This window comes from Streptomyces sp. NPDC002076, from assembly GCF_053593835.1.
Genome location: NZ_JBSFDI010000006.1, coordinates 225,268 through 340,610 on the forward strand (window position 1 = coordinate 225,268; position 115,343 = coordinate 340,610).

Below are 115,343 nucleotides of genomic sequence, written 5' to 3' on the forward strand. Positions count from 1 at the left end.
GTCGTGGCGGGCGGTACGTCGCACGGGGTGGGCCTGGAGGCCCCGAAGGCCCTGCACGGCGTCATGCCGCGCGCCAAGGGCGTCGCACGGGCCGGCCTCGCCACGGTCAACCGGAACCTTTCTCCGTTCGTCTGGGGCGGCAAGCAGCGCTGGTTCGCCGAGCCGCCGCACATGCAGGTGTCGATCCTGTTCGTCCCCTCGGACGCCCCGGAGCCGAAGGTCGGCGACGAACTGGTGGCCCATCTGCGGCACACCACCACGCAGTTCGACCGCCTCGTGGACCACTGATCTCGGCCCGGGTCAGCGCCAAGGCCGTACACGCACCCCGCGTGTACGGCCTTCTTCATGGCCTTCCGGCCGTGCGTTCGCTCAGAGCGAACAGTCCTCGAAGGACGGTGACTCGGGCCTGCCCCAGTCCACCTGTGGCCCCTCGAAGTGGGCGGCGTGCCGCGGCGGATGGGCTGCCGCGCCGAGCACGAAGACGTCCTGCGCGCCGTCGAGCACCCCGCCCGAGGGGTCGTCGTCGCCCGACCGGCGCACCACGTCCCGCTCCGGCATGAGGATGTCCCGTACGACGACGGCGCACAGGTAGAGCGTGCCCACCAGGTGCAGCACGATCGACCAGTGATAGCCCTGCATCGGCAGCCCCTTGTGGGCGTCGCCGCTGGTCGTGTAGGCGAGGTACATCCAGATGCCGAGGAAGTACGCCACCTCGCACGCCTGCCAGATCAGGAGGTCCCGCCACTTGGGCCGGGCCAGGACCGCCAGCGGGACCAGCCACAGGACGTACTGCGGGGAGTAGACCTTGTTGGTCAGGATGAAGGCCGCCACCATCAGGAAGGCCAGCTGGGCGAAGCGCGGCCGGCGCGGCGCGGTGAAGGTCAGCGCGGCGATGCCGAGGAAGGACAGCACCACCAGAACCATGGCAGCCGCGTTCACAAAGCCGGTGCTGGGCGGGTTGGTGGAGTTCTGCGCCCAGATCAGCCAGAACGAGCCGAAGTCGATGCCCCGTTCCTGGCTGAACGTGTAGAACTTCGACCAGCCCTGGAAGGCGAAGAGCATCACCGGCGCGTTCACCACGAGCCAGGCGACGGCCGCACCGGCCACGGCCTGGGCGTACTCCCGCCACCTGCCGGCCCGCCAGCACAGCACGAGCAGCGGGCCCAGCAGGAACACGGGGTAGAGCTTCGCGGCCGTGGCGAGGCCCAGGAGGACACCGAACGCGACGGGACGGCTCCGGGACCACATCAGCATCGCGGCGGCCGTGAGCGCCACCGCCAGCAGGTCCCAGTTGATGGTCGCGGTGAGCACGAAGGCGGGCGCCAGGGCGACCAGCAGGCCGTCCCAGGGGCGCCGCGGGTGGGTGCGGGCCACACAGACGGCGATGACGGCCGCGCACACCATCAGCATCCCGGCGTTGACGAACCAGTACCACTGCTCCTGCTGCTGGATGCTGCCGCTGTGCGGGGTCAGCCAGGACGCCACCTCCATGAACACACCGGTCAGTACCGGGTATTCGAGGTAGCCCATGCCGCCGGAGATGTCGTCCGGGAGTCTGTCGAAGTACGGCACGAGATGGTCGGCGAACCCGCGACCCTGGTAGAGGTGCGGAATGTCCGAGTAGCAGGCCTTCGTGTACTGGCTGCTCGCGCCGAAGAACCAGGCGGTGTGGTAGCAGGGCGCCTTCTGGACCAGACCGAGGGCGAACATGCCGATCGCCACGAGCGCGACGACCCGGACGGGGGTCCACCAGGAGGTCCCGAGGAGGGCGCGCTGCCCCAGGGGGCCGCCGATCAGCTCGCTGCCGGCCCGGGCGATCTCGTCCTCACCGGTCGGCCGCACCGGCTCTGCCGTGGCGGGCCGCACGGGCTCGGGCTCGTGCCTGCTCGCGGGCGTCATCTCTGCACTGGGCATGGGGCACATCCTGCCGTACCTGTCTGAGAGCGGCGCGAAGCACAGCGAACTCTGCTCCAACGGCACCGGAAGACCAGACGTTCCCAGCGTACGCACAACGCAAGAGGCCGGTGTTCGCCGCGCGAAAGGCGCCGAACACCGGCCTGCAGCGTCGTCGGCCGTCAGCCTCCCTGTCCGCCCAAGAAGCCTCCGTTGCCGTTGCCCCGGGTGTTGCCTCCGGTCCCGGTCGTGTCGGTAACGGTCGGCGTCGGCGTCGGGCCTCCGTCGGTGCCGCCGTTGTTCGTGCCTCCGTTGTTGTCACAGTTCCAGCCCCAGCCGTTGCACGACTGGCTCGGCGAGGGCGAAGGAGTGATGGACGACTGGCTGGGCGACGGGCTCGGCGACGGGCTCGGCGACGGGCTCTGGGTCGCCGACGGGGACGGCGTCGGGCTCGGTTCGGCGTTGATCACCGTACCGATGGGCTGCGGCGTCGGGAAGTCCTTCACCGGCTGGCCCTTCAGCGCCTCGGCCATGTAGTCGTGCCAGATCTCGGCCGGGAACGAAGCACCGTGGATCTTCTCCTGGCCACCCGTTCCGTACATCTCCAGGAAGGTCCGCGCCTTGTTGTTCGCGTTGTCGTCCAGGCGGAACATGGTGATCGAGGTGGACAGCTGCGGGGTGTAGCCCACGAACCAGGCGGACTTGTTGCCGTCCGTCGTACCGGTCTTACCGGCCACCTCACGACCCGGAAGCTGGGCGTTGGTACCCGTTCCCTTGTCGACCACGGACTTCAGGACGTCGGTGACGTTGTCCGCCACCAGCGAGGTGAAGGCTTCCTTGGGCGCTGCCTCGTGCTTGAAGACCTGCCCGTCCTTGTTCTCGACCCTTTCCACCGAGTACGGGTCGTTCTGCTGGCCGCTCGCGGCGAAGGTGGCGTAGGCGCCGGCCATGCGGATCGCGCTCGGGTCGGACGTACCGATCGAGAACGACGGGTAGTTGGCGCTGGCGAGACTGCCCTTGAGGAGACCCGCGTCCAGCGCCGTCTGCTCGACCTTGTCCAGGCCGACGTCCATGCCCAGCTGGACGTACGCGGAGTTGACCGAGAGCTGCATGGCCTCACGAAGGTCGATCTTGTAGCTGGGCGGATTGACCGACTCGTTGCCGTCGTTGGTCTGGAGCCACTCCTTGCCGTTCTTGTCCGTCCAGACCGACCCGTCATAGTTCTTGATCTTGAGCTTGTTCTTTCCGCTGTACAGGCTCTTGGGAGAGACCTGGGTGCGCTCGTCCTGGGCCTGCTCGGGGCCCAGATGCGGGTTCCGCACGCCCCACTTCATGGCCGCCGCCAGCACGAACGGCTTGAAGGTCGAACCCACCTGGGCGCCGGTCGCGTCGGCGTTGTCGGTGAAGTGCTTGGTCGCGTCCTCGCCGCCGTAGATGGCCTTGATGGCACCCGTCGACGGGTCCACCGAGGCGCCGCCGAACTGGACGTGGGTGTCGGTCTTCGGTCGCAGCTTGGGCTTGATGTTCGCCTTCTGGACGTTCGTGACCGCGGCCTCCAGCGCCTTGACCTTCTTCTTGTCGAAGGTCGTGTAGATCCGGTAGCCGCCCTGCTGCAGCTTGTCCGCGGTGATCCCGGTCTTGTCGCTGTTGTTGACCAGGTAGGACTTGGCGAGGTCGACCAGATAGCCGATCTGGCCGCTCAGCCGGCTGTTCGACCTCGGGTTCTGCACATTCGGGAGCGTGGTGTAGTGAGCCCGCTCCGCGGCGCTCAGATGGCCGTACTTGACCATCTTGTCGAGGGTGTCCTGCATCTGCGCCAGGGCACGCTTCTTGTTCGCATCGGGGGTGGCAGCCGGGTCGAGCGAGGTGGCGCCCGCCGGGTCGTAGTAGGTGGCACCCTTCAGCATCGCCGCCAGGAAGGCGCACTCGCCCGGGTTCAGGTACTTGGCGTCCTTGTTGAAGTAGGCGCGGGAGGCCGCCTCGAGACCGTAGGCGCCCCGGCCGAAGTACGCCGAGTTCAGGTAGCCGGCCATGATCTGGTCCTTCGGGACCGTGGCGCCCACCTTGATCGCGACGAAGATCTCCTTGAACTTGCGGGTGATGGTCTGGGACTGGTCGTCCAGCATCGCGTTCTTGACGTACTGCTGGGTGATCGTCGAGCCACCCTGCGTCTGACCGCCCCGGGCCATGTTGAAGAGGGCGCGCGCGATGCCGTTCGGGTCCACGCCGCTGTCGGTCTCGAAGGTCTTGTTCTCCTGCGAGATGACGGCGTAGCGCATCTCCTTGGGGATGTCCGCGTAGTTGATGATCTGGCGGTTGACCTCCCCGCCGGTGGCGACCATCACCGAGCCGTCGGACCAGTAGAAGACGTTGTTCTGCGCCGTCGCCGTCTTGGCTATGTCGGGCACGCTGACCATCGCGTACCCGATGCCCGCCACGGCCACCAGGCTTCCGATGAAGCCGATGAACAGGCCCGACACGAGCTTCCAGGAGGGGACCCAGCGCCGCCAGCCGTACTTGTCGGCCCTGGGATAGTCGATGATCCGCTTCCTGCCGGGTGCCGTCGTCGCACGGCCCCTGCCGCGCCCGGGACCGGTCGGGCCGCCGGGGCCGCCGCGCCGGCCACCCGGGCCCGCGTTGTCGGCGCCTCTGCGGCGGCTGCCTCTCTGCGCCGCCCGGCGGGCCTCGGCACGGCCGCCGTAGGAACGCTCCTCACCTCCCTGACCACTGGAACGCGACCCATAGGAACTGGGCCCATAGGAGTCGGCTGGAGACTCGGTGGCGCCTCGCGGTGCCGCACGGCGACCGGAGGACGAACCGGGCTGGCCGCGTCGGGCCGCGGCACGTCCGCCTCCCTGCGGCTGCGGCGGTTTGCGACGGTGCTCGCTCATCGAACGACTACTCCTCGGGCAGGCGCACCCGTGCGCGCCTGGAACGGCGGCTGGTTTCCGGTCCCCCCGAAGTACGGATGTGGTCGGTTCTGCATTCACCCGTACTGCACCGGGGACGAGGACGTTCCCCCGGTGTCACTTGGTTCCCGGTGCTGTGCATGCCGCACAGACTACGCACCGCCAAAACCCACCGAGCCCTGAAGTTCACCCCAAAACAGGAAACATGCATCGTATGAATCGGTGATGTGATCCCGTTCACCACCGTCCCTCTTGTCGCCTGCGGAAGGCCGTTCTATCGTCATGATGTATCGAGTCGATACATCAGCGCGAGATAAAGACGCTGAGAGGCACTGCGAGACCCGCGTGAGCGATCAGCGGACCGAGAGGAGGCGACGATGAGCCGACGTTCCGGCATCCTCGAGTTCGCCGTGCTCGGCCTGCTGCGCGAGTCCCCGATGCACGGCTATGAGCTGCGCAAACGACTCAACACGTCCCTGGGTGTGTTCCGCGCGTTCAGTTACGGAACCCTCTATCCCTGCCTCAAGACGCTGGTCGCCAACGGCTGGTTGATCGAGGAGCCGGGCAGCACCCACGAGGACGCCGCTCCGCTCGCCGGACGCCGAGCGAAGATCGTGTACCGATTGACGGCAGAAGGTAAGGAGCACTTCGAGCAGCTGCTCTCGCAGACCGGCCCCGACGCGTACGAGGACGAGCATTTCGCCGCACGCTTCGCCTTCTTCGGGCAGACGTCGCGCGATGTGCGCATGCGCGTACTGGAGGGCCGGCGCAGCCGCCTGGAGGAGCGCCTGGAGAAGATGCGCGCCTCCCTGGCGCGCACGCGGGAGCGCCTCGACGACTACACACTCGAGCTCCAGCGCCACGGGATGGAGTCCGTGGAGCGCGAAGTGCGCTGGCTGAACGAGCTCATCGAGAGCGAGCGGGCCGGGCGGGACCTGAAGGGTTCCGCGTCCGGGGAGTCCGCTCAGCAGGACACCACCACTGGATCGACGGGCGGCCTGCCCCGTCCCGGGGACACCCCCCGGACGGATACGCCCGGAGACACCGCCACGTGAGTCCCACACAGGGCCTCACTCGTACACACAGGGAGCAACCGGAATGGGTTCGGTTCGCGTAGCCGTCGTCGGCGTGGGCAACTGCGCGGCGTCGCTGGTGCAGGGAGTCGAGTACTACAAGGACGCCGACCCGGCGTCCAAGGTCCCCGGCCTGATGCACGTGCAGTTCGGTGACTACCACGTGCGCGACATCGAGTTCGTCGCCGCGTTCGACGTCGACGCCAAGAAGGTCGGCCTCGACCTCGCGGACGCGATCGGCGCCTCCGAGAACAACACCATCAAGATCTGCGACGTGCCCAGCACCGGTGTCACCGTGCAGCGCGGCCACACCCTCGACGGTCTCGGCAAGTACTACCGCCAGACGATCGAGGAGTCGGACGCCGAGCCGGTCGACGTCGTCCAGGTCCTGAAGGACAAGCAGGTCGACGTCCTGGTCTGCTACCTGCCGGTCGGCTCCGAGGACGCGGCGAAGTTCTACGCCCAGTGCGCCATCGACGCCAAGGTCGCCTTCGTCAACGCCCTCCCGGTCTTCATCGCCGGCACCAAGGAGTGGGCGGACAAGTTCACCGAGGCCGGTGTGCCGATCGTCGGTGACGACATCAAGTCCCAGGTCGGCGCCACCATCACGCACCGCGTCATGGCGAAGCTGTTCGAGGACCGCGGTGTCATCCTGGACCGCACGATGCAGCTGAACGTCGGCGGCAACATGGACTTCAAGAACATGCTCGAGCGCGAGCGCCTGGAGTCCAAGAAGATCTCCAAGACGCAGTCCGTCACCTCCCAGATCCCCGACCGGGACCTCGGCGAGAAGAACGTCCACATCGGCCCGTCCGACTACGTGGCCTGGCTGGACGACCGCAAGTGGGCCTACGTCCGCCTCGAGGGCCGTGCCTTCGGTGACGTCCCGCTGAACCTGGAGTACAAGCTCGAGGTCTGGGACTCCCCGAACTCCGCGGGTGTCATCATCGACGCCCTGCGCGCCGCGAAGATCGCCAAGGACCGCGGCATCGGCGGCCCGATCCTGTCGGCGTCCTCCTACTTCATGAAGTCCCCGCCGGTCCAGTACTTCGACGACGAGGCCCGCGAGAACGTCGAGAAGTTCATCCGCGGCGACGTCGAGCGCTAGCTCGACCAGGCGCGGTGCGCCGGCTCGACCAGGTACGGCGCGCCGCGTCGCCCGAGGCGATCGCTCGCCCGAGAACGCTCCTGCCAGGGCGGTGAAGGTCCCCGGGTTCCCTGACCCGGGGACCTTCCGCATGTGTGAGGCTGTGCCCCATGCCCGTCGTCCGTGACCTGCGCGTCCTGTTGCGCCTGCGGTACTTCCGACGCCTGCTCTCCATCCGCCTCCTGTCCCAGGGCGCCGACGGCGTCTACCAGGTAGCACTCGCCGCGTACGTCGTCTTCTCCCCGGAGAAACAGACCTCGGCCACCGCCATCGCCTCGGCGATGGCGGTCCTGCTGCTCCCCTATTCACTGGTCGGCCCGTTCGCGGGCGTCCTGCTGGACCGCTGGCGCCGCCGGCAGGTCTTCGTCCACGGCAATCTGCTGCGCGCCCTGCTGGCCGCTGCCACAGCCGTGCTGATGGTCAGCCAGGCCCCGGACTGGCTCTTCTACGTCTCGGCGCTGTGCGTCACGGCCGTCAACCGCTTCGTGCTCGCCGGCCTGTCCGCGTCTCTGCCCCGGGTGGTGGACGCCGAGCGTCTGGTGCTCGCCAACTCCCTGTCCCCGACGGCCGGAACACTCGCCGCGACCGCGGGCGGCGGTCTCGCCTTCGCGGTACGGCTCGTGGCGTCCGACTCCGACGCGGCGGTGGTACTCCTCGGCGCCTTCCTCTATCTGTGTGCCGGCCTGACATCCCTGACCATGCCTCCCACGCTCCTCGGTCCCGACCGGCAGCCGACACGGCCGCACATGGCCACCGCCCTCACCGAGACGGCGCGCGAGCTCAGGGCGGCCGTGCGTCATCTGGCCGCGCCGCAACGCGGGGAAGCCGCATGGGCGCTGACCTCGATGACGCTGATGCGCTTCTGCTACGGCGCGCTCCTCGTTCTGCTGCTGATGCTGTGCCGGTACGCCCTCTCCACGAGCCCCGAGGGCGGGCTCCGGCTGCTCGGGCTCGCGCTGGCCCTGTCGGGTGCGGGATTCTTCGCGGCCGCCGCGGTGACGCCGTGGGCGGCAGGACGACTCGGGCCCGGGCGCTGGATCGTGGTGTGCTCCGGCGCCGCCACCGTGCTGGAGCCGGCTCTCGGCCTCCCGTTCGCAACCGGGCCCCTCTTGGTCGCGGCCTTCGTCCTGGGGCTGATCACACAGGGCGCGAAGATCTCCACGGACACGATCGTCCAGGCCGCCGTCGACGACGGCTTCCGCGGCCGGATCTTCTCCGTGTACGACGTCCTGTTCAACGTGGCCTTCGTCGGAGCGGCCGGAGTGGCGGCCCTGATGCTGCCCCCGGACGGACGCTCGGCCACGCTGGTCGTCACCGTCGCCGCCATCTACGCGGCGGTTACTGCTTCTATGGCCCGCTTTGAACGCCGCTGAGTGTCACATCAAAGCCACAGAGTTGCCCTGAGCCACAGGGGTGTCAGTGGAGCCCGGTAACTTACGTGCGTCTTACGCGCCGCTTATCTGCGCTGCTCACCAACTCTCCTAGGGGGACACCAAAGTGACGACTCCGCCGCCCCAGGGCCAGAACCCATTCGCACAGGGCCAGCAGGCGTACGGCCAGCCCCCGGCTCCGTACCCTCCGCAGGGCGGCTACCCGCAGCAGCCGGGCCAGCCTGGCTTCCCCCAGCAGGGGGCGGCACCGTACGCGCCGGTGCCGCCTCAGCGGCCGAAGCGCAACGTCAAACTGTACGTGCGTATAGCCATCATCGTCGTCGGCCTTATCGCGGCGGCCGGCGGCTACCTCAACAGCCACAACGACGACACCCAGAAGCTGGCTGTCGGCGACTGCCTGACGAACAAGGGGACCGACAGCGACCCGAAGATCGAGCAGCTGGACTGCAGTGACTCGAAGGCGGACTACAAGGTGCTCAAGAAGGACGGCAGCACCAGTCTTGCTCAACTCGCCTGCCAGTCGGTCCAGGGTACGACCGCTGCCATCGAGTGGAAAGAAGGCAGCGACTCGTTCGTCCTCTGCCTGGGAGACAACAAGTAGCGCTTGAACGTGCCAAGGGGCGATGTTTCACGTGAAACATCGCCCCTTCGTTGCGTTCGGTCCGGCCGGTGTTTCACGTGAAACATTGCCGAGCCCGGCCCGGCAGAGATCAGTTCTGCTCGGCCCACCAGTCCTTGAGAGCCGCCACCGCCGCGTCGTACTCCATCGGACCGTTCTCCAGACGCAGCTCCAGCATGTGCTTGTACGCCTTGCCGACGACAGGACCCGGGCCGACCCCCAGGATCTCCATGATCTGGTTGCCGTCGAGGTCCGGGCGGATCGCGTCCAGCTCCTCCTGCTCCTGCAGTTGGGCGATACGCTCCTCCAGGCCGTCGTAGGCCCGGGACAGCGCGGCCGCCTTGCGCTTGTTGCGGGTGGTGCAGTCCGACCGGGTGAGCTTGTGCAGGCGGTCCAGCAGCGGGCCCGCGTCACGGACATAGCGGCGCACCGCCGAGTCCGTCCACTCCCCGGTGCCGTAGCCGTGGAAGCGCAGGTGAAGTTCGACCAGCCTTGAGACGTCCTTCACCAGCTCGTTGGAGTACTTCAAGGCGGTCATGCGCTTCTTGGTCATCTTGGCACCGACCACCTCGTGGTGGTGGAACGAGACCCGGCCGTCCTTCTCGAAGCGGCGCGTGCGCGGCTTGCCGATGTCGTGCAGCAGGGCGGCCAGCCGCAGCGTGAGGTCGGGACCCTCCTGCTCCAGCGCGATCGCCTGCTCCAGGACGATCAGCGTGTGGTCGTAGACATCCTTGTGCCGGTGGTGCTCGTCCCGCTCCAGGCGTAGCGCCGGCAGCTCGGGCAGCACATGGTCGGCGAGCCCGGTCTCGACGAGCAGGCCCAGGCCCTTACGCGGGTGCGCGGACAGGATCAGCTTGTTCAGCTCGTCCCGGACCCGCTCGGCCGACACGATCTCGATACGGCCGGCCATGTCCGTCATCGCGGTGACGACCTCGGGGGCGACCGCGAAGTCCAGCTGGGCGGCGAACCGGGCGGCACGCATCATCCGCAGCGGATCGTCCGAGAAGGACTCCTCGGGTGTGCCCGGCGTCCGCAGCACGCGCGCCGCGAGATCCTCCAGGCCTCCGTACGGGTCAATGAACTCCTTCTCCGGCAGCGCGACGGCCATCGCGTTGACCGTGAAGTCCCGGCGGACCAGATCCTCCTCGATGGAGTCGCCGTACGACACCTCGGGCTTGCGCGAGGTGCGGTCGTAGGCCTCCGACCGGTAAGTGGTGATCTCGATCTGAAACTGCCAGTCGGTGTCCCCGACACGGGCGGCTTTCTGCGCGCCGACGGTACCGAAGGCGATGCCGACCTCCCAGACGGCGTCCGCCCAGGGACGCACGATCTTCAGTACGTCCTCGGGGCGGGCGTCGGTCGTGAAGTCCAGGTCATTGCCGAGCCGGCCGAGCAGCGCGTCGCGTACCGATCCGCCGACCAAGGCGAGGGAGAACCCGGCCTCCTGGAATCGGCGGGCGAGATCGTCGGCGACGGGGGCCACCCGCAGCAGCTCGGCGACCGCGCGCTGCTGCGCCTGGCTCAGGGCAGAGGGAGTGTCTTCGTTGGGGTTCGGCACAACAGAACAGGGTACGTGCCCCGGCGACCAGGGGCGCCTCCATTTGGCCGAGGTGCGGCCGGCCGGCAGGCGCCGCGGACAGCTCCCTGCATACCCGTCGCAAGCACTGCCCTCACGGCGTACGGAAGCTCTCCGCTCGATACTGGATATAGAGGACGGGACGCCGCTGTTCTTCGATCTTGTGATGTAGACCGCGGCACTTCCCCTCAGCGCGCATCGTTACCATGCGTGGACGCACATTCCGACGACCACTGACGACGAGGGACGGGCGAGCGCGTGGCCGAGGCGGCTGAACTCCAGAGGACCAGTGCCTCATCTGCCCGCCGGTGGCTGCGACGCACCGGCGCGCTGCTCGCTGGTGCGCCGCTGCTGGCCGGGCTGCTCCAGCTGCCCGCGGCGGCGCCCGCCCAGGCCGCCTCCTCGGACAGGGTGTCCGTCTCCCTGGACTCACTGACCCCCAGCGCCCCCACGGACGGGGACACGGTGACCGTGACGGGCTCTGTGACCAACAACGGCAAGCAGAGCGTCACCGGCGCCCATGTGGGCCTGCGGGTGGGCCCCATGCTGGACACCCGCTCGGGGATCGACTCCGTCGCCCAGCATTCCGACGACCTGACGGGCGGAACCGGCTCCGAGGTCGGCGGCAAGTACGTGGAGAAGTTCGCCAAGCTGTCCCCGGGCGTCGCGGAGCAGTTCAGCATCTCCGTTCCCGTGGACAAGCTCGACCTCGGCAATGACGGCGTCTACGAGCTCGATGTCACCCTCTCCGGCCAGACCGCCGCCCAGCCCTGGGACCAGGTGCTCGGCATCCAGCGCACGTTCCTGCCGTGGCAGCCGTCCGAGGCCGACACCAAGACCAAGACGACGTACCTGTGGCCGCTGATCTCCACGGTCCACATGACGGCCAAGACCGGCGCCGGCGAGCTCCAGACGCCGGTGTTCCGCAACGACAATCTGGCCAAGGAACTCGCGCCGGGCGGCCGACTGGCCCAGATGGTGGACCTGGGCAAGGACCTGGACGTCACCTGGGTGATCGACCCGGACCTGCTGGCCTCGGTGGACGCGATGGCGACCGGCAACTACCGGCTGCCGGGCAACGGGGGCACCACCACGCCCGGCCCGAAGGACCACCAGGCGCTCGCCAAGCAGTGGCTGGCGAACCTGCAGGACGCGGTGGCGGGCAAGGAGGTCGTCGCGCTGCCCTTCGCCGACCCGGACCTGGCGTCCCTGGCTCACAACGGCACCAGCGTCACCGGCTCCCTCAGCCACCTCAAGGACGCGACCGACGTGGCCGCCACCACCGTCAAGACCGTGCTCCACGTCACACCGACCACCGACTTCGCCTGGCCGGTGGAGGGCGCCGTGGATCCGGCGATCATGAAGGTCGCGACCTCCGCCGGGGCCGACCACGTGATCGCCCGCAGCGACAGCCTCCAGGAGACCGCCGGGCTGCCGTACACGCCCTCCGCCGCCCGGCCGGTCGGCGGAGGCATCACAGCGGTGGTCTCCGACGCCCGGCTGTCCACGGCCTTCGAGGGCGATCTGACGAAGGCGGACTCGGCCACGCTCGCCGTGCAGGAGTTCCTGGCGCAGAGCCTCGAGGTGAACGCGCAGACGGACAAGCAGCGCAGCATCGTGATCGCCCCGCAGCGCATGCCCACCGCGGGCCAGGCCCAGGCAATGGCGGCGGCGCTGAAGGCGCTCGAGGGCGGGAACTGGTCGCAGTCCCAGGACCTCTCCGCAGCGGCCAAGGACAAGCCGGACCCGAACGCCACCACGCACATCCCGTCGGCATCCGCCTACCCCTCCTCGCTGCGCTCGCAGGAACTGCCGCGGACGGCCTTCGAGCAGATCGCGCGCACCCAGGACAAGCTCGACAGCTTCCAGGTGATCCTCTCCGACCAGTCCCGCGTCGTCACACCGTTCGGGCGGGCCATAAACCGTGAGATGTCCACGTCGTGGAACGGCAGCAGCTGGCACGCGCAGAACTACCGCGACGGCGTGGAAGGCTGGCTCGACGAGCTGGCCGACCAGGTCAAGCTGATCGACAAGTCGGAGACCAAGCTCTCCGGACGCAGCGCCACCATCCCGGTGACCGTCCAGAACAACCTCGTCCAGCCGGTCGGCCATCTGATTCTGCGCCTCACCTCGACCATGCCGACCCGTCTGAAGATCGGCGGCAAGGCCTACTCCGAGCAGCCGGTGGAGATCTCGGGTGGGCACAGCCAGTCCGTGAAGTTCACCACGTCGGCCAACGCCAACGGCCGGGTCACGGTGATCGCCCAGCTGTACACGGAGGACGGCCAGAAGTACGGCGACGCCGTCAGCTTCGATGTGAAGGTCACCGAGATCACGCCCACGGTGATGCTGGTCATCGGCGGCGGTGTACTTCTCCTCGTCCTCGCCGGTTTCCGGATGTACACCCAGCGCAAGCGCGCATCCGCCCGCCAGGCGGAGGAGGACGGCCCCGATGCGGAAGAGCGGGACGCCTACGAGCCCGGGAACCCCGAGGCCCCCGCAGACCGTCTCCCGGAGGACCCGGAGGATTCGGTCTCTCCGGCCGGGGCAGACGAGCGGAAGCACCCGAGTGACCCTGCGCCGGACACCGCACCGGAAAGCCCCGACCCGTCCGGGACGGGTGAGAGAGTGGACCGTTGAGCGATGTCGTGGCCGGTGGGCCAGGGACGATGAGGTGGGGTAAGCATGAACGCGCCGTACGACGGTGATCGCGGCCAGGGCGCGGCCGGCTCGGGCTACCCCGAGACACCGCCGGAGCCCGGCCAGGTACCGCCGCAGCCGGCGGCCGACATGTACCTCCAGGACGCCTACGACCAGGATCCCTACCGGGGAGACGACCTCGCCGCCCAGGATCCCGTCGCCGAGGCGCTCTACGACCGCGCCGCGCACCCACCGCCCGCTCAGGACGGCTACGGACAGCAGCCGCTCTACGGTCAGCCCGCCCAGTCTCCGTACGCGCCCGACCCGCGGGTGTGGGCGCAGACACCGGCGCCCGAGCCGGAGGGTGCCACCCCGCACCTGCCGTACGGCGACGACCCGCGCAAGACCCAGTACGTCGGTGTCGACGACCTGGTCACGCACTCCGGCGAGGAGTACCACGAGCCGGACGCCTTCGCGCATCTGTTCAAGGACCAGCAGCACAGCGGTGGGCACGCGCCCATGGATCCGCCCGGCTACGCGCGGCCGGCCGCCGCTCCGGGCACCGGGTACGGCCCCGCCGGCCAGTACCCTCCGGCACCCGGCCAGGGCCCCCAACAGGGCAACCCGTACGCCGAGGCGTCCTACCAGGCTGTCCCGGGCAACCCGGCGCAGCCGCCGGTGCCCGCCCCGGCCGCGGCGCCGGATCCCGCCGGCCCGTACCGGGACGCGGAACCCGAGCCGGCGACGGCTCCCGCTCCCTCCGCCGCGCCCGCGAAGAAGGGTGGCAAGGCCGCCGGGCTGCTGAAGTCCAGTGCCGTGATGGCGGCGGGCACGATGGTCTCCCGCCTCACCGGTTTCATCCGCTCGGCGCTGATCGTCTCGGCGCTCGGCCTCTACTTCCTCGGCGACTCCTTCCAGGTCGCCTACCAGCTGCCGACGATGATCTACATTCTCACCGTCGGCGGTGGTCTCAACTCCGTCTTCGTGCCGCAACTGGTGCGGGCGATGAAGGAGGACGACGACGGCGGCGAGGCCTTCGCCAACCGTCTGCTGACCCTGGTGATGGTGGCTCTGGCCGCGCTGACCGGTCTCGCGATGTTCGCGGCACCGCTGCTGGTGCGCATGCTGTCCAACTCGGTCGCCTCCAACCCCGCGGCCAACGACGTGGCGGTCACCTTCACCCGCTACTTCCTGCCCTCGATCTTCTTCATGGGCATCCATGTGGTGATGGGTCAGATCCTCAACGCCCGCGGGAAGTTCGGCGCGATGATGTGGACGCCGGTCCTGAACAACATCGTCATCATCGTGACGCTCGGCTTGTTCATCTGGGTCTACGGCACCGCCGCCCACTCCCACATGACCGTCACGAACATCCCGCCGGAGGGCCAGCGGCTGCTCGGCATCGGTGTGCTGCTCGGTCTGGTCGTCCAGGCCCTGGCGATGATCCCGTACCTGCGCGAGACGGGCTTCCGGATCCGGCTCCGGTTCGACTGGCGCGGCCACGGCCTCGGCAAGGCGGCGATGCTCGCCAAGTGGACGGTCCTGTTCGTCCTCGCCAACCAGGCCGGCGCCATGATCGTCACCCAGCTGTCCACGGCGGCCGCCAAGGACTCCGGCGTCGCCGGCACCGGGTTCGCCGCCTACGCCAACGCCCAGCTGATCTGGGGCCTGCCGCAGGCCATCATCACGGTGTCCCTCATGGCCGCCCTGCTGCCGCGCATCTCGCGCTCGGCCGCCGAGGGCGACGGCGGCGCGGTCCGCGACGACATCTCCCAGGGCCTGCGGACCACCGCGGTCGCCATCGTGCCGATCGCCTTCGGCTTCCTCGCGCTCGGCATCCCGATGTGCACGCTGATCTTCGGCTCCTCGGGCACCAGCGAGGCCACCAACATGGGCTACATGCTGATGGCCTTCGGCCTCGGCCTGATCCCGTATTCGGTGCAGTACGTCGTCCTGCGCGCCTTCTACGCGTACGAGGACACCCGCACGCCCTTCTACAACACCGTCATCGTCGCCGTCGTCAACGCGGGCGCCTCGGCCCTGTGCTACTTCCTGCTGCCCGCCCGCTGGGCGGTGGCCGGCATGGCGGCCGCGTACGGCCTGGCCTACGCGATCGGTGTGGGTGTCGCCTGGCGGCGGCTGCGCAAGCGGCTCGGCGGTGACCTGGACGGTGTCCGGGTGATGCGGACGTACGCGCGCCTGTGCATCGCCTCGGTGCCGGCGGCCCTGCTCAGCGGCGCGGCCTGCTACGGCATCGGGCGCACCCTCGGCCAGGGCGTCATCGGCTCCTTCGCCGCGCTGCTCGTCGGCGGGGCCGTTCTGCTCGGCATCTTCTTCGTCGCCGCCCGGCGGATGCGCATCGAGGAACTCAACTCGCTCGTGGGCATGGTCCGCGGGCGTCTGGGCCGCTGAGGCGGGGGTAGGCGCACAACCATCGACCGCCGCTGTGTGTCGTGCATAGCGGCGGACTGTGGGCACAATTGGTTTCGGCGTCGGACAGCGCGCAACGGATGGGGAGGCAGGGACGACGGTGGCGGAACGGAGCACGGCTGCCGTCGACGTGGCAGACAACAGCGGCGACCAGCCGCTGACCGCCAAGGCGGACCAGTCCACGGCCGACGGGGTGGCCAAGAACCCGGAGCGGGACACGGACAGCGACGAGGCACAGGGGAGCGGCAACGAGGGTTCCGGACAGAAGGCCTCGCCTCCCGAACTGCACAGCGGTCACAAGCTCGCCAGACGCTACCGACTGGAGGAGTGCGTCACCCGTCTGGACGGATTCAGCAGCTGGCGTGCGGTCGACGAGAAGCTCCGTCGTGCCGTCGGCGTCCACATCCTGCCCGCGGAGCACGTACGGGCCCGTTCCGTCCTTGCCGCCGCCCGTTCCTCCGCGCTGCTCGGCGACCCCCGTTTCGTGCAGGTCCTCGACGCCGTCGAGGAGAACGACCTCGTGTACGTCGTGCACGAGTGGCTGCCCGACGCCACCGAGCTGACCACGCTGGTCGCGGCCGGCCCGCTGGAGCCGCACGACGCCTACCAGATGGTCAGTCAGGTCGCCTCCGCCATGGCCGCAGCGCACCGCGAAGGCCTCGCCCATCTCCGGCTCAATCCCAACGCCGTCCTGCGCGCCTCGACCGGCCAGTGGCGCATCCGGGGCCTCGCCGTGAACGCCGCGCTGCGCGGCATCAGCTCCGACACCCCGCAACGCACCGACACCGAGGCGATCGGCGCCCTGCTGTACGCGGCGCTGACCCAGCGCTGGCCGTACGAGAGCGACGCGTACGGCCTGTCCGGGCTACCCAAGGGCGTCGGCCTCATCGCGCCGGACCAGGTACGGGCCGGTGTTCACCGGGGCCTGTCCGAACTGGCCATGCGCGCACTCGCCAACGACGGGGCCACCGCCTCCCGTCACGAGGCCCCGTGCACCACGCCGGAGGAGCTGGTGAAGGCGATCGGCGAGATGCCCCGCATCCGCCCGCCGGAGCCGGCCTTCACGGCCCCGCCGGAGTACCAGCGCACGACCTACCAGCAGGGCACGTACGGCCGTCCCGCGCCGCGCCCCGGCGCCACCCAGCCGATCGCGACCCCGCCGCCCCCGCTGCAGAGCCGTACCGGCAAGGTGCTGAAGTGGACGGTGTCCGCCCTCCTCATCGCCGCCCTCGGTCTGGGCAGCTGGCAGTTGGCGGACGCACTGATGGACAAGGCGGGCAAGTCCGAAGACACCAACAAGAGCCAGACGACGGACGACGGGGACAAGGGGTCGAAGACTTCGGCTTCGGGCAAGCCCATCGCCATCCAGAAGGCACGCGACTTCGACCCGTTCAGCGCAGACCACTCCGAGAAGCCCGAAGATGTAGGAAAGGTCTACGACAACAGTCCTTCCACCTACTGGCAGACGGACTTCTACCTCAGCCCCAAGTTCGGAAACCTGAAGCCAGGCGTCGGGGTCATCCTCGACCTGGGCCAGGTCCAACAGGTCGGAAAGGCAACCGTCACCTTCCTAGGGGAGACCTCGGTCGAGCTCCGTGCCGCGAGTGCTGACGCCGGATCGGAACCGACATCGTTCGACGCCTACAGCAAGGCTGCCAGCGGCTCGGGCACGACGGTGACACTCAAGCCCGACAAGCCCCTCAAGACCCGGTACCTCCTGGTGTGGCTGACTGAGCTGCCCTCGGACGGGGCGGGCCACTGGCGGGGCAGAGTGGCAGACGTCAAGGTGACCAGCTGAGGTCTCCACTCGGGAGGGGCAGATGGCGGAGGGCGCCGGATACGACCGGGTGAGCGACAAGGATCTCCTCGCCCGTCATGTGGAAGGCGATCCCGATGCCTTCGGTGAGATCGTGCGGCGGCATCGGGATCGGCTGTGGGCGGTCGCACTGCGGACGCTGGGGGACCGTGAGGAGGCCGCCGATGCGGTCCAGGACGCACTGGTGTCGGCCTACCGGGCTGCGCATACCTTTCGAGGGCAGTCGGCGGTCACGACCTGGCTGCACCGGATCACGGTGAACGCCTGCCTGGACCGCGCCCGCAAGGCAGCCTCGCGGAAGACCGCGCCGGTCGACGACACCGAGCGGCTCGAGCAGCTCCTGGAGCCGCACGAGTCGGCCTCGGCTCCGGCCGAGAGGAACGACGTCCAGCGCCAGCTCTTCGAAGCGCTCGGCACCCTTCCGCACGACCAGAGGGCCGCGCTGGTCCTCGTGGACATGCAGGGGTATCCCGTGGCCGAGGCCGCACAGATCCTGGACGTGCCGACGGGCACGGTGAAAAGCCGGTGCGCCCGGGGCAGAGCCCGGCTGCTGCCTCTGCTCACTCATCTACGGCCCGAAGGTTCCGGAAGCGGAAAGGAACCCGGCGGGGGACGGAACCGGGTGGAGGGGACATCCGTCCCACCGGCAACGGGGGCTCCGAACGGAAGCCCCGAGGACGCGGGACCGAGCGATTCAGCCGTAGTGAAGGGCGGAGGTGGGCGAGCGTGAGTTCCACGACAGACACGGCCGGGCACCCGGACGTCGCGGAGATCTCCGACCTCACCGAAGGCCTGCTGGCTCCGGATCGCAGCGCGGACATACGGCGTCATCTGGAGACGTGTGAGCTGTGTGCGGACGTCCATACCTCGCTGGAGGAGATCCGGGGGCTGCTGGGATCCCTATCAAAAGCGGAGCGAATGCCGGCCGATGTGGCCGAGCATATTGATGCCGCACTCGCCGCTGAGGCACTGCTCAGCCCGTCCACCCTGGAACCGCCGAGCGCGCAGGTCTCCAGGGAGACCGAGCCGGGGCATGGGGACGACCAGGGTCATGTTTCACGTGAAACATCGCTCCCCTCGGATCGGCCCGCCGGCCGTCCTCAGGCGGCGACCGGTCCGGGACGCAGGGGGCGTGAGCGGGGCTGGCGCCGACGGCGTGTGGTCCTGGGAACCGTCCTGACCGCGGCCGTCCTGGGGGTGGGGTCATTGGTGCTGCAGTCGCTCGGCGATCACTCCTCAGACACCACGGCCCACGGAAAGCCGACGCCTTCCGTCGGTCCCTTTTCCGGCGCGAGTGTCCAGAGCCAGGTGAAGGATCTGCTCACCAACAAGAAGAACTCCCCTTTGGGCCAGCGACCTCGATCGGGCCTCGAGTCCGAGCACAACACCCCTCACTCGACCGAGAGCGCTAACACCCTGATCCAGACCGATGTCGCCGTCCCCGACTGCGTCCGGGCCGCGCTCCACCGGGGCGACGACGTCCTGGGCGCCAAGACCGGAACGTACGACGGGAAGTCCGCCTATCTGGTCGTGGTGCCCGATGCCGCCGACAGCGCACGCGTCACGGTCTACATCGTCGACGCGGCCTGTATCCGGCAACAGCCCGGCTCCACCGGCACGGTTCTTCTGAAGCAATCCTTCGCCCGCCCCTGAGTCTGCTCGACAGTCTGCTCGACAGTCTGCTCGACCGCTCCTTCCGTGGCTCGACGCACGCGTGTGCCCCGGCACACCGGGAATGCGCGCCCCGTAGGATCCGTTGGGTGGGGTGAGAGTCCTGAAAGGGTCTCCCACCGGTCGACTGACACAGACCAGAGACGAGGAATCAAGCCGTGAGCGACGTCCGTAACGTGATCATCATCGGCTCCGGGCCCGCAGGCTACACGGCGGCGCTCTACACCGCGCGCGCGTCGCTGAAGCCCCTGGTGTTCGAGGGAGCCGTCACCGCTGGTGGCGCGCTGATGAACACCACCGAGGTCGAGAACTTCCCGGGCTTCCGCGACGGCATCATGGGCCCCGAGCTCATGGACAACATGCGGGCGCAGGCAGAGCGCTTCGGCGCCGAGCTCATTCCGGACGACATCGTCTCCGTCGACCTGAGCGGTGAGATCAAGACCGTCACCGACACCGCCGGCACCGTTCACCAGGCGAAGGCCGTCATCGTCGCCACCGGCTCCCAGCACCGCAAGCTGGGCCTGCCCAACGAGGACGCGCTGTCCGGTCGCGGTGTCTCCTGGTGTGCGACCTGCGACGGCTTCTTCTTCAAGGACCAGGACATCGCCGTGATCGGCGGCGGTGACACCGCGATGGAGGAGGCCACCTTCCTCTCGCGGTTCGCCAAGTCCGTGACGATCGTCCACCGCCGCGACACGCTGCGTGCCTCCAAGGCGATGCAGGAGCGTGCCTTCGGCGACCCGAAGATCAAGTTCGTATGGGACAGCGAGGTCGCCGAGATCCAGGGCGAGCAGAAGCTCTCCGGTCTGAAGCTGCGCAACGTCAAGACCGGCGAACTGTCCCAGCTGCCCGTGACCGGTCTGTTCATCGCGATCGGCCACGACCCGCGCACCGAGCTGTTCAAGGGCCAGCTGGACCTGGACGAGGAGGGTTACCTGAAGGTCGCCTCCCCGTCCACCCGCACCAATGTGACCGGCGTCTTCGCCGCCGGTGACGTGGTCGACCACACCTACCGCCAGGCGATCACCGCGGCCGGCACCGGCTGCTCCGCCGCTCTGGACGCCGAGCGCTTCCTCTCCGCCCTGGCGGACGAGGACAAGGCCGAGCCCGAGAAGTCCGCCGCCGTCTGACTTTCCCCTTCCCCGCCCCACCGCACGATCGAGTTAAGGAGCCCGCCGTGGCCGGCAGCCTGAAGAATGTGACCGACGATTCCTTCGAGCAGGACGTCCTCAAGAGCGACAAGCCCGTCCTGGTGGACTTCTGGGCCGCCTGGTGCGGTCCGTGCCGCCAGATCGCTCCGTCCCTGGAGGCGATCGCTGCCGAGTACGGCGAGAAGATCGAGGTCGTCAAGCTGAACATCGACGAGAACCCGGGCACGGCCGCCAAGTACGGCGTCATGTCCATCCCCACCCTGAACGTCTACCAGGGTGGCGAGGTCGCCAAGACCATCGTCGGTGCCAAGCCGAAGGCCGCGATCGTTCGCGACCTCGAGGAGTTCATCGCCGAGTAGGGCGGAGAACCGTGCTGTCCGGGCGACGGCGCATGTTTCACGTGAAACACGAATGGGCCAACCCTTCCGGGTTGGCCCATTCGCTTATGTCACCGTGCTGACGCTACAGCGGCCTCAGCGCCGGCTCCTTCTGAACCGCTCCGAGAAGCCGGTCGAGCGCCATCTCCACGTCTTCCTTCCAGGAGAGGGTCGACCGCAGCTCCAACCGCAGCCGGGGATGCGTGGGATGCTGCCGGACCGTTTTGAAGCCGACGGCCAGAAGATGATCCGCCGGCAGCAGGCAGGCGGGTTCCTTCCAGCGAGCGTCACCGAAGGCTTCGATCGCCTTGAAGCCTCGGCGCAGCAGATCCTTGGCGACCGTCTGCACGAGCACTCGGCCCAGCCCCTGTCCCTGATAGCCGGGCATGATGAACGCCGTCATCAGCTGCACGGCATCCGGCGAGACGGGACTCGTGGGAAAGGCGGTCGAGCGCGGGACATAGGCCGGAGGGGCGTAGAGAACGAAACCCACCGGTACATCATCGACGTACACCACCCGGCCGCACGATCCCCAGTCCAGCAGGACTGCGGAGATCCAGGCTTCCTTCTCCAGTGCCGACGTCCCCGTCCTTACCGCCGCTTCGCCGCTGACGGGGTCCAGCTCCCAGAAGACACACGACCGACAGCGTTGGGGAAGGTCTTGAAGGTTGTCCAGCGTGAGCGGCACGAGCCGACGCCCCATGAAGGCTGTTCCTCGCTTCCTTCGCCCGCCGCATCACGCGCGGCTGTCAGAGCGCTCCGCTCCCTGAGCAGGCTGCCGACGAATCCGCCGACTGCTCCAAGGCTCAGGCCCGCGCTCACCAGTCCGGTGCGGCTCATCGATCGCATGGCCCCGTCTCCCCACTCAGAAATGCAGATGCTGTCCGGTGGATGCGCCATACCCGTTCGCATCGTATCCACGATGCGATTCGCTCGATACCGCCTCAAAGCAAAGAGCGAGCCGTGTTCCGGCACACACCGGACACGGCCCGCTCTGTGCACGGCCGAGTGGGTCGGGCCAGGATCAGTCCTCCTGGTCGTCCGTCGCGTCCTGCAGCTCCTGATGCAGCACCGGACCCTCACCCGGAGCGAGCGTGCTCAGGATCCGCTGCAGATCGTCCACCGAGGCGAACTCAACGGTGATCTTGCCCTTCTTCTGGCCGAGGTCGACCTTCACCCGTGTCTCGAAGCGGTCCGACAGACGGGTCGCCAGCTCGTTCAGCGCCGGGGACAGCCGGGAGCCGGCGCGCGGGCCCTTGGGACGCTGAAGCTTCTGGGGCCGCGAACCCATGAGGGTCACGATCTCCTCGACGGCTCGTACCGACAGCCCCTCGGCCACGATGCGGTGAGCCAGCCGGTCCTGCTCCTCGGAGTCCTCGATGGACAACAGTGCCCGGGCATGCCCGGCGGAGAGGACACCGGCAGCCACCCGCTTCTGGACGGCCGGCGAGAGCTTCAGCAGACGCAGCGTGTTGGAGACCTGGGGCCGGGAGCGCCCGATCCGGTCGGCCAGCTGGTCATGCGTGCAGTTGAAGTCCTTCAGCAGCTGGTCGTAGGCGGCCGCCTCTTCCAGCGGGTTCAGCTGTGCACGGTGCAGGTTCTCCAGCAGCGCGTCCAGGAGGAGCTTCTCGTCCTCCGTGGCCCGGACGATCGCCGGGATGGCCTCCAGGCCGGCCTCGCGGCAGGCCCGCCAGCGACGCTCGCCCATGATCAGCTCATAGCGGGCGGGACCCAGCTGCCGTACGACGACCGGCTGAAGGAGCCCGACCTCCTTGATGGAGGTGACCAGCTCCTGGAGCGCGTCCTCGTCGAAGACATCGCGCGGCTGGCGCGGGTTGGGCGAGATGGCGTCGAGCGGGATCTCGGCGAAGTGCGCGCCCATCGGAGCAGCCGGCGTCTCCATGACGGGGCTTGCCGGAGGCTCCTCGGTTTCATGTGAAACAGGCGGCAGTGTGGCCACCTTCGCCGCGGCAACCCCGCGCTCGTTCGTCAGCACCGGGACGGCTGCGGGGGAGGCGGAGGCTCCCCCTCCTCCCAGCGCGGCCGGAGCCGACGTCTTCTCCGTCGGGGCAGCGGGGATCAGTGCGCCGAGACCACGCCCCAGCCCCCTCCGTCGCTCACTCACTGGATCCCCTCCACCATGCTCGGGTCGTTCTGGGCGCCGATGTGGGCCTGGCTCGCGTCATAGCTGATGCCGATGCCCTTCAGCGCGATTTCTCGGGCCGCCTCAAGATACGAGAGGGCACCGCTCGATCCAGGATCGTAAGTCAGCACCGTCTGCCCGTAACTCGGCGCCTCGGAGATACGGACCGAGCGGGGAATGCTTGTCCGCAGCACCTCGTCGCCGAAGTGGGTGCGCACCTCTTCCGCGACCTGGGAAGCGAGACGCGTCCGGCCGTCGTACATGGTGAGCAGGATGGTCGACACATGCAGCGTGGGGTTGAGGTGCCCCCGCACCAGGTCGACGTTGCGCAGCAGCTGGCCCAGACCCTCCAGTGCGTAGTACTCGCACTGGATCGGAATGAGGACCTCCTGTCCCGCCACCAGCGCGTTGACCGTCAACAGGCCGAGCGAGGGCGGGCAGTCGATGAGGATGTAGTCCAACGGCTGTTCATAGGCCTGGATCGCCCGCTGCAGTCGACTCTCACGGGCCACCAGGGATACCAACTCGATCTCCGCACCGGCGAGATCGATGGTGGCGGGGGCACAGAAGAGTCCCTCGACGTCGGGGACCGGCTGGACGACCTCGGCGAGAGGCTTACTCTCCACCAACACATCGTAGATGGAGGGAACTTCTGCATGGTGGTCGATTCCGAGGGCGGTGGACGCGTTGCCCTGCGGGTCGAGGTCAATCACAAGGACCCGGCCGCCGTGCAGAGCCAGCGAAGCAGCAAGGTTGACGGTGGTCGTCGTCTTACCCACGCCGCCCTTCTGGTTGGCGACCACAATGACTCTGGTCTGCTCGGGCCGTGGCAGGCCTTCGCCGGCGCGGCCCAGAGCCTCTACCGCCAGTTGGGCCGCACGACCGATCGGAGTGTCGTCCATCGGAGGCGGTGTTTCACGTGAAACATCCACCCCCATCGACTCGGTACGGGGACCGGGGACCGGATCGGTCATCGGTCCCGCGATGTTGGCGTCGGACCGCAAGGATTCACTCTCCTCGACTTCAGGCTCGCAATGAACAGAGCCTCCCATGTCTTCGGGGTCGTGAACCAGTGAGGCCTGGTCTTCTGTGGAGAAATCCACCTCTGTGGACAACTCCGTGCCCCTCGAGAGGGACGAAGTGCCCTGTGGAAGGGGTGGAGAGCCCTGGGACAGTGACGGGGTTCCCCGGGAGACGGAATCCTCCCCCAGGGAACCGAGGGGCTTGCGGTCGCGCGGTTCGGCCGCAGCGCGGCCACGACTGATGATCCCGTGCAGCAGTGAGCGACGTTTCACGTGAAACACGATGCACAGCGACGGCGACCGGACCTTCGCGACACTCCGGCCTGCGTAGGTTTGGCAGCTTGTGTGGAGTACGTCTCACCGTCAGGACGGATCAGAGACGCTCCTGCTCCTGCTCCTGCTCCTGCTCAACGGCGACGGCGGGCCCGACCCGTCCGGGCCGCCTTGGCACGCTTGGCCGCGAACCGCACGCCGCCCGGGCTCTCCCCGACCTCGACCCGCACCACCGTGGACATCGGGTCCACGATGCCCTGACCCACATGCAGGATCGACGTCTCCACCGCACCGAGCTTGCTGAGTGCCGTTGCCGCGGCCTTCAGCTCCTCCTCGGCGGTGTCTCCCTTCAGCGCGAGCATCTCGCCGTAGGGACGCAGCAGCGGGATGCCCCAGGCGGCCAGGCGGTCCAGCGGGGCCACGGCCCGCGCAGTCACCACATGGACCGGCGGCAGCTTGCCCAGGACCTCCTCGGCACGGCCTCGCACCACCGTGACGTGATCGAGGCCCAGCAGCTCGACGACCTCGGTGAGGAAGGTGGTGCGCCGCAGCAGTGGCTCCAGAAGGGTGATGTTGAGGTCGTCCCGGACCAGGGCCAGCGGAATACCGGGCAAGCCGGCACCGGAGCCGACATCGCAGACCGTCACTCCCTCGGGGACGGCTTCGGAGAGCACCGCGCAGTTCAACAGATGCCGCTCCCACAGGCGGGGCACTTCCCGCGGGCCGATCAGGCCACGCTGCACGCCCGCCTCAGCGAGCAGCTCCGCGTAGCGGACCGCATCGGCGAAGCGATCACCAAACACTTCCCGCGCCTGCTCGGGCGCGGGGGGAAGCTCCGCTGCCTCCGTCACGGGGACCGTCCTTCCGTACCGCGCCGGCGCTTCGCGCACCGGCCACCAGAACTACCAGGCTGACAAACTTCGGCCCCGTCTGCTCAACAGACGGGGCCGGTGAAACGTGGGGCCGATCAGGCGGGCAGCACGACGACGAACCGCTGCGGCTCCTCGCCCTCGGACTCGCTGCTCAGTCCCGCGGCCTTGACCGCGTCGTGCACAACCTTGCGCTCGAACGGGGTCATCGGCTTGAGCTTGACGGGCTCGCCGGTGTTCTTCGCCTCGGCGGCGGCTTTGGCACCGATCTCGGACAGCTCGGCCCGCTTCTTGGCCCGGTAACCCGCGATGTCCAGCATGAGCCGGCTGCGGTCGCCGGTCTCTCGGTGCACGGCCAGGCGCGTCAGCTCCTGCAGTGCCTCCAGCACCTCGCCGTCCCGGCCGACCAGCTTCTGCAGGTCCCGGCCGCCGGTGTCGCTGATGATCGACACGGAGGCGCGGTCGGCCTCGACGTCCATGTCGATGTCGCCGTCGAGGTCGGCGATGTCCAGCAGACCCTCCAGGTAGTCCGCCGCGATCTCACCCTCCTGTTCCAGGCGGGTCAGGGCGTCTGCACCCTCGGCAGCGGCAGAGGTGGTGCCTTCCGTCACGGGATGGGCTCCTTCTTACTTCTTGGACGGGGACTTGGGCCGCTGCGGGCCACCCTTGCGCTGGCCGGACTGGGCCTTGCTGCGGGTGCCGGAGCCGGGCTTCGGGGCCTGCTGGGCAGCGGCGGGCTTGGCGTCCTGCGGCTCGTCGGACTTCTCCAGCGAGGTGGACCCGCCCGTCTGCTTGGGCCCGCCGGACTGACGCTGTGACTTGGACTGGCGCTTGGGCTGCTGGCGCCGGGGCGCGGTGCCGGTACCGGTGCCGGCCTCCGCGGTGGTCTCCACACCGTCCGCGGTCTGCGCCGTGGCCTGGGCCACGCTCTGCACCACGGTGCCGTCGGACTGAGCGGCGAGACCGGCCTTGTTCACGGCGTTGATGAACTTGCGCTCGAACTCGTTGCGGTCCCGGCCCTTGGCGACGATCGCCTTGACGATGGCCTTCTCGCTGCGCCGGCGGACCTTGCCGTGCTGCGTGACGTGCTTGGTCAGGCGCTCCAGGTAGGCGGCCTGGGCCTTGGAACCCGGCGTCGGGTTGTTGTGGATGACGTACATCTGCTGACCCATGGTCCACACGTTGGTGGTCAGCCAGTAGATGAGGACACCGACGGGGAACCGGATACCGAAGAAGGCGAACATGACCGGGAAGACGTACATCAGCATCTTCTGCTGCTGCATGAACGGCGTCTTCACGGTGGTGTCGACGTTCTTCGTCATCAGCTGGCGCTGTGTGTAGAACTGCGACCCCGACATCAGGACGATCATGATCGCGGTGACGACCCGGACGTCGGTCAGCGAGGCGCCGAGCTTCGCGACCGTGTCGGCGCTGTCCAGGAACTTCGCGGCCAGCGGGGCACCGAAGATGTGTGCCTTCTGCGCGCTCGTCAGGAGGCTTTGGTTGATGACGCCGATGGTCTTGCCCGACGCGATGCCGTTGAGCACGTGGTACAGGGCGAAGAAGAACGGGGACTGCGCCAGGATGGGAAGGCACGAGGAGAGCGGGTTGGTGCCCGCCTCCTTGTACAGCTTCATCATCTCTTCGGACTGGCGCTGCTTGTCGTTCTTGTAGCGCTCCTGGATCTTCTTCATCTCGGGCTGCAGCGTCTGCATCGCCCGGGTGGCCTTGATCTGCTTGACGAACAGCGGGATCAGGCAGATGCGGATCAGGATCACCAGGGACACGATGGACAGGCCCCAGGCCCATCCGGTGTCAGGGCCGAAGATGGCTCCGTACACCGTGTGGAACTGGACGATGACCCAGGAAACGGGTGTTGTGATGAAGCTGAAGAGGCTGGCAATCGTGTCCACTAATCATGCTCCTTGGGCATGGGACGAGGTCTCTGCGGCCGGGCTCGGAGGAAGCTCGGAAGACGGGCTCCCGGGCTTCGCTTCGGTGGCCGGTTCGGCGGCGGAGGGCCCCGCCTTGCGTGCGCGCCAAGCGTTGCGCAGCATTTCGTGCCACCGCGGTCGCTTGCGCGGCGGGACATGGTCCACACCGCCCAGCGACCACGGATTGCACCGGAGGATGCGCCAGGCGGTGAGTGCCGTTCCCTTGATCGCACCGTGCCGGTCGATGGCCGTGTAACCGTAGTGGGAGCACGACGGGTAGTACTTGCACACAGGCCCCAGCAATGGACTGATCGTCCACTGGTACAGCTTGATCAGAGCCAGCAGCGGGTACTTCATCGCGCGCCCCCTCCCAGCAGCCGCTGAACGGCGGCGTCCAGGTCTCGGGCCAGCTGTGCGTGGTCTGCGTCGCCCGCTCCGGGCAGCGCTCGTACGACTACCAGGCTACCGGGGGGAAACAGGGCGACTCGGTCACGCATCAGATGACGCAGTCTGCGCTTCACTTTGTTGCGCACGACCGCGCCACCCACGGCCTTGCTCACGACGAAACCCGCACGCGTCGAGGGAGCGCTCTCCCCAGGCGCGTGCGGGTCCGTGGCACCGCTACGAAGGTGGACGACGAGAGTCGGGCGTCCTGCCCGGCGACCTCGTCGGACCGCGGTCGCGAAGTCCTCGCGCCGCCTCAGCCGGTTCTCGGTGGGCAGCACGACGTCATGACCTGATCGGGATCAGGCGGACAGACGGGCGCGACCCTTGCTACGGCGGGACGCGAGAATCGCGCGGCCGGCACGGGTGCGCATACGCAGCCGGAAGCCGTGGGTCTTCGCGCGACGACGGTTGTTCGGCTGGAAGGTGCGCTTGCTCACTCGGGGGCTCCAGAAAGAAATCGGTAGTTGCGGGGTGCCGTCTTGGCTGTCACCGTGCGCCCACGAGTAGCTCGCGTCACGCCCGAGTGCACCGCTTCCCGATCACCTGACGTGATCTGTGCCCATCGGAGGCAGGCGGCAGCAGCCATCGACAACTCGACCTGGTTACGGTACGCGGGGCTGCGCCATCCGGTCAAACCGAGGGTCACGGAGAGACACTATCCACAGGCTGGGGACAACAACTTGAACCGCACCCGCCGCGCTGACTACCGTGGCTGAACTCCGATTCGTTCTTTTGTCCCCCGCCCCGGCGGGTTTGACCCACCCGACCACCCGAAGTACCCCCCGACCCGTCCCGCGATCACACGTTCGTGGGACCTGTGAGAGAGCGTGCCCTGTGGCTGACGTACCCGCCGATCTTGCCGCAGTGTGGCCGCGAGTACTGGAGCAGCTCCTCGGAGAAGGCCGCGGACAGGGTGTCGAGGCGAAGGACGAGCACTGGATCCGGCGCTGCCAGCCGCTCGCGCTGGTCGCGGACACCGCTCTGCTCGCCGTACCGAACGAATTCGCGAAGGGCGTACTGGAGGGCCGTCTCGCGCCGGTCGTCAGCGAGACGCTGAGCCGCGAGTGCGGCCGCCCCATCCGTATCGCGATCACCGTGGACGACTCCGCGGGCGAGCCGCCGGCCCCCACGGCGCCGGTGCAGCAGCCGCCCAAGCCGCGCTACGAAGAGCCCGAGCTGCCGTCCGGCCCGTCCTACGAGGAACGGTCCTACGAGGAACGGCCGTACGAGGGCTACGGCCGCCACCGTGCCGCCGAGCAACCGCCGGCCGAGCAGCAGCCCCGCCCCGACCAGCTGCCCGCCGGCCGCGCGGACCAGCTTCCCGTCGTACGCCCGGCGTATCCCTCCGAGTACCAGCGCCGCGAGCCCGGCGCCTGGCCGCGGCCCACGCAGGACGAGTACGGCTGGCAGCAGCCGCGGCTCGGCTTCCCCGAGCGCGACCCGTACGCATCGCCGTCGTCCCAGGACGCCTACGGCTCCGGCCCCGAGGGCTACGGCTCGCCGTCGCCGGACTACCGCTCGCCGGGCCGGGACCGGCCGTCGTACGAGCAGCAGCGCGGCGACTACGACAACCCGCGCGCCGACTACGACTCGGGGCGCCCGGACTACGACTCCGTGCGCCCGGAGTACGACCCGACCCGCACCGAGTACGACCAGCGCGACCCCGTCCGCCGTGAACTGCCCGAGCAGCCGGCGGGCAGCGGCCCTGCGCACCGCGGCGGCCCCGGCCGCCCGGACCTGCCCACGACAGGCGCCCCCGGCCCGCTGGCCGCACAGCCCGCGCCGGCGAGCGGTCCCGGCGAGCCGACGGCACGGCTGAACCCGAAGTACCTCTTCGACACGTTCGTCATCGGCGCTTCCAACCGGTTCGCGCACGCGGCCGCGGTCGCCGTCGCCGAAGCACCGGCGAAGGCGTACAACCCCCTCTTCATCTATGGGGAGTCGGGGCTCGGCAAGACGCATCTGCTGCACGCCATCGGGCACTACGCGCGAAGCCTCTACCCGGGCACGCGCGTGCGCTATGTGAGCTCGGAGGAGTTCACCAACGAGTTCATCAACTCCATCCGCGACGGCAAGGGCGACAGCTTTCGCAAGCGCTACCGCGAGATGGACATCCTGCTCGTCGACGACATCCAGTTCCTCGCGGACAAGGAGTCGACGCAGGAGGAGTTCTTCCACACCTTCAACACGCTCCACAACGCCAACAAGCAGATCGTGCTCTCCTCCGACCGGCCGCCGAAGCAGCTGGTCACGCTGGAGGACCGGCTGCGGAACCGTTTCGAGTGGGGTCTGATCACCGACGTCCAGCCGCCCGAGCTGGAGACGCGTATTGCGATCCTGCGCAAGAAGGCGGTGCAGGAGCAGCTGAACGCGCCGCCGGAGGTGCTGGAGTTCATCGCCTCCCGGATCTCGCGGAACATCCGTGAGCTGGAGGGCGCGCTGATCCGGGTGACGGCGTTCGCCTCGCTCAACCGGCAGCCGGTCGACCTCGGCCTGACCGAGATCGTCCTGAAGGACCTGATCCCCGGTGGCGAGGACTCCGCCCCCGAGATCACGGCCACGGCGATCATGGCGGCCACTGCGGACTACTTCGGGCTGACGGTGGAGGACCTGTGCGGCACCTCGCGCGGTCGCGCGCTGGTCACCGCGCGGCAGATCGCCATGTACCTGTGCCGGGAGCTGACCGATCTGTCGCTGCCGAAGATCGGGGCGCAGTTCGGCGGGCGTGACCACACCACCGTCATGCACGCCGACCGCAAGATCCGGGCGCTGATGGCCGAGCGGCGGTCGATCTACAACCAGGTGACCGAGCTGACGAACCGGATCAAGAACGGCTGACGGCGGCCGCGCCTGGCCTCCGCCGACGTCGAGGGCGCCTTCGGGACACGTGTCCCGGGGGCGCCCTTTGGCATGCGCCCCCGTGCCGCGCGCGGGGGCTCCCAGGCCCTGAAGCACCGGGGAAGCTACGGCTGCCCGCAGCTGCATGGGGACGGCCGGGGGCTGTGGAGCGTTCCTCGTTCGCCACCGGGTGTTCGATTAAGTGCCGGGTTACGGCCATCCTCCACAGATTCGCTGGGTTTCTTCCGTCCACATGCTGGGGACTGCCATGTTGTCCCGAACGGCGTCCACAGGGAGCCCGTTCATACGACGTTCGCCCAGCTCAGCTGCCTGTGGAATCGTGGATGAACGATCTCCACAGCCTGTGGACGAAGGAAAGATCCACAGGCTGTGCACGAAGTTTTCCACCGACGCCCCACAGGCTGGAGCCGGTTGTCCCCAGTGATCACCGCCTTCTCCACATGGCTGTCCACTGTTCGGCAACGCGACGCACCCGCTCACCGCGTCGAGTGAAAGCCGTCACACGAAGGTGCCGGATTGGGGTGTGGGAAACGTGGGTAAACCTGGGGACGCAGCTGGGGAGAACTGCCCTCAGGCTGTGGGCGGGGTGTGCAGAACTTTCCGTTCTCCACAGATGCACCCGGTTGTCCACCGCCGCCACCCACAGGCCCCGTGGACAAAATCTCGGCTCTGAACTGGGCAAACGAGGTTATCCACGGTATCCACAGGCCCTACTACTACTCCCGACTAGAGAGAGTTCGGGAATCGTTTTGAAGCGGGGCCTGTGCACAACTCGCCGTCTCGTGCCCGGCTGCCTCCCGGAGCGACTTGACCCCGACGGGCACCTACTGTCAGTGCGGTGCGTCAGACTGGTCCCCGGTGTCCTTCCCTTCGCAGTGGGCGGTGACACCGAGTCGGAGGACTCAGTAGCAACAGCAGGAGGCGGCTTACGGTGAAGATCCGGGTGGAACGCGACGTACTCGCGGAGGCAGTGGCGTGGGCGGCACGCAGCCTCCCGGCCCGTCCGCCGGCGCCTGTCCTCGCCGGCCTTCTCCTCAAGGCCGAGGACGGCCAGCTGAGCCTGTCGAGCTTCGACTACGAGGTCTCCGCGCGGGTGTCCGTGGAAGCCGAGGTCGAGGAGGAGGGCACCGTCCTCGTCTCCGGCCGGCTGCTCGCCGACATCTCCCGCGCGCTGCCCAACCGGCCGGTGGAGATTTCCACAGACGGTGTACGGGCGACGGTGGTCTGCGGGTCCTCCCGGTTCACCCTGCACACCCTGCCTGTGGAGGAGTACCCGGCGCTGCCGCAGATGCCGAACGCCACCGGTACCGTCCCCGGCGAGGTCTTCGCGGCCGCCGTGTCCCAGGTGGCCATCGCGGCCGGCCGTGACGACACGCTGCCCGTCCTCACCGGTGTGCGCATCGAGATCGAGGGCGACACGGTCACCCTGGCCTCGACCGACCGCTACCGCTTCGCAGTCCGCGAGTTCCTGTGGAAGCCGGAGAACCCGGACGCCTCCGCGGTCGCCCTGGTCCCGGCCAAGACGCTGCTGGATACCGCCAAGTCGCTCGGCGCTGGTGACAGCGTCACGCTGGCGCTGTCCGGCTCGGGCGCGGGCGAGGGCCTGATCGGTTTCGAGGGCGCCGGGCGGCGTACGACCACCCGGCTGCTCGAGGGCGACCTGCCGAAGTACCGCACGCTGTTCCCGACCGAGTTCAACTCCGTCGCCGTGATCGAGACCGCGCCCTTCGTGGAGGCCGTCAAGCGTGTGGCGCTGGTGGCCGAGCGGAACACCCCGGTGCGGCTGAGCTTCGAGCAGGGCGTGCTGATCCTGGAGGCGGGCTCCAGCGACGACGCACAGGCTGTGGAAAGGGTCGACGCCCAGCTGGACGGCGACGACATCTCCATCGCCTTCAACCCGACGTTCCTGCTGGACGGTCTGAGCGCGATCGACTCCCCGGTGGCTCAGCTGTCGTTCACGACGTCCACGAAGCCGGCGCTGCTCAGCGGGAAGCCGGCAGTGGATGCCGAGGCCGACGACGCGTACAAGTACCTGATCATGCCGGTGCGGCTCAGCGGCTGACCGTTCGTCCACAGCTGTGCACAGCGCCGGGTGCCTGTTGTGGGCGCCCGGCAGCCTGTGGAAAAGCGCAGGTCGCAGGCCCCACGCATGAGCGCGTATGCCCACAGCTGTGCGTGAAGGGGCGGGTTTAGGCTCGCCTTCGGCACCTCGTGCCTCTCACGCCACACAGCGACCTAAGGAACACAACTGATGGAGCTCGGTCTCGTCGGCCTCGGCAAGATGGGCGGCAACATGCGCGAGCGGATCCGCCGCGCGGGCCACACCGTCATCGGATACGACCGCAACGCGGACCTCGCGGATGTCCACAGCCTGGAAGAGCTTGTGGGCAAGCTCAGCGGTCCGCGCGTGGTCTGGGTGATGGTCCCGGCCGGCGAGCCCACCCAGTCGACCATCGACCAGCTGGCCGAGCTGCTGGAGCCCGGCGACGTGGTCGTGGACGGCGGCAACTCCCGTTGGACGGACGACGAGAAGCACGCCGAGGAGCTGGCGGCCAAGGGCATAGGTTTCGTCGACTGCGGCGTCTCCGGCGGCGTCTGGGGCCTGGAGAACGGGTACGCGCTGATGTACGGCGGCGACGCCGAGAACGTCGCCAAGGTGCAGCCGGTCTTCGACGCGCTGAAGCCGGAGGGCGACTTCGGCTCGGTGCACGCCGGCAAGGTCGGCGCGGGCCACTTCGCGAAGATGGTCCACAACGGCATCGAGTACGCCATGATGCAGGCCTACGCCGAGGGCTGGGAGCTGCTGGAGAAGGTGGACTCCGTGGAGAACGTCCGCGAGGTCTTCCGCTCCTGGCAGGAGGGCACCGTCATCCGCTCCTGGCTGCTCGACCTCGCGGTCAACGCGCTGGACGACGACGAGCACCTGGAGGGCCTGCGCGGTTATGCACAGGACTCCGGTGAGGGACGCTGGACTGTGGAGGCCGCGATCGACAACGCGGTGCCGCTGCCGGCGATCACCGCGTCGCTGTTCGCGCGGTTCTCCTCCCGCCAGGAGGACTCGCCGCAGATGAAGATGATCGCCGCGCTGCGCAACCAGTTCGGCGGTCACGCCGTAGCGAAGAAGTAATCCACAGATCCACAGGGGCGCCCGGCGTGTCCTGTGGATCCACAGCTCATCAGCACTCTGGGGAAGGCCGGCGAAACGACCATGCACGTCACGCATCTTTCGCTGGCCGACTTCCGCTCGTACGCCCGGGCCGAGGTTCCGCTCGACCCGGGCGTCACCGCCTTCGTCGGCCCCAACGGGCAGGGCAAGACCAACCTGGTGGAAGCCGTCGGATACCTCGCGACCCTCGGCAGCCACCGGGTCGCCTCCGACGCGCCCCTGGTCCGCATGGGCGCCGAGCGGGCCGTCATCCGGGCGCAGGTCCGGCAGGGCGAGCGGCAGCAGCTCGTCGAGCTGGAGCTGAACCCCGGCAAGTCCAACCGCGCCCGCATCAACCGGTCCTCGCAGGTCAGGCCCAGAGACGTCCTGGGGATCGTACGGACCGTGCTGTTCGCGCCCGAAGATCTCGCCCTTGTCAAAGGCGACCCGGGCGAACGGCGGCGGTTCCTCGACGAGCTGATCACGGCCCGGTCGCCGCGCATGGCCGGGGTGCGCTCCGACTACGAGCGGGTCCTCAAGCAGCGCAACACCCTGCTCAAGACGGCCGCCCTGGCGCGCCGGCACGGCGGGCGGTCCATGGATCTGTCCACGCTCGACGTGTGGGACCAGCATCTCGCACGCGCGGGCGCCGAACTGCTCGCGCAGAGGCTGGACCTGATCGCCGCGCTGCAGCCGCTGGCCGACAAGGCGTACGAGCAGCTGGCCCCCGGCGGTGGGCCGCTGGCGCTGGAGTACAAGCCGTCCGCGCCCGGGGAGGCCCACGCGCGCGAGGATCTCTACGCCCAGCTGATGGCGGCGCTGGCGGAGGCGCGCAAGCAGGAGATCGAGCGCGGTGTCACCCTCGTGGGCCCTCATCGGGACGATTTGATTCTCAAACTCGGCCAGCTGCCCGCCAAGGGGTACGCCTCCCACGGCGAGTCCTGGTCCTACGCGCTCGCCCTGCGCCTGGCCTCCTACGACCTGCTGCGGGCCGAGGGCAACGAGCCGGTGCTGGTCCTGGACGACGTCTTCGCCGAGCTGGACACGCGCCGGCGGGAACGGCTGGCCGAACTGGTCGCCCCCGGCGAGCAGGTGCTGGTCACCGCGGCCGTGGACGACGATGTACCCGAGGTGCTGACCGGGGTGCGGTACGCCGTGGCCGACGGGACGGTGGAACGCGTATGAGCAGCGACGAACCCACCCCCCGGAACCCGAAGAAGGACGGGGACGAACCCTCCGGTGTCGACCTCGCGCGCGTGGCGTTGCGCGCGGCGAAGGAGCAGGCACGCGCGCGTGGGGACGCGGCGCGGCAGAAGAAGCAGGCCCGGCGCGGTGGCGGGCTGCGCTCCGGCGCGCGCGCCGACGGCCGCGACCCGATGGCGCTGGGCGCCGCGATCAACCGGCTGCTGACCGAGCGGGGCTGGGAGACCCCCGCGGCGGTGGGCGGGGTGATGGGCCGCTGGCCGCAGATCGTCGGCGAGGACCTGGCCAAGCACTGTGTGCCGCAGCGGTACGACGAGGACGAGCGCGTGCTGGTCGTGAGCTGCGACTCGACGGCCTGGGCGACCCAGCTGCGCCACCTCGCGCCCGCGCTGGTCGCCCGCCTCAACGAGGATCTCGGGCACGGCACCGTACGGATGATCAAGGTGCTGAATCCGGGTGGCCCGGCCCGGCGCTACGGCCCGCTGCGGGCGCCGGGGAGCTCCGGGCCCGGCGATACGTACGGGTGACGTACATCACGTCGAAGAGTGGGGCCGTGCCGTCGGTGCGGCGCCGTATCACACGTGCGGGGAGCCGCCGTGGCACCGGCGCATCGCCATCTGACCCCCCAGTAGCCAAGGGTTGACGGCTCGAAGCGCTGAGTGCCGCTGTGAGCCCCTCGGAGCCCCCATCCGTATATCGGGACCCGATCGAGGCCGGTTCAGGGCGGCACATGGGGACTCAGGTACCGGCAAACCCCCATCGATGTCAGAGCTACCGGTAGACTGGAAGACAATCCCGCCCCATCGTGGGGACCGCCCGGGAAAAGCTGAGCAACGCTGATCAAGGCTTACCACCGCAACATGCCGCAGCCGCTCCGGCAAACCCGCCGACGAGCCCGGCTCGTGCTGTGCCAGAAAGGGCGCTTCGTGGCCGATTCCGGCAACCCCAACGAGAACATCCCGTCCACCGACGCCGGCGTGAACGGCGAGCCCGCCGAGGCCACCGTGAACGCCGAGGCCACGGCCTCGGCTTCCTACGACGCCAGCGCCATCACCGTGCTCGAAGGGCTGGACGCGGTCCGCAAGCGGCCCGGCATGTACATCGGTTCCACGGGCGAGCGCGGTCTGCACCACCTGGTGTACGAGGTCGTCGACAACTCGGTCGACGAGGCGCTGGCCGGGTACGCGGACACGATCGACGTCACGATCCTCGCCGACGGCGGCGTCCGGGTCGTCGACAACGGCCGCGGCATCCCGGTGGGCATCGTGCCCTCCGAGGGCAAGCCGGCGGTCGAGGTCGTGCTGACCGTGCTGCACGCGGGCGGCAAGTTCGGCGGCGGCGGTTACGCCGTCTCCGGCGGTCTGCACGGTGTGGGTGTGTCCGTCGTGAACGCGCTGTCCACGAAGGTCTCCGTCGAGGTCAGGACCGACGGGTACCGGTGGACGCAGGACTACAAGATGGGCGTTCCGACCGCCCCACTGGACAAGCACGAGGCGACCGAGGAGACCGGCACGTCGGTCACCTTCTGGGCCGACCCGGAGATCTTCGAGACCACCGAGTACTCCTTCGAGACGCTGTCGCGGCGTTTCCAGGAGATGGCGTTCCTCAACAAGGGTTTGACGATCAAACTCACCGACGAGCGCGAGTCGGCGAAGGCCACCAGCGGCGCGGACGAGGCGGGCGCGGACGAGAAGGCCGAGGTCAAGGCCGTCACGTACTACTACGAGGGCGGCATCGTCGACTTCGTGAAGTACCTCAACTCCCGCAAGGGGGAGACGGTGCACCCCACCGTCATCGACCTGGAGGCCGAGGACAAGGACAAGAGCCTGTCCCTCGAGGTCGCGATGCAGTGGAACAGCGGCTACACCGAGGGCGTGTACTCCTTCGCGAACATCATCCACACCCACGAGGGCGGTACGCACGAAGAGGGCTTCCGCGCCGCGCTGACCTCGCTGATCAACAAGTACGCGCGCGACAAGAGGCTGCTGCGCGAGAAGGACGACAACCTCACCGGTGACGACATCCGTGAGGGTCTGACCGCGATCATCTCGGTGAAGCTGAGCGAGCCGCAGTTCGAGGGCCAGACGAAGACCAAGCTGGGCAACACGGAGGCCAAGACCTTCGTGCAGAAGGCGGTCTACGAGCACCTCAACGACTGGCTGGACCGCAACCCGGTCGAGGCCGCGGACATCATCCGCAAGGGCATCCAGGCGGCCACCGCGCGCGTGGCGGCCCGCAAGGCCCGCGACCTGACCCGCCGCAAGGGCCTGCTGGAGTCGGCGTCCCTGCCGGGCAAGCTCTCCGACTGCCAGTCCAACGACCCCACCAAGTGCGAGATCTTCATCGTCGAGGGTGACTCCGCCGGCGGCTCGGCCAAGTCCGGCCGGAACCCGCAGTACCAGGCGATCCTCCCGATCCGCGGCAAGATCCTCAACGTGGAGAAGGCCAGGATCGACAAGATCCTGCAGAACCAGGAGATCCAGGCGCTGATCTCGGCCTTCGGCACGGGTGTGCACGAGGACTTCGACATCGAGAAGCTCCGCTATCACAAGATCATCCTGATGGCAGACGCCGACGTCGACGGTCAGCACATCAGCACCCTGCTGCTGACCTTCCTGTTCCGCTTCATGCGGCCGCTGGTCGAGGCCGGGCACGTGTACCTGTCCCGTCCTCCGCTGTACAAGATCAAGTGGGGCCGGGACGACGTGGAGTACGCGTACTCCGACCGCGAGCGCGACGCACTGATCGAGATGGGCCGCCAGCGCGGCAAGCGCGTCCGCGAGGACTCGATCCAGCGCTTCAAGGGTCTCGGCGAGATGAACGCCGAGGAACTGCGCGTGACCACGATGGACCAGGAGCACCGGGTCCTCGGCCAGGTCACCCTGGACGACGCCGCCCAGGCCGACGACCTGTTCTCGGTCCTCATGGGCGAGGACGTCGAGGCCCGCCGCCAGTTCATCCAGCGCAACGCCAAGGACGTCCGCTTCCTCGACATCTGAGTCGGTCTCAGCTGACCGCACCAGGAAGGATCTTCACCAGCTATGGCCGACGAGAACACTCCGCAGACCCCTGAGACCGAGGGCGGCGAGCTCGCGATGCGCGTCGAGCCCGTCGGGCTCGAGACGGAGATGCAGCGCTCGTACCTGGACTACGCGATGTCCGTCATCGTGTCGCGTGCGCTGCCCGACGTCCGGGACGGCCTCAAGCCCGTCCACCGGCGCGTGCTGTACGCGATGTACGACGGCGGCTACCGCCCCGACCGCGGCTTCTACAAGTGCGCCCGTGTCGTCGGTGACGTCATGGGCAACTACCACCCGCACGGCGACAGTTCGATCTACGACGCGCTGGTGCGCCTCGCTCAGCCGTGGTCGATGCGGATGCCGCTGGTGGACTCCAACGGCAACTTCGGCTCCCCGGGCAACGACCCGGCGGCCGCCATGCGGTACACCGAGTGCAAGATGGCGCCGTTGTCGATGGAGATGGTCCGCGACATCGACGAGGAGACCGTCGACTTCACGGACAACTACGACGGCCGCTCCCAGGAGCCGACCGTCCTGCCGGCCCGCTTCCCGAACCTGCTGATCAACGGCTCGGCCGGTATCGCGGTCGGCATGGCGACCAACATCCCGCCGCACAACCTGCGCGAGGTCGCGGCCGGCGCCCAGTGGTACCTGGAGAACCCGGACGTCTCCCATGAGGAGCTGCTCGACGCGCTGATGGAGCGCATCAAGGGCCCGGACTTCCCGACCGGCGCCCTGGTGGTGGGCCGCAAGGGCATCGAGGAGGCGTACCGCACCGGGCGCGGCTCCATCACGATGCGCGCGGTCGTCGAGGTCGAGGAGATCCAGGGCCGGCAGTGCCTGGTGGTGACCGAGCTGCCGTACCAGGTCAACCCGGACAACCTGGCGCAGAAGATCGCCGACCTGGTGAAGGACGGCAAGGTCGGCGGCATCGCGGACGTCCGTGACGAGACCAGCTCCCGTACGGGCCAGCGGCTGGTCATCGTCCTGAAGCGGGACGCGGTCGCCAAGGTCGTGCTGAACAACCTGTACAAGCACACCGACCTGCAGACGAACTTCGGCGCCAACATGCTGGCGCTGGTCGACGGTGTGCCGCGCACGCTCTCCCTGGACGCGTTCATCCGCCACTGGGTGACGCACCAGATCGAGGTCATCGTCCGCCGTACCCGCTTCCGGCTGCGCAAGGCCGAGGAGCGGGCGCACATTCTGCGCGGTCTGCTGAAGGCCCTGGACGCGATCGACGAGGTCATCGCGCTGATCCGGCGCAGCGAGACCGTCGAGATCGCGCGCGGCGGCCTGATGGACCTGCTGGAGATCGACGAGATCCAGGCCAACGCGATTCTCGAGATGCAGCTTCGGCGCCTGGCGGCCCTGGAGCGGCAGAAGATCGTCCAGGAGCACGACGAACTCCAGGCGAAGATCAACGAGTACAACGAGATCCTCGCCTCCCCGGTCCGTCAGCGCGGGATCGTCAGCGAGGAGCTGGCCGCGATCGTCGAGAAGTACGGCGACGACCGTCAGACCAAGCTGATCCCGTACGAGGGCGACATGTCCATCGAGGACCTGATCGCCGAGGAGGACATCGTCGTCACGGTCACCCGCGGCGGCTATGTCAAGCGGACCAAGACGGACGACTACCGGGCGCAGAAGCGCGGCGGCAAGGGCGTGCGCGGCACGAAGCTGAAGGAAGACGACATCGTCGACCACTTCTTCGTCTCCACCACCCACCACTGGCTGCTGTTCTTCACCAACAAGGGCCGGGTGTACCGGGCGAAGGCGTACGAGCTGCCCGAGGCCGGCCGGGACGCGCGCGGGCAGCACGTGGCGAACCTGCTGGCCTTCCAGCCGGACGAGGCGATCGCCGAGATCCTGGCGATCCGGGACTACGAGGCGGCGCCGTACCTCGTGCTGGCCACCAAGTCCGGTCTGGTCAAGAAGACGCCTCTGAAGGATTACGATTCGCCCCGCTCCGGCGGCGTGATCGCGATCAATTTGCGCGAGCGCGAGGACGGTTCGGACGACGAACTGATCGGTGCCGAGCTGGTCTCGGCGGACGACGATCTGCTTCTGATCAGCAAGAAGGCCCAGTCGATCAGGTTCACGGCCACGGACGACTCCCTGCGCCCGATGGGCCGCGCCACCTCCGGTGTGAAGGGCATGAGTTTCCGTGAAGGCGATGAACTTCTGTCGATGAATGTTGTTCGACCCGGTACGTTCGTGTTCACTGCCACCGACGGCGGGTACGCGAAGCGGACCGTTGTCGACGAGTACCGCGTCCAGGGCCGCGGCGGCCTCGGTATCAAGGCCGCCAAGATCGTGGAGGACCGTGGTTCGCTCGTCGGGGCGCTGGTCGTCGAGGAGACCGACGAGATCCTCGCGATCACCCTCTCCGGCGGCGTGATTCGTACGCGAGTCAACGAAGTCAGGGAGACGGGCCGTGACACCATGGGCGTCCAACTGATCAACCTGGGCAAGCGCGATGCCGTGGTCGGTATCGCACGTAACGCCGAGGCGGGGCGCGAGGCGGAGGAGGTCGACGGCGAGGAGGCCGTCGATGCCGCCGAGGGTGCTCAGGCCGGCGGCACGGACGAGGGTGAGGCGCCCTCGGCCGAGTAGCACGAGGAGAGAGTCATCGTGAGCGGAGCCACGGGCGCCGGATCGGCCGGTACCCCCACGGGTACGGAGACGGACGGCGGCGGCCGTGGCTCCGCCGCGCACGGGGCGGGTGCGGGGAGCGTGACCGACCCGCACACGACCAACCTGAAGCCGGTGAAGGTGTCCGCCAAGGACGCCGCCGGCACGTCTGGATCCCAGGGGGGAACTGTGACGGACACCCGAGGCCCGGCCGCGGCCGGCGAGGCGCAGTCGTCGTCTCCGCTCCCCGGGGAGCGGAGCCCGGAGCAGCCCTCCGGGCCGTACCACCCGCCGCAGGCGTATCCGGCGCAGCCGCCCGCCGGCGCCGTACGACGGCCCCGTACCGGCGCGCGTACGGCGCCGCGCACCCGTAAGGCGCGGCTGCGGGTGGCCAAGGCCGACCCCTGGTCGGTGATGAAGGTCAGCTTCCTGCTCTCCATCGCGCTCGGCATCTGCACGATCGTCGCCTCGGCGGTGCTGTGGATGGTCATGGACGCGATGGGCGTGTTCTCGACGGTGGGCGGCACGATCTCCGAGGCGACCGGTTCGAACGAGGGGAACGGCTTCGACCTCCAGGCGTTCCTGTCGCTCCCCCACGTCCTGATGTTCACGACGATCATCGCGGTCATCGACGTGGTCCTGGCCACGGCGCTCGCGACGCTCGGCGCGTTCATCTACAACCTCTCCGCGGGCTTCGTGGGCGGCATCGAGCTGACCCTGGCGGAGGACGAGTAGGCCCTCGGGAGGGCCTTCGGACACCCTGCGGGCCCCCTGACCTGACGGTCCCCCGACAACCGATTTTGGGACTGACGTGGTCGTGCGCTAATCTTCAGGAGTCAGCGCGCGGGACACACACCGCACAGCGCGGCGGGGCTATAGCTCAGTTGGTTAGAGCGCATCCCTGATAAGGATGAGGCCACAGGTTCAAATCCTGTTAGCCCCACCAGCACAAAGACCCCCGGTCCGGATGGATCGGGGGTCTTTGGCGTCCGTGGCGTGCATGCGTCTGTGGAGCACATGGGGAAAGAAAAGGCCCGACCGCTGGCGACGGGGGATGCACCAGCGATCGGGCTGTGGCCAAGGGTAACAAGACCGGAGGCCTTGCGGGGCGAAGTCGGGCAGGAATAAGTCAGGTTGGCCGATCAGTGGTCGCACGGGGGGTCGTAGGAGAGACGGGGCAGGTACTCGTGCCACTTCTGCGGGGTCAGTACGCTCCGGGTGACCGAGCAGATGTGGTCGATCGCCGCGTCGGAGTCCAGGCTCAACAGGCGGACCGTGTCCGTGCCGCTGGAGACGCCGAGGACGCGGCTTCTGGGGCTGAAGGACAGGAACGTGCCCGACTTGGCGTTGGGGCTCATCGACTGGCCGATGGGGGTCGCCGAGGCGGGGTGGCTGACGTTCCACAGCCGGACCGTGTTGTCGTTGCCGCCGCTGGCCAGAACGTGCCCGTCCAGGCTGAATGTCAGCAGCTTCACCGCCTCGGTGTGGCCGGTGAGCGGCGCGCCCAGCGCGGTTGCCGAGGCGGGGTGGCTGATATTCCACAGCCGGACCGTGTCGTCGTCGCTGCCGCTGGCCAGAACGTGCCCGTCCGGGCTGAAGGCGATCGCGTTGACCGGGCCCGAGTGCTCGGTGAGCCGGCCGAGCCCGGTCGGCTGGGCCGGGTCGGTGACGTTCCACAGGCGGATCGTGCTGTCCGCGCTGCCGGAGGCCAGGGTGCGGCCGTCGGGGGAGAACGCGAGCGCGTTGACGTAGCCGCGGTGGCCGGTCAGCGGCCTTCCGAGCGCCACGGGGTGCGCGGGGTCGGTGACGTTCCACAGCTGAATGGTGGCGTCGTCGTAGGCGGTGGCCAGGATGCGGCCGTCCGGGCTGAAGGCGAGCGTGTCGGGCCCCGCGAAGCGCGTCCGCAAGCGGATGGGCGGGCCGGCGGCGACCGGGTGGGACGGGTCGCGGACGTTCCACAGGTACACCGACTGGTTGTTGGTGAGGACGGCGAGGGTGCGGCCGTCGGGGGAGAACACCGGTGCACGATGGCCGCCGTCCGCCTGCATGAAGGCTTGGCCCAGCGGCACGGGCTGCCCGGGCCGCGTCACGTTCCACAGCCGCAGCCGGCCGTCCCGGGCCGCCGTCGCCAGCACCCGTCCGTCCGGCCGGAACGCGCCGGTGCGGCCGATGATGTCCGAGGTCGACAGCGACCACAGGCGCACCTTGCTGTCGCCGCTGCCGGTGGCCAGGGTCCGCCCGTCGGGGCTGAACCCCAGGGCGTACATCTCCCCACTGCTGCCCGCGAGCGGCTCCCCGACCTGTGAGGGGGACGACGGATCGGTCACGTTCCACAGGCTGGCGGTGCTGTCCGCGCTCGCGGCGGCGAGCCGGTTGCCGTCCGGGCTGAAGGCCACCGACCAGATCGGGCCGGTGTGCCCGGCCAGCGGCGAGCCGAGCACGGACGGGTGCGCGGGGTCGGTGACGTTCCAGAGGCGGATCGTGTCGTCCGCGCTGCCCGAGGCGAGGGTGCGGCCGTCGGGGCTGAACGCCACCGAGTGCACGAGGTCCGTGTGGCCCTTCAGCGCGGTGGGGTACTGCTTCGGCCGGCGGGGGTCGGCCGTGTTCCACAGCAGGATCGTGTTGTCGTCACCGCCCGCCGCGACGGTGTGCCCGTCGGGGCTGAACGCGACGCTGCGCACCGCGGCGCTGTGCCCGCGCAGGGCCGTGAGCTCGCTCGGCCGGCGCGGGTCGGTCACGTTCCACAGCCGTACCGTGTGGTCCTCGCCGGCACTCGCGAGGGTGCGGCCGTCCGGGCTGAAGGCCACCAGATAGATCGTGCCCCGGTGGCCGGTGAGCGGACTGCCGAGCGGCTTCGGGCGGCCGGGCTCGGTGACGTCCCACAGCCGGATCGTGCCGTCGTCGCCGGCGCTGGCGAGGGTGCGCCCGTCCGGGCTGAAGACGGCGCTGCTCACCCAGCTGGTGTGGCCGGTCAGCGGCCTGCCCAGCGGCCTGGGGTGGCGTGGGTCGGCCACGTTCCACAGGCGGACGGTCCGGTCGTAGCTGGCCGTGGCCAGTGTTCTGCCGTCGGGGCTGAAGGAGGTGAGGTAGACGGCACCGGTGTGGCCGGACAGGGGGGTGGCCAGCGGCGCGTTCACGATCGAGATCAGCCTGCTGTACGTGCCCTCGTCGTCCGGGCGCAGATGGTGCGCGACCAGGTCGAGCTGGGCGGCCAGGGACGGATCCGTGCGCTGAACCCGGTCGGCCTCGGCGAGCACCTGCTCGAAGACGGCGTCGTCCCGCTGCTGCCAGGCGATCACCGCCGACCCGCCCGCGACCAGGGACAGCACCACCAGCGCCGCGACGGCGGACCGGCTGATCCACACCGTGCGCTTGCGCAGCCGGACGGCCGCGGCCAGGAACTCCACCGCGCTGCGGGTCAGATACGTGTCCCCGGCCGACCGCGCCCAGTTGCGCGCCTGCTCCAGCCGGGAGCCCCGGTAGAGCAGCGAGCTGTCCCGGCCGGAGTCCTCCCAGGCCCGGCCGTCCTCCTCCAGGCGCTGGCGCAGCAGCTGGTCGCCCCGGTCGTCGTCGATCCAGTGCCGCAGCCGGGGCCAGGCGTGCAGCAGCGCCTCATGGGTGATCTCCACGGTGTCGGCATCCAGCGTCACCAGCCGGGCCTGTACGAGGGCCTCCAGGGACTCCTCCGTCTTGCCGGGGTCCGCCGACTCCTCCGCCAGCTGCCGCCGGGTGCCCCGCCGCCGTGTGGCCTGGGTGTCCTCGCCCAGCCGGACCAGCCGCAGCAGGAGCAGCCGGGCGGCCGTACGGGCCGCGGGGTCCAGCCCCGACCAGGCACGCTCGGCGGTGGCCGCGACCGCCCCCTGGATCCCGCCGGCCGCGCGGTAGCCGGCCAGCGTCAGCCGTCCGGCCTTGCGGCGCTGCCAGGTGGCGAGCAGGGCGTGCGAGAGCAGCGGGAGCACGCCCGCGTCGTGTGCCCCGCGCGGTCCGTCGGCGCTGACCTCGCGGACGATCAGCTCGGCGAGCCCGGGTTCCAGCTCCAGACCCACCGCCTTGGCCGGACCGGTCACCGCCTCGCGCAGCTCGGCGCTGGTCAGCGGGCCGAGCACCATGTGCCGGTGCTGGAGCGCGTCGGCCAGTTCCGGGTAGCCGAGGCACTGCTCGTAGAAGTCGGCGCGGATGCCGAGGACGACGAGCACCGGTGCGGGCTCGTCCGAGTCGGCGGGCGGGGTGCAGGCGGCGTGCAGGAGCTGGAGGAACGTGCGCCGGTCCGCCTCGTCGGAGCAGAGCGTGAACGCCTCCTCGAACTGGTCCACGACGACGACGGGGCGGCATTCGGCGGACGTCTCGCGGTGGGCCCACTCCGACACGGCCTCGCGGGCGGCCCGGGCCACCCATGGGGCGTCGGAGCCGGGAACCACCGGATTCTCCGTGGCCTTCTGTTCGGCCCGACGCGCGTCGGCGGCGACCGTGCCGAGATCGGGGATACGGCGGACCAGCTCACCGAGGGGGTCGGCACCGGGGACGAGGTACAGGACGCAGTCGGCGGTGGTTTCCTGCGCGGCCCGGAGTGGTGCGGCGCTGGTGTGCGGTATGCCGGTGCCGCGTTCGTCGTGCAGCGCGCCGCCGCGTACGGCGGGGACCAGGCCGGCGTTCAGCAGGGAGGACTTGCCCGCTCCCGAGGCGCCGACCAGCATCACCAGGCCGCCGGTCCGCTCGGCGGCGCGGAGCTGGGCGATGAGCGCGCTCGTGCTCCGTTCCCGGCCGAAGAACCACCGGGCGTCCTCCTGCCGGTAGGGCGCGAGCCCCCGGTAGGGGCAGACGCCTCCCGTGACGGGCGGGTCCTGAGCGGGAGGCCGCCGGTCGTCTTCTGGGGGTGGTGCGGGCCGGTCGCCCACCGGGTCGGCCAGCGCCCGCTCCCACAGCCGCTGCCAGTGCACGAGGTCGTACAGTCCCGTGGACACCGGTGCGGGCCGCAGTCGGCGTGCCTCCGGTATCAGGATGTGCAGCACCGCGGCCAGGGCGGTGAACTGGGCCGGCACGTTCTTGGCCCGGCGCCAGTCGCTGATCCGCTGCGCGGACACCCGCACGGGCCGCCCGCGCTCGTCGACCCGCTGCAGCCGTACGACCGCCTCGGAGACGCTCTTGAGGGGAGGGTTTCCAGCCTCCTTGTACAGCAGCGCGAGGCGCTCGGCGAAAGCTGTGCGTGCCCCTGAGTCGGAACTCAAGGCCCCACCCCTTTACGTTCCCCCCGCATCTGGACGTCCGGACCGGAAAACCCACCTTATACGCCTGACCTGCGAATAAGCACCGGACCAAAGGTCGCGGTCTCCTCGGCGTGAGCAACAGATGGCAGGATCCGGACCCGGTAGTGGAACCGTCACACACCGTCCGGACAGGCCACGGCCCCCGTGCTCGGACAGACAGCCCCTGACGCTGAAGGATCTCGGCCAATTTCCATCGAACGCCTCTGCCCGTCCGGTACCGGTCCCCACGAGGGGAGGGACCGGTACCGGACGGGCAGGTGGGTGTGTTCCGGGCGGGCCGGGTGGATGTTTCACGTGAAACACCGCCCACGCCGCTGCTTCAGCCGGCTGTCGTGTTCACCTTGAGCCATCCGGCCGCGCGGGCCATGACCACGGCGTGGCGTTCGGCCTCCTCGGCGGACGCGTTCAGGGCCGCATCCCGCCCCAGCGCACCACCACCGGCCGCGAGAGCGGCGGCCTGGGACGCCGCCAGCGCCGCACGCAATGCTGCGGCGGACGCGGTGGCGGACGGTATGACTGAGCTTGTGGTGCCGGCGCCGTCCCGTGTCGCGGCCACCTGGGCGGCCAGTGCTGCGGTGGCGGCGGCGTTGCGGGCACAGCGGGCGTCCGCAGCGGGGTCAGGGGCGGCCGTGGTGAGCGCGGCGAGCGCCTCGGCCGACAGGCGCAGCGCGTTGGCGGCCCGGCCGACGGGGCCTGTCGGGACGACCTCAGCGGCGTCCTGGCCGACACCGGCGTACCGGCACGCGGCGACCGCACGGTCGTAGGCGCTCCGCGCACGTGCCCCGTGGAGCCTGCGCAGCGCCTCGGCCTCCTCCGTGGCCGCTGCGGCCGCCGCTTCTTCCCGTCCGCTCATCCTCGGCCTCCCTCGTCCGGGACGACACCGCACCCTGGTCCTGGGTGCGGGCAGGGTGCCACGTCGGCCTTCAAGAGGCCAGAAGCGCGCGGCCGAGAGTCCGGAGCGCGCTGGATATCTGACTAACCGTCAGATACGGTGTCGGCGGCTGTTCCCGATGGTGAGCGACCCGTTCCCGAAGGGGTGAGTGTCATGCACAAGCGTCCCCCGTGTCCGCGACCGCCCGGTGCTCCGCGCTGGGTCGCGATGTTCCATCAGCCCTCCGCGGACTCCTGGACGGTGGGCGCCGAGTCCCCCGACCGGGCGCCCGTGCTGTACGCCGTTGGAGACATGACCCAGACCGTGCGGGCGCGCGGCGAGGAGGTGACGGTCGCGCTGTGGGGGCCCAAGGACGGCGCCTGGCACCTCTTCGACGCCCCGGCGGGCAAGGCGTCCGCTCCCGACCGGCCCACCTCGACCGGCCCGGCCGTGCCGGGCACCGGTGAACCGGCCAAGCTCGCGGAACGCATGACGGACCGCCGGCACCAGGTGCTCATGGCCGGCCTGAGCAGGGCGGGCCTGTACGACCTGAGCGCCGAGGACGGCGAGGCGGTGCGGACGATGGCCGACCTGCTCGACGAACCCACGGTCCGCCGGGTGGCCCACTGGCTCTCGGTGGCGGGCCGGCAGGGCTAGGTCCTGTCGTCAAACTCCCGCCGTCCGCCCGGAGGGCGGGCCTCGCGCCCGCCGCGGAGCGGCTGATGTATGCAGTAGGTGCGTGCTCTGGGGGTCCCCCCGGCCGAAGGCTGGGGGAGGGAGTTTGACGACAGGGCCTAGCGTCGACAGGGCCGAAACGCGATCATCAGCGCCGACAGGGCCGGTTCAGCGGGCGGTTCCCCGGGCAATGACGTCCAGGAAGCCACCGTCCAGGGCTGGAGGATGCATGAAGGTCTCCGTCGACCGCTCGCAGTGCTACGGCTCTGCCGAGTGCGCGCACCGGGCGCCGGCCGTGTTCGCGTTCGAGGACGGCTACGGCGTCGTACGGCCCGGCAGGGCGGAGTCCGGCGACGACCCGCAGGTCCAGGAGGCGGCCGAGAAGTGCCCCTCGCAGGCGATCGCGCTCACGGACTAGGGACCCGGTGAGCACTTCCGGAGCGGCTCAGCCGGTGGACGACGTGCCGGCCGGCCCGGCCGGGTAGGACCACCCGAGGTCGGCCAGCGCGCGCGCCCGGGCCTCGGCGACCGCCATCCGGGCCGTGCGCTCGACGGGATCGACGTGGGACACCTGGCCCGTGACCTGGCCCTCCCATTTGCGGTACAGCAGGCCGGCCTCCGCCGAGAACCAGCCGCGACTCACCGCGTCCAGCGCCAGCAGCAGGCCCGTGTCCTCGGACGCCGGCAGGGCCATCCAGCCGCCGAGCGCGATGAGCAGCTCACGCCGGACGCACAGGGTGGCCGGATGGACCGGTGCGCGGAAGTCGTGCCGCTTCCAGTGATCGAGCACGACACCGCGTTCGAGCGGGCCGTCGTCCGGGTTGCCGGGGAAGCCCACCGTCGAGCCGTCCGGCAGCAGGTCCAGGGCCTGGGACGTCGTCCAGCCGACGCTGGGGTGCGCCTCCAGCACGGCCACATCGCGGGCCAGCGCGCCGGGCGGGAGTCGGTCGTCGGCGTCCAGCACCTTCACATACGCGCCCCCGGCGCGCGCCAGCGCGATGGTGCGGGCGACTCCGGGCCCGCCCGGCCGGCTCTGGCCGAAGCTCACACGGGTGTCGTCCGGCACATGGGGGCGGACCTCGTCCGTCGTACCGTCCTGCTGGATCACCCACTCCCACTCCCAGCCACCCGGAAGCCGCTGCTCGCACAGGGACGCGTAGGCGTCCGGCAGGAAGCGCGCGGACGGGCCGTGGACAGCGGTGACAACGGTGACGCGCCGGGTCAAGGCAGCACTCACCACCTTTCCGGGGTGTTGTCGGTCATCCTCCCAGGTCATACACCCCACACAGCCGACAACAGCGCGAGACCCCCGGCCGAACCCGGCCGGGGGTCTTTCCGTGTCGACTGGTGCGTACGCAAGTCGCCTGGTGTCGAGACGTTGCGGTACTGCGTGGAGGCTGGAGATCAGCAGTCGAGCGTGGACGCCGAGTGCTCCGCGGGGGTGATCGTGGTCTCCGCCTCTGTGTCGATGAGGGGACGCTGCCGGCAACGGGGAGACTTTCCGTGGGCCTCGGCCCGGATCCGCTGTTTCATCGTGGGGGGCAGGGCCCTGGTGTGGGACCAGGACCAGTGTCGTGGCGCCGGGATCGTCGGAATGGTCTTGTGCGCGGTGCCGGTGCTCGGGCTCTCGGGCCGGGGTGCGGCCGCCGCGGTCGTGGCGGTCGTGGTGGTGACGAGTCCGAGCGCCGTGCACAGCGCGAGGAATGCGGTGACGATGGCGGTCCACAGCTTCATGACCTTGTTCTGGGTCATGGCCCCTCACTTTCGGGTTGGGCGATTTGCGTACTTTGCTCATGATGTGTATGTGGAACGCGAAGTGGTGGACCGACGCCCGTGGCGCGGCGATGTTCCGATGAACACCACTCGGATGGCCGTAAGAGGGTCGGAAAACCCCAAAACCTGCTGAGAGGGAGCGAAGGGGGAGCAAAGTAACCGTCCGTGGGGGTGTGATCACCCTCCGATCGGAATGGCGCCGGACCTGGGCTATTGCGCTGCCGGAGGCGGGAGTTGGGGCCCGGCGCAGGTCACCGATCGGTATCGGTCGGTGTGTATAGTCGGGCGCCAGAGGTCCCCTACGTCAAGGAAAGACGAGGTCGCGCGGTGAAGAAGCTGCTCCTGGTCGCACTGGCCGCCATCGGCGGGCTCCTCGTGTACCGCCAGATCCAGGCGGATCGCGCCGAGCAGGATCTGTGGACGGAGGCGACTGACTCCGTGCCCACGGGTTCGTGAGTGCCGATAACAGAATCTGAAACAGGCCCCGACCGCCTTCGCGGTCGGGGCTTTGTGCTGCCCGCCCTCCGCCCGTGCCGGGCGTTTAGGACGGCTGTACCCGTTGCCCGGGTGGCGCAGGGGCGTACGGGGCAGGATGGAGCGCGGTCCGGTACGACTGGGGAGGGCGGCAGGTGCGGGAGCGTACGGCGTGGTGGCGGCGGTACGGCCGAGCGGTCCCCGGTGTCCCGCGGACGGCCCTGCTGCCGCGGCTCCTGCTGCCGGGGCTGTGCGCGCTGCTCGTCCTGCCGGGCGGCACGGCGGCCGCGTACGGGAGCGGCACGGCATCCGCGTACGGGAACGCGGCCCGCGCCGAGAAAGGGCCGTCGGCGTCGTACGCCTTCGCGCCCGGCGCCCGTACCGTCGCGGGAGCGACGGGCACCGTGACGGCACCACGGCTGGACCCGGGCCGCACCTACCGCAGCTCCCTCCCGAGAAACGGCCGGCTCTACTACCGCCTCGACCTCGGCGCCACCGACACGGCCTACGTCCCCGTCACCGCCGTACCCCCGGCGGACGCCACCGTCTCCGCCACCGACGGCATCAGCGTGTCGGTCCAGGACGCCACCGGCACGCCCTGCTCCTTCGCGGGCGCCCGCTTCGGCGCCGGGCTCAGCCCGCGCCCGGTCACCGCGCTGGGGCAGCGGGAGGCCGGAAGGGCGGTGTGCCAGGGCAGGGGGACGTACTACGTGGTCGTCCGGCGCCTCGACGCCCAGGGCTCAGGTACGGCCGCCCCCACGCAGCGGTGGGACCTGGAGATCGCTCCCGTCACGGAACCGCGTACGGCGCAGACCGGGGCCACCACGGCGCCGCAGGCCTGGGACTCCGCAACGCCCGAGCCGCTCACCGGTGAGCCCCGCGACCGTACCGGCGGCGCCGGTTTCGCCTCCGCGAGCCCGCTGGGCCAAGGGGTCTGGCGGACATCCCTCGTGCCCGGCGAGACGCGGTTCTACAAGGTGCCGGTCGACTGGGGCCGACAGCTCCACGCCTCCGCCGAACTGGGCGGCGCCACCGGGCACGGCTATGTCGGCGGCGCCTTGGACCTCTCCCTCTACAACCCCGTCCGCGGCCTGGTCGAGGACGCCGCCCTCGGCTACACCGGCACACAGAAGCCCGCCGTACTCGCCCCGCTCCCGCCGGTGGAGTACGCCAACCGCTACGCCGTCCCCGCCGGGGTGACCTCCGTCCGCTTCGCCGGCGACTACTACCTGGTGCTGCATCTCAGCGAGCAGATGACCGGCACGTTCGGGCCGGGGCCCTTCGGGGTGACCCTGCGGGTCCGGCTCGCCGGGCGGGCGCACGCCGGCCCGGAGTACGCCGGGCGGCCCGTGCCGGAGGAGGTGTTCACGGTCACGGAGCGGGACCGGGAGGCGGCGCTCACCGGGAGCACCGGAGGCGGGGACGACCCCGTGATGTGGCTCGTCGCGATCGGCGGGATCGGCCTGGGGACAGCGCTGCTGCTGGCCCTCGCCGGGTGGACGGTGACGGCGCGGCGCGCTCGGCGGACTCAGTGGGCTCAGCGGGCTCAGACGCGGGTCAACGCCCAGAAACCCACCGCGTAGCAGGCCAGGGCCAGCAACAGGATCGGAATCGCGACCTTGGCCGACGGCCCGGGCCGCCGCTTCCGCCTGGCCCGGCGCGCCGCACGCCCTTGCACGGCCACGCCTGAGATCGGCTGAGCCGGAGAGGGAACCTGCGCGGTGTACGAGGCGGTGGAGGTGCTGGGGGCGTGGTGAACATGGTGATCGTGCGGTTGGACCTGTTGGACGTGCAGGGGGTACGAGAGGGGATCTACGGCCTGCGGCGCCGGCGGCTCGGAGACCGGGGGCTCCTGGGCGGGCGCCTGGAGTTCCTGAACCGAAGCCGGGAGCTCCTGGGGCGGCGGCAGACGGAAACTGCCGGTGTCCGAGAGCGAGCCGGTATCGCCACCGCCGCCCCCCGCCAGGCTCGTATCCGTGTCCTTGGTCAGGTCCAGGGCGACTCCGGAGGCCCTCTTATGGGGGCCGTCGGGGCCGAACCCCGGCGGGAGCGGGCCCAGTTGGTCGAAGATCTCGATCAGCTCGTCGTCGGGCTCGGGCTCCGGCAGGAGTTCCGCCGCGGAGGCGAGCGCCTTGCGCGCACCCGTGGCGGTGCGGAAGCGCGCGTCCGGGTCGGGCTGGAGCAAGGTGGCCACGACCTGCCAGAGCGGTTCCGGGATGCCCTTGGGCGGCCCGGGCGTGCCGTTCTCCGCGAAGTACTGCACGAGCGCCTTGGTGTCAGGCTTGGCGCCTTCCAGCAGATACAGCGCGACCAGGCCCACGGCGAACAGGTCGGCGGGAAAGTCGGGTTCGGCGCCGAGCAGCTGCTCCGGGGCGAGATAACCGGGCGTGCCGACCACGAGGTTGGTCTCCGTCAGACGGGGCTCACCGAGCCGCATGGCGATGCCGAAGTCGGACAGCCGCAGCCGCGGCCGTCCGGTCCCGGTCGCCTCGAGGAGGAGGTTGGCGGGCTTGATGTCGCGGTGGACGACACCCTCGGCGTGCACGGCGGCGAGACCGGACAGGAGCTGGTCGAGCAGGGTGCACACGAACGCCGGCGGCAGGGGGCCGTAGTCACCGACGAGGTGGACCAGGGAGCCGCCGGCGACCAGGTCCATGGTGAAGAGCACCTTGTCGTCGTCGGCGGCCCAGCTGGCCGGAGCGAGAACATGGGGGTGGTCGATCCGCAGGGCCTGCTCCCGCACGAAGCGCAGCAGGGAGTGGGCGTCACGCTGCTGGAGCACCTTGGCGGCCACATAGCGCCGTCGGCGGTGGTCCCAGGCACGCCATACGGCGCCCACGCCCCCGCGTCCGATCGGGTCGGCCAGCTCGTACCGGCCGGCGAACACCTCACCCATGGCAGCCCATCGCTCCTCCCCCGGAACCCGCGCCGGTCACCCTGCCCCCTTGTTTCCCCGCTCCCCCCTCGGTTCCCCCTGATCCCCCCCGTGATGAGTGATACGACCCCGCTCCACGTTCGAGAACCGGTCCACCCCCATGGACCGCCCCTCGCGCCCGGTCGCCCGGACTGTCACCTGACTGTGCCCCGGCCCGGCCCCCGGACCCCCTCCGTGGACCGGGCCGTGGGTCCTTAGTTCTGGTGGGACTGATAGTGCGCGACGGCGTCGGAGGTGCGGCCGGCGCCGTAGACGCGCAGGAACTCCGCCAGCTCGGGATGCGCCGGCGCGAGGCTGTCCGCGGCGTCGATGATGTCGCCCGCCGCGGCCACCGAGCGCAGCAGCGACTGGATCTCGCGGACCACCCGCTTGACCGTCGGTGCCCCGGAACCACTCGTGGTCTGGGTGGTGTTGTTGAGCACGGAGCCCCCCTGCGACTTCTTGATCTCGTCCATGCGCTCGGTCGCCTCGGCGGCGCTCACACTGCCGTCCGCGACCTGCGCCGCCAGCTCCTGCAGCAGCTGCACCCGCTGGACCACGGCAGGATTGCCGATCTTCGCACGCTGGCCGCTCATCAGCTGCGAGAGCATCGGAGCGGACAGCCCCAGCACCGCGGCGAGACGGGCCTGGTTGAGCCCGAGATCATCGATGAGCTTACGGAAGAGCGCCCCCAACGGCTCCCCGTACCAGTTCCGCTGCAGCTCCCGCGCTCTCGCGGTGGCTTCCTGCTGTGCGGCGTCCATTGCGTCTCCCCATCGCTTCCCCTAAAAGACCGCGCGGTTCGCTGTAGCGAACCACGTCGAGCATCTTACGGAGCGTGGTCATTCGCGGGGACCCCCAATCTTTTTGCGGGATACCGGGGGTGACCCGGTACTCTGGTCTGCGGCGCCCGCCGGAACGCGGTTCCTCCGGCCGGCCGCTGCTTCCCGGGGCCTTAGCTCAGTTGGTAGAGCGCCGTCTTTGCATGGCGGATGTCAGGGGTTCGACTCCCCTAGGCTCCACCCCAAAAAATGCCTCCCGACCTGCGGAAACACAGGTCGGGAGGCATTTTTCGTCGGCAGGCCGCGCCGTGAGACGGGCCGTGGGCAAGCCAGCGTCAACTCGACCGACCCACGGCCCGTTTGACGGCCCACGTCATGCGATCGTGTCCGGTGCTACTGCTCGTCGTCCTCGTTCGCGGCATCCTCCTCGGCCTGCTTCGCCTGCACCTCGGGGTCCAGGGCCGAGGTACCGCTGCCGTCCACCGAGCTGATCCGGCCGCCCGACTCCGGCACCTCCGTCGCGGCCGGCGGCTCGACCAGCCAGTCGGGGTTGGCCTGCTTGTCCCACCACTTCCAGGCGGCGAAGGCACCACCGGCCAGCACGGCCAACAGCGCCAGCGCCTTCACGGTCCGGCTGGCCCTGGACCGGCGCTCGTGCCGACGGGCCAGCTTCTGGATCTCCTCCGCCGAGACCTGACCGCGCAGGGCGGCCAAGGCGGCTGCGCCACGCGCGGCGGCCTCCTCACGGACCGGAGCCGTCGCGGCCACGGCCTGCTCGATCCTCGGACGCGAGTACTCGGCAGCCTGCCGCGAGTACTCGGCGGCCTGCCGGGCGGCCTTACGGGCGCGGACGGCGGCCTCCTGAGCCGCCAGATCCACCTTCGGCGGCACATGCGCACGAGCCTGCTCCAGACGCGGGGCGAGCCGGGCGTCGTACTGCACGCGGGCCTGTTCGGCTGCCTGGGACACCACGGGCGCCAGCCGTACGCGTGCCTCCTGCGCGTAGAGCGCGGCACGCTCCTTGGCTGTGTCCGCGTAGGGCGCCACCACTTCCGCGGCGTGCAGCACGCTGTCCTTCGCCGAGCCGGTCGCGGCGCGCACGCTGTCGATGCGGGTCACGGGTTCCTCCTCCTCGGTGGCGTACGGTATTTCGACTTTCCACCCTTTTAAGGATCATGCCTCCCGATGGTCCGCGCGGCATGCGAGGGCGGGCATATGGGTGCCGATTGCTCCCTTCGGAGCCATTCCGGATAATTCCCGGGCAACCCGATCCTGCCGTCGACACTGCCACGAATCGGCGCCGCGCGCTGCCTTCCGGGCGGAACTCGTGGCTGCCGGGCGACGTACGGGCCCGGCCATGCGAGGATCGGGGAGTCACAGAAAGACAACGGAAGGCAGATCGTGGCTGAGCAGCTTTACGCCACCCTGAAGACCAACCACGGCGACATCGTGGTCCAGCTTTTCCCGAACCACGCGCCGGAAACGGTCAAGAACTTCGTCGAGCTGGCCCAGGGCGAGCGCGAGTGGACCCACCCCGGCACGGGTGAGAAGAGCAGGACGCCGCTCTACAACGGCACGATCTTCCACCGTGTCATCAGCGGCTTCATGATCCAGGGCGGCGACCCGCTGGGCAGCGGCATCGGCGGCCCCGGCTACAAGTTCGGGGACGAGTTCCACCCGGACCTGTCCTTCAACAAGCCCTACCTGCTGGCCATGGCCAACGCCGGCCCGGGCACCAACGGCTCGCAGTTCTTCATCACCGTCGCCCCGACGACGTGGCTGAACCGCAAGCACACCATCTTCGGCGAGGTCACCGACCCGGCCAGCCAGAAGGTCGTCGACGCCATCGCCGCCGTCCCCACCGGCCGCAACGACCGCCCGGCCAAGGACGTCGTCATCGAGTCGGTCGTCGTCGAGAAGCGCGAGGGCTGAGCCCACCGCCGGGCCCACCGCCGGAGGGAACAAAACGCCCCGCTCGTCCGTAACAAGGATGAGCGGGGCGGGGCATTGCCGGGGTGCAGTCCCACGACCGACAAGGGGAACCGATGGATCACGCCGAAGGCAGCACGCAGGACGCCGCCCACCGCGTACCCGTGTGCTACCGGCACCCGGACCGCGAGACCGGTGTGCGCTGCACCCGCTGCGAGCGCCCCATCTGCCCCGAATGCATGGTCAGCGCCTCGGTCGGGTTCCAGTGCCCCGAGTGCGTGCGCGGCGCGAGCGGCACCGGACACGCGCCGACGGCGTCCCGGCCCCGCACGATCGCCGGCGGCTCGGTCACAGCCGACCCGCGGCTGCTCACCAAGGTGCTGATCGGCATCAACCTCGCCGTGTTCCTGGCGCAGATCGCCGTGGGCAACACCCTCACCGACCGGTTCGAACTGATCGGCCGGGCCCAGTTCTCCCTGTTCGGCCCGCTCGAAGGCGTCGCCGAGGGGCAGTACTACCGCCTGCTGACCTCGATGTTCCTGCACGGCGGCTACGCCCACATCCTCTTCAACATGCTCAGCCTCTGGTGGATCGGCGGCCCCCTGGAAGCGGCCCTCGGCCGCGCCCGCTATTTCGCGCTGTACTTCGTCTCGGGCCTGGCGGGCAGTGCGCTCACCTACCTGCTCGCCGACCCCACCCAGCAGTCCCTCGGCGCCTCCGGAGCGATCTTCGGCCTCTTCGGCGCGACCGGCGTGCTGATGCGCCGGCTCAACTACGACCTGCGCCCGCTCGTCGCTCTGCTGGTGATCAACCTGATCATCACCTTCACCCCGGCCATGCACATCGCCTGGGAGGCCCACATCGGCGGGCTGGTCGCCGGTGTCGCCGTCGGCTACGCGATGGTCCACGCGCCGCGCGAGAAGCGGACGCTGGTCCAGTACGGCACCTGTGCGGTCGTACTCGCCGTCGTGGTGGTTCTCACGCTGGTCAGGACCACTCAGCTCACCTGACACCGAACCGTTGTCCACAGGCTGTGCCGGATCTTGTGCACCGTGTGCGGGCACAGCTGTGCCCCCTGTCGCTCGGATGTGTTTCCGCAGGTCAGGCAGGGGGCCAACAGGTGTATGAGGGGTGGTGCGCCAGTCATACCGGCGTCAACGCCCGATGGGTTATCCACAGATCGTCGTTCTTTTCCCCATGTGGACAATCCTGTGGATAACTCAGTGGATAGCCCTGGGCAGAGCTACTTCCACTGTGTGGAGACACCGAAGCCGGCGGCGATGAAGCCGAAGCCGACCACGATGTTCCAGTTGTCCAGCGCGTCGATGGGCAGCGAGCCGTCGGTCACATAGAAGACGACGATCCAGGCCAGGCCGATGATGAACATGGCCAGCATGACAGGCGCGACCCAGCCACGGCTGTTCAGCTTGATCGCCTGGGCCTGCTTCGCCGGCGGCGGCGTGTAGTCGGCCTTCTTGCGGATACGTGACTTCGGCACGAGGGTCTCTCCTGTCGATGCGCTGCGTGGCCGCGCAGGTAACCGGTTCGGGGCTCGGGGCAGCGTACAAGTGGTCGGCATGACGACTCTGTGTGCTCCCCCGGGCGTCCGTTAGCGTAGTGCTTCCGTGGCGCCGAAGGAGATAAGGGTACGTTGAGCAATTCTGCCGACTCCACCGGGACGCAATCAACGGGCTCCGGCCCTGGCCGCCGTATGCGTGTCCGCCCTGCACGGATGCTCACGGCGGCCGTCTTCGCGCTCGCGGGACTGATCTTCTTCACCAGCTTCGACACGGCCAAGGGCACCGACATCCGCCAGGACGGCTCCCTGCTGAAGCTGTCGGACCTGATCCAGCAGCGCAGTCGCAAGAACAAGGAGCTGGACGAGTCCGACGCGGCCCTGCGCGGCAGCGTGGAGTCCCTCGCCGAGAGCGACGACGGCAGCAGCAAGGCGCAGGACCGCAGGCTGAGCGGGCTGGAGAAGAGCGCCGGCACCCAGAAGCTCACCGGTCACGCCATCACCGTCACCCTGAACGATGCCCCGCCCAACGCCACTGCCAAGCTCCCCGGCTATCCCGAGCCGCAGCCCGACTATCTGGTCATCCACCAGCAGGATCTGCAGGCCGTGGTGAACGCGCTGTGGCAGGGCGGCGCCCAGGGCATCAAGGTCATGGACCAGCGGCTGATCTCCACCAGTGCGGTGCGCTGTGTCGGCAACACGCTGATCCTTCAGGGCAGGGTCTACTCACCGCCGTACAAGATCACGGCGGTCGGCGATCCGGGCAAGCTGCAGCAGGCCCTCGCGGCGAGCAAGGCGATCCAGACCTACATGGTGTACGTCAATGTCTACGGCCTCGGCTGGAAAGTCACCGACGACGGGACGGTGACTCTTCCCGGTTACTCGGGCACAGTGGATCTGCACTACGCGAAGCCCGTGCAGTAGCCGGCAGCAGCCCTTGGCCGGCCGTCCGCCAGCCGTCCGTCAACGGAGGCGCCGGTGCGCGTGATCGTCCGGACCGTCAGCGAGCTGTGCATCACCGCCGGCAGCCTGATCGTGCTCTTCGTCGCCTATGTGCTGTTCTGGACGGGCGTGCGGGCCGACAGTGCCATGAACGACCAGATCGACCAGCTGCACCGGCAGTGGTCGCAGGGAAGCATGCGGCCGACGACGGCACCGGGCAAGAAGGCGGTCGCCGTGGGCGAGCAGACGGTTGCCGTGACGAAGCCGGCGCCGTACCACCACGGCAAGGCCTTCGCGATCATGTACATCCCGCGGCTCGGTTTCACGTGGAACAAGCCGGTCCTGGAGGGCACCGGCAGGGACGTGCTGGCGAAGGGACTCGCCCACTACGCGGGCACCGCCCAGCTCGGCCAGGAGGGGAACTTCGCGGTGGCCGGTCACCGGCGCACGTACGGCGACCCGTTCAAGGACTTCCCCGAGCTGCGGCCCGGGGACGCGGTCGTCCTCACGGACGGGACGACCTGGTTCACGTATCGGATCGACAAAGGGCCCTACAAAACCGTGCCGACGGACGTTGAGGTCATCGACCCTGTGCCACGTAAGTCCGGGTATACGCGTCCGGGCCGGTATCTGACGCTCACCACCTGCGATCCGGAATGGGGGCACAGCCACCGGCTGATCGTCTGGGCGCACCTGGACGCCACGCAGTCTGTGGAGGCAGGCGAACCGAAGGCTCTGCGCCGTTAGTCTGGTGGCGTACGGCGTGAGTCAGGTGCCGTGGGGATACGGAAGGAACGGCATGTACGGCTGGATCTGGCGGAATCTGCCGGGGAACGCGTGGGTGAAGGCGTTCATCTCACTCCTACTGATCCTGGCCGTGGTCTACATCCTCTTCCAGTACGTCTTTCCGTGGGCCGAACCGCTGATGCCCTTCAACGATGTGACGGTGGACAACCAGTGAGTGCGCGGATTCTTGTCGTCGACAACTACGACAGCTTCGTCTTCAACCTCGTCCAGTACCTGTATCAGCTGGGTGCCGAGTGCGAGGTGCTGCGCAACGACGAGGTGTCGACGGCGCATGCCCAGGACGGCTTCGACGGTGTGCTGCTCTCGCCCGGACCGGGGACGCCCGAGGAGGCCGGGGTGTGCGTGGACATGGTCCGCCACTGTGCGGCCACCGGTGTGCCGGTCTTCGGGGTGTGCCTCGGCATGCAGTCGATGCAGGTGGCCTACGGCGGTGTGGTGGACCGGGCCCCCGAGCTGCTGCACGGCAAGACCTCGCTGGTGGAGCACGAGGGCAAGGGTGTCTTCGCGGGCCTGCCCTCGCCCTTCACGGCGACCCGTTACCACTCCCTGGCCGCCGAGCCGGCGACGGTACCGGCCGAGCTGGAGGTGACCGCCCGCACCCACGACGGCATCATCATGGGCCTGAGGCACCGTGAACTCCCGGTCGAGGGCGTGCAGTTCCACCCCGAGTCGGTGCTGACCGAGCACGGGCACCGGATGCTGGCCAACTGGCTGGTGGAGTGCGGCGACCAGGGCGCCGTGGCGAGGTCGACGGGGCTGGCCCCGGTGGTGGGCAGGGCCACGGCGTGACCGCGTTGCGCCCGGAGCGCGAGACCGATGCCTCGTACGGGGATCAGTCGTACGAGGCTTCCGGTGCGCTTGGGGACTGGTACGCGGCGGGTGCCGCGTACCAGGGGTCATACGAGGGGTCGTACGACGAGACGTACCGGCCCGTGCTGGACGACGAGACGATGGCGCTGCGGATCCCCGGTGATCTGCCGCCGGGCACGGAGAGGGACCCCACAGGCGCCTCTGCGGCCTCTTCTGCCTCGTCTGCCACCGGACCCGCGGTTGGTGGTCGTGCGGCCCGCAGAAAGGCCGCCAAACGCCGTGGAGGCCGTGGCGGACGCCATGGCGGCGGGCGGGAAGCGGCACCCGCGGAGCGGGGGGAGCCGGCGGAGCCCGGCCGGCCGTTGTCCCGGATGGAGGCGCGGCGGCAGGCGCGGCTGCGCAAGCCGGGCCCGGGCGTCATCGCGAGCCGGGCGATCGGTGAGGTGTTCATCACCACCGGTGTGCTGATGCTCCTGTTCGTCACCTATCAGCTGTGGTGGACCAATGTCCGCGCCAACGCGCAGGCGGGCAGCGAGACGCACCAGCTCCAGAACGACTGGGCGAGCGGGAAGCGCAACCCGGGGGTGTTCGCGCCGGGGCAGGGTTTCGCCATACTGCACATCCCCAAGCTGGACGTGGTGGCGCCGATCGCGGAGGGCGTCAGCACGGAGAAGGTGCTCAACAAGGGCATGGTCGGGCACTACGGCGAGCCTCCCCTGAAGACGGCGATGCCGGACGCCAAGACCGGCAACTTCGGACTGGCCGCCCACCGCAACACGCACGGCGAGCCGTTCCGGTACATCAACAAGCTCCAGCCCGGTGACGCGGTCGTGGTCGAGACCCAGGACACGTACTTCGTGTACAAGGTGACCTCGACGCTGCCGGTGACCTCGCCGGCCAACACGAGCGTGCTGGATCCCATCCCGAAGGGCTCGGGCTTCACCAAGCCCGGCCGCTACATCACCCTCACCACCTGTACGCCGGAGTTCACCAGCAAGTACCGGCTGATCGTCTGGGGCAAGATGGTCGAGGAACGCCCGCGCAGCAAGGGCAAGCCGGACGCGCTCATCGAGCAGGGCTGACGCGAGTAAGGGCAGAGGCAGAGGAAACTGTGGCAGCGACCACCGACGACACCGAAGAACACACGGACGCGTTCGATTCGAGTCCCGCCCGGAGGGGCCGGCGTCCGGGCCGTATAGCGACGGCGGTCAGCGTCCTCGGTGAACTCCTCATCACGGCCGGGCTGTTGCTCGCCCTGTTCGTCGTCTACTCCCTGTGGTGGACGAACGTGATAGCGGACCGCAAGGCGGACAAGCAGGCCGACAAGGTCCGCCAGCACTGGGCGCACGCCACGGACTCCGGTCCGGGCGCGCTGGACACCAAGGACGGCATCGGTTTCCTGCATGTGCCGGCCATGAAGAACGGCGTGGTGCTGGTCGAGAAGGGCACGGGCACGGACGTCCTCAACGACGGCGTGGCCGGCTACTACACGGACCCGGTCAAGGCCGCGCTCCCCATGACCGGCAAGGACGGCAACTTCACCCTCGCCGCCCACCGGGACGGGCACGGCGCCAAGTTCCACAACATCGACAAGCTGAAGAAGGGCGACCCGATCGTCTTCGAGACGCGGGACGACTGGTACGTCTACAAGGTCTACTCGATCCTGCCGGAGACCTCGAAGTACAACGTCAAGGTCATCGACCAGGTCCCGAAGGAGTCCGGCAAGAAGAAGCCGGGCCACTACATCACGCTGACGACATGTACGCCGGTGTACACCTCGGAGTACCGGTACGTGGTGTGGGGCGAGCTGGTCCGGGTGGAGAAGGTGGACAGCAAGCGGACGCCGCCGGCGGAGTTGCGGGGCTGACAGAGGGCTCCCTAGGAGACCTGTCCTCTAGCATGGCGAAGGCCCGAAGCCGCAATCTTCCCTTGCGGCTTCGGGCCTTTGAAGTGTGCCTGGACCGCCGTTACTCCAGGACGGCCAACGTGGTCCCAGCGCTCCACGTCTCCAGCAGCCCACGAGGTACGGCGGTGATGCCGCTCTGGCCGGCGATGTTCAGGGCGTCACGGGTGAAGGGGCACGTCGCCACGAACAGAGCCACGCCGGAGCCGTGCAGCACCTTGGCGGCTCCGATGAACTTCCGGATCTCGGGACTGGTGATGGAGATGTGGGGTGCGAAGCGCTTGCACTGGGCGGCCAGGCTTCGTCCGTCGCTTGTGAGCGCGGTGATGTCGACGCCTCCGTCGTGACTGCCGCCCCGCACGACGACCTTGGTGCAGCCGTCGCGACGCAGGAGTTCCGCGATGTGCTCCTCGAATTCACGTCCGTTCATGGCGTCCATGGAGGACATCACTCCGGCGAGCGGCCGGTCTGGGCGGGGGCTTTCCAACCGCTGCAGCCGGGCGTGATGCTGCCTGAGCCGCTCCTCGACCCGTTGGACGTCGGTGCGGAGTGAGATGAGTTCCCGCCGGTGCTCGCCTGACGTTTCGATCAGGGCGTTGAACATCGGCACGACCGTCTTGCCGAGGATGCGGGTGATGCGTTGGTCGATCCGGTCGTCGAGGGACAGCGGCGCTGTGTGGACCGGGTTTTCCACAGGCTGGGTACGGGCCAGGTACTCCATGTCGAGGAGGTACACCCGCACCTGACGTGCGACTTCGCTGTCACGGAGCAGCATCGCGACGTTGAGGACGGCGCGCCGGGGATACAGCGCGAGTGATCGGGAGCGCGAACGGATCCCACAGACCTCCTTGAAGGAGGTCAGTTCTGTACCTGCCAAAACTCGGTACCCGCTGGCTTCCAGTTCTTCCCGATGGTCGACGACTACCGATTCGATGGCTTTGAGGCCGACCTCGAAGTACGCCGCCACCATCGCCGTCGTCACATGCATCCCGTCCGGGAGCAGCGACAGTGCCTTGACTCTGTCGAGCACGTCCGTGCGGTCCAGCACGCTGCTGCGCAGTGTCTTCGATTCCAGCAGCGCCGAATCGTTGATCACGTTCTGCCCTTCGGTTCGCCGTAGCCATTTGGCGGGGGCAGAGACTCGATTCCCCACCCCACCCGATCAACGAGCCCTGTCATATGAAGACACGATCGGTAGGAGCACCGCTGTGCGATCACGGTGGATGTGAGTGAAGAAGGGCGACCGGATCGTCTTCGAGACGCGGGACGACTGGTACGTCTACAAGGTGTACTCGATCCTGCCGGAGACCTCGAGGTACAACATCAAGGTCATCGACCAGGTCCCGAAGGAGTCCGGCAAGAGAAAGCCGGGTTACTACATCACGCTGACGACGTGCACGCCGGTGTACACCTCGGAGTACCGGTACGTGGTGTGGGGCTCCTCCGAAGGAACTACGGTGACCGCGTTTCCTGCAGCAACTCGCTCCCCCTGGCAGGGCACAGGCCGAAGCCGCAACCACTTCTTGCGGTTTCGGGCCTGCGTCATTCAAATCCCTGCCGACGTACCTCTACTTCGGGGCGTAGTCCCCGCACCAGAAATATTGCCAGAAATATTGGTGGTTCGGACTGTTGGTGGTTCCCTCCAGATAGACCGTGTGCAGCCCCTTGGGCTGCTGAAGGGTGGTGTCCCAGTTGGAGATGACGTTCCTACCCTGGGCGCCGGTGTGCCATGGATAGTCGGTCATCGACCCGTCCTTGTTGTAGGAACGCAGACGGATCTTCGGAGCGCGCGTGTCGTCTATGAAGTCGTAGGTCCTGAGGCTGACTTCGTACTTGGCTGTTGGCGCTCCACTGCCCTCCAGGGTTGCGTGAACCTGAAAGGTGTTCCGCTGGTCACGGCAGTCCAGTTGGACGACCACATTCGCTGCCGCATGGGCCGGAGTCGCGAATGAGACGACCGGAACCACGGTTGCGAGACTCAGAGCAAACGAGGTGGCGGCGCGCCGTACATGGGATTTGCTCACTATGTGAGGCTCCATGGTTTCCCCCTGGGGAATGCCCTGTTTACAGAGAAAGGACCTCGGCAGCCCTGGTGGGTGCTGAGGTCCTTTCCGCGAACGAGTGACGTTATGGCCTTGTGTCCTCGGACTTCGCCGTTCTAGCCGAAAATGCCGCCGTTGTTGTTTCCGCCGTTGTTGCCCCCGTTGCCTCCGAAACTCACAGTTGTCAACGTGATCGTCTGACTGTTGGGGTCAGCCTGGGTGCCCGAGGGCGGGTCCTGAGAAGTAACGAAGGCGTTGTCGTCCTGAGAGCTGCCGCCTGCGAACTGGATGTTGTTGAAGCCGTTCTGCCGAAGAATCTGCTTGGCATTCTTCACAGTCTGGCCGACGACATTGGGCACCGGGGTCTGCTGGCTCTGCTGGAACACGCTGACGGTGAGGGCGATGGGCGTGTTCTTGTCGACCTGCTGGCCCGGCTGCGGGTTGGACGCGGTGACCTTGCCGTTGTCGTCCGGGTTGGTGGTGGGGGTGTTGTTGCAGGTCGGCACCAGGCCCAGCTGCGTCAGCTCGGCCTTGGCCTGGTCGCAGGACTCGCCGATGATGGTGTTGGGGACGGTGACCTTGTCCGCGGCCTTGGCGACGGTCAGGGTGATCTTGGAACCCTTCTGGACCTCCGTGCCGAGATCGGGGTTCTGCTTGATGACCGTGCCGGCCGGCTGCGTCGATACCTCGTCCTTGCGGACGACGTCGAACTTGTACTTGTCTCCCTCGAGCGTCGCCTTGGCGTCGTCGAAGGTCTGACCGAGGACGTTCGGCACGGCGACCTTGGGCGCGCCCGTCGACACCGTCAGGTTGACCGTGCTGCCCTTGTCCACGTTCGTCTTGGGCTGCGGATCCTGGTCGCAGACATTGCCCTTGGCCTGGTCGTCGCAGGGCTTCCTGGTGACCGACACCTTCAGGTCGACGTTGTCGGCCATTTTCTTGGCCGAGTCCTCGGTCTGGCCGACGAACGTCGGCACCGCCACCTTGCCGTTGCCCGTGTTGCCGCCGCTGGCGATCCACTTGCCGATCAGGATCGCGCCGATCAGGACGAGGATGCCCGCGACCACCAGGAGGATCGTGGAGGTGTTGGACTTCTTCTGCTGCTGGCGGCGGCGGCCGGACGGCTCGTCGTAGCCGTAGCCGCCGTCCGGGTTCATCGGCGGGAGCATGCTGGTCGCTCCCGCGCCGGAGTCCGGGCGCAGGGCCGTCGTCGGCTGGTCGTCCGGGTAGCCGCCGTAACCCACCGCGCCCATCGCGGCCGTCGCCGCGACCGGCTGGCCGTCCAGGCAGGCCTCGATGTCGGCGCGCATCTCGTCGGCCGACTGGTAGCGGTAGTCCGGGTCCTTGACCAGCGCCTTCAGGACGATCGCGTCCATCTCGGGCGTGATCTCGGGGTCGAAGACCGACGGGGGCTGCGGCTCCTCACGGACGTGCTGGTAGGCCACCGCGACGGGGGAGTCGCCCACGAAGGGGGGCCGTACCGTCAGCAGCTCGTACAGCAGGCAACCCGTCGAGTACAGGTCCGACCGGGCGTCGACCTGCTCGCCCTTCGCCTGTTCCGGCGACAGGTACTGGGCCGTGCCGATGACCGCGGCCGTCTGGGTCATGGTCATGCCGGCGTCGCCCATGGCGCGGGCGATGCCGAAGTCCATGACCTTGACCTGGCCGTTGCGGGTCAGCATGACGTTGGCCGGCTTGATGTCGCGGTGGACGATGCCGTTGCGGTGGGCGTACTCCAGGCCCTGGAGGATGCCGATGGTCATCTCCATCGCGCGCTCCGGCAGCAGCTTGCGGCCGCTGTGAAGAAGCTCACGCAGGGTGGAGCCGTCGACGTACTCCATCACGATGTACGGGATGGAGACCCCGTCGATGTAGTCCTCACCCGTGTCGTAGACCGCGACGATCGCGGGGTGGTTGAGCGAGGCGGCCGACTGGGCCTCCCGGCGGAACCGGGCCTGGAAGGAAGGGTCGCGTGCCAGGTCGGCGCGCAGGGTCTTCACTGCCACGGTGCGGCCCAGGCGGGTGTCATGCGCGAGGTAGACCTCGGCCATGCCACCACGGCCGAGCACCTGGCCCAGCTCGTACCGGCCGCCGAGGCGACGCGGCTCTTCCATAGCTACCTACCAGCCCTCTCCGTCGGTCTCGGCCGCACAGTGGTGTGCGGCCGGAGGCTGCCGTCCGGGCCTACCGTACCCGGCTCGCTTTGTGTGACCTGGCCAAGCCAGTAACCCGATACAGGACCGGTATCGCAACGTGCGCCGATGTGAAGGAGACGTGAGCGGTGTCACTTCCTGGTGGCGGGGTCACTTCTTGGACTTGATGACTGCCTCCATGACGTTCTTCGCGATCGGCGCGGCCAGGCCGCCGCCGGAGATGTCGTCGCGGTTGGCGCTCTCGTCCTCGATGACCACGGCGACGGCGACCGGCGAGCTGCCGTCGGGCAGCTTGGCGTAGGAGACGAACCACGCGTACGGGTTGGCGCTGTTGGCCACACCGTGCTGCGCGGTACCGGTCTTGCCGCCCACGGTGACGCCGGGGATCTGCGCCTTCGTGCCGGTGCCCTGCTTGACGACCGTCTCCATCATGGACTGCAGGATCTGCGCGTTGGCCGGCGACAGCGGCCGGCTCATCTCTTCCGGCTGGGTCTTCGCGACCGGGTCGAGGTTGGAGGACTGCAGCTCGTCGACCATGTACGGCTTCATCAGCTTGCCGTCATCGGCGACCGCCGAGGCGACCATGGCCATCTGCAGCGGGGTCGCGGCGGTGTCGAACTGGCCGATGGAGCTGAGCGCCGTCTGCGGGCGGTCCATCTCCTTGGGGAAGACGGAGGCGTTCGACCGCACCGGGGTGAACTGCTCGGAGTTGAAGCCGAACTTCTCGGCCTCCTTCAGCATCTTGTCCTTGCCGAGCTGGGCACCGATGTGACCGAAGACCGTGTTGCAGGAGATGCGCAGCGCCTCCCGGAGGGACACGTTCTTGCACTGGATGCTGCCCTCGTTCTTCAGCTCGCGCGTGGTGTCCGGCAGCGTGTAGGGCTGGGGGGAGTCGGTGGCCTGGTCCGCCGAGTTGTACAGCCCGTTCTCCAGCGCGGCCGCCGCGGTGACCAGCTTGAACGTGGAGCCCGGCGGGTAGGTCTCGCGCAGTGCGCGGTTGAGCATCGGGTCGGCCGGGTTGTTCGCCTTCTGGAGGCTGTTCCAGGCCTTGGCGTCGCTGTTGGAGTAGCCCGAGAAGGACGAGGGGTCGTACGACGGGTAGGAGGCCAGCGCCAGGATCTTGCCCGTGGACGGCTCCAGCGCGACCACCGCGCCCTTGCCGCCCTGCGCCTTCAGCCCGTCGAACGCGGCCTTCTGCGCGGCCGCGTTCAGCGTGGTGACGACGTTGCCGCCCTGCTTCGGCTTGCCCGTGACCATGTCGAGGGTGTTGCGGAAGAAGAGCCGGTCGTCGTTGCCGGTCAGGATGCCGTCGTCGAGCTTCTCCAGCTGGCTGCCGTCGAAGGCCTGCGAGGAGTAGCCGGTGACCGGGGCCCACATGGGCCCGTCCTTGTACGTCCGCTTGTACTTGAAGTCGCCGCTCTTGGACTCCACGGAGCCGGTTATCGGGTTGCCGTCGACGATGATGTCGCCGCGCGGGTGGGCGTAGCGCTCGATGGCGACCCGGCGGTTGTCCTTCTCGGTGGCGAGCTGGTCGGCCTTGACGTACTGGAGGTAGTTGTCCCGGATCAGCAGGGCCAGCACGAGCAGGCCGCAGAAGATCGCGATCCGGCGCAGGGGCTTGTTCATGACGGGCGGACCACCTGGGTCATCTCGGCGTCGGGGTTCGTGGCGGGGCTGGGCGCCGGGCGGCGGGCGGTGTCGCTGATGCGGATGAGGATGCCGATCAGTGCCCAGTTGGCCAGCACGGAGGAACCGCCGTACGCGACGAACGGCATCGTCATACCGGTCAGTGGGATGAGGCCCATCACACCGCCGGCCACGACGAACACCTGCAGCGCGAAGGCGCCGGACAGGCCGACGGCGAGCAGCTTGCCGAACGGGTCGCGGGCGGCGAGGGCGGTGCGCAGGCCGCGTTCCACGATCAGGCCGTAGATCAGCAGCATCGCCATGATGCCCGCGAGGCCCAGCTCCTCGCCGAAGGTGGCGAAGACGAAGTCGGAGTTGGCGGCGAACTTGATCAGGTCCGAGTGACCCTGGCCCCAGCCGGTGCCGAGGGTGCCGCCGGAGCCGAACGCCCACAGGGACTGCTGCAGCTGGTCGGAGTGGAGGATGCCGTCGTGGGTGACCTGGCGGCTGAGCTGGTACTCGCGCATCGGGTTGAGCCAGGCGTGGACACGCGTCTGGATGTGCGACTCGAAGCTCGCCACGCCGACGGCGCCGACCGCGGACATCAGCAGACCGAAGACGATCCAGCTGGTCCGCTCGGTGGCGACGTACAGCATGATGACGAACATTCCGAAGAACAGCAGCGAGGTGCCGAGGTCGGTCTCGAAGACGAGGATGAGGATCGACATCGCCCAGACGACCAGGATGGGGCCGAGGTCGCGGCCGCGCGGCAGGTACAGGCCCATGAAGCGGCGGCTGGCGAGGGCCAGGGCGTCGCGCTTCACCATCAGATAGCCGGCGAAGAAGACGGCGAGGACGATCTTCGCGAACTCACCGGGCTGGAGGGAGCCCAGGCCGGGGACGCGGATCCAGATCTTGGCGCCGTAGATGTCGGCCCCGAGGCCCGGCACCAGCGGCAGGAGCAGCAGGACCAGGGCGCAGACCATGGAGATGTACGTGTAGCGCTGCAGGACGCGGTGGTCCTTCAGGAAGATCAGCACCGCGGCGAACATGGCGATGCCCAGCGCGCTGTACAGCAGCTGGCGGGGCGCGGCCGCGGCGAAGTGGGGCAGCGACTGCAGCAGCTTCGACTGGTCCAGCCGCCAGATCACCACGAGTCCGAGCCCGTTGAGCAGCGTGGCCAGCGGCAGCAGCAGCGGGTCGGCGTACGGGGCGAACTTCCGTACGGCGAGATGGGCGACGCCGGCCAGCAGACCGAGACCGAGGCCGTAGGACAGCAGCCCGGCGGGCACCGAGTTGTTGATGGCCAGGCCCACGTTGGCGTAGGCGAACACCGGGATGGCCACGGCGAAGACCAGCAGGGCCAGCTCGGTGTTGCGGCGGCTCGGCGCGCCGATCGCGCCGATCGTGGACGTGTGGTGCGTCGGCGAGTTAGTCGTACTGCTCATCGTGTGACAGGGCCTCTCGCGGCTCGGCTACTGCTTGCCGCACTGATCGACGACCTTCTTTTCATCCTCGGAGAGGCTCGGGCCGGGGTTGGGGGTGGTGGTCGCGGACGGCGGCTTCGAAGGGTTCTTCGTAGCGGGCGCCGAACCGGATGGGTGCGGTGTCGGTGTTGCCTTGGACGTGAAAGCGGTACGGGTGGTTCCCGTGGTGCCCCCGGCCTCGCCCTGGCCCGTCTTCGCGTTCTGCTGCGATTCGACGGCCGTGCGCTGCGCCTGCTTCTTGCACGCGGAGGCCTGCACCGACAGCGCCTGGATCTTCGCCTGCGCCTGCTGCAGACCGCCCGCCGCGATCGTGTTCTTGACCTGCTTCTGCTGGTAGGGCGGCAGGTACTTGAGTTCGATCTCGGGGTGGTCCTTCTCCACCTTCGACAGCGACACCCAGGCCAGGTCCTGGCTGATCCCGCGGTACAGCGCCACGTGCTCGCCCTTGGCGCCGACGTAGTACTGCGATTGGGTCCAGCGGTAGCCGCCGTAGAGGCCGCCGCCGATCACGGCGAGGGCGAGCACGCTGTAGAACGATCTCTTCAGCCACTTGCGCCCGCCGCGCGGCTTGGTGAAGTCGCCGTCGGCGTAGTCGTCGAAACTGCCCGCCGGGATGTACCCGGTGGTGTCGCCGGAGCCGGGCGGGCCGAACTCGCCGCCGCCGTGCCCGGGCGCCCGGCGGCCCAGGTGCGAGGCGCGGCCGGCCGGGGTCTGCATGATGCCGTTGTCGTGCAGATGGTGCTGGTTCTCGGCGACCGCGCCGACCACGACCGGCTGGTCGGACAGCTGCCCGGCGAGGGTGTCACCGGTGTCCAGGTCCAGGACGTCGGCGACGATGACGGTGATGTTGTCGGGGCCGCCGCCGCGCAGCGCGAGCTGGATCAGCTCCTGCACGGTCTCCTGCGGGCCCTGGTAGCTGGCGAGGGTCTCCTCGATCGTCTGGTGGGAGACGACGCCGGACAGACCGTCGGAACAGATCAGATAGCGGTCGCCGGCCCGGACCTCGCGGATGGACAGGTCGGGCTCGACGTGGTCGCCGCTGCCGAGGGCGCGCATCAGCAGGGAGCGCTGGGGGTGGGAGGTGGCCTCTTCCTCGGTGATCCGGCCCTCGTCGACGAGCCGCTGCACCCAGGTGTGGTCCTGCGTGATCTGCGTGAGCACCCCGTCACGCAGCAGATAGGCGCGGGAGTCGCCGACGTGGACGAGCCCGAGCCGCTGCCCGGTCCACAGCAGTGCGGTCAGCGTGGTCCCCATGCCCTCCAGCTGGGGGTCCTCCTCGACCATGGCGCGCAGCTGGTCGTTGGCGCGCTGCACGGCGGCGCCGAGGGAGGTGAGGATGTCGGAGCCGGGCACGTCGTCGTCGAGGGTGACCAGGGTGGAGATCACCTCGGAGGAGGCGACCTCGCCGGCCGCCTGGCCGCCCATGCCGTCGGCGATCGCGAGCAGCCGCGGACCGGCGTAGCCCGAGTCCTCGTTGCCCTCCCGGATCATGCCCTTGTGCGATCCGGCGGCAAAGCGCAGTGACAGACTCATGCGCACCTCGCCCGTCGGCTCCGAATGCAGCCGGTCGTGTCGAGCCACACTGCCCACCCTCCGGTCGGGAGCGCGCCGGAGGCCGGGGTGCGGCCTGCTTCTGCGTGCTCGCTCCGCTCGCTCATTGTCGTACTACTTCCGCAGCTCGATGACGGTCTTGCCGATGCGGATCGGCGCGCCCAGCGGGATCGGCGTGGGAGTCGTCAGCCGGGACCGGTCCAGGTAGGTGCCGTTGGTGGAGCCGAGGTCCTCGACGATCCACTGACCGTCGCGGTCCGGGTAGATCCTGGCATGACGGCTGGAGGCGTAGTCGTCGTCCAGCACGATCGTGGAGTCGTGCGCCCGGCCCAGCGTGATCGTCTGCCCCTGCAGCGCGACCGTCGTGCCGGTCAGTGTGCCCTCGGTCACCACCAGCTTGGTGGGGGCGTTGCGGCCGCGCCGGCCGCCGCCCTGCTGGCCGCGCTGCTGCGGGGGCGCCGACTGCTGCCGGGCCGCCTGCTGCCGGCCCTGCGCTTGCGCGCGCCCGGCCTCCCTGCGCGCTCCGCGCTGGGTGACGCGCGTACCGAACAGGTCGCTCCGGATGACCTGCACGGCCACGATCACGAACAGCCACAGTACGGCCAGGAAACCCAGCCGCATGACCGTGAGGGTCAGCTCTGACATTGCCCCCGCTTCACCCTTCGGCTTGCCTATAGATAACGGTGGTGCTGCCCACGACGATCCGCGAGCCGTCGCGGAGCGTAGCGCGGGTGGTGTGCTGCCCGTCCACCACGATGCCGTTGGTGGAACCGAGATCCTGGATCGTCGAGGGTGTTCCGGTCCGGATCTCGCAGTGCCGGCGGGAGACGCCGGGGTCGTCGATCCGCACGTCGGCGTCGGTGCTGCGGCCCAGCACCAGCGTCGGGCGGGAGATCTGGTGGCGGGTGCCGTTGATCTCGATCCAGTAGCGGGTGCGCCCGCCGCTCGCCGGGGCGGCCGCGGGCCGCTGGGTGGCGGGCTGGGGGTATCCGTAGCCGCCGGGGCGGGCGCCGGGCGGCGGTGCGGCCGGCATCGGGGGCGCGCCGGCGGGCGCGGCGGACGGATAGCCGTACCCGCCCGGGCCGCCCTGCCCGGGACGGCCGGGGGCCGGGGCCGCGGCGGCCTGCTGCCCCTGCTGGCTGCTGGAGGAGGCGAGGGTGCGCGAGCGCACCCGGTACAGGCCGGTGTCGAGGTCGTCGGCCTTCTCCAGATTGACCTTGATCGGGCCCATGAAGGTGTAGCGCTGCTGCTTGGCGTAGTCGCGCACCATGCCGGCCAGCTCGTCGCCGAGCTGCCCGGAGTACGGGCTGAGGCGCTCGTAGTCCGGCGCGCTCAGCTCCACGATGAAGTCGTTCGGTACGACGGTCCGGTCACGGTTCCAGATCGTGGCGTTGTTGTCGCACTCGCGCTGGAGCGCGCCGGCGATCTCCACGGGCTGGACCTCGGACTTGAAGACCTTGGCGAAGGTGCCGTTCACCAGACCTTCGAGACGCTGCTCGAACTTCTTCAGGACTCCCATGGGGCACCTCCTCCATCCTTGCCGTTGCCTTGCCCTGCTGTGTGGCCGCTGCCTTGCCTGTACTGCCGGTTCCGCTGGTACTGCGCACTGATCGTATCTACGCGCCCGGCAATCAGCCGGTTCCCCCAGCGGCTCCCCTTCGAACTCCCGGTGCGCACTCCTGCTGCCATGGATCGTAGAGGGGGGCGAAGACCAGTGTCCCGCACCTGGCTGTGGACCCGGCCCGGCTCCTGGGGAGATGCCGGGGAACGGTACGAGGTTGATACGTGAACCGAGTCTCCTTGATACGTGGGGGAGGGATGGGGTGGGTAGGAGGGGCGGTTGGGGGGCGTTGTGGGCTTGGTCTCGGGCGCGGGCGCGGGGTTGGGCTTGGCCTCGGGCGCGGTTGGGGGGGGCGGGGGTTGTGGGCTTGGGGCGGGGGTCGGTGGGGAGTTGGTGCTTGGGTGGGGGCGTGACGGGGGGCATGACGGGCCTGGGTGGGGGCCTGGTGGGGTCGTGGCGGGCTCGGGGCTGTCTCGGGGGTCCGGGGCGGTCTCGGGCCGGAGGGAAGGGATGTGAACCCACCCCGTACGACGTGCTAATGTTCTGGGTGTCGGAAGGGGCCGGCCCGAAAGGGCGGGAACCGGAAGACACACCCAATGCGCGGGTGGCGGAATAGGCAGACGCGCTGGATTCAGGTTCCAGTGCCCGCAAGGGCGTGGGGGTTCAACTCCCCCCTCGCGCACAGAGAGAAACCGACGAAACGGGTCTCTGCCGGTGACGGAAGTCACCGCAGAGGCCCGTTTCTCGTTGTGTCCGGGTTTGTGAGGTATCGCACAACCTGGAGGCGGACGTAGGAGACCCCATCGGTGAGCTATCTCACCGATGGGGTCTACAGCTTTTCTGTGAGCGATGTCGTGTTGTTACGCGGGAGTCGATCCGGCTAGGCGGCGGGTGCGAGGTGCCCGGTCGGGGTCCAGGTCTTCGGTTCTTTCGTCTGACGGCGGTGATGGGTGCGCCGCCGTGGGCGCTCGCCGCCGAGGGACAGCGTGTCCAGCCACTTTTTGATCTTGCGGCGGTTGGCGTGGGCCAGCTGGAAGGCGAGCAAGATCGTTTGCGCCGCGATGCCGCGGATGCGGCGGGAGCCAGCCGATTCGATGCCCTCGGCGAGGGGGTTCTTGGCGTAGCCGTTGTAGCCCTCGACGCTGTTGCGGAGCCGGAAGTAGACTTTCTGCCATTCCGGGCTGCCGTACTCCAGGGCCTGCCAGTGCTTGGCGCCGGTCTCGGGGCTGATGGTGATGGTCTTCTGGCGGCAGACCTTCAGCGGGCCGACCGGGCTGGGCTCCGGGTCGACCAGGGGGAGGTGGATTCCGCGGCCCATGGTGCGGGGCTTGATGGGGCACTGAGCCTTGCCTGCCTCGGCGGGGCACATCATCCGCTGGTAGCCGTCTGCATCGGCGTTTTCTTTGGGCATCAGGCGGTACGCGCGGCGGGCCGCGATGAGCCGGACCCAGGTTTCGCGGTCGATGCGTTCGGCGTGGAGGTCGATGGTGGCGTCGATGAGGGGCTGGGGCATGGACGGGCAGTACCAGCGGCCCTCGACGAGGATCGCGCCGTGCGTTCCGCCCTGCTTGCCGAGCTGGTCTCCCCGGTAGTCGTAGACGGGCTTGTAGCCCATGGCCCGGATGGGGAGCTGCCACTCGTCGGGCTCGGAGTTGTTGTAGGCCCGGTCGCCGGCCAGGAATCCGGGTTTGTATCCACGCTCCCGGAGTCGGTTGAGGATCTTCAGGCCGTTGTACGCCGGGCGATGGCCGGGTTTGTCGAGGGCGGCACCGAGGACGAGGGCGGGGAGGACCTCGGGGTCGGGTGTGCCGTCGTCGAGGAGGACGGAGTCGTGTTCTGCGTCGCGGGTCACGATGAGGTGGGCGTCGTATCCGAAGAGATACCTCTTCCTGAGCGAGGTCTTCTTCTTGTCCTCGATGGCCTTGGCCTTGCCCGGTTTCGTGGGTGGAGGAGCTGGGCGCATGGACTCGGACACGGGTGAGTCGGGGTCCCGGTGGTCGCCTTCGCGTACGTACCAGCCGGCGTCCGGGTCGGTGGCGAGTTCGGGGCCCCTCGTACGGCGACCGCGGGAGAACGTCCGGACGGGGGTGGCGTCGATGCCCAGGGAGACCTCTGCCAGTTCGCTCAGGAGGGTGTGGAGGGGCCGTACGGAGCGTCCAGCACGAACTCGGTGAACAGGGCCAGCCGCCGCTCCCGCTCCGCCAGGTCGTCGAGGTCGGCTGCCGCGGTCAGAGCCGGGACTTGACGGGGCGTGCGGACAGGTACGGGACATCGTCCGCCCCCCGCGGTTTTCCCATACCGGAAGATTCCGCGTTGATCCCGTTGAGAAGACGGGCCGCGTGGTGGTGCGGGTTGACTGGTGTGGGGGCCGGCCTGTTGGGCCGGCCCCCAGGTCCCTGACGGGGGTTGGGTGTTGCGTGTCAGTGGAGTGCGTTGTTCAGGAAGGTGTTGGCCTGGGCGACCGCTGCCTGGGCGGCGTTGGTGTTGCGCAGGGCGTTGAGCATCGCGAAGTCGTGGATGGTGCCGTTGTAGCGCACGGCGGTCACGTCGTTGCCGGCGGCGCGGAGCTTGGCTGCGTAGGCTTCGCCCTCGTCGCGCAGCACGTCCGCCTCGTCGGTGATGACCAGTGCCTTCGGCAGTCCGCTGAGCTGATTGAGGGTGGCGCGCAGCGGGGATGCGAGGATCTGGTTGCGGTCCTTGGTGTTGGGGGCGTAGGCGTCCCAGAACCACTGCATGGCCTTGCGGGTGAGCCATGGGCCGCCTGCGAACTCGCGGTAGGAGGCGTCGTTGAAGGCGGCGTTGGTCACCGGGTAGAAGAGGACTTGGCCGCGCAGCTTCGGCCCGTGCTGCTGCTTGTCCATGAGGCTGACAGCGGCGGTCATGTTGCCGCCGACGCTGTCGCCCGCGAGGGCGATCCGCGAGCCGTCGACGTTGATCTCGTTGCCGTGCTCGGCGACCCACTTGGTGGCGGCGTAGGCCTGCTCGATGGGGATCGGGAAGTGCGCTTCGGGGGCGGGGGTGTAGTCGACGAAGATCACGGCGGCGTGTGCGCCGTTCGCGATCTGCCGGACCAGGCGGTCGTGGGTCCCCTCGTTGCCGAGCACCCATCCGCCGCCGTGGAAGTACATCACGACCGGGAGCCTGCTGGTCGCTCCGGCGGGCCGGACGATGCGGATCGTCAGCTTGCCGGTGGGGCCGACGGGAAGGGTGCGGTGAGAGACGTCCGCCGGGGGCAGCGGGACCGGGCCGGACTGCGCGGTGTCCAGGGCCTTACGGGCGTCGGCGTACGACAGGGTGTAGATTGGGGGGGTTCTTGGCCGCCGCATCGGCGAACACCTGGGTGTCGTGCTCCAGCACGACCGAGGAGTGCCCACTCGACGAGCTGGTGGAGGCAGGGGAGGCGAGAGCATTGCCGGCGGCGACGATTCCCGCGACGAAGGGGACGGCCGCGGCGAGCGCGATCTTACGGCCGATGCGGGGGGAGAGTGCGGACATGACGGAATATCTCCTGGTTGTACGGGGTGTGGGCGACGCAGTGCCCAGCGGCCGAACGCCTGCTGGATGCGGATGGATCAGGTCGGATGGGTGCTGCCTGGTCAGTTGGTGCCCAGAACGTCGCGCAGCGTGGTGATGGCCTGGGTGATGGCGGCCTCGGCGGCGTGGGTGCCGCGCAGGGCGTTGAGCATCACGAAGTCGTGGATGATGCCCTGGTAGCGGACGGCGGTGACCGGGACACCGGCCTCGCGGAGCTTGTTGGCGTAGGCCTCGCCCTCGTCGCGCAGGACGTCGGCCTCGCCGGTGATGACCAGCGCCGGGGGCAGGTCCTTGAGCTGCTCGGTGGTGGCGCGCAGCGGGGAGGCGGTGATCTGGGCGCGGTCGGCCTCGTCGGTCGTGTACTGGTCCCAGAACCACTGCATGGCGTCGCGGCGCAGGAAGTAGCCCTCGGCGAACTGGTGGTAGGAGCCGGTGTCGAAACTGGCGTCGGTGACCGGGTAGAACAGCACCTGCTGCACCAGGGGGACGTCGCCGCGCTCCTTGGCCATCAGGGTCAGCGCCGCGGCCATGTTGCCGCCGACGGAGTCCCCGGCCACGGCGATGCGGGTGGCATCCAGGTTCTTCGCGGCGCCGTCGGTGACGATCCAGCGGGCGACGGCGTAGTTCTGCTCGATGGCGACCGGGTAACGGGCCTCCGGGGACAGGTCGTACTCGGGGAAGACGACGGCGGCCCGGGCGCCGACGGCCAGCTCGCGGACCAGGCGGTCGTGGGTGTGGGCGTTGCCGAAGACCCATCCGGCGCCGTGGATGTAGATGATCACCGGCAGCACGCTCTGAACGTCGGCAGGGCGGACGATGCGGGCCTTGACCGATCCGGTGGGGCCGCCGGGGACGGTCACCCACTCCTCGGCGATTTCCGGCTTGGTGATCTCGCCGGACTGGACCTCGTCGACGGTCTTCCGGCCTTCGGCCGGACCCAGGTCGAACAGGTACGGCGGGTTCGCGGTGGCCTCGGCGAAGGCTGCGGCGGCGGGCTCCAGCACCGGGCGGGTGGTGGTCTCGGACATGGGTCGCTCCTCATGGGGGATGGCGGTGGGCGGCGAGCGGTGAGCCCGGCCGGCCGGCGGGGCTGACTGGAACAGTACTGCACGATTTAGTCGTGCACAACTTAATCTAGCGCTACATAATCGTGGGCGCCTGGAAGAGGTAGAATGGCGTTCGCCGATCATTCGATGTGAGGACCGAAGCCATGGACGAGAACGGGCACCACGCCGCTGAGCCGGGCTCGCTCCTGCTTCAGGACCAGCTGTGCTTCGCCTTGTACGCCGCCTCGCGGGCGGTCACCGTCCGCTATCGGCCCCTGCTGGACGACCTGGGCCTGACCTACCCGCAGTACCTGGTCATGCTGGTGCTGTGGGAGCAGGACTCCATATCCGTCCGGGAGCTGGGCACCGCGCTCCAACTGGAATCCAGCACCCTTTCTCCGCTGCTCAAACGCCTGGAAGCCGGTGGCCTGATCCGCCGTGAACGACGCGCCGAGGACGAGCGGTCCGTCTCCATCCACCTCACCCCTGCTGGTGCGGATCTTCACGAGAAGGCTCGTACCGTCCCTGCGGCCATCGGCGAGGCCATGGGGCTGACTCCCGAGCAGGACGCCGCGGCCAAGAACTTGCTCCGCCTGCTCGCCAGGAACGTCACCCGCAGCTGAGCTACCGGGTGAGCGAAGCTGGTGGGGTGTCTCCGCATCCATCGCCGAAGCACCTGGCCTGCGGCGCGGGAAAAATCGCCCGGCAACGCGGGAAACGATCTACACAGAGGTTGCATCGGCCCTGACCAGGGCATTCCGTCGGTTCCCTGCAGTTCTCTGGCAGAGACGAGACGGGTCTCTGCCGGTGACGGAAGTCACCGGCAGGGGCCCGTTTTCGCGTTGTGGGCCCGCTTCTTGTTGTGTCCCAGTTTGTGATGAATCGCACAGACCGAGGGCGGACGCAGGGCGCCCATCGGTGAGCTGTCTCACGGGCGAGGCCAGTGATGCCTCCTGTCGCCGTCGGCTGCTCTCGCCGCAAGTGCGGCGACGTATTGCCTGCGGCGAGGCATCTCCTTGCCAGCTCAGGATCCGTTCTGCGGGATGCTTGGAGGTTCAGGCGTTCCGGGGTTCAGTACCGGCTCGGCTGGCACCGCGGGCACCACACCGTGCCCCGGCCCCCCAGCCGGGAGCGGCGCAGGTGGGTGCCGCAGCGGGGGCATACCGGGTCGGGGTCGTCGCGATGGCCGGTGAGCCACCCGTCGCGCGGTGGCACGCAGCCGGCGTTGACCGAGGAACGCAGCGTGCGCCGCATGTGGGAGTACAGGTGCCGGCGTTCGCTCTCCGTCAGATCACCGGCCCGGGTGCCGGGGTGCAGCCCGGCACGCCACAGGATCTCGTCGGCGAGCAGATTGCCGAGACCGGCCAGGACGGACTGATCGGTCAGCGCCGTTTTGATGTGACCGCGGCGCACGCGGAGCCCGGCCTCGAAGTCCTCACGGTCCACTGCCAGCGCATCGGGACCCTGACGGTCCAGCAGCCGGGCGACGCCGGAGTCGTCGTCGGCCAGCCACAGGCCCTGGAGCTTGCGCTGGTCGCGGTAGCGGAGCTGGCGGCCGCCACTCAGGTCGAACAGGACGCGGTCGTGGGCCTCGACGGCGTCGTCGGGATCGGCGCAGAGCAGCCGACCGGTCATACCGAAGTGCAGCAGGGCGGTCGGGCCGCCGGTGTGAGCGAGCAGCCACTTGCCGTGCCGCTCCGGCTCGGTGAACCGCCGGCCCTCCAGCGCCTCGCGCAGCCGCCGTACGCTCACCCCGTGCAGGACGCCCGCGTCGCGCACGTCGACGCGGCGGATCTCTCTGCCCTTCGCGCAGGACACGAGCACCCTGCGGAAACCCTCGACGTCCGGCAGCTCAGGCACGGCGGACGCCCCCGTGCCGACTGACGACGCCCTGCGCTTGACGGGGGTACGACGATCGAGCCGGAGCCGGAGCCGCAGGGGGTGGGGGCGCGGTCCCTCGCTTCTGTCCCGGGGCCATGGCAGCCTCCTCGCTGCGCCGGGCCTGTGCCGACGCGGTGGCGATTCCGAAGGCGGGTGTGGGCATGAGGCGCGGCGCGCCGGGCTCGCGGAGACCGTGGGTACGGCGCCGCTGCCGACGGCCGTCCACCCGAGTGCCCTCCGCGTCGCTGTTCGTACCGTGTCAGGCCGTCATCCACAGGGTCTGACGCGTTGCGGGCGTCGGCTGTACCGTCTGCACGAGTTGATGTTCGTGTAGATGTTCGCGCCGAAGGGCGTTCGGGGGAGGCGGTCGCGGTGACCGGAACCGGTGGGGAAGTGCTGGCGGACGCGGTGGACCAGGAGACGCGCCGGCTGCCGCGGGTGCGCGGGTTCGCCCAGTGGCCGCGGCAGGGCTCGCCCAGGGACGAGGGCAAGGCGCTGCGGACGAGCGTGCCGCGCGGCGCGCACCGCACGCTCGACCTGGACCCCTCCCGCCCCGACGCGGTGAGCGCCGTCATCGAGTCCAACGCCGGCCGTATCGAGGAGCTGACCCCCATCCGCGTCGGACGGATGGCGGCGACCCCGTTCGCCTTCCTGCGCGGCTCGGCCGGACTCATGGCGTACGACCTGGCCCGCACCCCCATGACCAGGATCGGCACCCAGATATGCGGAGACGCGCACGCGGCCAACTTCGGCCTGTACGGCGACCACCGCGGCGACCTCGTCATCGACCTGAACGACTTCGACGAGACCGTGTACGGTCCCTGGGAGTGGGATCTGAAGCGGCTCGCCGCCTCACTGGTGCTCGCCGGACGGGAGGCCGGCGCCGACGAGGACACCTGCCGTACCGCCGCGCGGGACGCGGTCGGCGCCTACCGCCGCACCATGCGCCTGCTCGCCAAGCTGCCCGTGCTGGACGCGTGGAACGCCATCGCGGACGAGGAACTGGTCTCCCACACCGACGCCCACGATCTGCTCGGCACCCTGCAACGGGTCTCCGAGAAGGCCCGGGCCAACACCAGCGGCCGGTTCGCGGCGAAGTCGACCGAGGAGGCGGCGGACGGCGGACGCCGTTTCGTGGACGCCTCACCGGTCCTGCGCCGCATCCCGGACGCCGAGGCGGCGGAGGTCGCTGCGTCCCTGGAGGAGTACCTGACGACGCTGCCCGAGGACCGGCACCCCCTGCTCGCCCGGCACGCCGTCCACGACGTGGCCTTCCGGGTGGTCGGCACCGGCAGCGTCGGCACCCGGTCCTATGTCGTCCTGCTCCTCGACCACCGCGAACAGCCGCTGGTCCTCCAGGTCAAGGAGGCCCGCCCCTCCGCGCTCGTCCCGCACCTGGCCACGGCCGGCTTCGAGACGCCGCCGGTGGCACACGAGGGGCGCCGGGTCGTCCTCGGCCAGAAGCGGATGCAGGTGGTCAGCGACATCCTCCTCGGCTGGACCACGGCCTGTGGCCGGCCCTTCCAGGTCCGCCAGTTCCGCAACCGCAAGGGCAGCGTCGACCCCGCCGCCCTCGCCGCCGACCAGATCGACGACTACGGCCGGATGACCGGCGCCCTGCTGGCCCGCGCCCACTCCCACAGCGCCGACCCCCGCCTGATCGCCGGCTACTGCGGCAAGAACGAGGAACTGGACGAGGCGATAGCCACATTCGCGGTCACCTACGCCGACCGCACGGAGGCCGACCACGCGGAACTGGTGACGGGCATCCGAACGGGACGCATCGTGGCGGAGCTGGGCGTGTGAGGCGGGGGCGGGGCTTCCCACCCGGCAGACCACCCACAGCCCTACGGCACCCCGCCGCATCTCCACCCCCTACCCTGTTCGCGTGACGACCCCCGATGCCGAACAGTCCCCGCGCCCCGAGGAGCGGCTCGAACAGGCCGTACGGGCCGCCGAGCAGGCGTTGATCGAGTACGAGATCGCCGTGGAGACGTTCCGCGTCGAGGTCGAGAACTTCTCCCGGCTGCACGAACAGCGGCTCGGCCCGCTCTACGCCCGCATCGAGGTGCTGGACGCCGAGATCGCCGAGGCCAGGGCCGCCCGCACCGGCGACCCGGAGGACATCCGCCGCGCCGAGGAGGCCCGCGCGCGGATCCTGCCGATCCCCGGCGTGGAAGAGCTGCTGCACGGCTGGATGGACGGCCACGGCCTCTTCCCGGAGGCCGCCGCCATGCTGACCGACCAGGCCGTACGGCCCCCGGAGCGGGTGCGGCCCAGCGAGGAGGCCCGCAAGCTCTACCGCGAGCTGGCCCGCAAGGCGCACCCCGACCTGGCACAGGAGGAACAGGAGCGGCAGCGGCGTGAGGAGTTCATCACCCGCGTCAACGCCGCCTACGCCCGCGGCGACGAGACGCTGCTGAAGGAGCTGGCCGAGGAGTGGGCGGCCGGCCCGGTGCCGCCCGAGCGGCGCCCGAGCCCGGCCGAGGAACTGTACGCCCGCCTCGAATGGCTCGCCCAGCGCAAGGAACTGCTCACCCTCATCGCCCGTGAACTGGAGGAGGGCGCCATCGCCGGCATGCTCCGGCTCGCCCCGGACGACCCCGACGGACTGCTCGAGGAGATCGCCACCAAGCTGCGCTCCGACATCGCACAGCGCGAGGCGGAACTGGCGGCCCTGCTGGAGCAGGGCTGAGCCTGGAACAGGGCTGAGCCGCGGCTCGGCCCGGCCGGCTCCGGGGAGCTTCGGGTAGCGTCGGGGGTATGAGTTTCGGAGCTGGTGTGCCCACGGTCGAGGTCACGGACCTCAAGGACAGCGACTTCCTGCTGGACGTCCGCGAGGACGACGAGTGGCAGGCAGGCCACGCCGAGGGGGCGCTGCACATCCCCATCAGCGAGTTCGTGGCCCGCTACGGCGAGCTGACCGAGGCCGCCCCGCAGGACGGCCGTGTCCACGTCATCTGCCGCTCCGGCGGCCGCTCGGCGCAGGTCACCATGTACCTGGTCCAGCAGGGCATCGACGCGGTGAACGTCGACGGCGGCATGCAGGTCTGGCAGGCCGCGGGCCGCCCGGTGATCACCGACGACGGCCGGCCCGGCTTCGTGCTGTAGTCGCTTCCCCGCGGCCCCGGGGGCCGCGCGGTCAGCCCAGCGGATGGGCGGCCAGCAGATCCCCTAGCCTCTCCTCGTGCGCCGCCGCCGGGCCGAGCGCCAGCTCCAGGTGCTTGGCCCAGGCGTGATAGCGGTGCAGCGGACAGTCGGTGTCGGCGCCGAACCCGCCGTGCAGATGCTGTGCCGTCTGCACCACCCGGCGCACCCCCTCCGCCGCCCAGATCTTCGCGACCGCGACATCCCCGGCGGCGGGCAACGCCCCCGGCGCCCCTGAGGCGATCCGCCAGGCCGCCTGCCAGAGGGTGGCCTCCATGGCGCGCAGATCGATGTACCGGTCCGCGGCCTGCACGGCCACCGCCTGGAAGGTCGCGAGCGGATACCCGAACTGCTCCCGCTTTCCCGTGTACTCGGCGGTCATCCTCAGCACCCGCTCGCCCAGCCCGAGCGCCAGCGCGCAGCTGCCGGTGGCAAGCAGCGCGTACAGCCACTCCCAAGCGCCGTCGGTCTCGATGACGTCGTCCGCGTCGATCCGCACGGACATGAGCCGCAGCTCGGCCAGCCGCTCCCCACTGGTGGACACCTGCTCGGCGAGCACCACCCCGTCCTGCTCGCGCGCCACCAGCGCGAGCACGGTCCGCTCGGCAGCCGCGCCCTCGAGGTGCGCCGGTACGACGACGAGATCCGCGTCGTACGCCCACGGCACCGCCGTCTGCACCCCGTCCAGCACCCAGACCGGACCGTCCCGCCGCGCGCCGACGGCCAGTTCGGCCGGGTCGTGGCCACTGCGGCCGTTCGCCGCGACGGTCAGCACCAGCTCACCCCGTCCGGCCCGCGCGAGCACGCGCGCCGCCAACTCCGCGCCACCGTACGCCTGTACGGCGGCTGCCGCCGCGCTGTGCTCCAGCAACGGCACCCGGGCGAGCACCTTGGCGGACTCCCGCAGCACCAGGCACAGCGCGATCGCGTCCAGACCGGAACCGCCGTGCGCCTCGTCGAGCAGCAGACTCAGCAGGTCCGCCTCGGCCAGCCGGGACCACAACTCCCGGTCGAAGCCCTCGGCCACGGCACCGGTGGTGAGCGCCGGGCTGGGCACCGCGTCCGGTGCCACACCGGCGAACACCCCGCACGCCGCCTCGGCCGCCGCCCGCTGCTCCTCGGTGAAGGTGAAGTCCACGGCCTGTCCTTCCGACGGGGTGGGTGTCGGTGATCTGACGAGGCGTCAAGATAGAACAAGTTCTAGGAGAAGGGAATGGTGCGGAGTCTTCGGTGTTCCTGGGGCCCCTCCCCCTCCCCCCACCCTCCCCACCCCGTTGAATCGTCCCCGCCGAATCGGCCCACGCCCCGCTTCAGCGATCGAAGTCCAGCTCCACCTGCTCTGTCAGCGGATGCGACTGGCAGGCCAGTACATAGCCGGCTTCCGTCTCCTCCGACTCCAGGGCGAAGTTGCGGTCCATGCGGACCTCGCCGGAGACCAGGAAGGCACGGCACGTCCCGCACACGCCGCCCTTGCAGGCATAGGGCGCGTCGGGGCGGTTGCGCAGGACCGTCTCCAGCAACGTCTCGCCGTCGCGCACCGGCCAGGTGCCGCCGCGCCCGTCGAGCCGGGCGGTGACCGTGCTGTGTGCGGGTGCCTGGGCGGTGGCGGCCGGGGGCGAACCCGCGTCCACGTGGAAGATCTCCTGGTGGATGCGGGACCGGTCCACACCCAGCTCCCGCAGCGCCTGCTCGGCGCCCCGCACCAGCCCGAACGGCCCGCACAGGAACCAGCCCGCGACCTCACCCACCGGCAGGAGCGCGGGCAGCAGCCCGGTGAGCCGGTCGCGGTCGAGCCGGCCGGACGGCAGACCCGCCTGCTGCTCCTCGCGGGAGAGCACGGTCACCAGCTGAAGCCGCTCCGGATAGCGGTCCTTCAGGTCGGCGACCTCCTCCAGGAACATCGTCGTGGCAGCCGTGCGGTCGCTGCGTATCAGGCAGAACCGGGCGGCCGGCTCGCGGGCCAGCAGTGTGGAGACGATGGACAGCACCGGGGTGATGCCGCTGCCGCCGACGACCGCCGCGTACAGCCCGGGCGCCGGTTCCAGGGTGAAGCGGCCGGCCGGGGTCATCACCTCCAGCACGTCGCCGACGTTGATCTCCTTCAGCGCGTAGGCGGAGAAGGCTCCGCCCTCCACCAGCCGCACGCCCACCCGCAGGGTGCCGGGGCCCGCGCCGGCCGGGTCGGGCGCGGGGGAGCAGATCGAGTAGGTGCGCCGTATCTCGGTGCCGTCGACCTGTCGGCGCAGCGCCAGGTGCTGGCCGGGTGCGTGCCGGTACTCCTCGCGCAGTTCGGGCGGGACGGTGAAGGTCAGGGCGACGGAGTCGTCGGTGATCCGGTCGACCTCGGCCACCGGGAGCGGGTGGAAGCGCGCCATCACAACTCCTTGAAGTGGTCGAAGGGTTCACGGCAGGCGAGGCAGCGGCGCAGTGCCTTGCACGCGGTGGAGGAGAACCTGCTGAGCAGCTCGGTGTCGGCGGAGCCGCAGTGCGGGCAGCGGACGGGCTCGGCCTCCGTCGATGCTGTGCGTGTCGGTCCGAGGGCCAGCGGCACCGGGCCGGAGGCGCCGCGCACCCGTGGGGGAGCGATGCCGAACTCCTGGAGTTTGCGGCGCCCTTCGGGGCTGATGTCGTCGGTGGTCCAGGCGGGGCTGAGCACCGTGCGGACCGTGACCTCGTGCATGCCGTGGGCGCGCAGCACCCGTTCGATGTCCACGCTCATCGCCTCGATGGCGGGGCAGCCGGTGTAGGTGGGGGTCAGGTCGACCTCGACCGTGCCGGGGCCGTGGAGACGCACCGCACGCACCACGCCCAGCTCCTGGAGCGTGAGCACCGGCAGTTCGGGGTCGGGCACCGAGCCGGCCAGCTCCAGCAGTTCCGTCTCCAGGGCGGTGGCGGTCACCATGTCGCCCCCGGGTGGCTGCGGTGCAGATGCTGCATCTCGGCGAGCATCCGCCCGAAGGGTTCGGTGTGCAGGCCCTGGCGGCCGGCGCCGGCCGACCACGCGCCGGTGCGCGGTCCCTCGGGGAGGGGGAGTGTGGCCCGGCCGAGGACGTCCTGGACGGACTCCTGCCAGCGTTTGTCGAGGCGGGTCCAGTCGGCGTCGAGGCCTTCCACCGGCTGGAACATTTCACCGGTGAACTTCCACAGGGCCTGGCAGGCGCGGCGCATCCGCTCGTGGCTGGTCTCCGTGCCGTCGCCGAGACGGAGGGTCCACTGCTCGGCGTGGTCGCGGTGGTAGGCGACCTCCTTGACCGCCTTGGCGGCGAGGGGCGCGAACGGTCCGTCGCTCATGGCCAGTTCGGCGTAGAGCAGGTGCTGGTAGGTGGAGAAGTACAGCTGGCGGGCGATCGTGTGGGCGAAGTCGCCGTTCGGCTGCTCGACCAGCTGGAGGTTGCGGAAGGCCCGCTCCTCGCGCAGGTAGGCCAGTTCGTCCTCGTCGCCGGCCATGGACAGCAGGACCCGGGCCTGGCCGAGCAGGTCGAGGGCGATGTTGGCGAGGGCGACCTCCTCCTCCAGGACGGGGGCGTGCCCGGCCCACTCCCCCAGCCGGTGGGAGAGCACCAGGGCGTCGTCGCCGAGGGCGAGGGCGGCGGTCACCGGGACGGTGGCGGGGCCGGTGGCGGTCACAGGTGCTTCACCCCTTCCGGGATCTCGTAGAAGGTCGGGTGCCGGTAGGGCTTGTCGGCGGCCGGCTCGAAGAAGGGGTCCTTCTCGTCCGGTGAGGACGCGGTGATCGCGGTGGCCGGGACGACCCAGATGGAGACTCCCTCGCCGCGGCGGGTGTACAGGTCGCGGGCGTTGCGCAGGGCCAGCTCCGCGTCGGGGGCGTGCAGGCTGCCGGCGTGGGTGTGGGAGAGGCCGCGCCGGGAGCGCACGAAGACCTCCCACAGGGGCCAGTCGGTGGTGCTCATGCTCGCTCCGCTCCTGTCGCGTGTGCTGTGTCGTTGACTGTCTCAGCGGTGCTGGTCGCGCCGGGCGTGCTGCCGGTGCCGCCGGTGCGCTTGGCCGCGTAGGCGGCGGCCGCTTCCCGTACCCATGTGCCCTCGTCGTGGGCGCGCCTGCGCTGGGTGATCCGCTGTTCGTTGCACGGGCCGTTGCCCTTGAGGACCTCCCAGAACTCCGTCCAGTCGATCGGACCGAAGTCGTAGTGGCCGCGTTCCTCGTTCCACCGCAGGTCGGGGTCGGGGAGAGTGAGGCCGAGGGACTCGGCCTGGGGGACGCAGATGTCGACGAAGCGCTGGCGGAGCTCGTCGTTGGAGTGGCGCTTGATCTTCCACTCCATCGACTGCGCGGAGTGCTGGGACTCGTCGTCGGGCGGGCCGAACATCATCAGGGAGGGCCACCACCAGCGGTCGACCGCGTCCTGAGCCATCGCGTGCTGTTCCGGTGTGCCCTTGCTGAGGGCCAGCAGCAGTTCGTAGCCCTGGCGCTGGTGGAAGGACTCCTCCTTGCAGATCCGCACCATCGCGCGGGCGTACGGGCCGTAGGAGCAGCGGCACAGCGGGACCTGGTTGGTGATTGCGGCGCCGTCCACGAGCCAGCCGATGGCGCCGACGTCGGCCCAGGTCAGGGTCGGGTAGTTGAAGATCGAGGAGTACTTCTGGCGGCCGTTGTGCAGCTTGCCGAGCAGTTCGTCGCGGCTGGTGCCGAGGGTCTCGGCCGCGCTGTACAGGTAGAGGCCGTGGCCGGCCTCGTCCTGGACCTTGGCCATGAGGATCGCCTTGCGGCGCAGGGAGGGCGCACGGGTGATCCAGTTGGCCTCCGGCTGCATGCCGATGATCTCGGAGTGCGCGTGCTGGGCGATCTGCCGGACCAGGGTGGCGCGGTAGGCGTCGGGCATCCAGTCGCGCGGTTCGATGCGTTCGTCGGCGGCCACGGCCGCGTCGAAGGCGTGCTGGAAGGCCGCCGTGCCGGCGGTGTCCGGTGCGCCGTCCGCTTCTGTGCGGGCCGTGTGCTGCGCGGCTGCTGTGGCCATGCGGTCCCCCTGACCTCGGGCTCTGCGGTGGGGCTGTCCCGACCGATCGTTCGGTCCGTGCGCATCAATGGTGTGCCGGGCCGGCGTGGGGTGTCAACCGCTGTGGAAAACTCCGGTGGGCAGCCTGTGGACAACGTGCGGAAGCGCGGGTAGGGCGGGGTGCCGGGCCGTACACGTGGTTAGGACCACGGCCGTGGCTTGTACCCGGGGCTGCGCCCGGCGGCCGGGGCTGAGTACCGTTCCGTGCTGACGCCGAGTGTGGCGCACGTGAACGGTGGGGCGCTCGTGGCGCACACCGCATCACTGAGGTGGACCACTGAGCCGGGCCACTGAACCGAAAGACTGAGCCGAAACGGGGGACGGGGCGGAATGGACGCGTACGACGAGGACCCGGGGGCCCGACCCGACCCCGGCGGGTCGGCCCGGGCGCGTCTCCCGGAGCCTTCCCCGACCGGCGTGGATTCCCAGGAAGGCATGGAGTCCTCGAGTGACATGGATGCGCGGGTCGACGAGGAGTCCTCTCTCGATGTGGGTCCTCGGGCGGGCAAGGATTCCCGGGCGGGCGCGGCTGCCGTCCGCGGTGAAGGTGCGGCGGCTTCCGGGGACGAGGGCGCCGTGCCGTCCGCTGCGCCCCGTACCGGCGTGGCAGCCCTCTCCCCCGGCTACCAGGTCGCCGCGGCGCTGGCGCTCGCGGTGGTCGGTGTCGCCGCCTGTGTGCATCTGCTGATGGTGTTCCTCAGTCTCGCCCCCACGAACACGGTGACCAAGCAGCACGGCAACGCCGTCGCCGAGTGGGTGTACCCGGAGTTCGAGCAGAACTGGAAGCTGTTCGCGCCCAACCCGCTGCAGCAGAACATCGCCGTCCAGGTGCGCGCCGTGGTGCGAGCCAAGGACGGCGGGCTGCGCACCACCGGATGGACCGACCTGTCCGCCCAGGACGGCGCCGCGATCGACGGCAATCCGGTGCCGAGCCACGCCCAGCAGAACGAGGTGCGCCGCGCCTGGGACTTCTTCACCGCCACGCACAGCGCCGACAACCGCCCCGACCGCATGCGCGGCGCCCTTTCCGAGCAGTACCTGCGCCGGATCGTGGTGATGCGCCTGTACCGGACCTATCCGGCCGACCGCGACGGTGTCATACAGCGCGTGCAGATCCGTTCCAGCACCACCAATGTGCAGCCACCCGAGTGGAGCGGTGAGCGCGTGTCCGACAAGCCCGTCTACCGCGTGCTGCCCTGGTGGACCGTGACGGCCGACGAGGCAGCGGGAGGTGTGCGGTGACCAGGCTCTCCCTGACCCTCTCGCGCGGTGTCGCCAAAGTCACCGAGTCGGCTCTCGGGCCGTACCAGAGCGCCGTCATACGCATCGGGTTCGCCGGGACCTGGCTGCTGTTCCTGCTGCGCGAGTTCCCGCACCGCCAGGAGCTGTACGGCCCGGCCGGGCCCTGGGGCTGGAACCTCGCCAAGGAGCTGACCGCCGACAACCACGCCTTCAGTGCCCTGCTGTGGTCCGACGGGCAGCTGTGGTTCGAGTGCTGCTACCTGCTGGCGATCCTCGCCAGTGCGGCGCTGCTGCTCGGCTGGCGCACCCGGACCGCGTCCGTGCTGTTCATGGTGGGGGTGTTGTCGCTGCAGAACCGCAGCGTCTTCGTGGGCGACGGCGGCGACAACGTCCTGCACCTGATGTCCTTCTACCTCGTGTTCACGCGCTGCGGGCAGGTGTGGTCCCTGGACGCGCGGCGGGCGGCGCGCCTCCAGGCGGCACGCGCGCGTGGGGAGCGGGTCTCCGTCGACCCGGTGGGCTCGTCCCTGTGGGCGGTGTCCGGCCTGGCGCTGCTCATGGCGGCGTTCACCGGCCGGTTCGACAACGGCTGGCTGATCCCCGCGCTGCTGTGGACCGCCTGGGCGGTGCTCGGTGTGTGGTGGGCCGTCGGCCGCTGGGCGAAGTCTCCCCAGCCGCGGATCCTGCTGGACGTCGTCACCAACGTCCTGCACAACGGCGCCCTGTGCGTGATCATGGCGGAGGCCTGCCTGATCTACGCGACGGCCGGCTGGTACAAGATCCAGGGCTCGCGCTGGCAGGACGGCACCGCCGTCTACTACCCGCTCCACCTGGACTACTTCTCGCCCTGGCCGGGGCTCGCCGACCTCATGTCCTCCAGCGGCACGATCATGATGATCGTGGCCTACGGCACGGTCATGGTGCAGGTCGCCTTCCCGTTCACCCTGTTCAACCGGCGGATCAAGAACGTCCTGCTGGTGCTGATGATGACCGAGCACGCGGTGATCGCGGTCGTGCTCGGCCTGCCGTTCTTCTCGCTGGCGATGATCACCGCGGACGCGGTCTTCCTGCCGACGCCGTTCCTGCGCCGCCTCGGTGCGCTGGTCGCACGCGCGCGTGGGCCGCTCGTCCGGCGTGAGGGCCGTACGGTGCCCGCGCCCCGTTCCCCCGAAAGCAGCGCCGAGGAGAGTGCGCAGGGCCGCGTAGGGTTCACGGCATGACCGATCCGCTGACGCGCTGGCGCGAGCACGCCGATGACGCCGTGCTGCTCGACGGCTTCCACGCCCTCAAGCACGCGCTGCGCTTCGGGGCCGAGGTCCCGGTGGCGGTCACCACCGACCGGCGGGCCGCGCTCGCCCTCGCCGAGGATCTGGCCGCGGACGTACGGGACGCGCTCGACGCGCTGCTCACCGAAGTGCCCACGCAGGCGTACGCCTCGCTCGTCCCGCGGCCCCATCCGACCGGCGTGGCCGCGCTCGCCGTACGGCCGTCCCGCGAGGCCAACCTGCGCAGGCTCACCCACACGCCCCGCACCGCGCCCGTCGTGGTCCTGGACAACCCGCGCAACCTGGGCAACGCCGGTGCCGTGATCCGGCTGGCCGCCGGTTTCGGGGCGACCGGCGTGGTCACCACAGGGACCCTCGACCCCTGGCATCCCACCGTGGTGCGCGGTGGCGCCGGCCTGCACTTCGCGACGGCCGTGGAGCGGCTGGCGGTCGACGAGCTGCCTCCGGGACCGGTGTTCGCACTGGACCCCGAGGGCGACGACATCCGGGGCGTGAAGCTCCCGGACGACGCCGTCCTCGCCTTCGGCTCGGAACGCAGCGGACTGTCGGCGCAGCTACGCGCGAGTGCCGACCATCTGCTGCGGCTGCCGATGCGCCCCCAGGTCTCCAGCTACAACCTCGCCACCAGCGTGGCGATGGCGCTGTACCACTGGAGCGCGACCGGGGGCGCGCTGCAGGGTTCCTAGGCTTCCCGGCGCACCTCGACGACCCGGAACCGGTTCGCGACGAACGCGCCGTCGCACAGCGCGGCGTTCGCCGCCGGGTTGCCGCCCGAGCCGTGGAAGTCGGAGAACGCGGCGGTCTGGTTCACGTACACCCCGCCGGTCAGGTTGAGCGACAGCTGCGCCGCCTCCTCCAGGCACACCTCCTCGACGGCCCGCTCCACCTCGCTGTCGGTGGTGTAGGCGCCGACCGTCATCGCGCCCTTGTCGCGGACCGTGCGGCGCAGCAGCTCCACCGCGTCGTTCGCCGAGTCGACCGCGACGGCGAAGGAGACCGGGCCGAAGCACTCGCTCATGTAGGCGGCCTCGTCGTCCGGCTTGGCGCCGTCCAGCTTGACGATGACGGGGGTGCGCACGACCGCCCCCGGGAAGTCCGGGTTGCTGATCTCCCGCGAGGCCAGAGCCACTTCGCCGAGGCCGGCGGCGGCCTCCAGACGGGCCTTGACGTCCGGGTTGACGATCGCGCCCAGCAGGGCGTTCGCGCGGGCGTCGTCGCCGAGGAGGCCGTCGACCGCGCGGGCGAGGTCGGCGGTGACCTCGTCGAAGGTCTTGGGGCCCTCGTCGGTGCGGATGCCGTCCCGGGGGATGAGCAGGTTCTGCGGGGTGGTGCACATCTGGCCGCTGTACAGGGACAGCGAGAACGCCAGGTTGGACAGCATGCCCTTGTAGCTGGCGGTGGAGTGCACGATCACCGTGTTGACGCCGGCCTTCTCGGTGTAGACCTGCGCCTGGCGGGCGTTGGCCTCCAGCCAGTCGCCGAAGGACGTCGACCCGGTGTAGTCGATGATCCGGACCTCGGGGCGGGTGGCGAGGGTCTTGGCGATGCCCTCGCCGGGGCGCTCGGCGGCCAGTGCCACCAGGTTCGGGTCGAAGCCCGTCTCACTGAGCACCTGGCGCGCGGTCTGCACGGTGAGCGCGAGCGGCAGGACCGCGCGCGGGTGGGGCTTGACCAGGACCGCGTTGCCGGTGGCGAGGGAGGCGAACAGGCCCGGGTAGCCGTTCCACGTCGGGAAGGTGTTGCAGCCGATGAGCAGGGCGAGGCCGCGCGGGACCGGGGTGAACTGCTTGGTGAGGGCCAGCGGGTCGCGCTTGCCCTGGGGCTTGGTCCACTCGGCCGTCTCGGGCGTGCGGACCTGCTCCGCGTACGCGTACGCCACCGCCTCCAGGCCGCGGTCCTGGGCGTGCGGGCCGCCGGCCTGGAACGCCATCATGAAGGCCTGGCCGCTGGTGTGCATGACCGCGTGCGCGAACTCGTGCGTCCGGTCGCTGATCCGCTTGAGGATCTCCAGGCACACCAGCGCCCGGGTCTCCGCGCCCGCGTCCCGCCAGGCCCGCTGCCCGGCCTTCATCGCGGGGATCAGCACGTCCACGTCAGCGTGCGGGTAGCCGACGCCCAGCTCGATGCCGTACGGCGAGACCTCGTCGCCCACCCAGTCGTCGGTGCCGGGCTGGCCGAGGTCGAGGCGGGTGTGCAGCAGGGCGTCGAAGGCGGCCTTGCCCGCCGCCGCGTCCAGGCTGCCGTTCTCGCCGTAGGCCTTGGGGTGCTCGGGATGCGGGGACCAGTACGCGCGCGTGCGGATCGCTTCCAGTGCCTGGTCCAGGGTGGGCCGGTGCTTCGCGATGAGCTCGTGGGTGGTCAGTTCGGCGGCCATGCGGGACCAACTCCTCGTCTGGAGAACTCTTCGTCGAGTTCATTTGACCTGGCAGAAAGAGCAGCGGGATCGGGCGGTCAGAGCTAGAGTAACCGAACGATCGGTCGGGACAAGGGGGCCTGCCGCATCTGTGGAAAACGCCGTGCGGGAGGATCGCGGACATGACAGCACTCGACCTCAGCAGCCCCGTGGCCGTCGTCGGCACCGGCACCATGGGCCAGGGCATCGCCCAGGTCGCTCTGGTCGCCGGCCACCCCGTGCGGCTGTACGACGCCGTCGCCGGGCGTGCCCGGGACGCGGCAGCGGCGATCGGCGCCCGCCTCGACCGGCTCGTGGACAAGGGCAGGCTCGGGACCGCCGACCGGGACGCGGCCCGCGCCCGCCTGACGCCTGTGGAAAACCTCGCGGAGCTGGCGGACTGCGCCCTGGTCGTCGAGGCTGTCCTGGAGCGGCTGGACGTCAAGCAGCAGCTCTTCGGCGAGCTGGAGGACATCGTCGCCGAGGACTGCCTGCTCGCCACCAACACGTCCTCGCTGTCGGTGACGGCCATCGGCGGCGCCCTGCGCCGGCCCGGCCGTTTCGTGGGCCTGCACTTCTTCAACCCGGCCCCGCTCATGCCGCTGGTCGAGGTCGTCTCCGGGTTCGCCACCGACGTCACGTCGGCCACGCACGCGTACGAGACCGCCCGCGCCTGGGGCAAGACCCCGGTGGCCTGCGCCGACACTCCGGGTTTCATCGTCAACCGTATCGCCCGGCCGTACTATGCCGAGGCTTTCGCCGTCTACGAGGCCCAGGCCGCCGATCCGGCCACGATCGACGCGATCCTGCGTGAGTCCGGCGGCTTCAGGATGGGTGCCTTCGAGCTGACCGACCTGATCGGGCAGGACGTCAACGAGTCCGTCACCCACTCGGTGTGGCAGTCCTTCTTCCAGGACGTGCGCTTCACCCCGTCCCTGGCCCAGCGCCGACTGGTGGAGTCCGGCCGTCTCGGCCGCAAGACGGGCCATGGCTGGTACGACCACGCCGAGGGCGCCGAGCGGCCCGAGCCGCACACCGCCGACAAGGAGCAGCCGCCCGCCTACGTCGTCGCCGAGGGCGGCCTCGGCCCGGCGGCCGAACTGCTCACGCTGATCCGCGAGGCGGGCATCCAGGTCCGCGAGGAGGCCGAGGACAACGGCACCCGCCTGGTGCTGCCCGGCGGCGGCCAGCTGGTGCTCGCCGACGGCCAGACCTCCGTGGAGTTCCGCGACGTCGTCTACTTCGACCTCGCCCTCGACTACCGCACCGCCACCCGCGTCGCCCTGTCCGCCTCCCAGGACACCTCGCCGCGCACCCTCGCCGAGGCCGTCGGTCTCTTCCAGGCCCTCGGCAAGGACGTCAGCGTCATCGGCGACGTCCCCGGCATGATCGTCGCGCGCACGGTCGCCAGGATCATCGACCTGGCCCACGACGCCGTCGCCAAGGGCGTCGCCACCGAGGAGGACATCGACACGGCCATGCGCCTCGGGGTGAACTACCCGCTCGGCCCCTTCGAGTGGGACCGCAGGCTCGGACGTGAGTTCGCCTTCGACGTCCTGGACGAGATGCACGAGCGGGACCCCTCCGGACGCTACGCGCCCTCCCTCGCGCTCTACCGCCACGCGTACGCCATCGACGACAAGCGGGAGGGCACCTCATGACCACGGCCAAGCGCGACACCTACACGCCCGAGACGCTGCTCTCCGTGGCCGTCCAGGTGTTCAACGAGCGCGGATACGACGGCACCTCCATGGAGCACCTGTCCAAGGCGGCCGGCATCTCCAAGTCGTCTATCTACCACCACGTCAGCGGCAAGGAGGAACTGCTGCGCCGGGCCGTCAGCCGCGCCCTGGACGGGCTGTTCGCCATCCTGGACGAGGAGCACGCGCGCGTGGGGCGGGCCGTCGACCGGCTGGAGCACGTCGTACGGCGCATGGTCGAGGTGCTCATAGGCGAGCTGCCGTACGTGACGCTGCTGCTGCGGGTGCGCGGCAACACCGCCACCGAGCGGTGGGCGCTGGAGCGGCGGCGCGACTTCGACCACCGGGTGGCGGAACTGCTGAAGGCCGCGGCGGCCGACGGGGACGTACGCGGCGACATCGAGGTCCGGCTGGCCACCCGGCTGGTCTTCGGAATGATCAATTCGATCGTGGAGTGGTACCGGCCGGACCCGCGCGGCGTCGGCGAACGCGAGGTGGCCGACGCCGTGGTCCGGCTGGTCTTCGCGGGCCTCAAGCAGAGCTGAGCCTGTCTCCCCTGCTCACGCCTCCGGCTCCAGGTCCTCCTCCTCGAACACCAGCAGCGTGCGGGTGCTGAGCACCTCGGGGATCGCCTGGAGCCGCGTGAGCACCAGCTCGCGCAGCGCCCGGTTGTCGGGCGTGTGCACCAGTAGCAGCACGTCGAAGTCACCGCCCACGAGCGCGATGTGTGAGGCACCGGGCAGCTGCCTGAGCTGCTCGCGGACCGTGCGCCAGGTGTTCTGGACGATCTTCAGCGTGATGTACGCCGAGGTGCCGTGCCCCGCCCGCTCGTGGTCCACGCGCGCGCTGAAACCCCGGATCACCCCGTCCTCGACGAGCCGGTTGATACGCGCGTAGGCGTTGGCGCGCGAGACGTGGACGCGCTCGGCCACGGACCGTATCGAGGCACGGCCGTCCGCCTGGAGAATTTTCAGGATGTCCTGATCGATGGCGTCCAGCGGGCGCGGCGGCGGCAGCGCCGTGCCGTCCAGCGGGCGTGACAGCGGGAGCGCGGTGCCGTCCTGCGGTCCGTCGGCCATTTGTTCAGATGCCATTGCCCCCCGCTCCCTCGCCGTGGACGTCCTGCGTTCATTGCAGGTTGTGGAGAACCGTTTGTCCACAGCCTGGAGGGGGCTGTAGCCAAAATGTGCCAACGACCGAACAATCGGTTGGTGAGGCGCCTCACAGCCGACGCGCCTCCCGTAGCCGCTCCCACGAGGAGGTGCCGTCATGACGGTCATGGAGCAGCGGGGCGCGTACCGGCCATCGCCGCCGCCCGCCTGGCAGCCCCGTATGGACCCCGCGCCGCTGCTGCCCGACGCCGAGCCCTACCGCGTCCTCGGCACCGAGGCGGCCACCAAGGCCGACCCGGACCTGCTGCGCCGGCTCTACGCCCAGCTGGTGCGCGGCCGCCGCTACAACACGCAGGCCACCGCGCTCACCAAGCAGGGCCGCCTCGCCGTCTACCCCTCCAGCACCGGCCAGGAGGCCTGCGAGGTCGCCGCCGCCCTGGCCCTGGAAGAGCGCGACTGGCTCTTTCCCAGCTACCGCGACACCCTCGCCGTCGTCGCCCGGGGCGTGGACCCCGTCGAGGCCCTCACCCTGCTGCGCGGCGACTGGCACAGCGGCTACGACCCCTGCGAACACCGGGTCGCCCCGCTCAGCACACCGCTGGCCACCCAGCTGCCGCACGCCGTCGGCCTGGCGCACGCCGCCCGCCTCAAGGGCGACGACGTCGTCGCGCTCGCCATGGTCGGCGACGGCGGCACCAGCGAGGGCGACTTCCACGAGGCCCTGAACTTCGCCGCCGTCTGGCAGGCGCCGGTCGTCTTCCTCGTGCAGAACAACGGCTTCGCCATCTCCGTCCCGCTCGCCAAGCAGACCGCCGCGCCCTCCCTGGCCCACAAGGCCGTCGGATACGGCATGCCGGGCCGGCTGGTCGACGGCAACGACGCGGCGGCCGTGCACGAGGTCCTCAGCGACGCGGTACGGCACGCGCGCGCGGGCGGCGGACCGACCCTCGTGGAAGCGGTGACGTACCGCATCGACGCCCACACCAACGCCGACGACGCCACCCGCTACCGAGGCGACGCCGAGGTCGAGGCCTGGCGCGCCCACGACCCGATCGAGCTGCTGGAGCACGAGCTGACCGAGCGCGGGCTGCTCGACGAGGCCGGCATCGAGGCCGCCCGGAAGGATGCCGAGGCGATGGCAGCCTCGTTGCGTGAACGCATGAACCGCGACCCCGAACTGGACCCCATGGCCCTCTTCGACCATGTCTACGCCGAGACCACCGCCCAACTGCGCGAACAGCGCGCCCTGCTGCGGGCCGAGCTGGAAGCCGAGCAGGAGCGGCACGGCGAGCAGGAAGGCGGCGCCCGATGACCACCGTCGCCGTCAAGCCCGCCACCATGGCGCAGGCCCTCACGCGCGCGATGCGCGACGCGATGGCCGCCGACCCGGCCGTGCACGTCATGGGCGAGGACGTCGGCACCCTCGGCGGTGTCTTCCGGGTCACCGACGGCCTCGCCAAGGAGTTCGGCGAGGACCGCTGCACCGACACCCCGCTCGCCGAGGCCGGCATCCTCGGCACCGCCGTCGGCATGGCCATGTACGGCCTGCGCCCGGTGGTGGAGATGCAGTTCGACGCCTTCGCCTACCCGGCGTTCGAGCAGCTCATCAGCCATGTCTCCCGGATGCGCAACCGCACGCGCGGCCGGATGCCCCTGCCCATCACCGTCCGCGTCCCCTACGGCGGCGGCATCGGCGGCGTCGAGCACCACAGCGACTCCTCCGAGGCCTACTACATGGCCACGCCCGGACTGCACGTGGTCACGCCCGCGACCGTCGCCGACGCCTACGGCCTGCTGCGCCAGGCCATCGCCTCCGACGACCCGGTCGTCTTCCTGGAGCCCAAGCGGCTGTACTGGTCGAAGGACTCCTGGAACCCCGAGCACCCCACGGACGTGGAGCCCATCGGCCGCGCGGTGGTGCGCCGGCCGGGCCGCAGCGCCACGCTGATCACCTACGGCCCCTCCCTGCCGGTCTGCCTGGAGGCCGCCGAGGCCGCCCAGGCCGAGGGCTGGGACCTGGAGGTGATCGACCTGCGCTCGCTGGTGCCGTTCGACGACGAGACGGTCTGCACGGCCGTACGACGCACCGGACGCGCGGTCGTCGTCCACGAGTCCACCGGGTTCGGCGGACCGGGCGGCGAGATCGCGGCCCGGATCACCGAGCGCTGCTTCCACCACCTGGAGGCGCCGGTGCTGCGCGTGGCCGGCTTCGACATCCCCTACCCGCCGCCCATGCTGGAGCGGCACCACCTGCCCGGCGTCGACCGCATCCTGGACGCCGTGGCCCGGCTGCAGTGGGAGGCCGAGGGCTGATGGCACAGGTGCTGGAGTTCAAGCTCCCCGACCTCGGCGAGGGACTCACCGAGGCGGAGATCGTCCGCTGGCTGGTCCAGGTCGGTGACGTAGTCGCCGTCGACCAGCCGGTCGTCGAGGTCGAGACGGCCAAGGCGATGGTGGAGGTGCCCTGCCCGTACGGCGGTGTGGTCACCGCCCGCTTCGGCGAGGAGGGCACCGAACTACCGGTCGGTGCGCCCCTGTTGACGGTGGCGGTGGGACCGCAGGCCCCAGCGGCGGACGGCGAGGGATCGGGCAACGTCCTGGTCGGATACGGCACCTCGGAAGCTCCGGCCCGGCGCCGGAGGGTGCGGCCGACGCCACTGGCGACGGGTGCCGCGAACACCGGTGTGGACGGCGCACGGAGCACGAGCGCGCCCTCCGGCACGGGCCCGGCCGGGCGGCAGAGCCCGGCTGCCGCCTTCGGGGCGGCGCGACCGGACGGACCGGCCGCCTCCAACGGCACGGCGCCAACCGGGACGGCCCACGCGCGCCTGGACGCGTTCCACGCCGAGGGCCCGGTCCCCGTGATCTCTCCCCTGGTCCGCCGGCTGGCCCGCGAGGGCGGTGTGGACCTGCGGCAGCTCGCGGGCTCGGGCCCGGACGGGCTGATCCTGCGCGCGGACGTCGAGGGCGCCCTGCGGGCCAGGGCCACCCCGGCGCCCGTGGTGCAGGAGCCGGTCCGCGCAGTGAGCCCGTCGGCAGCCGCCGCCTCGGCCACACGCGCCGGGGGCACCCGCATCCCCCTCAAGGGCGTGCGCGGCGCCGTCGCCGACAAGCTCTCCCGCAGCCGCCGGGAGATCCCGGACGCCACCTGCTGGGTCGACGCCGACGCGACCGAACTCATGCGCACGCGTGCTGCGATGAACGCGGCCGGCGGACCGAAGATCTCCCTGCTCGCGCTGCTCGCCCGCATCTGCACGGCTGCGCTCGCCCGATTCCCCGAGCTGAACTCCTACGTCGACACCGAGGCCCGCGAGATCGTCCAGCTCGACCAGGTCCACCTCGGGTTCGCCGCGCAGACCGAACGCGGGCTCGTCGTGCCGGTCGTCCGGGACGCCCATGCGCGCGACGCCGAGGCACTGACCGCGGAGTTCGCCCGGCTCACCGAAGCCGCCCGCACCGGGACGCTCACCCCCGGGGAACTCACCGGCGGGACCTTCACGTTGAACAACTACGGCGTCTTCGGTGTCGACGGCTCCACGCCGATCATCAACCACCCCGAGGCGGCCATGCTCGGCGTCGGCCGGATCGTCCCCAAACCGTGGGTGCACGAAGGCGAGCTGGCCGTGCGTCAGGTCGTGCAGTTCTCGCTCACCTTCGACCACCGGGTGTGCGACGGCGGCACGGCGGGCGGCTTCCTGCGGTACGTGGCGGACTGCGTGGAACAGCCGGCGGTGCTCCTGCGCACCCTGTGATGCACGCGGGGCCCGGAAGAAGGGCCCCGCGGAAGATATGACCCGCGCACCTCGGGACATACTCGGGGGGTGACCGACAACGCCCTCGCCGCTCCCGGGACGCCCGTGCCGTACGACGCCGTCGTGCTGGCCGGCGGCGCCGCCCGGCGGCTCGGCGGCGCCGACAAGCCCGGTCTGCGGGTCGGCGGCCGGGCGCTGCTCGACCGGGTGCTCGCGGCCTGCGCGGGCGCCGGCACGACCGTCGTGGTGGCCGACCGGCGGCCCACCGCGCGGCCGGTGCGCTGGGCGCGCGAGGAGCCGCCGGGTGCGGGACCGGTCGCGGCACTGGAAGCCGGCCTGCGGCACACCACCGCCGAGCACGCGGTCGTCCTCTCCGCCGATCTGCCCTTCGTCCGGCCGGCGACGCTGCAATGCCTGTTGACCGCCCTCGGCGCCACCGGCGCCGACGGTGCGCTGCTCACCGACGCCGACGGCCGCGACCAGCCGCTCGTGGCCGCCTACCGCACCGCCGCGCTCCGCCGCGAACTGGCCGCCCTCGCGGCCGGACCCGACGGCCTGACCGGACTGCCCCTGCGCCGGCTGACCGGCGCCCTCAGCCTCACCCGCGTCCCGGACCCGCTCGCGTCCTTCGACTGCGACACCTGGGACGACCTCGTCAACGCCAGGGCACGCATCAGGGAGCATGGGCACGTGTTGGATGAATGGATCTCCGCAGTCAAGGACGAGCTGGGCATCGACCTGGACGTCGACACCGGCGTCCTGCTCGACCTGGCCCGTGACGCCGCGCACGGCGTGGCCCGGCCCGCCGCCCCGTTGACCACCTTCCTCGTCGGTTACGCCGCGGCCCAGGGCAAGGGCGGCCCCGACGCGGTCGCCGAGGCCGCCCGCAAGGCGGCCGCGCTCGCGGTGCGCTGGGAGGAAGAAAGCAACGGGAGCGGGAAAGAGAACAGCGGGGGCCCGAGCGCCCCGGACGCCGGATGACCGCCCCCGGAACCCGGGCCGGAGCGCCCGCCGAGGACTGCGACGACCTCGACGTCGAGGAGGCCCTGGCCCTCGTGAGGGAAGCCAAGGACGACCGCGCGGGCCAGGTCCCCGCTCCGGCACCCGAAGCGCACGGCGAGCCGCACCGGGCCACCCCCTGGGCCCGGGCCCGCGAGATCGCCGCCCGCGCCGCACGCGCCCGGACCCGCCGCGCCCCCGTCTCCATGCCGCTCGGCGACGCCCTCGGCCTGGTCCTGGCCGCCCCGCTCGACGCGCTCACCGACCTGCCCTCCTTCGACACCTCCGCGATGGACGGCTGGGCGGTCGCCGGACCCGGACCCTGGGACGTACGGGACGAGGGCGTGCTCGCCGGGCACGCGCAGCCCGAGCCGCTCACCGACGGTGAGGCGGTGCGTATCGCCACCGGTGCCCGCATCCCGGCCGACACCACCGCAGTCCTGCGCAGCGAGCACGGCCGTACCGACGCACAGGGGCGGCTCCACGCCACGCGCGAGATCGTGCACGGCCAGGACATCCGCCCGCGCGCCCAGGAGTGCCGCAGCGGCGACCAGCTGCTTCCGGTCGGCACCCGGGTCACCCCCGCCGTCATGGGGCTCGCCGCGGCGGCCGGATACGACACCGTCACCGCCGTACCGCGGCCCCGTGCCGAAGTCCTCGTGCTCGGCGACGAACTGCTGGCCGAGGGACTGCCGCGCGACGGGCTGATCCGGGACGCGCTCGGCCCCATGCTGCCGCCGTGGCTGCGCGCGCTCGGCGCCGAGGTCGTCGCGGTGCGCCGGATCGGCGACGACGCCGAGGCCCTGTGCCGGGCCGTCACGGGCTCCGCGGCCGACCTCATCGTCACCACGGGCGGCACCGCGGGCGGACCCGTCGACCACGTCCACCCCATCCTGGAACGCATCGGCGCCGAACTCCTCGTCGACGGTGTCAAGGTGCGGCCCGGCCATCCCATGCTGCTCGCCCGCACCAAGGACGCCCAGCACCTCGTCGGCCTGCCCGGCAACCCCCTCGCGGCCGTCTCCGGCCTGCTCACGCTCGCCGAGCCCCTTCTGCGCACGCTGGCCGCCCACCCGGCCCCCGAGCGGTACACGCTGCCGCTCAGCGAGGCGGTCCAGGGGCATCCGTATGACACCCGGTTGATCCCCGTGGTGCTGCGCGGCGACCGGGCCGTACCGCTGCACTACAACGGTCCGGCCATGCTCCGCGGAATCGCCGCCGCCGATGCGCTGGCCGTCGTACCGCCGGGCGGAGCACGGCAGGGTGAGGAGACGGAACTCCTGGATCTGCCATGGGCGACCGCCGGAATCGAGGTGTGTTTCACGTGAAACGTCCGGTGCTGCGCGGGATGAGGTGGGCCGGCGGGTGACCATCGTGTGGGCGTATTCGCGCTAGCGGGTCTGCCCCGGAGACGCCATCCCCGAGGAGTAGCGTCACGGGCATGTATGCGATCACGATTCCCGAACCTGGTGGTCCCGAGGCACTGGTGTGGGCGGAGGTCCCCGATCCGGTGCCCGGCGAGGGCGAGGTGCTGGTCGGGGTGGTGGCCAGCGCCGTCAACCGAGCCGACATCCTGCAGCGGCAGGGCTTCTACAACCCGCCGCCCGGTGCCTCCGCCTACCCCGGCCTGGAGTGCTCCGGCAGGATCGCCGCGCTCGGATCCGGAGTGTCCGGCTGGGCCGTCGGCGACGAGGTGTGCGCGCTGCTCTCGGGCGGCGGGTACGCCGAGAAGGTCGTCGTACCGGCCGGGCAGTTGCTGCCCGTGCCCGAGGGGGTCGACCTCAAGCGGGCGGCCGCGCTGCCCGAGGTCGTCTGCACGGTCTGGTCCAACGTGTTCATGATCGCCCATCTGCGGCCCGGTGAGACGCTGCTTGTGCACGGCGGGTCCAGCGGCATCGGCACCATGGCGATCCAGCTCGCCAAGGCCGTCGGGGCCAAGGTCGCGGTGACGGCCGGCACGAAGGAGAAGCTGGAGCGGTGCGCCGAACTGGGCGCGGACATTCTCATCAACTACCGCGAGCAGGACTTCGTCGCCGAGATCGAGCAGGCCACCGGGGGTGCGGGGGCCGACGTCATCCTCGACAACATGGGCGCGAAGTATCTGGACCGCAATCTCCAGGCGCTTGCCGTCAGTGGGCGGCTCGCGATCATCGGTATGCAGGGCGGGGTGAAGGGGGAGCTGAACATCGGCACGCTGCTGAGCAAGCGGGCCGCGATCAGTGCGACCTCCCTGCGGGCGCGTCCGCTGAGCGAGAAGGCGGCGATCGTGGCCGCGGCGCGGGAGCATGTGTGGCCGTTGCTGGCCGGGGGGCATGTGCGGCCGGTGGTGGATCGGGAGGTGCCGATGGCCGAGGCGGCCGAGGCGCATCGAGTGGTGGAGGCCAGCGGGCATGTGGGGAAGGTGCTGCTGGTGACGGCGTAAGGCTGGGGACGTCGTAACGCTGGGGAGGTCATGACGTCGGCGAGTTGGAGCGGTGCCGGGTGCCGGGCTACGGGTTGTTGCCGGGTGCCCGAGTGCCGGTTCGGCGAGTGCGGCCGGTAGCGGCCGGGCCGGTCAGTCTCTGCGGAGTCGAAGGCCCAGAAGGGCCAGGGCCAGGCCCAGGCCTATGAGCACCAGACCGGTGCCCAGGGGCAGTATCTGGAGGACCGGCCCCGAGGTGTTCTCGTGCTGGGGGGCGGTGTTCCGGGGCGGGGGGTGGTTGAGGCCCGCCTCGTCGGGGACCGTCGAGGCCGTCGGCGTCGTGGTCGGGAGCTGTGCGGTCTCCGGTTCCTCCGCCCGACCGGTGCCCGGGGCCTGGGTCGTGCCCGGGGCCTGGGTGGGGACGGGGTCGTCGTCGCCCTCCACCTCGGCCGCGGGGCCGTCCGGCCGGCCCGGCCGCATCCGCCCCTCGCCGGCCCGGCTGCCCGCACGGGTCGGCTCGACGACCGTCGGACGGTACGAGGCGGAGGCGGAATCGGAGGGTATGGGGGGGATGGGGATCATGGGGGAGACGGGCGAGGGCCAGACAGCCGGGGAATGGCTGTGACGGTGACGGTGACCGTGACCGTGAACGGGAATCCGGCCGGGATCGGGGCCGGTGGGGCCCTGGGGCTCCGGGGTGGCGCCGGTCATGGGTTCGCGGCCGCCGTGCGCCGAGTGTCCGGGTCGGTCCGCGGTTCCGCGTGCGGGGTGATCCGCGCCGTAGGGAGTCGGCTGGTCTGCGGGCCCGGGGGTGGCGGAGCTTCTCGCGCCGGGGTCGGTGGTGTACGCCGTCGTGGCGTGCTCGGTGAGCGCGTCGTACGCGGGCAGGGCCACCGCGAGGACGAGAAGCAGCCGTATGCAGCGGCGTGTGGTGCGCAGCCATGGAGTCACGTCGGTGACCTCCCGGAGCCCGGATGTCGTGATCGATGGTTGACCGACGGAGATAAGCCTCACATTCAAGGGCGAACGGGGCATTTCAGAGTGGGCCGTCGGGTCTAAACGGTGGATCAGCCCCAAGAGGGGGCACCACGGTGATGAGGTATACGGGTGCGAGAGAATGGCGGCATGGAGATGCCGAGGAACGAACGGTCGCCGGAAAACCCTCAGATCCTCGTCGTAGGCCAGGACGGGATGGCGCTCGGCGGCGGCAACGGGGACATGGAGTCCCGTGAGACCCCGGTGACGGAGCAGGTGGAACAGCCGGCCAAGGTGATGCGGATCGGCAGCATGATCAAGCAGCTCCTGGAGGAGGTGCGCGCGGCTCCTCTGGACGAGGCGAGCCGGGTGCGGCTGAAGGAGATCCACGCCAGCTCGGTGAAGGAGCTGGAGGACGGCCTCGCGCCGGAGCTGGTCGAGGAACTCGAGCGGCTGTCCCTGCCGTTCACCGACGACGCCACCCCGAGCGACGCGGAACTGCGCATCGCACAGGCGCAGTTGGTGGGCTGGCTGGAAGGCCTCTTCCACGGGATCCAGACGACGCTGTTCGCCCAGCAGATGGCCGCGCGGGCCCAGTTGGAGCAGATGCGCCGCGCACTTCCGCCCGGGGTGACGGGACACGAGGGCGGCGACGACCCGCGCGCCGGCGGCCGCGCCGGCGGCCCGTACCTGTAACGACCCAGGCCGTACCCGAAACGACCGGGGCCCGGCACGGAAGTGCCGGGCCCGACCTTGTGCGCGAGGCTTGTCAGTTGTCAGTCCGGGTTGAGCGGGCCGACGGATCTGGCGGCGTTCTCAGCTGGGATTGCCCGTCGAGACGCTCAGCTCGATGGTGCCCGGGTTCTTCGGGTCGATGACCGCGCCCGCGGCGGGGAATTGGTCCAGCACGGTGCCGTCGCCCCAGGTGTTGTCGGCCTCGGGCTTGACCTTGTACTGCCATTTCGCGGCCTGGAAGCACGCCTTCACCGAGTCGATGTCCTTGTACCGGAAGTCGGGCAGCTGCACCTTCTTCGGGTCGTTCCAGGACTCCGTCGGATCCGTGCACTTGGTCTTGTCGATCACCCGGGTCCGGTCCGGCCCGCGGTAGCCCGCCTGGTGGGAGGCGGACGCCGAGGCGCTCGCGCCGCCGCCCCCGCCCTTGTCGTCACCGCCGCTGTTGTTCAGCGTCAGCGCGACGATCAGGGCGACGACCGCGACGAGCGACACCGCGACCGAGCCGATGATCACCGGCTTGTTGCTCTTGCCACCGCCGGAGCCCGGAGCGGACGGCTGCCCGGCCGTCTGCGGCGACATGGCGTACGGCGGCGGGGTCGGCGCGGCCTGCGGAGCCTGCGGGCCGTACCCCATCGAGGGCGGCGTCTGGTAGCCGCCGGGCTGCCCTTGCTGGGGATAGCCGTAGGCCGGGGCGGGCGTCTGCGGGGCGCCGTACGGGCCCGGCTGGTACGGCGCCTGGACCGGGCCGGGGGCCGGCTGGGCGGTCCGGTCGACCGGCGGGAAGACTGCGGAGCCGACGCCCGCGCCGCTCTGCGTCGGCCCGGCGCCCGGCACGATGCTCGGCGCGGCCACCTGGAAGGACGCGGCGACGCGCAGACACTCGTCGCGCATGGCCTCGGCGGTCGGGAAACGCTCGTTCGGGTTCTTCTTCAGCGCGCGGGCGACCAGCGCGTCCACCGCGGGCGGCAGCGCACGATTGATCGAGGAGGGCGCGACCGGCTCCTCCTGCACATGCGCGTACGCGATCGCGAGCGGCGAGTCCGCGTCGAACGGCAGCCGCCCGGTGACCAGCTGGAACAGCATGATGCCGACCGAGTACAGGTCGGAACGGGCGTCCACGCCACGGCCGAGGGCCTGCTCGGGCGACAGATACTGCGGGGTGCCGACGACCATGCCGGTCTGCGTCATCGACGTCACACCGGACTGCATGGCGCGGGCGATGCCGAAGTCCATGACCTTGACCACGCCGCGCTTGGTCACCATCACGTTGCCCGGCTTGATGTCGCGGTGGACCAGCCCCATCTCGTGGCTGATCTCCAGCGCGGCCAGCACGTCCGCGGTGACCTTCAGCGCCTTGTCGGCGGGCATCGCGCCGTACTGCCGGATGTCCTGCTCCAGGACCGAGCCCAGCGGGCGGCCCTCGACGTACTCCATGACGATGTACGGAGTCGTCAGACCGCCGAGATCGTCCTCGCCGGTGTCGAAGACCGACACGATGTTGGTGTGCGTGAGCTTCGCCACGGCCTGGGCCTCGCGGCGAAAGCGCTCGCGGAAGGCCTGTTCCCGGCCGAGTTCCGTGTGGAGGGTCTTGATCGCGACCTGGCGATCGAGCACGGCGTCGTACGCCAGGTGCACCGAGGCCATGCCGCCCTCGCCGAGCAGGTCCCGCAGCTGGTATCGGCCGCCGGCCAGCGACTGCCCCGTGTACCGGCCGTGTGCGCCGTCCTGGCTCATCTCTCCGTGTCCCCCACTGGCCGTCCGGCACCTTCGCTCATCGCACGGGCCTTGATCGAATGTGTCATTCCCGGCCAAGTCTGCCCCAGGGCACTGACACGTCAAGCTCGGTGCCCGTTCCGTGACCGTACGCGCAAGAAGCGCCGTGCAAGCGTTACAGGGGGCGTACGACCGCCACACAGAATTTGCACGACAGCGCGTGCTACAGGTTTCATGGCCGGTCAGGCTTCGGCCGGTTCCGGTTCCGGATCCGAACCGGTGGCTCACGCCGAGGCTGTAGCGTGGCCGACGGAGACCGTAACAACACCGCGCGCACCGCGGGCAGAAACGACGGCGAGGACTGATGGACCAGACGCAGCGCGCCCAGGGCCCGTCCGACCCCGAGGCGAGTGGCGGCGGTATGTCGGACGCGCCGGAGAACTGGGGCAACGGCGGGCTCGTCGGCGACGGCCGGTACCGGCTGACGCACCGGCTGGGCCGGGGCGGCATGGCCGAGGTGTTCGCGGCCGAGGACGTCCGTCTGGGCCGCACCGTCGCGGTGAAGCTGCTGCGCGCGGACCTGGCCGAGGACCCGGTCTCCAAGGCCCGCTTCACGCGTGAGGCGCAGTCCGTCGCCGGCCTCAACCACCACGCGATCGTCGCCGTGTACGACTCCGGCGAGGACTTCGTCGGCGGCCAGTCCGTGCCGTACATCGTGATGGAGCTGGTCGAGGGCCGCACCATCCGCGATCTGCTGCTGAACGCCGAGGCGCCGGGTCCCGAGCAGGCCCTGATCATCGTCTCCGGGGTGCTCGACGCGCTCGCCTACTCGCATCAGCACGGCATCGTGCACCGCGACATCAAGCCCGCCAACGTGATCATCACGAACAGCGGCGCCGTCAAGGTGATGGACTTCGGCATCGCGCGCGCCCTGCACGGCGCGTCGACAACGATGACACAGACCGGCATGGTCATGGGCACGCCGCAGTACCTCTCCCCGGAGCAGGCGCTCGGCAAGGCCGTGGACCACCGCTCCGACCTTTACGCGACCGGCTGCCTGCTGTACGAACTCCTCGCGCTGCGGCCGCCGTTCACCGGCGAGACCCCGCTGTCGGTGGTCTACCAGCACGTCCAGGACATCCCCACCCCGCCCTCCGCGGTCTCCGACGGCTGCCCGCCGGAGCTGGATGGCCTGGTCATGCGCTCGCTCGCCAAGGAGCCGGACGACCGCTTCCAGACGGCCGAGGAGATGCGCGGCCTGGTCCAGTACGGCCTGCAGATGCTGTACGACCAGGGCGGGCACAGCGGCACCTGGAACACCGGCCCGGTGGAGGCGCACGACGGCCGGCACACCCCGGCGGGCGGCTTCACCGGGACGACCGCGATGCAGCACCCGGGCGACTTCGGCGCCGGGACGACGCAGATTCCTCAGCCGATCCTGCCGCAGGGCTACCGAGGCGGCGACGACGGCGGCTTCGAGGGGCACGGCAACAGGGGCAGCGGCCGCGGAAAGCTGTGGATCCTCGCCGTGCTCGCGGTGATCGCGATCGCGGCCGGTGTCGCGTTCGCACTGAACCACAACACCGGCGGCACCGGTACGGGCACCGACACGACGCCGCCGGCGACGCAGTCCCAGAGCACCAAGGACGACACGACCTCACCGACCCCGTCGGACAACACCACGGACCAGCCCTCGGACACGGCCACTGACAACGGCTCGGGCTCGACCTCGGGCGGGTCCGACTACACCCCGTCGGACCCGCAGACCTCGCAGTCGCAGAGCACGGGGCCGACGGACCAGCCGACGGACACGCAGACCGCGCCGTCGCAGTCCCAGAGCCCCACCGGCGGCGGCACGGACAGTGGCACGACCACCGGCGGCACGGACACCGGTGGCACCGGCCCCACCGGCCCCACCGACCCCACCGGCACCGCCAACGGTGGTACCACCGTCGGGAACGCGGCGGACGGAGGCGTGGGCAACACCACCGGCTGAACGACTCCGGCACCGCCCTCCACGGCGTCCCCCTGAACCGGCACTGGCAGGGCAGGCGCCGTCACTCGGTGAACGCGTCGCACACCGCGTCGTACTCGCGTGTCCACCACACCGCGAGCGCCGACGCGGCCGGGAACTGGCAGTCCGCGCGCGTGTCACCGCGTTCGTAGTGCCAGCGCAGCATCCAGAAGTCGTTCAGCCGCTCCCACCACACCCGGTGCACGGCGGCTGCCAGCTCGGCGGGTCTGGCGCCGGCCGCGCGCCGGTACGCGCGCGCGTACGCGCGTACCTTCGGCAGGTCCAGGGTGCCCGCGGGGCGTACGAAGAAGATCGCCGCGGCGCGTACGGCCTCCTCCGCGCGGGGCTGCACGCCCAGCCGGTCCCAGTCGACGATGGCCGCCGGGGTGTCGTCCTTGTAGAGCACGTTGAACGGGTGGAAGTCGCCGTGCACCCAGCCCACCGGCCCGCCGCGCGGCGGGCGCCGGTCCGTGTGCTGCTCCAGGAGCGTCCGGCGTTCCAGCAGCCGGTGCCGGGCCAGCTCGTCGAAGGCGTCGGCGGGGCGGTGCCGGCGCACATGGGCGAGCAGGTCATCGATGAGCGCGAAGGTGTCGGCGGGGTCCGCGCTCTCCACGGGGTGGGGGCTCGTGGCAGGGCGCGTGCGCCCCTTGGGCGGCATCACGCGCTCAAGACAGGCGTGCACGGCGCCAAGGAGCGCCCCGAGGCGTGCGCTCTCCCCCCGCGTGAGCTGTCCGCCGTGGCGGTGTCTGCCGTCGATCCAGGGGTGCAGGGCGTAGGCGTGGCCGCCGACGACGGCGACCGTACGGCCCTCGCGATGCGCGAGCGGTACGGCGACGGGGACACCGAGGTCGGCCAGGCGCTGGGTGGCGCGGTGCCGGCGCTCGATGGCGGCCGGGTCGGCGGTGTCCGGATCGAAATGGTGCTTGAGGAAGTAGCGGCCGCGGGTGGTGCGCAGCCGGTAGCCGCGGTTCAGCAGGCCCTGGTCGACCGGCTCACAGGTGAGGGCGGTACCGGCGGCGTACAGGCGCAGCAGGGCGCCCAGAGGGGGCGCGAGGGACACAAGGGGTGGTACACATGAGCGCGGCACGCCGCAGATGTTAGGGCACGAAAAACCGCCGTGAGCTGGGGCTTGTCACAGGCGGTCGCCGGTGATCGCTTTCGGTCACGCAGTGAGCGTGTCGTGGGCTTTGTCAAATGATTCCGCTGCTTCCGTCCTTCTCGCCCTGGATACGGATGGCATAAGCGGCGCAGCCGGGTTCACACGCAAACAATTCGACTCTTCCCGTGACACGGGTGAGCGGGTTAACGTTCCGTTGCTTCGGCGTTGAAGCAGGGCTGTGACCAGCACGCTTCCACACCTCCCCGATTTACTTGGAAATCCAAGCAAAATCGCAGGTCAGGTGGGGTTTCACAGAAATGTGGAGCACTGGGTAACGTGATGGTTGCAGGGCGCTCGCCGGGGCACCTGTCACGCCTGTACCCGGCCGAGTGGCACCCACCCCGTGCCCGGTGGTCGAAACAGGTGAGCCGCACTGGCCTACCGGCAACCCCGGGGGCCGGAACGACGGAGGAGCACACGTGACCGTGGACAGCAGTGCCGCGCGCAAGCCGCGACGCAGCGCCGCAGGCAAGGCCGGCACCACCGGCAGCAAGACCACCCGCACCACCCGCGCCGCCGCGAAGAAGAGCACCGAACCGGAGCTCGTCCAGCTGCTGACGCCGGAGGGCAAGCGGGTCAAGAACGCCGAGTACGACGCCTACGTCGCCGGCATCACCCCCGAAGACCTGCGCGGCCTGTACCGCGACATGGTGCTCACCCGCCGCTTCGACGCCGAGGCCACCGCCCTGCAGCGCCAGGGCGAGCTGGGACTGTGGGCCTCCCTGCTCGGCCAGGAAGCCGCCCAGATCGGCTCCGGCCGGGCACTGCGCGACGACGACTACGTCTTCCCCACCTACCGCGAGCACGGCGTCGCCTGGTGCCGCGGGGTCGACCCGACCAACCTGCTCGGCATGTTCCGCGGCGTGAACAACGGCGGCTGGGACCCCAACGGCAACAATTTCCACCTGTACACGATCGTCATCGGCTCTCAGACGCTGCACGCCACCGGCTACGCGATGGGCGTGGCCAAGGACGGCGCCGACAGCGCGGTCATCGCCTACTTCGGCGACGGCGCGAGCAGCCAGGGCGACGTGGCCGAATCGTTCACCTTCTCCGCGGTCTACAACGCACCCGTCGTGTTCTTCTGCCAGAACAACCAGTGGGCGATCTCCGAGCCGACCGAGAAGCAGAGCCGCGTGCCGCTCTACCAGCGTGCGCAGGGCTTCGGCTTCCCGGGCGTGCGCGTGGACGGCAACGACGTGCTGGCCTGCCTCGCGGTCACCAAGTGGGCGCTGGAGCGCGCCCGCAGCGGCGAGGGCCCCACCCTGGTCGAGGCGTACACCTACCGCATGGGCGCCCACACCACCTCCGACGACCCCACCCGCTACCGCGGCGACGAGGAGCGGCTGGCCTGGGAGGCGAAGGACCCGATCCTGCGCCTTCGCCGGTACCTGGAGGCCTCAAACCACGCGGACGAGGGATTCTTCGCGGAACTCGAGGCCGAGTCCGAAGCGTTGGGCAAACGAGTGCGCGAAGCGGTCCGTGCCATGCCCGACCCGGACCACTTCGCCATCTTCGAGAACGTGTACGCGGACGGGCACGCGCTCGTCGACGAGGAACGAGCGCAGTTCGCCGCCTACCAGGCGTCGTTCGCTGACGCAGCTGAAGGGGGTCGCTGAGATGGCCGAGAAGATGGCGATGGCAAAGGCCATCAACGAGTCGCTGCGCCGCGCCCTGGACGAGGACCCCAAGGTCCTCGTCATGGGTGAGGACGTCGGCAAGCTCGGCGGCGTGTTCCGGGTGACGGACGGCCTTCAGAAGGACTTCGGCGAGAGCCGCGTCATCGACACCCCGCTTGCCGAGTCCGGCATCGTCGGCACCGCGATCGGTCTGGCGCTGCGCGGCTACCGCCCGGTGGTGGAGATCCAGTTCGACGGCTTCGTCTTCCCGGCCTACGACCAGATCGTCACCCAGCTCGCGAAGATGCACGCGCGTTCGCTGGGCAAGGTCAAGATGCCGGTCGTCGTCCGCATCCCCTACGGCGGCGGCATCGGCGCGGTCGAGCACCACTCGGAGTCCCCCGAGGCGCTGTTCGCGCACGTGGCGGGCCTGAAGATCGTGTCTCCGTCGAACGCGTCGGACGCGTACTGGATGATGCAGCAGGCCATCCAGAGCGACGACCCGGTGATCTACTTCGAGCCCAAGCGCCGCTACTGGGACAAGGCCGAGGTGGACGTCGAGGCGATCCCCGCCCCGCTGCACAAGGCCCAGGTCGTCCGCGAGGGCACCGACCTCACCCTGGCGGCGTACGGCCCGATGGTGAAGCTCTGCCAGGAGGTCGCGGCGGCCGCCGCCGAGGAGGGCAAGTCCCTGGAGGTCCTGGACCTGCGCTCGGTGTCGCCGCTGGACTTCGACGCCATCCAGGCCTCGGTGGAGAGGACCCGCCGTCTGGTCGTGGTCCACGAGGCACCGGTGTTCTTCGGCTCCGGCGCGGAGATCGCCGCCCGGATCACCGAGCGCTGCTTCTACCACCTGGAGGCACCGGTCCTGCGGGTCGGCGGCTACCACGCCCCCTACCCGCCGGCCCGCCTGGAGGAGGAGTACCTGCCGGACCTGGACCGCGTGCTCGACGCCGTCGACCGCTCGCTGGCGTACTGAGGAGAAGGTCGTGACGACGATGACGGAAGCGTCCGTACGCGAGTTCAAGATGCCGGACGTCGGCGAGGGACTCACCGAGGCCGAGATCCTCAAGTGGTACGTCCAGCCGGGTGACACGGTCACCGACGGTCAGGTGGTGTGCGAGGTCGAGACCGCCAAGGCGGCCGTCGAACTGCCCATCCCCTACGACGGGGTGGTCCGCGAACTCCACTTCCCCGAGGGCACCACGGTCGACGTGGGCACGTCCATCATCGCGGTGGCGGTGGCCGGCGCGGCAGCCGCCGAGACCCCGGTCGAGCAGCCGCAGACAGCCGTTGAGGAGCCCGAGCCGGAGGCCAAGCCGCAGGGCCGTCAGCCGGTCCTGGTCGGGTACGGCGTCTCGACGTCCTCCACCAAGCGCCGCCCCCGCAAGGGTCCCGAGGTCACGGTCCCGGCGCCTGCCCAGGCGATCCAGACCGAGCTGAACGGCCACGGCCATGGCGCGGTCGCCGAGAAGCCCCGCCCGCTGGCCAAGCCGCCGGTGCGCAAGCTGGCCAAGGACCTCGGCGTCGACCTCGCCACGATCACCCCGTCCGGCCCGGACGGCATCATCACCCGCGACGACGTCCACGCGGCGGCCACTCCGAAGCAGGCGGAGCCGACGCCGACCCCGGTCGCCGCGGCTCCGGTGACGCCGGCCCCGGTCGCGTCCTACGACGGCGCCCGCGAGACCCGCATCCCGGTCAAGGGCGTCCGCAAGGCCACGGCGGCGGCCATGGTCGGCTCGGCCTTCACCGCGCCGCATGTCACGGAGTTCGTGACGGTCGACGTGACCCGCACGATGAAGCTGGTCGAGGAGCTGAAGCAGGACAAGGAGATGCAGGGCCTGCGGGTCAACCCGCTGCTGCTGATCGCCAAGGCCCTGCTGGTCGCCATCAAGCGCAACCCGGAGATCAACGCGTCCTGGGACGAGGCCAACCAGGAGATCGTGCACAAGCACTACGTCAACCTGGGCATCGCGGCGGCCACCCCGCGCGGCCTGATCGTGCCGAACATCAAGGACGCGCACGACAAGACGCTCCCGCAGCTGGCGGAGGCGCTCGGCGAGCTGGTCTCGACGGCCCGCGAGGGCAAGACATCCCCGGCGGCCATGCAGGGCGGCACGGTGACCATCACCAACGTCGGCGTCTTCGGCGTCGACACCGGCACGCCGATCCTCAACCCGGGCGAGTCGGCGATCCTCGCGGTCGGCGCGATCAAGCTCCAGCCCTGGGTCCACAAGGGCAAGGTCAAGCCGCGTCAGGTGACGACCCTGGCGCTGAGCTTCGACCACCGCCTGGTCGACGGCGAGCTGGGCTCGAAGGTGCTGGCGGACGTGGCGGCGATTCTGGAGGAGCCGAAGAGGCTGATCACCTGGGCGTGACGGCTCCGGGTGGGTACCGTTGGAAAGCCTGAGGGGGGCGGCCGCAAATTCGTCTTGCGGCCGCCCCCCTCTGCTCTTCGGGGTTGTTCAAGGCTGGTTCAGCACGTACACCGGCGCCCCGTCCTCGACTCCGCCCCGGGAGCGGATGCAGCGTCAACTGCCGTAGATTTGGCGCATGCTAACGGGGGAGAAGGCCACAGCTCGGCATGCGAGACCCAAAGCGGAAGCGGGCGTGGGGCGGGCCTCTGTGCTCATGGCCGGGGGGACCGTCGTATCGCGGGCCAGCGGGCTGATCCGTCAGGTGCTGCAAGGAGCCGCGCTCGGGACAGGGCTGCTCGCGACCACGTACAACACCGCCAACACCGTGCCGACCAGCCTGTACACCCTGCTGATCGGTGGTGCGCTGAACGCCGTGCTGGTGCCGCAGCTGGTGCGGGCCCGGGCCACCCATGCCGATGGCGGGCGGGCGTACGAGCAGCGGCTCGTGACTCTCGTCGTCAGTGTGCTGGCCGTCGGGACCGTGCTCGCCGTGTGGGCGGCACCGGAGATCGTGAGCCTGTACATAAGGGACACGCCCAAGGCGCACGCGGCGTACCGGCTGACCGTCGTCTTCGCCCGGTTCCTGCTTCCGCAGATCTTCTTCTACGGACTGTTCGCCATCCTCGGCCAAGTGCTGAACGCACGTGAGAAGTTCGGCGCCATGATGTGGACGCCCGTGCTCAACAATGTCGTCCTCGTGGCGATGTTCGGCGTCTACCTCGGGATGATGACCGTCCCGCACTCGGTCGCCGACGTCACCGACGCCGAGGTCCGCTGGCTCGGCATCGGCACGACCCTCGGGATCGCCGTACAGGCTCTCGCGCTCATCCCCTTCACCCGCGCCGCCGGCTTCCGCTTCCGGCCCCGTTTCGACTGGCGCGGCGCGGGACTCGGCTCCGGGATCCACGCGGCCAAGTGGACGCTGCTGTTCGTGCTGACCAATCTGGTCGCCCTCACCGTCGTCACCAACTACGCCAACGCCGCCGACCAGCGGCTGCCGAAGGCGGGCGTGGGCTACACGGCGTACAGCTACGCGCAGACCATCTGGATGCTGCCCCAGTCCATCGTCACCGTCTCGCTCGTCACCGCTCTGCTGCCGCGCATGAGCAAGGCGGCGGCCGAGGGGCGGATCGCTGATCTGCGTGCCGATCTGTCCCGGGCGCTGCGGGTCAGCGGCGTCGTGATCGTCCCGGCGGCCTTCCTGTTCACCGCGCTCGGACCGGACATCGCCGTCCTCCTCTTCGCCCACGGCGCCGCCGACGCTGCCACGGCCCAGCCCCTGGGGCACATGCTCCAGGCCTTCGGGCTCGGCCTGATCCCGTTCTCCGCGCAGTACCTGCTGCTGCGTGGCTTCTACGCCTTCGAGGACACGCGTACGCCGTTCTTCATGGCCGTGTGGATCGGGGTCGTCAACATCGCGCTCGCCACCGCCTGCCATGTGCTCCTGCCCGCGCGGTGGGCGGTCACCGGCATGGCCGGCGCCTACACCGTCTCCTACTTCGCCGGGCTCGTCCTCACCGCCCGTCTGCTGGCCCGCCGCACCGGCGGCCGGCTTGACGACGGAACCCTGCGCGGCACCTACGGCAAGCTGCTGTGCGCCGGAGGCGTCGCGGCGGTCGCAGGCTGGGCGGCGGCGCGGGGCTGTGCCGGGGTGGTGGGGCACGGCACGGCGGGGGCGGTCCTGGCAACCACCGTCGGCACGCTGGCACTCGCTGTCGTCTATCTACTGCTGGCCAGGGTGCTGAAGATCGGCGAACTTCGGCGGATTCCCGGCTTTCACTGACAGTTAATGCCCCTAATTGCCTTCTCTCGCACGGTCCCTGATGTCACATCAGGGATTGATCAGGGTGCCGTCCGGGAGGTCACGGATGGTGATGGAGGGGACGCGGCGGCACGCTGGTGACATGACGAAATCCGCTGCCGTTCGCCCCGGTTCCTCCCCTGTGCCTGACGTAGCTTCCTCCGCCTCCCCAGCCTCCTCACCCTCATCCACCTCCGTCCGCCGTGTGGCCATCCTCGCGGGCGCCGCTGTCCTGGCCGGTACGGCGGCGGTGTGCGCGCCTGGTGTCGCCTACGCGGCGCCTCGCGTCACCGCCGCCTCCGCGACCGACTTCGGCGACTGCCCGGCACTGCCCGACGGCGTCGACCCGAGTCGATGGAGATGCGAAGTGCACACGGCCGCCCCGCGGTTGACCCTCGGCAAGGTCACGGTGGACCTCGCCCCGATCACCATGACGCATGCCGAAGGTCCCATGCCGGACGGCAGCAAGGGCCAGGTGTGGGGTGCGATGCACAGCTCCCCCACCGCCATACCGGGAGGACTGACCGGCACACCGGCGGGGGATCGCGCGGCCGTCCTGAGGCTGGCGATACAGCCGGAGTACGGCGGGCGGTCCGACTTCTACACCGGGCAGTTCAGCCTCCGCTTCCGGCTCCTCGGCCCGTTGGTGCCGCAGGGCTGCACCATCGGCGCGGGCGAACCCGTCGACTTCCAGCTGAAGCGCTCCGGTCCCTCCAAGTGGGTCTCCCAGGACCCTCCGGTGATCGAGTTCTCTGCCTACGACGACACCTTCACCGCCCCGGCCGCCGAACACTGCGGACCCCTCACCGCACCCCTCAACCGACGCCTCGGCCTGCCGGCGGCCGAAGGGAATCTGCTGTCGTACGACGCCTCGTACACCTTCAAGACCTACGACCAGCTCCCCGCCCGTGACGACGACAAGGAACAGAAAGGAGGGAACCTTTCGCGCTGACGCCGACTCCTGACCCGGCGACGCGGGCCCGACGGGGGACCGCACCGGCCCGATAGGGGTCAGGCGTGACACCGCACACCGACCGTCCAGACCGTCCACTGCCGAAGGACGAGCGTGCCGAGCACCGTCTGCTGGACGTGCGCTCCACCCGGCTGCATCTCGCCGAGTACGGCGGCACCGGCACCCCGCTGCTGAAGCTGCACGGCTTTCCGCAGCACTGGTACGCCTGGCACAAGGTCGCCGGGCAGCTGGCCGACGCATACCGGCGCGACGGATACCGGCTGCTCTGCCCGGACCTGCGCGGCTTCGGCTGGTCGCGGATCACGCGGGGCGGCTACGACATGGACAGCCTGGCGGGCGACGCGCTCGCGCTGCTCGACACCCTCGGGCTGGAGCGGGTCGGGCTGGTCGGGCACGACTGGGGAGCGCATCTCGGCTTCCGGCTGTGCCTGAGGGCGCCGGAGCGGTTCACCGGGTACCTCGCGCTGAACATGACCCATCCCTGGCCCCGGCACCGCGCGGTCCTGCCCAACCTGTGGCGGCTGTGGTATACCGCGTTCGTCGAGTACCCGGTGCTCGGGCGGGCCGTGCTGCGGCACTGGCCCGGCTTCACCCGCTTCCTGCTGCGTCACCAGGTCGCCGACCCGGCGGCCGTGTGGACGCAGGCGGAGATCACCGAGTACGCCACCGCCACCTCGGAGAGCGCCCTCGCCGTCCAGTCCCTGTTCTGGCAGTACGTCCTGCACGACATCCCCGCGCTGCTACGGGGCACGGCGCGGCGGCAGCGGCTGACCGTGCCGACGCTGCTGCTCGGCGGGGAGCGGGACAACGTGGTCGTGCCGTCGATGCTGGCGGGCGCCGAGCCGTACGCCGACGAGCTGCGTGTGCGGCTGGTGCCGGGGACCGGTCACTATCTGCCGCAGGAGCGGCCGGAGGAGGTGGCGGCGGCGATCCGCGAACTCTTCGTGCCCTTCGCCCGAGAGGACCAGGCGGTCTAACGCAGCGCCGCCCGCTCGGCGACCCGGTCGACGAACGCCCGCCCGCGCCGTTCGCCGAGAAGGCGGCCGTAGAGCCACTGGGCGGGGCGCAGGGCGGTGGGGCGGGTCGCGCCGAGGACGGCGAAGCGG

Annotated in this window: 100 protein-coding genes, 3 tRNA genes and 1 pseudogene (2 of these 104 only partly in view); 59 read left to right on the plus strand and 45 right to left on the minus strand. The window is 70.0% G+C overall.

The annotated features are described in order from the left end of the window. Positions 1-288: the end of an alanine racemase gene (locus tag ACWCQS_RS15500; protein WP_451004895.1), read on the plus strand. It extends 744 nt beyond the left edge of the window; the window shows 288 of its 1,032 coding nt (coding positions 745-1,032); the start codon falls outside the window, past its left edge; the stop codon is at positions 286-288. 81 nt (positions 289-369) lie between these two features. Here ACWCQS_RS15500 and ACWCQS_RS15505 read toward each other — a convergent pair whose 3' ends face one another. Further along, positions 370-1,914: a glycosyltransferase family 87 protein gene (locus ACWCQS_RS15505; RefSeq protein WP_451004896.1), complete on the minus strand. Its 1,545-nt coding sequence runs from the start codon at positions 1,912-1,914 to the stop codon at positions 370-372. A 161-nt stretch (positions 1,915-2,075) separates the two neighbouring features. Next, positions 2,076-4,784, minus strand: coding sequence for a transglycosylase domain-containing protein (locus ACWCQS_RS15510; RefSeq protein WP_451004897.1), 2,709 nt, complete (start codon positions 4,782-4,784; stop codon positions 2,076-2,078). A 395-nt stretch (positions 4,785-5,179) separates the two neighbouring features. On the opposite strand from ACWCQS_RS15510, the gene ACWCQS_RS15515 reads away from it, so the two are divergent. The 4 genes from ACWCQS_RS15515 (at position 5,180) to ACWCQS_RS15530 (ending at position 9,014) form a co-directional block, all read left to right on the plus strand. Then, the gene (locus ACWCQS_RS15515) at positions 5,180-5,857 is read left to right on the plus strand and encodes a PadR family transcriptional regulator (protein WP_388622756.1); all 678 of its coding nucleotides are present in this window, start codon (positions 5,180-5,182) and stop codon (positions 5,855-5,857) included. A gap of 43 nt (positions 5,858-5,900) precedes the next feature. Further along, complete coding sequence (locus ACWCQS_RS15520; RefSeq protein WP_451004898.1) at positions 5,901-6,983, plus strand: inositol-3-phosphate synthase; 1,083 nt, start codon at positions 5,901-5,903, stop codon at positions 6,981-6,983. 149 nt (positions 6,984-7,132) lie between these two features. Next, positions 7,133-8,395, plus strand: a complete 1,263-nt coding sequence (locus ACWCQS_RS15525) for an MFS transporter (protein ID WP_451004899.1) — start codon at positions 7,133-7,135, stop codon at positions 8,393-8,395. A gap of 124 nt (positions 8,396-8,519) precedes the next feature. Continuing rightward, the gene (locus ACWCQS_RS15530) at positions 8,520-9,014 is read left to right on the plus strand and encodes an LppU/SCO3897 family protein (RefSeq protein ID WP_451004900.1); all 495 of its coding nucleotides are present in this window, start codon (positions 8,520-8,522) and stop codon (positions 9,012-9,014) included. 109 nt (positions 9,015-9,123) lie between these two features. On the opposite strand, the gene ACWCQS_RS15535 is transcribed toward ACWCQS_RS15530, so the two are convergent. Next, positions 9,124-10,590: a CCA tRNA nucleotidyltransferase gene (locus tag ACWCQS_RS15535; RefSeq protein ID WP_388622768.1), complete on the minus strand. Its 1,467-nt coding sequence runs from the start codon at positions 10,588-10,590 to the stop codon at positions 9,124-9,126. A gap of 276 nt (positions 10,591-10,866) precedes the next feature. Here ACWCQS_RS15535 and ACWCQS_RS15540 point away from each other — a divergent pair, with 276 nt between their 5' ends. The 7 genes from ACWCQS_RS15540 (at position 10,867) to trxA (ending at position 20,675) form a co-directional block, all read left to right on the plus strand. After that, complete coding sequence (locus tag ACWCQS_RS15540; RefSeq protein ID WP_451004901.1) at positions 10,867-13,248, plus strand: DUF6049 family protein; 2,382 nt, start codon at positions 10,867-10,869, stop codon at positions 13,246-13,248. 45 nt (positions 13,249-13,293) lie between these two features. Then, complete coding sequence (gene murJ / locus ACWCQS_RS15545) at positions 13,294-15,660, plus strand: murein biosynthesis integral membrane protein MurJ (protein WP_451004902.1); 2,367 nt, start codon at positions 13,294-13,296, stop codon at positions 15,658-15,660. Between the two features lie 118 nt (positions 15,661-15,778). Further along, positions 15,779-17,476: a protein kinase family protein gene (locus ACWCQS_RS15550; RefSeq protein WP_451004903.1), complete on the plus strand. Its 1,698-nt coding sequence runs from the start codon at positions 15,779-15,781 to the stop codon at positions 17,474-17,476. A gap of 22 nt (positions 17,477-17,498) precedes the next feature. Continuing rightward, complete coding sequence (sigM, locus tag ACWCQS_RS15555; protein ID WP_451004904.1) at positions 17,499-18,224, plus strand: RNA polymerase sigma factor SigM; 726 nt, start codon at positions 17,499-17,501, stop codon at positions 18,222-18,224. Beyond that, positions 18,221-19,147 (plus strand): hypothetical protein, encoded by a 927-nt coding sequence (locus tag ACWCQS_RS15560; RefSeq protein WP_451004905.1) that lies wholly within the window; start codon positions 18,221-18,223, stop codon positions 19,145-19,147. The genes sigM and ACWCQS_RS15560 overlap by 4 nt, the downstream gene beginning before the upstream one ends. Before the next feature lie 176 nt (positions 19,148-19,323). Continuing rightward, positions 19,324-20,295, plus strand: coding sequence for a thioredoxin-disulfide reductase (trxB, locus tag ACWCQS_RS15565; protein ID WP_451004906.1), 972 nt, complete (start codon positions 19,324-19,326; stop codon positions 20,293-20,295). A 47-nt stretch (positions 20,296-20,342) separates the two neighbouring features. Next, positions 20,343-20,675 carry a thioredoxin gene (trxA, locus tag ACWCQS_RS15570; protein ID WP_388622784.1) on the plus strand — a complete coding sequence of 111 codons (333 nt, stop codon included), beginning with the start codon at positions 20,343-20,345 and terminating at the stop codon, positions 20,673-20,675. 103 nt (positions 20,676-20,778) lie between these two features. Here the strand turns inward: trxA and ACWCQS_RS15575 are convergent, their stop codons facing one another. The 9 genes from ACWCQS_RS15575 to rpmH all read right to left on the minus strand — a co-directional run bounded on the left by ACWCQS_RS15575 (position 20,779) and on the right by rpmH (position 27,818). Next, positions 20,779-21,396: a GNAT family N-acetyltransferase gene (locus ACWCQS_RS15575; protein WP_451004907.1), complete on the minus strand. Its 618-nt coding sequence runs from the start codon at positions 21,394-21,396 to the stop codon at positions 20,779-20,781. A 321-nt stretch (positions 21,397-21,717) separates the two neighbouring features. Further along, positions 21,718-22,818: a ParB/RepB/Spo0J family partition protein gene (locus tag ACWCQS_RS15580; protein WP_451004908.1), complete on the minus strand. Its 1,101-nt coding sequence runs from the start codon at positions 22,816-22,818 to the stop codon at positions 21,718-21,720. Continuing rightward, complete coding sequence (locus ACWCQS_RS15585; protein WP_388623843.1) at positions 22,815-23,888, minus strand: ParA family protein; 1,074 nt, start codon at positions 23,886-23,888, stop codon at positions 22,815-22,817. Before ACWCQS_RS15585 ends, ACWCQS_RS15580 begins: the two co-directional genes overlap by 4 nt. 377 nt (positions 23,889-24,265) lie before the next feature. Continuing rightward, on the minus strand, positions 24,266-24,982 hold the full coding sequence (rsmG, locus tag ACWCQS_RS15590; RefSeq protein ID WP_451004909.1) for a 16S rRNA (guanine(527)-N(7))-methyltransferase RsmG: 717 nt from the start codon (positions 24,980-24,982) through the stop codon (positions 24,266-24,268). A 116-nt stretch (positions 24,983-25,098) separates the two neighbouring features. Beyond that, entirely contained in the window at positions 25,099-25,611 is a 513-nt protein-coding gene (locus ACWCQS_RS15595) for a Jag family protein (protein WP_388622795.1), read from the minus strand. 15 nt (positions 25,612-25,626) lie between these two features. Continuing rightward, entirely contained in the window at positions 25,627-26,913 is a 1,287-nt protein-coding gene (yidC, locus tag ACWCQS_RS15600; RefSeq protein WP_451004910.1) for a membrane protein insertase YidC, read from the minus strand. A 3-nt stretch (positions 26,914-26,916) separates the two neighbouring features. Beyond that, positions 26,917-27,291 carry a membrane protein insertion efficiency factor YidD gene (yidD, locus tag ACWCQS_RS15605; RefSeq protein WP_451004911.1) on the minus strand — a complete coding sequence of 125 codons (375 nt, stop codon included), beginning with the start codon at positions 27,289-27,291 and terminating at the stop codon, positions 26,917-26,919. Then, entirely contained in the window at positions 27,288-27,659 is a 372-nt protein-coding gene (rnpA, locus tag ACWCQS_RS15610; RefSeq protein ID WP_388622802.1) for a ribonuclease P protein component, read from the minus strand. Before rnpA ends, yidD begins: the two co-directional genes overlap by 4 nt. A 21-nt stretch (positions 27,660-27,680) precedes the next feature. After that, positions 27,681-27,818, minus strand: a complete 138-nt coding sequence (rpmH, locus tag ACWCQS_RS15615) for a 50S ribosomal protein L34 (protein WP_003956500.1) — start codon at positions 27,816-27,818, stop codon at positions 27,681-27,683. 397 nt (positions 27,819-28,215) lie between these two features. On the opposite strand from rpmH, the gene dnaA reads away from it, so the two are divergent. From dnaA to ACWCQS_RS15660, 9 genes are all read left to right on the plus strand, one after another. Next, positions 28,216-30,219 carry a chromosomal replication initiator protein DnaA gene (gene dnaA / locus ACWCQS_RS15620; RefSeq protein WP_451004912.1) on the plus strand — a complete coding sequence of 668 codons (2,004 nt, stop codon included), beginning with the start codon at positions 28,216-28,218 and terminating at the stop codon, positions 30,217-30,219. A gap of 952 nt (positions 30,220-31,171) precedes the next feature. Further along, on the plus strand, positions 31,172-32,302 hold the full coding sequence (gene dnaN / locus ACWCQS_RS15625; protein WP_069779831.1) for a DNA polymerase III subunit beta: 1,131 nt from the start codon (positions 31,172-31,174) through the stop codon (positions 32,300-32,302). Between the two features lie 189 nt (positions 32,303-32,491). After that, the gene (gnd, locus tag ACWCQS_RS15630) at positions 32,492-33,367 is read left to right on the plus strand and encodes a phosphogluconate dehydrogenase (NAD(+)-dependent, decarboxylating) (RefSeq protein ID WP_360571634.1); all 876 of its coding nucleotides are present in this window, start codon (positions 32,492-32,494) and stop codon (positions 33,365-33,367) included. 81 nt (positions 33,368-33,448) lie between these two features. After that, positions 33,449-34,570 carry a DNA replication/repair protein RecF gene (gene recF, locus ACWCQS_RS15635; RefSeq protein WP_451004913.1) on the plus strand — a complete coding sequence of 374 codons (1,122 nt, stop codon included), beginning with the start codon at positions 33,449-33,451 and terminating at the stop codon, positions 34,568-34,570. Then, positions 34,567-35,115, plus strand: coding sequence for a DUF721 domain-containing protein (locus ACWCQS_RS15640; protein WP_451004914.1), 549 nt, complete (start codon positions 34,567-34,569; stop codon positions 35,113-35,115). Before recF ends, ACWCQS_RS15640 begins: the two co-directional genes overlap by 4 nt. A 375-nt stretch (positions 35,116-35,490) precedes the next feature. Further along, a complete protein-coding gene (gyrB, locus tag ACWCQS_RS15645) occupies positions 35,491-37,587 on the plus strand; it encodes a DNA topoisomerase (ATP-hydrolyzing) subunit B (RefSeq protein WP_451005080.1) in 2,097 nt (698 codons plus the stop codon). Between the two features lie 42 nt (positions 37,588-37,629). After that, complete coding sequence (gene gyrA / locus ACWCQS_RS15650) at positions 37,630-40,224, plus strand: DNA gyrase subunit A (RefSeq protein ID WP_451004915.1); 2,595 nt, start codon at positions 37,630-37,632, stop codon at positions 40,222-40,224. Between the two features lie 18 nt (positions 40,225-40,242). Next, positions 40,243-40,977: a DUF3566 domain-containing protein gene (locus ACWCQS_RS15655; protein ID WP_451004916.1), complete on the plus strand. Its 735-nt coding sequence runs from the start codon at positions 40,243-40,245 to the stop codon at positions 40,975-40,977. A 134-nt stretch (positions 40,978-41,111) separates the two neighbouring features. Beyond that, a tRNA-Ile gene (locus ACWCQS_RS15660) sits at positions 41,112-41,188 on the plus strand. Between the two features lie 196 nt (positions 41,189-41,384). Here the strand turns inward: ACWCQS_RS15660 and ACWCQS_RS15665 are convergent. Next, positions 41,385-45,467: an nSTAND1 domain-containing NTPase gene (locus ACWCQS_RS15665; RefSeq protein WP_451004917.1), complete on the minus strand. Its 4,083-nt coding sequence runs from the start codon at positions 45,465-45,467 to the stop codon at positions 41,385-41,387. A 358-nt stretch (positions 45,468-45,825) separates the two neighbouring features. Continuing rightward, the gene (locus tag ACWCQS_RS15670) at positions 45,826-46,359 is read right to left on the minus strand and encodes a hypothetical protein (RefSeq protein ID WP_451004918.1); all 534 of its coding nucleotides are present in this window, start codon (positions 46,357-46,359) and stop codon (positions 45,826-45,828) included. A gap of 192 nt (positions 46,360-46,551) precedes the next feature. On the opposite strand from ACWCQS_RS15670, the gene ACWCQS_RS15675 reads away from it, so the two are divergent. Together ACWCQS_RS15675 and ACWCQS_RS15680 are read left to right on the plus strand one after the other, a co-directional pair. Next, positions 46,552-47,034: a hypothetical protein gene (locus ACWCQS_RS15675; RefSeq protein WP_451004919.1), complete on the plus strand. Its 483-nt coding sequence runs from the start codon at positions 46,552-46,554 to the stop codon at positions 47,032-47,034. Between the two features lie 247 nt (positions 47,035-47,281). Then, positions 47,282-47,470: a ferredoxin gene (locus ACWCQS_RS15680; RefSeq protein WP_451004920.1), complete on the plus strand. Its 189-nt coding sequence runs from the start codon at positions 47,282-47,284 to the stop codon at positions 47,468-47,470. A 27-nt stretch (positions 47,471-47,497) separates the two neighbouring features. On the opposite strand, the gene ACWCQS_RS15685 is transcribed toward ACWCQS_RS15680, so the two are convergent. Then, positions 47,498-48,328 carry a glycosyltransferase family 2 protein gene (locus ACWCQS_RS15685; RefSeq protein ID WP_451004921.1) on the minus strand — a complete coding sequence of 277 codons (831 nt, stop codon included), beginning with the start codon at positions 48,326-48,328 and terminating at the stop codon, positions 47,498-47,500. 128 nt (positions 48,329-48,456) lie between these two features. Then, complete coding sequence (locus tag ACWCQS_RS15690; protein ID WP_451004922.1) at positions 48,457-48,804, minus strand: DUF6344 domain-containing protein; 348 nt, start codon at positions 48,802-48,804, stop codon at positions 48,457-48,459. Positions 48,805-49,152: 348 nt separating this feature from the next. Here ACWCQS_RS15690 and ACWCQS_RS15695 point away from each other — a divergent pair, with 348 nt between their 5' ends. Further along, entirely contained in the window at positions 49,153-49,281 is a 129-nt protein-coding gene (locus ACWCQS_RS15695) for a DLW-39 family protein (protein ID WP_003999697.1), read from the plus strand. 173 nt (positions 49,282-49,454) lie between these two features. Continuing rightward, positions 49,455-50,882, plus strand: coding sequence for a hypothetical protein (locus tag ACWCQS_RS15700; protein WP_451004923.1), 1,428 nt, complete (start codon positions 49,455-49,457; stop codon positions 50,880-50,882). Here the strand turns inward: ACWCQS_RS15700 and ACWCQS_RS15705 are convergent. Then, the gene (locus tag ACWCQS_RS15705; protein WP_451004924.1) at positions 50,846-52,195 is read right to left on the minus strand and encodes a serine/threonine-protein kinase; all 1,350 of its coding nucleotides are present in this window, start codon (positions 52,193-52,195) and stop codon (positions 50,846-50,848) included. The two genes, ACWCQS_RS15700 and ACWCQS_RS15705, sit on opposite strands and share 37 nt — an antisense overlap. Positions 52,196-52,428: 233 nt before the next feature. Further along, a complete protein-coding gene (locus ACWCQS_RS15710; protein WP_388622841.1) occupies positions 52,429-52,977 on the minus strand; it encodes a helix-turn-helix domain-containing protein in 549 nt (182 codons plus the stop codon). Positions 52,978-53,162: 185 nt separating this feature from the next. Here ACWCQS_RS15710 and ACWCQS_RS15715 point away from each other — a divergent pair. Next, a tRNA-Ala gene (locus tag ACWCQS_RS15715) sits at positions 53,163-53,235 on the plus strand. Positions 53,236-53,388: 153 nt separating this feature from the next. On the opposite strand, the gene ACWCQS_RS15720 is transcribed toward ACWCQS_RS15715, so the two are convergent. Then, on the minus strand, positions 53,389-54,114 hold the full coding sequence (locus ACWCQS_RS15720; RefSeq protein ID WP_451004925.1) for a DUF5324 family protein: 726 nt from the start codon (positions 54,112-54,114) through the stop codon (positions 53,389-53,391). 282 nt (positions 54,115-54,396) lie between these two features. Between ACWCQS_RS15720 and ACWCQS_RS15725 the strand changes: the two genes are divergently transcribed. Continuing rightward, on the plus strand, positions 54,397-54,927 hold the full coding sequence (locus ACWCQS_RS15725; protein ID WP_451004926.1) for a peptidylprolyl isomerase: 531 nt from the start codon (positions 54,397-54,399) through the stop codon (positions 54,925-54,927). A gap of 113 nt (positions 54,928-55,040) precedes the next feature. After that, positions 55,041-55,934, plus strand: a complete 894-nt coding sequence (locus tag ACWCQS_RS15730) for a rhomboid family intramembrane serine protease (RefSeq protein ID WP_451004927.1) — start codon at positions 55,041-55,043, stop codon at positions 55,932-55,934. A gap of 233 nt (positions 55,935-56,167) precedes the next feature. On the opposite strand, the gene crgA is transcribed toward ACWCQS_RS15730, so the two are convergent. Continuing rightward, entirely contained in the window at positions 56,168-56,422 is a 255-nt protein-coding gene (gene crgA / locus ACWCQS_RS15735; RefSeq protein WP_365720215.1) for a cell division protein CrgA, read from the minus strand. A 153-nt stretch (positions 56,423-56,575) separates the two neighbouring features. On the opposite strand from crgA, the gene ACWCQS_RS15740 reads away from it, so the two are divergent. From ACWCQS_RS15740 to ACWCQS_RS15765, 6 genes are read left to right on the plus strand one after another with little or no spacing between them, the layout of a single operon-like run. After that, on the plus strand, positions 56,576-57,364 hold the full coding sequence (locus ACWCQS_RS15740; protein ID WP_451004928.1) for a DUF881 domain-containing protein: 789 nt from the start codon (positions 56,576-56,578) through the stop codon (positions 57,362-57,364). A 54-nt stretch (positions 57,365-57,418) separates the two neighbouring features. Continuing rightward, a complete protein-coding gene (locus ACWCQS_RS15745) occupies positions 57,419-58,129 on the plus strand; it encodes a class E sortase (RefSeq protein ID WP_451004929.1) in 711 nt (236 codons plus the stop codon). A gap of 52 nt (positions 58,130-58,181) precedes the next feature. Beyond that, complete coding sequence (locus ACWCQS_RS15750; protein WP_451004930.1) at positions 58,182-58,343, plus strand: hypothetical protein; 162 nt, start codon at positions 58,182-58,184, stop codon at positions 58,341-58,343. Then, positions 58,340-58,978, plus strand: coding sequence for an aminodeoxychorismate/anthranilate synthase component II (locus ACWCQS_RS15755; RefSeq protein WP_351601151.1), 639 nt, complete (start codon positions 58,340-58,342; stop codon positions 58,976-58,978). Before ACWCQS_RS15750 ends, ACWCQS_RS15755 begins: the two co-directional genes overlap by 4 nt. Then, a complete protein-coding gene (locus ACWCQS_RS15760) occupies positions 58,975-60,081 on the plus strand; it encodes a class E sortase (RefSeq protein WP_451004931.1) in 1,107 nt (368 codons plus the stop codon). The genes ACWCQS_RS15755 and ACWCQS_RS15760 overlap by 4 nt, the downstream gene beginning before the upstream one ends. A gap of 29 nt (positions 60,082-60,110) precedes the next feature. Beyond that, complete coding sequence (locus ACWCQS_RS15765; protein WP_451004932.1) at positions 60,111-60,866, plus strand: class E sortase; 756 nt, start codon at positions 60,111-60,113, stop codon at positions 60,864-60,866. A gap of 100 nt (positions 60,867-60,966) precedes the next feature. Here ACWCQS_RS15765 and ACWCQS_RS15770 read toward each other — a convergent pair whose 3' ends face one another. Further along, the gene (locus tag ACWCQS_RS15770; RefSeq protein ID WP_451004933.1) at positions 60,967-61,998 is read right to left on the minus strand and encodes a restriction endonuclease; all 1,032 of its coding nucleotides are present in this window, start codon (positions 61,996-61,998) and stop codon (positions 60,967-60,969) included. A 133-nt stretch (positions 61,999-62,131) separates the two neighbouring features. On the opposite strand from ACWCQS_RS15770, the pseudogene ACWCQS_RS15775 reads away from it, so the two are divergent. Further along, positions 62,132-62,341 (plus strand): annotated as a pseudogene (locus ACWCQS_RS15775) (sortase domain-containing protein); the annotation flags it as partial. A 129-nt stretch (positions 62,342-62,470) separates the two neighbouring features. On the opposite strand, the gene ACWCQS_RS15780 reads toward ACWCQS_RS15775, so the two are convergent. From ACWCQS_RS15780 to ACWCQS_RS15810, 7 genes are all read right to left on the minus strand, one after another. After that, entirely contained in the window at positions 62,471-62,647 is a 177-nt protein-coding gene (locus ACWCQS_RS15780; RefSeq protein WP_451005085.1) for a hypothetical protein, read from the minus strand. 413 nt (positions 62,648-63,060) lie between these two features. Continuing rightward, positions 63,061-65,058, minus strand: a complete 1,998-nt coding sequence (gene pknB / locus ACWCQS_RS15785; protein WP_451004934.1) for a Stk1 family PASTA domain-containing Ser/Thr kinase — start codon at positions 65,056-65,058, stop codon at positions 63,061-63,063. A 189-nt stretch (positions 65,059-65,247) separates the two neighbouring features. After that, the gene (locus ACWCQS_RS15790; protein WP_451004935.1) at positions 65,248-66,723 is read right to left on the minus strand and encodes a peptidoglycan D,D-transpeptidase FtsI family protein; all 1,476 of its coding nucleotides are present in this window, start codon (positions 66,721-66,723) and stop codon (positions 65,248-65,250) included. Beyond that, positions 66,720-68,171, minus strand: a complete 1,452-nt coding sequence (locus ACWCQS_RS15795; RefSeq protein ID WP_388622872.1) for an FtsW/RodA/SpoVE family cell cycle protein — start codon at positions 68,169-68,171, stop codon at positions 66,720-66,722. Before ACWCQS_RS15795 ends, ACWCQS_RS15790 begins: the two co-directional genes overlap by 4 nt. A 27-nt stretch (positions 68,172-68,198) precedes the next feature. Next, positions 68,199-69,743: a Stp1/IreP family PP2C-type Ser/Thr phosphatase gene (locus tag ACWCQS_RS15800; protein WP_451004936.1), complete on the minus strand. Its 1,545-nt coding sequence runs from the start codon at positions 69,741-69,743 to the stop codon at positions 68,199-68,201. Between the two features lie 132 nt (positions 69,744-69,875). Beyond that, a complete protein-coding gene (locus tag ACWCQS_RS15805) occupies positions 69,876-70,406 on the minus strand; it encodes an FHA domain-containing protein FhaB/FipA (RefSeq protein WP_450981505.1) in 531 nt (176 codons plus the stop codon). A 10-nt stretch (positions 70,407-70,416) separates the two neighbouring features. Next, positions 70,417-71,280, minus strand: a complete 864-nt coding sequence (locus tag ACWCQS_RS15810; protein WP_451004937.1) for an FhaA domain-containing protein — start codon at positions 71,278-71,280, stop codon at positions 70,417-70,419. A gap of 640 nt (positions 71,281-71,920) precedes the next feature. Between ACWCQS_RS15810 and ACWCQS_RS15815 the strand changes: the two genes are divergently transcribed. Then, positions 71,921-72,004, plus strand: a tRNA-Leu gene (locus tag ACWCQS_RS15815). Positions 72,005-72,202: 198 nt separating this feature from the next. Here the strand turns inward: ACWCQS_RS15815 and ACWCQS_RS15820 are convergent. The 4 genes from ACWCQS_RS15820 to ACWCQS_RS15835 form a co-directional block, all read right to left on the minus strand. Beyond that, positions 72,203-73,297 (minus strand): hypothetical protein, encoded by a 1,095-nt coding sequence (locus ACWCQS_RS15820; protein WP_451004938.1) that lies wholly within the window; start codon positions 73,295-73,297, stop codon positions 72,203-72,205. Positions 73,298-73,742: 445 nt separating this feature from the next. Next, positions 73,743-74,648, minus strand: a complete 906-nt coding sequence (locus ACWCQS_RS15825) for an alpha/beta hydrolase (protein WP_451004939.1) — start codon at positions 74,646-74,648, stop codon at positions 73,743-73,745. Beyond that, complete coding sequence (locus tag ACWCQS_RS15830) at positions 74,593-74,817, minus strand: hypothetical protein (RefSeq protein ID WP_451004940.1); 225 nt, start codon at positions 74,815-74,817, stop codon at positions 74,593-74,595. The genes ACWCQS_RS15825 and ACWCQS_RS15830 overlap by 56 nt, the downstream gene beginning before the upstream one ends. Positions 74,818-74,918: 101 nt before the next feature. Then, on the minus strand, positions 74,919-75,884 hold the full coding sequence (locus tag ACWCQS_RS15835; protein WP_451004941.1) for an alpha/beta hydrolase: 966 nt from the start codon (positions 75,882-75,884) through the stop codon (positions 74,919-74,921). A gap of 182 nt (positions 75,885-76,066) precedes the next feature. Here ACWCQS_RS15835 and ACWCQS_RS15840 point away from each other — a divergent pair, with 182 nt between their 5' ends. Beyond that, entirely contained in the window at positions 76,067-76,525 is a 459-nt protein-coding gene (locus tag ACWCQS_RS15840; protein ID WP_451004942.1) for a MarR family winged helix-turn-helix transcriptional regulator, read from the plus strand. 448 nt (positions 76,526-76,973) lie between these two features. Here the strand turns inward: ACWCQS_RS15840 and ACWCQS_RS15845 are convergent, their stop codons facing one another. After that, positions 76,974-77,762 (minus strand): Fpg/Nei family DNA glycosylase, encoded by a 789-nt coding sequence (locus tag ACWCQS_RS15845; protein ID WP_451004943.1) that lies wholly within the window; start codon positions 77,760-77,762, stop codon positions 76,974-76,976. Between the two features lie 393 nt (positions 77,763-78,155). Between ACWCQS_RS15845 and ACWCQS_RS15850 the strand changes: the two genes are divergently transcribed. The 3 genes from ACWCQS_RS15850 (at position 78,156) to ACWCQS_RS15860 (ending at position 80,894) form a co-directional block, all read left to right on the plus strand. Next, entirely contained in the window at positions 78,156-79,589 is a 1,434-nt protein-coding gene (locus ACWCQS_RS15850) for a DUF2252 domain-containing protein (RefSeq protein ID WP_451004944.1), read from the plus strand. A gap of 82 nt (positions 79,590-79,671) precedes the next feature. After that, a complete protein-coding gene (locus ACWCQS_RS15855; protein ID WP_451004945.1) occupies positions 79,672-80,478 on the plus strand; it encodes a hypothetical protein in 807 nt (268 codons plus the stop codon). A gap of 86 nt (positions 80,479-80,564) precedes the next feature. Then, a complete protein-coding gene (locus ACWCQS_RS15860; RefSeq protein ID WP_450981565.1) occupies positions 80,565-80,894 on the plus strand; it encodes a rhodanese-like domain-containing protein in 330 nt (109 codons plus the stop codon). Positions 80,895-80,925: 31 nt separating this feature from the next. On the opposite strand, the gene ACWCQS_RS15865 is transcribed toward ACWCQS_RS15860, so the two are convergent. From ACWCQS_RS15865 to paaA, 6 genes are all read right to left on the minus strand, one after another. Next, entirely contained in the window at positions 80,926-82,068 is a 1,143-nt protein-coding gene (locus ACWCQS_RS15865) for an acyl-CoA dehydrogenase family protein (RefSeq protein ID WP_451004946.1), read from the minus strand. Between the two features lie 172 nt (positions 82,069-82,240). After that, positions 82,241-83,305: a 2Fe-2S iron-sulfur cluster-binding protein gene (locus ACWCQS_RS15870; protein ID WP_451004947.1), complete on the minus strand. Its 1,065-nt coding sequence runs from the start codon at positions 83,303-83,305 to the stop codon at positions 82,241-82,243. After that, the gene (gene paaD, locus ACWCQS_RS15875) at positions 83,305-83,832 is read right to left on the minus strand and encodes a 1,2-phenylacetyl-CoA epoxidase subunit PaaD (RefSeq protein ID WP_451004948.1); all 528 of its coding nucleotides are present in this window, start codon (positions 83,830-83,832) and stop codon (positions 83,305-83,307) included. The genes ACWCQS_RS15870 and paaD overlap by 1 nt, the downstream gene beginning before the upstream one ends. Continuing rightward, on the minus strand, positions 83,826-84,557 hold the full coding sequence (gene paaC, locus ACWCQS_RS15880) for a 1,2-phenylacetyl-CoA epoxidase subunit PaaC (protein WP_450981496.1): 732 nt from the start codon (positions 84,555-84,557) through the stop codon (positions 83,826-83,828). The genes paaD and paaC overlap by 7 nt, the downstream gene beginning before the upstream one ends. Then, positions 84,554-84,841 carry a 1,2-phenylacetyl-CoA epoxidase subunit PaaB gene (gene paaB / locus ACWCQS_RS15885; RefSeq protein ID WP_190016117.1) on the minus strand — a complete coding sequence of 96 codons (288 nt, stop codon included), beginning with the start codon at positions 84,839-84,841 and terminating at the stop codon, positions 84,554-84,556. Before paaB ends, paaC begins: the two co-directional genes overlap by 4 nt. Beyond that, positions 84,838-85,905, minus strand: a complete 1,068-nt coding sequence (gene paaA, locus ACWCQS_RS15890; RefSeq protein ID WP_451004949.1) for a 1,2-phenylacetyl-CoA epoxidase subunit PaaA — start codon at positions 85,903-85,905, stop codon at positions 84,838-84,840. Before paaA ends, paaB begins: the two co-directional genes overlap by 4 nt. Positions 85,906-86,379: 474 nt before the next feature. Here paaA and ACWCQS_RS15895 point away from each other — a divergent pair, with 474 nt between their 5' ends. The 3 genes from ACWCQS_RS15895 to ACWCQS_RS15905 are packed head-to-tail and all read left to right on the plus strand — an operon-like array spanning position 86,380 to position 89,158. Further along, positions 86,380-87,186: a DUF5819 family protein gene (locus ACWCQS_RS15895; protein WP_451004950.1), complete on the plus strand. Its 807-nt coding sequence runs from the start codon at positions 86,380-86,382 to the stop codon at positions 87,184-87,186. After that, positions 87,183-88,406, plus strand: coding sequence for an HTTM domain-containing protein (locus ACWCQS_RS15900; RefSeq protein WP_451004951.1), 1,224 nt, complete (start codon positions 87,183-87,185; stop codon positions 88,404-88,406). Before ACWCQS_RS15895 ends, ACWCQS_RS15900 begins: the two co-directional genes overlap by 4 nt. Further along, a complete protein-coding gene (locus ACWCQS_RS15905; RefSeq protein WP_451004952.1) occupies positions 88,403-89,158 on the plus strand; it encodes a TrmH family RNA methyltransferase in 756 nt (251 codons plus the stop codon). Before ACWCQS_RS15900 ends, ACWCQS_RS15905 begins: the two co-directional genes overlap by 4 nt. Here ACWCQS_RS15905 and paaN read toward each other — a convergent pair. Further along, positions 89,155-90,846, minus strand: coding sequence for a phenylacetic acid degradation protein PaaN (gene paaN / locus ACWCQS_RS15910; RefSeq protein ID WP_451004953.1), 1,692 nt, complete (start codon positions 90,844-90,846; stop codon positions 89,155-89,157). The genes ACWCQS_RS15905 and paaN overlap by 4 nt on opposite strands. A gap of 161 nt (positions 90,847-91,007) precedes the next feature. Between paaN and ACWCQS_RS15915 the strand changes: the two genes are divergently transcribed. Together ACWCQS_RS15915 and ACWCQS_RS15920 are read left to right on the plus strand one after the other, a co-directional pair. Beyond that, a complete protein-coding gene (locus ACWCQS_RS15915; protein WP_451004954.1) occupies positions 91,008-92,525 on the plus strand; it encodes a 3-hydroxyacyl-CoA dehydrogenase in 1,518 nt (505 codons plus the stop codon). Continuing rightward, positions 92,522-93,109: a TetR/AcrR family transcriptional regulator gene (locus ACWCQS_RS15920; protein WP_451004955.1), complete on the plus strand. Its 588-nt coding sequence runs from the start codon at positions 92,522-92,524 to the stop codon at positions 93,107-93,109. The genes ACWCQS_RS15915 and ACWCQS_RS15920 overlap by 4 nt, the downstream gene beginning before the upstream one ends. A 15-nt stretch (positions 93,110-93,124) precedes the next feature. On the opposite strand, the gene ACWCQS_RS15925 is transcribed toward ACWCQS_RS15920, so the two are convergent. Further along, positions 93,125-93,643 carry an Lrp/AsnC family transcriptional regulator gene (locus tag ACWCQS_RS15925; protein ID WP_451005081.1) on the minus strand — a complete coding sequence of 173 codons (519 nt, stop codon included), beginning with the start codon at positions 93,641-93,643 and terminating at the stop codon, positions 93,125-93,127. Positions 93,644-93,833: 190 nt separating this feature from the next. Between ACWCQS_RS15925 and pdhA (ACWCQS_RS15930) the strand changes: the two genes are divergently transcribed. The 6 genes from pdhA (ACWCQS_RS15930) to ACWCQS_RS15955 all read left to right on the plus strand — a co-directional run bounded on the left by pdhA (ACWCQS_RS15930) (position 93,834) and on the right by ACWCQS_RS15955 (position 100,849). Beyond that, positions 93,834-94,988, plus strand: a complete 1,155-nt coding sequence (gene pdhA / locus ACWCQS_RS15930; protein WP_451004956.1) for a pyruvate dehydrogenase (acetyl-transferring) E1 component subunit alpha — start codon at positions 93,834-93,836, stop codon at positions 94,986-94,988. Continuing rightward, on the plus strand, positions 94,985-95,989 hold the full coding sequence (locus ACWCQS_RS15935; protein WP_451004957.1) for an alpha-ketoacid dehydrogenase subunit beta: 1,005 nt from the start codon (positions 94,985-94,987) through the stop codon (positions 95,987-95,989). The genes pdhA (ACWCQS_RS15930) and ACWCQS_RS15935 overlap by 4 nt, the downstream gene beginning before the upstream one ends. Then, a complete protein-coding gene (locus tag ACWCQS_RS15940) occupies positions 95,989-97,428 on the plus strand; it encodes a dihydrolipoamide acetyltransferase family protein (protein WP_451004958.1) in 1,440 nt (479 codons plus the stop codon). Before ACWCQS_RS15935 ends, ACWCQS_RS15940 begins: the two co-directional genes overlap by 1 nt. Before the next feature lie 69 nt (positions 97,429-97,497). Continuing rightward, complete coding sequence (locus ACWCQS_RS15945) at positions 97,498-98,409, plus strand: NTP transferase domain-containing protein (protein WP_451004959.1); 912 nt, start codon at positions 97,498-97,500, stop codon at positions 98,407-98,409. Continuing rightward, the gene (locus ACWCQS_RS15950; protein ID WP_451004960.1) at positions 98,406-99,755 is read left to right on the plus strand and encodes a molybdopterin molybdotransferase MoeA; all 1,350 of its coding nucleotides are present in this window, start codon (positions 98,406-98,408) and stop codon (positions 99,753-99,755) included. Before ACWCQS_RS15945 ends, ACWCQS_RS15950 begins: the two co-directional genes overlap by 4 nt. 113 nt (positions 99,756-99,868) lie before the next feature. Beyond that, complete coding sequence (locus ACWCQS_RS15955) at positions 99,869-100,849, plus strand: NAD(P)H-quinone oxidoreductase (protein ID WP_451004961.1); 981 nt, start codon at positions 99,869-99,871, stop codon at positions 100,847-100,849. A gap of 132 nt (positions 100,850-100,981) precedes the next feature. Here ACWCQS_RS15955 and ACWCQS_RS15960 read toward each other — a convergent pair whose 3' ends face one another. Next, positions 100,982-101,779 carry a hypothetical protein gene (locus ACWCQS_RS15960; protein ID WP_451004962.1) on the minus strand — a complete coding sequence of 266 codons (798 nt, stop codon included), beginning with the start codon at positions 101,777-101,779 and terminating at the stop codon, positions 100,982-100,984. 174 nt (positions 101,780-101,953) lie between these two features. On the opposite strand from ACWCQS_RS15960, the gene ACWCQS_RS15965 reads away from it, so the two are divergent. After that, positions 101,954-102,499 carry a bacterial proteasome activator family protein gene (locus ACWCQS_RS15965; protein ID WP_388622944.1) on the plus strand — a complete coding sequence of 182 codons (546 nt, stop codon included), beginning with the start codon at positions 101,954-101,956 and terminating at the stop codon, positions 102,497-102,499. A gap of 120 nt (positions 102,500-102,619) precedes the next feature. Here the strand turns inward: ACWCQS_RS15965 and ACWCQS_RS15970 are convergent, their stop codons facing one another. Continuing rightward, positions 102,620-104,272: a protein kinase domain-containing protein gene (locus tag ACWCQS_RS15970; protein ID WP_451004963.1), complete on the minus strand. Its 1,653-nt coding sequence runs from the start codon at positions 104,270-104,272 to the stop codon at positions 102,620-102,622. 343 nt (positions 104,273-104,615) lie between these two features. Between ACWCQS_RS15970 and ACWCQS_RS15975 the strand changes: the two genes are divergently transcribed. Continuing rightward, on the plus strand, positions 104,616-106,247 hold the full coding sequence (locus tag ACWCQS_RS15975) for a protein kinase domain-containing protein (RefSeq protein WP_451004964.1): 1,632 nt from the start codon (positions 104,616-104,618) through the stop codon (positions 106,245-106,247). A gap of 61 nt (positions 106,248-106,308) precedes the next feature. Here the strand turns inward: ACWCQS_RS15975 and ACWCQS_RS15980 are convergent, their stop codons facing one another. Further along, complete coding sequence (locus ACWCQS_RS15980; protein WP_451004965.1) at positions 106,309-107,325, minus strand: phosphotransferase; 1,017 nt, start codon at positions 107,323-107,325, stop codon at positions 106,309-106,311. Between the two features lie 518 nt (positions 107,326-107,843). Between ACWCQS_RS15980 and pdhA (ACWCQS_RS15985) the strand changes: the two genes are divergently transcribed. The 6 genes from pdhA (ACWCQS_RS15985) to ACWCQS_RS16010 all read left to right on the plus strand — a co-directional run bounded on the left by pdhA (ACWCQS_RS15985) (position 107,844) and on the right by ACWCQS_RS16010 (position 115,214). Beyond that, a complete protein-coding gene (pdhA, locus tag ACWCQS_RS15985) occupies positions 107,844-109,043 on the plus strand; it encodes a pyruvate dehydrogenase (acetyl-transferring) E1 component subunit alpha (RefSeq protein ID WP_388622952.1) in 1,200 nt (399 codons plus the stop codon). Position 109,044: 1 nt separating this feature from the next. Beyond that, positions 109,045-110,022 (plus strand): alpha-ketoacid dehydrogenase subunit beta, encoded by a 978-nt coding sequence (locus ACWCQS_RS15990; protein ID WP_388622954.1) that lies wholly within the window; start codon positions 109,045-109,047, stop codon positions 110,020-110,022. A gap of 10 nt (positions 110,023-110,032) precedes the next feature. Further along, positions 110,033-111,424 carry a dihydrolipoamide acetyltransferase family protein gene (locus tag ACWCQS_RS15995; protein WP_451004966.1) on the plus strand — a complete coding sequence of 464 codons (1,392 nt, stop codon included), beginning with the start codon at positions 110,033-110,035 and terminating at the stop codon, positions 111,422-111,424. 253 nt (positions 111,425-111,677) lie between these two features. Then, entirely contained in the window at positions 111,678-113,246 is a 1,569-nt protein-coding gene (murJ, locus tag ACWCQS_RS16000; protein ID WP_451004967.1) for a murein biosynthesis integral membrane protein MurJ, read from the plus strand. A 223-nt stretch (positions 113,247-113,469) separates the two neighbouring features. Further along, a complete protein-coding gene (locus tag ACWCQS_RS16005; RefSeq protein ID WP_451004968.1) occupies positions 113,470-114,216 on the plus strand; it encodes a hypothetical protein in 747 nt (248 codons plus the stop codon). Positions 114,217-114,281: 65 nt separating this feature from the next. After that, positions 114,282-115,214, plus strand: a complete 933-nt coding sequence (locus tag ACWCQS_RS16010) for an alpha/beta fold hydrolase (protein ID WP_451004969.1) — start codon at positions 114,282-114,284, stop codon at positions 115,212-115,214. On the opposite strand, the gene ACWCQS_RS16015 is transcribed toward ACWCQS_RS16010, so the two are convergent. Next, on the minus strand, positions 115,211-115,343 hold the end of the coding sequence (locus tag ACWCQS_RS16015; protein WP_451004970.1) for a hypothetical protein. 323 nt of this gene lie beyond the right edge of the window; only the last 133 of its 456 coding nucleotides appear in the window; the start codon falls outside the window, past its right edge; it ends in the stop codon at positions 115,211-115,213. The genes ACWCQS_RS16010 and ACWCQS_RS16015 overlap by 4 nt on opposite strands.

Coding starts and splice junctions, on each gene's coding strand:
- paaB (WP_190016117.1), bottom strand. CDS start 84,841: ATGAGCACCACCGACTGGCCCCTGTGGGAGGTCTTCGTGCGCTCCCGG.
- ACWCQS_RS15805 (WP_450981505.1), bottom strand. CDS start 70,406: ATGTCAGAGCTGACCCTCACGGTCATGCGGCTGGGTTTCCTGGCCGTA.
- yidD (WP_451004911.1), bottom strand. CDS start 27,291: ATGAAGTACCCGCTGCTGGCTCTGATCAAGCTGTACCAGTGGACGATC.
- ACWCQS_RS15870 (WP_451004947.1), bottom strand. CDS start 83,305: ATGGCGCGCTTCCACCCGCTCCCGGTGGCCGAGGTCGACCGGATCACC.
- ACWCQS_RS15705 (WP_451004924.1), bottom strand. CDS start 52,195: ATGGGTGAGGTGTTCGCCGGCCGGTACGAGCTGGCCGACCCGATCGGA.
- pdhA (WP_451004956.1), top strand. CDS start 93,834: ATGACGGTCATGGAGCAGCGGGGCGCGTACCGGCCATCGCCGCCGCCC.
- ACWCQS_RS15675 (WP_451004919.1), top strand. CDS start 46,552: ATGCACAAGCGTCCCCCGTGTCCGCGACCGCCCGGTGCTCCGCGCTGG.
- ACWCQS_RS15515 (WP_388622756.1), top strand. CDS start 5,180: ATGAGCCGACGTTCCGGCATCCTCGAGTTCGCCGTGCTCGGCCTGCTG.
- recF (WP_451004913.1), top strand. CDS start 33,449: ATGCACGTCACGCATCTTTCGCTGGCCGACTTCCGCTCGTACGCCCGG.
- ACWCQS_RS15920 (WP_451004955.1), top strand. CDS start 92,522: ATGACCACGGCCAAGCGCGACACCTACACGCCCGAGACGCTGCTCTCC.
- ACWCQS_RS15670 (WP_451004918.1), bottom strand. CDS start 46,359: ATGAGCGGACGGGAAGAAGCGGCGGCCGCAGCGGCCACGGAGGAGGCC.
- ACWCQS_RS15510 (WP_451004897.1), bottom strand. CDS start 4,784: ATGAGCGAGCACCGTCGCAAACCGCCGCAGCCGCAGGGAGGCGGACGT.
- ACWCQS_RS15585 (WP_388623843.1), bottom strand. CDS start 23,888: ATGGGAGGCTCTGTTCATTGCGAGCCTGAAGTCGAGGAGAGTGAATCC.
- sigM (WP_451004904.1), top strand. CDS start 17,499: ATGGCGGAGGGCGCCGGATACGACCGGGTGAGCGACAAGGATCTCCTC.
- ACWCQS_RS15825 (WP_451004939.1), bottom strand. CDS start 74,648: ATGCGGCGGCCAAGAACCCCCCCAATCTACACCCTGTCGTACGCCGAC.
- ACWCQS_RS15575 (WP_451004907.1), bottom strand. CDS start 21,396: ATGGGGCGTCGGCTCGTGCCGCTCACGCTGGACAACCTTCAAGACCTT.
- ACWCQS_RS15680 (WP_451004920.1), top strand. CDS start 47,282: ATGAAGGTCTCCGTCGACCGCTCGCAGTGCTACGGCTCTGCCGAGTGC.
- ACWCQS_RS15965 (WP_388622944.1), top strand. CDS start 101,954: ATGGAGATGCCGAGGAACGAACGGTCGCCGGAAAACCCTCAGATCCTC.
- ACWCQS_RS15525 (WP_451004899.1), top strand. CDS start 7,133: ATGCCCGTCGTCCGTGACCTGCGCGTCCTGTTGCGCCTGCGGTACTTC.
- gyrA (WP_451004915.1), top strand. CDS start 37,630: ATGGCCGACGAGAACACTCCGCAGACCCCTGAGACCGAGGGCGGCGAG.
- ACWCQS_RS15750 (WP_451004930.1), top strand. CDS start 58,182: ATGTACGGCTGGATCTGGCGGAATCTGCCGGGGAACGCGTGGGTGAAG.
- paaD (WP_451004948.1), bottom strand. CDS start 83,832: ATGGTGACCGCCACCGCCCTGGAGACGGAACTGCTGGAGCTGGCCGGC.
- ACWCQS_RS15940 (WP_451004958.1), top strand. CDS start 95,989: ATGGCACAGGTGCTGGAGTTCAAGCTCCCCGACCTCGGCGAGGGACTC.
- ACWCQS_RS15895 (WP_451004950.1), top strand. CDS start 86,380: ATGGAGTCCTCGAGTGACATGGATGCGCGGGTCGACGAGGAGTCCTCT.
- ACWCQS_RS15710 (WP_388622841.1), bottom strand. CDS start 52,977: ATGGACGCCGCACAGCAGGAAGCCACCGCGAGAGCGCGGGAGCTGCAG.
- murJ (WP_451004967.1), top strand. CDS start 111,678: ATGGCCGGGGGGACCGTCGTATCGCGGGCCAGCGGGCTGATCCGTCAG.
- ACWCQS_RS15505 (WP_451004896.1), bottom strand. CDS start 1,914: ATGCCCAGTGCAGAGATGACGCCCGCGAGCAGGCACGAGCCCGAGCCC.
- ACWCQS_RS15830 (WP_451004940.1), bottom strand. CDS start 74,817: ATGTCCGCACTCTCCCCCCGCATCGGCCGTAAGATCGCGCTCGCCGCG.
- ACWCQS_RS15690 (WP_451004922.1), bottom strand. CDS start 48,804: ATGACCCAGAACAAGGTCATGAAGCTGTGGACCGCCATCGTCACCGCA.
- ACWCQS_RS15640 (WP_451004914.1), top strand. CDS start 34,567: ATGAGCAGCGACGAACCCACCCCCCGGAACCCGAAGAAGGACGGGGAC.
- ACWCQS_RS15935 (WP_451004957.1), top strand. CDS start 94,985: ATGACCACCGTCGCCGTCAAGCCCGCCACCATGGCGCAGGCCCTCACG.
- ACWCQS_RS15905 (WP_451004952.1), top strand. CDS start 88,403: ATGACCGATCCGCTGACGCGCTGGCGCGAGCACGCCGATGACGCCGTG.
- murJ (WP_451004902.1), top strand. CDS start 13,294: ATGAACGCGCCGTACGACGGTGATCGCGGCCAGGGCGCGGCCGGCTCG.
- ACWCQS_RS15780 (WP_451005085.1), bottom strand. CDS start 62,647: ATGACCGACTATCCATGGCACACCGGCGCCCAGGGTAGGAACGTCATC.
- paaN (WP_451004953.1), bottom strand. CDS start 90,846: ATGGCCGCCGAACTGACCACCCACGAGCTCATCGCGAAGCACCGGCCC.
- ACWCQS_RS15810 (WP_451004937.1), bottom strand. CDS start 71,280: ATGGGAGTCCTGAAGAAGTTCGAGCAGCGTCTCGAAGGTCTGGTGAAC.
- ACWCQS_RS15730 (WP_451004927.1), top strand. CDS start 55,041: ATGGATCACGCCGAAGGCAGCACGCAGGACGCCGCCCACCGCGTACCC.
- ACWCQS_RS15970 (WP_451004963.1), bottom strand. CDS start 104,272: ATGAGCCAGGACGGCGCACACGGCCGGTACACGGGGCAGTCGCTGGCC.
- ACWCQS_RS15955 (WP_451004961.1), top strand. CDS start 99,869: ATGTATGCGATCACGATTCCCGAACCTGGTGGTCCCGAGGCACTGGTG.
- ACWCQS_RS15840 (WP_451004942.1), top strand. CDS start 76,067: ATGGACGAGAACGGGCACCACGCCGCTGAGCCGGGCTCGCTCCTGCTT.
- pknB (WP_451004934.1), bottom strand. CDS start 65,058: ATGGAAGAGCCGCGTCGCCTCGGCGGCCGGTACGAGCTGGGCCAGGTG.
- gnd (WP_360571634.1), top strand. CDS start 32,492: ATGGAGCTCGGTCTCGTCGGCCTCGGCAAGATGGGCGGCAACATGCGC.
- ACWCQS_RS15950 (WP_451004960.1), top strand. CDS start 98,406: ATGACCGCCCCCGGAACCCGGGCCGGAGCGCCCGCCGAGGACTGCGAC.
- paaA (WP_451004949.1), bottom strand. CDS start 85,905: ATGGCCACAGCAGCCGCGCAGCACACGGCCCGCACAGAAGCGGACGGC.
- ACWCQS_RS15915 (WP_451004954.1), top strand. CDS start 91,008: ATGACAGCACTCGACCTCAGCAGCCCCGTGGCCGTCGTCGGCACCGGC.
- ACWCQS_RS15990 (WP_388622954.1), top strand. CDS start 109,045: ATGGCCGAGAAGATGGCGATGGCAAAGGCCATCAACGAGTCGCTGCGC.
- ACWCQS_RS15795 (WP_388622872.1), bottom strand. CDS start 68,171: ATGAGCAGTACGACTAACTCGCCGACGCACCACACGTCCACGATCGGC.
- ACWCQS_RS15925 (WP_451005081.1), bottom strand. CDS start 93,643: ATGGCCGACGGACCGCAGGACGGCACCGCGCTCCCGCTGTCACGCCCG.
- ACWCQS_RS15790 (WP_451004935.1), bottom strand. CDS start 66,723: ATGAACAAGCCCCTGCGCCGGATCGCGATCTTCTGCGGCCTGCTCGTG.
- ACWCQS_RS15685 (WP_451004921.1), bottom strand. CDS start 48,328: ATGACCTGGGAGGATGACCGACAACACCCCGGAAAGGTGGTGAGTGCT.
- ACWCQS_RS15800 (WP_451004936.1), bottom strand. CDS start 69,743: ATGAGTCTGTCACTGCGCTTTGCCGCCGGATCGCACAAGGGCATGATC.
- ACWCQS_RS15835 (WP_451004941.1), bottom strand. CDS start 75,884: ATGTCCGAGACCACCACCCGCCCGGTGCTGGAGCCCGCCGCCGCAGCC.
- ACWCQS_RS15520 (WP_451004898.1), top strand. CDS start 5,901: ATGGGTTCGGTTCGCGTAGCCGTCGTCGGCGTGGGCAACTGCGCGGCG.
- ACWCQS_RS15975 (WP_451004964.1), top strand. CDS start 104,616: ATGGACCAGACGCAGCGCGCCCAGGGCCCGTCCGACCCCGAGGCGAGT.